The following is a 114,212-nucleotide window of genomic DNA, read 5'->3' on the forward strand; positions in this document are numbered from 1 at the left end:
AGATAGTAAGTGGCAGGACCGCCGGGGGCAGGCCTCTCGGCGCGAGCGGAGATCTATTACGGGAGCATCTGGGCGGGCATAGTATGCGGCCGTGCGGCAGCACTGACCTCCAGTTTACGAGGGAGCAAACGAGTGCCTCGCAGTAAGTCGGGAGTCGAGGTGAAGGATCACTTTCGCGAGAACCTCATCCTCGACCGCTACGACCCTGTCTTTTTCTCGATGCGCGGATCGAAGCTCGAGCACATGCGTTCCGAGAACAGCGAGGACGTCGTCACCTGGAACGTGTTCCGCTCGCTCTCCAAGCTCGATCCGAGCGCGTGGTTTCAGGAGATGTTCGAGCGGAGCTTCGGCCACTCCGTGGGCTTGCCGTCGCGCGGCGTGGTCATCGATCTATGGCGATCCGCTTCGCCCCCTCCCGGAATCCGCGAGCATCAGAATGACGAGGGCGCCTCCGAGATCGACGTCGTGATCGAGAACGAGGAGCTCGTCTGGTACATCGAGGCGAAGTTCAAGAGCGACATCAGCTTGAAGACGACCGCGAACGCCGAGCGCGATCAAGTGATCCGAAACATCGACGTCGGCAGCTGGCACGCCGCGCCCCGCGACTTCTACTTCTCGCTCCTCGTCCTGGATCGCTCGCGGTCGCCGGAGGGCGTCCGTCGCGTCGAGAAGTACTCGCGCAAGGCAGGCCTACCAAAGGATCTGCTGAAGCACCGGCCGGACGGAGTCGCGAACTTCAAGGGAGCATCGGTGATCACGTGGCGCGAAATCGAGCACGTTCTCCGCGCTGCGGAACCGCAGCTCGCGAACAAGGACGAGAAGGCCATCGCATCGAGCGCTGCCGACTACCTGGCCGAGCTGCATCGTCGGCGGGACGTGAAGAGGCTCCTGACTGGATGAGCACGGTCGTGGTCATTCGCGTTCCCGCCCCACCACGCACGACTGTCTCATCATTCGGTCTAGGTCTGGCTGCTCCTCCCCGGGCCCGCTGGGCTGGGACAGCCTTGAACCCTCCAATCGCTGGGAGAGCGCTCGCTCGCGCCGCCCCGCCCATCCATTCCCCCAGCCATTCCCCCACCCACGCCCCCCGCCTCCCGTTCCGGTAGCCTCCCGCCGCGCGCCCATTCCAGGAGTCATGCCATGCCCACTGCTCTCGTCACGGGTGCTTCGTCCGGCCTCGGTGCGGAGTTCGCGCGTCAGCTCGCGGCGCGGGGGTGCGACGTGTTGCTCGTCGCGCGGCGGGCCGAGCGGCTCGCGGCGTTGGCGGACGAGCTGGCGAAGGAGCATCGGGTCGAGGCGCACGTGTTCGCGGCGGATCTGTCGCTGCGCGAGGCGCCGGCGGCGATCGAGGCGCACGCGAAGGAGAAGGGCCTCGCGATCGATTGGCTCGTGAACAACGCGGGCGTGGCGGGGCCGAAGCTGCTCGAGGAGAAGGACTGGGACGCGCAGTGCGCGTTCTTCGAGCTGATGATGATCTCGGTGGCGAGCATGTGCCATCGGTTCATTCCGCCGATGGTCGAGCGCGGGCGGGGGCGCGTGGTGAACGTGGCCTCGGTGGCGGGGCGCATCTCGCGGCCGGCCGGCGCGAACTACGGGCCGTCGAAGGCGTACGTGATCGCGATGAGCGAAGAGCTCGAGCTGTCGCTGCGGGGGACGGGCGTGCAGGTGTCGGCGCTCTGCCCGGGCTTCGTGCACACGGAGTTCCACGAGACGGCGGGCATGGGCGAGATGAAGGCGAAGTCGTCCGACCTGCTGTGGTACGACGCGGAGACGGTCGTGCGCGAGGGCATCGAGGGCTGCGACCGCGGCGAGGCGGTGGTGGTGTCGGGGCGGCTGTACCGCTGGCTCGACCCGTTCGCGCAATCGGTCTGGACGCGGCCGATCGTGAAGCGCTTCGTGCCGGGACGTTAGGCGAGGGCGCGATGAGCAACGCCGCGGCCGGCGAGGCGCCGGCGATCCCGTACGCGGGCTCGACCGTCATCGCACTCGCGCACGAGCACTTCGAGACGATCGCGCGCACGGTGCGCCTGCTCTTCGGGCTCGCGCACACGGACGCCTATCGCGCGCTCGTCGCGCCCGAGGCGGGCCCGGTGACGGCCCACGAGCCGGGCAACTTCGGCGTCTTCATGGGCTACGACTTCCACGTGACGCCCGAGGGCCCGCGGCTCATCGAGGTGAACACGAACGCGGGCGGTGCGCTGCTGAACGGCCTGCACACGGCCTCGCTCGTCGACCCGGAGCGCCTCGGCTGCCTGTGCGCGCACCTGATGCCGGTGGCCGACCTCGAGCGCGACATCGTCGCGACGTTCGAGGACGAGCACGCGGCCGCGCGCGCGGCGGCGGGGCTCGCGCCGAAGCGGCTCGAGCGCGTGGCGATCGTCGACGAGGTGCCGGAGCGGCAGTTCCTGGCCCCGGAGTTCGAGCTCTTCCGCGCGCTCTTCGCGCGCGCGGGCATCGAGGCGCGCATCGCGGACACGCGCGAGCTCGCGCCCTCGACGGGCGGCGCGGGCGTCGCCCTCGACGCCGGCCGCTGGCCGGTCGACCTCGTCTACCTGCGCGACTGCGACTTCGCGCTCGCGAGCCCGCGCGCGCGCGCGCTTCGCGACGCCTACCTCGCGAACGAGGTCGTCGTCACGCCCGCGCCGCGCGAGCACTTCCTGCTCGCGGACAAGCGGCGGCTCGCGGTCTTCTCGTCGCGCGAGCGGCTCGCCGCGCTCGGCGCGACCGACGACGACGCGGGCTTCCTGGCGGCGGTCGTCCCCGAGACGACGCCGTTCGAGGCGCTCGGCGCCGAGCGCGCGTGGCGCGAGCGCCGGCAGTGGGTGTTCAAGCCTGCCGCGGCGTTCGGGAGCCGCGCGGTCTACCGCGGCGACAAGCTCACGCGCGCGAAGCTCGCCGAGATCGCCGCCGAGCCGGGCTACGTCGCGCAACGCTATGCGTCGCCGGGCGTCGTCGCGGTCGACACGCTCGAGGGCCGCCGCGCGATGAAGTTCGACGTCCGCGCCTACGCCTACCGCGACCGCGTGCTGATGCTCGGCGCGCGCATCTACGAAGGCCAGGTGACGAACCTGCGCAGCCCGGGAGGCGGCTTCTCGGCGATCTGCGTGAGTCGGCCCGCGGCCGACGATCTGACGAGGCCGGCGGCCGACGATCTGACGAGGCCGGCGGCCGACGGCGTGACGAGGCCGGCGGCCGACGCCGCAACGAGGCCCGCGCGATCATGAGCGCGCGCACTCCGAGCCGCTCCGCGTCCGCCTTCGCCGCACTCGCGCTGGTCGCGAGCAGCGGCGCCGCGTTCGCCGAGCCCGTCGCCGTCGCGAACGCGGGCTTCGAGGCGCTCTACCTCGGCAGCAACCTTCCGCCCGAGTACGGCGGCGACGTGCCGACCGGAACCTTCCCGGTCGGTCCGGCTCCCGCGGGCTGGACGTCGTACTACGCGCTCGGCGCGCCGGCCGGCGGCGAGTTCATCGGCGTGCTGAACCCCGGCACGGCGGCCGACTACGCGCCGAACCCGGCCTACTTCCCGGCGGGCGCGCCGGAGGGCGACAACGTCGTCCTGCTCTACATGGACGGGGACGCGGGCGGCCAGGAGTACGGCGTCGAGCAGACGTTGGGCGCGAACCTGGAGGCCGATCGCGTGTACACGCTCTCGGCCTGGGTCGGCAACATCGCGAGCGGTACGGCGCTGCTCCCGCCGTACTCGACCTTCGGCTTCTTCGACCTCGACGGCTTCCCGGGCTACCGCCTCCAGCTGCTCGCGGGCGGCGTCGTCGTCGCCGAGGACACGACGAGTGTCTCGCCCGCCGAGGGCATCTTCGAGCCGGCGATGGTGCAGCTCACGACCGATGCGTCGCACGCGCAGCTCGGCCAGCCGCTCGGCATCCGGCTCGTCACGCGCAACCTTCCGGAAGTCCCGGGCGTGAGCGGCATCGAGGTCGACTTCGACGACGTGAGGCTCGACGTCGCGCCGCTGCCGGCGGTGCCCGTGCTGCCGGCCGCGGTGTGGGCCGCGCTCGCGGTCGCTCTCGCCGTGCTGGGGTCGAGTGTGGCGCTGCGCGGCTCTCCGGCCGAGCGCGATGCTCGCTAGGTGAGGCACCCAGGAAATTGGACTTCGAGCGAGTGCGGGGCCGAAGCGGGCTACTGGCGGCGCGCTTCGCGCTGACGCGCCTCGCGCCGACGCGCATGCTTGCGAGTGCCTGCGCGCTCGCGCTCGCAGCGAGCGCATGCGCGCTCGCGCCTCCGCTGCCCGCGTCGCTCGAAGGCGCGCTGCCCGGCCTGCGCGACGGCGCGTGGCCGCGGCCCGTGCGCGTCTACGTCGCGCGGCGCGTCCACACGATGGAGGCGGCGCAGCCGGAGGCCACGGCGGTGGCCGTCGATCGCGGGCGCATCGCGGCCGTCGGGTCGCTCGAGGAGGTCGAGCGCGCGCTCGCGCAGGCGGGCCGACGCTGGGCCGTCGACCGGCGCTTCGAGCGTCACGTGCTGCTGCCGGGCTTCGTCGAGCCGCACCTGCACCCGTACATCGCGGGCGTGCTCCTGCCCATGCACTTCATCACGCCGCACGAGTGGCACCTGCCGGGCCGCGAGGTGCCGCGCACGCGCGGGCGCGAGGCCTATCTCGCTGCGCTCCGCGCGCACGAGCGCGAGCTCGCGGCGCGCGACGCGCGGGCCACGGCGCGCGCGGTCGGCGCCGGCCCGACGCACGGCGCGCGGCTTCGCCGCGCGCGCAGCGCACGCCTGCACCGCGCGCCGCCCGAGCCCGAATGGCTCTGGACCTGGGGCTACCACCATCTCTTCCACGGCGAGCTCACGCGCGCCGATCTCGACGCCGTCTCGCGCACGCGCCCGATCGTCGTCTGGCACCGCTCGTTCCACGAGATCCGCCTGAACACGGCGGCGCTCGAGGCGTTGGGCCTGCTGGGGGACGACGCGCGCGCCGCGCTCGCGAGCACGCCGCAGGCCGACGTCGAGGCGGGCCGCTTCTACGAGAACGGGCTCGCGGCGGTCGCGCCGCGGCTGTTCCCGCGGCTGCTCGCACCGCGACGCTATTTCGGCGCGCTCGCCGAGGCGCGCGACGTGCTGCACGCGGGTGGCATCACCACCGTCGGCGACGGCGCGTTCGGCTCGCTCGACCTCTCGCGCGAGACGCTCGCGCTGCGGCTCTCGGCCTGGAACCGCGCCGACACGCCCTTCCGGACCGTGCTGCTCGCGGACGCTCGCGCGCTCGCGGCGCGCTCGAGCCACGAGGCCGTCGTCGAGCTCGTGCGCGGCTTCGCAGCGCGCGACACCGGGCGCCTGCGCTTCCGCGACGACGCGGTGAAGCTCTTCGCCGACGGCGCGTTCTTCTCGCAGCTCATGCAGCTCGGTCCGCCGGGCTACCTCGACGGGCACGAGGGCGAGTGGCTGATGGAGCCCGCCGCGCTCCGCGCCGCGGTGCGCGCCTACTGGCGGGCCGGCCTGCAGATCCACGTGCACGCGAACGGCGACGCGGGCGTCGACGCCGCCCTCGATGCGCTCGAGGCCGCGCAGCGCGAGACGCCGCGCGACGACCACCGCTTCGCGCTCCACCACTTCGGCTATGCGCGCCCCGACCAGGTGGAGCGCATCGCGCGCCTCGGCGCGGTCGTGAGCGCGAACCCGTTCTACGTATGGGCGCTCGCCGATCTGTATGCGCGCGAGGGCCTCGGGCCCGAGCGCGCGGCCGAGCTGGTGCGGCTCGGCTCGCTCGAACGCGCGGGCGTCTCGGTCTCGCTCCACTCGGACTTCACGATGGCGCCCGCGCAGCCGCTTCGCCTCGCGCAGGTGGCCGTCACGCGGCGCACGGCCGAGGGCCGCGTCGCGGGCGCGGACGAAGCACTGTCACTCGAGGGCGCGATGCGCGCCATCACGATCGGCGGCGCGCGTCTCCTTCGCATGGAAGACGAGATCGGCAGCATCGCGCCGGGCAAGCGCGCCGACTTCACCGTGCTCGCAGAAGACCCGTACGAGGTCGACCCGGAGCGTCTCGCGGACATTCCGATCTGGGGAACCGTCTTCGAGGGCGTGGCCCACCCGCTCGTCGCGGGCGATGGCGACGAGCACTCTGCGAAGTGCTCCGCCGCCCCTCTCGGTGCCGCCGGGTACGAATGACCGCCGAGAGGAGCGACGGAGCGGGGCCAACTCTTCGTGTTCCCGTCGCAGTGCAACGCACGTGCCACGCGCGAGGGACGCGGTGCGGCCTCGCGGCGGTCGCAGTGTCGCCAATCGATGACGTGACGGGGGTGAATACGTCGCCGATCGGCGACGGCGAAAGTCCCACGTGGGGGCCACGGCGTTCCGACGGCGTGCGGGGCGTGTGGCACCGGGGTTGCACATCGCCACGGGGCTCCCGCCCGGCTGGCACTCGCTAGGCCGCGGGGGCCGGGGGACGTCGCGGCGCCGGACTCGGAGTCGCCGCGTTCTCTGCACGTTATGCAAGGGGAGCGGCGTGTATGATGCGCTGGATGCGGCGTGCTCCCGGTGAATCCGTCGCGGACGCGGGTGCTCGCGCGTCCGCGAGTGCGGGCGACGAGACGGTCGGCCCCGGCGCCGATGTCGTGCGGCAGGAGCGCGACTTCTACCTGCGCCTGCTGTCCCTCGGTGCGGCGGACGACCTCGACCGGTTCCTCGAGGAGACGCTCGCGCTCGTCGTCGAGATCACGGGCGCGCAGCACGGCTACATCGAGCTGCGCGATCGCGAGGGCGACCCGGCCTGGAGCGTGGCGCACGGCTACGCCGCGGACGAGGTGGCCGAGCTGCGCGCCCACGTCTCGACGGGCATCATCGCCGAGGCGATCGCGACGGGGCGAACGGTGCTGACGCGCTCGGCCGCCGTCGACGAGCGCTTCCGCGACCGCGGCAGCGTGCGCGCGGGCGCGATCGCCTCGGTGCTGTGCGCGCCGATCGGCGACGCGGCGCCGCTCGGCGTCGTCTACCTCCAGGCCGACTCGGCCGACCAGTTCGACGAGCGCGACCGCGCGCGGGTCGAGCTGCTCGGCGCGCGCGTCGCGCCGTTCGCCGACCGGCTGCTCGCGCGGCGCGAGGCCGAGGCCACGGCCGACCCGCTCGCCGAGCTGCGCGCGCAGCGGCGCTTCGCGGGCATCGTCGGGCGCAGCGCGGCGATCGCCGCCACCGTGCAGCAGGCCGCGAACCTCGCGCGGCTCGACGTCACCATCCTGCTGACGGGCGACTCGGGCGTCGGCAAGAGCCAGCTCGCGCGCGCCATCCACGACGAGAGCCCGCGCGCGCGCCACCCGTTCGTCGAGCTCAACTGCGCGGCGCTGCCCGAGACGCTGATCGAGAACGAGCTCTTCGGGGCGGCGCGCGGCGGCCACTCGACGGCGGGGCGCCCGGTCGTCGGCAAGATCGAGGCGGCCGAGCACGGGACGCTCTTCCTCGACGAGGTGGCCGAGCTGCCGCTCGCCGCGCAGGCGAAGCTCCTGCAGTTCTTCCAGTCGCGCGCCTACTATCCGCTCGGCGCGTCGACGCCGCGCAGCGCGGACGTCCGCATCGTCACCGCCACGAACGCCGACCTCGAGGAGCGCGTCGAGCGGGGCCGCTTCCGGCAGGATCTGCTGTACCGGCTGCAGGTCGTGCCGCTGCGCGTTCCGAGCCTCGCCGAGCGGCGCGACGACGTGCGCGAGCTCGCGCAGCACTTCTGCCGCGAGGCGTGCGAGCGAAACGGGCTCCCGTTCCTGCGCCTCTCGCCGGGTGCGCTCGCGGAGGTCGAGACGGCCGAGTGGCCGGGCAACGTCCGGCAGCTCGCGCACGCGGTCGAGGCGGGTGCGATCCAGGCCGCGCTCGCCGGCCTCGGCGAGGTCGAGGCGGCGCACCTGTTCCCGGCGCGCGCGCCGGCTTCGGCGCTCGCGTCGTCGGCGGGCGGCGCGGGTGGCGACCCCGCCTTCGCGGCGTTCCAGTCGTTCCAGTCGGCGACGCGCGAGTTCCAGCGCGAGCTCGTGCGCCGCACGCTCGAGGACACGGAGTGGAGCATCGCCGAGACGGCGCGCCGCCTCGACCTCGCGCGCCAGTACGTGCACAAGCTCATCAAGCGGTTCGACCTGAAGCGGACGTCGTAGCGCGCGCGAGTCACGCGAGCGCGCGAGAGGGCGCGGTGCGGCGGCACCGGGGAAGTCGGAGGATCGACGGGATGCCGAGCTTCCGGGCCGCGCTCGCGCACGCGGACGACGCCGGTGCGCTCGCACCGTGGCGCGCGCCCGACGCGGCGCGCGAGCACGTCGAGCTCGAGCTCCTCGGCCTCGCCCAGGAGATGCTGTCGCGCGACCAGCGCCCGCACCCGACGCTCTCTGCGGGCGAGGCGCTCTTCGCGGAGCTCGTCGTGCGCGACCTCGACGGCGCCTTCGGGCTGCCCGCGCACGCCGGAGGCTCGCGCACTGCGCGCCCGGCGCTCGACCTCGGCGTGCTCTACGGCGCAGGCCCGCGCCGCCAGCCCTATCTATATACGCGAGCCGACGCGCGGCGCTTCGCGCTCGACTGGACGCGCGCCGGCGAGGAGGACCTCCCGCGCAACGGCGACGCCTCGCAGGGCGGCCGGTTCCGCAGCGACTTCGAGCAGCGCCGCACGGCGCTCGTCGCCGACCCGCGCTCGGACGAATCGATCCTGACGGCCCAGCTCCACCTCGCGCTCCTCCGCACGCACAACGCACTCGTCGACCGCGGCGCGAGCTTCGAGGAGGCGCGGCGCGCGCTGCGCCTGCACGCACAGCACGTCGTGCTGCGCGACCTGCTCCCGAAGCTCTGCTCGGGCGACGCGGTCGGGGCGGCGGTCGAGCGCGCGGCCATCGCACCGGTGTACACGCCGGCGTCGATCGACGCGGTCGCGCACGGTGCGCTCGCGTTCGTGCACGCGCTCGTCGCGAAGCACTACGCGCTGTCGGACGCGATGCCCGAGCCGCTGCGCCTGTTCCGCGAGCTCTCGCTCGCGTCGAGCCTCGAGGGCGGGCGCGAGCTCCCGCCCGGCTGGGCCGTGCAGTGGGACCGCTTCGTCGCGTGGCGCGGCTCGCTGCCGCAGCCCGCGATGCGCATCGACGCGGCGCTCGCGCGCCCGCTGAAGCGCGTGCCCGGCCCGCACTGGAGCGACGCCGAGCGCCACCTTCCCTACCGCGTGCTGCGCGAGGGCGTCGCGCGCGGGCTGCCGTCGGGCCAGGCGGTGGCGCGCGCGCTCGGCGAGCCCGCGCGCCCGGGTGACGAGCCGCTCCTCCTCTACGTGCTGCGCGAGGCCGCCGAGGAGTGCGACGGCCTGCGGCTCGGCCCGGTCGGCGGGCGGCTCGTCGCGCACGCGCTCGTCGACGCGATCGCGTCGGCCGAGGACTCGCTCTTCGACGCGCCCGGCTTCGCGCCCTCGCTCGGCCGCGCGGGCGAGCCGTTCGCGGTGGCCGACCTCGTCGCCTTCGGCGGCTCGCCGATGACGCGCGAAGACTGGGCGGCGCGGCCGCGCGTCACCACGAGCGGGGACGCGCGCGGGGATGCGCGCACGCCATGACGCGCGACGACGCACGCGAACGCGCGCTCCTCGACGCGCTCGCCCCGCGCTACCGCGTCGTGCGCCCGCTCGGCCGCGGCGCGCAGAAGTCCGTCTGGCTCGCGCGCGACACCGCGCTCGAGCGCGACGTCGCGCTCGCCGTGCTGCGCGACGGCGAGCGCACGGCGGGCCTCGACGAGGCGCGCGCGCTCGCGCGGCTCGGCGGCCACCCGGGCATCGCGTCGATCTACGACGTCGTCGAAGTCGGCGACGGCGTCGCGATCGCGATGGAGTACGCGCCCGGCGGCACGCTCGCGGCGCGGCTCGCGCGCGCAACGGGCGGGCTCCCGCTCGCCGAGACGCTCGCGATCGGCGCGCAGGTCTGCCGCGCGCTCGAGCACGCGCACGCGAGCGGGCTGCGCCACGGCGACGTGCAGCCGCGCAACGTGCTGCTCGGCGCCGACGGACGCGCGCTGCTCGTCGACTTCGGGCTCGCGGGCGACGTCGCGGCGACGCGCGTCGATGCGCTCGCCGGGAGCCCCGACTACCTCGCGCCCGAGGCGATGCGGCTCGCGAGTGCGGGCGCGTCGACGGACCTCTACGGCGTCGGGTGCCTGCTGTTCGAGCTGGCGACGGGCGCGCCGCCGTTCGCGGCGAGCTCGGTGCGCGAGACGCTCGCGCGCCAGCAGCTGCGCGCGCCCGACCTCGCCCCGCTCGCGCGCGCGGGCGCGCCGCCGGCGCTCGTCGACCTCGTCGCGCGCCTCCTGGCGAAGGACGCCGCCGCGCGGCCGGCGTCGGCGCGCGACGTGCGGCTCGCGCTCGACGGCCTGCGCGCGGCGGAGCCCGCTGCGAACGAGCGCACGGCCGGCGCCATCGAGCGGGGAGAGCGGCTCGACCGCGCGCTCGGCGGCGACGCGCGCGCGCGCGAGGCGGGGCGCTGGGTCGGTCGCGTCGCCGAGCGCCGCGCGGCGCTCGCGCTGCTCGACCGGCTCGCGGCGCGGAGCGCACGCGCGGTCGTCGACGAGCCGCCCGAAGCCGCGGCGCGCGCGGGCGGGGCGATCCGCATCGCGGGCGCGGGCGGCATCGGCAAGACCCGGCTGCTCGACGAGCTCGCCGTCGAGGCCGCCGCGCGCGGGCACGTCGTCGCGCGCGGGCGGGCGAACGAGGGCCCCTCCGAGGCGTTCGCGCCGTTCGCGCGCGCGCTCGCGCCGTGGTCGGCGCGCATCGGCGAGCTCGACGGCGGCGACGCGGCGCGCGTGCGCCGCCTGCTCGGCGATGCGCGCGTCGAGCCCGCGCTCCACACGGCGCCGACCGAGCGCGCGCTGCTCTTCGCCGCGGTCGCGCGCTTCCTCGACCTGCTCGCCGCCGAGCGCGGCCTGCTGCTCGCACTCGACGACCTGCACTGGGCCGACACCGCGTCGCTCGACCTCGCGGCCTACCTGCTCGACCTGCTCTCGCGCGCGCCGCGCGCGCACGCGTTCGCGATCGCGGCCGCGCACCGGCCGCCCGAGCCCGGCTCGCCGTTCGCGCGCTTCGCCGAGGACACGGCGGCCGCGGCGCACGCGATCGACGTCGGCGTGCTCGACGCGTCGGGCGTGCACGAGCTGCTCGAGCTGCAGGGCCACGCGCGCGCGTCCGAGCAGCTCGTGTCGCTGCTCGTCGCCGAGAGCGGCGGCAATCCGCTCTTCGTCGCCGACCTCGCGCGGCACCTCGCGCGCACGGGCGCGCTCGTCGAGCGCGGCGGCTTCCTCGCGAGCGCGCTGCCGGCCGAGCGTCTCACGCTCCCGCCCGACGTCGAGGCGAGCGCGGCGGCGCGCGCGCACGGCCTCCCCGCGGAGGCGCGCGCGCTGCTGCGGCTCGCCGCGCACGACGGCATGGAGATCGACGCGGCCGAGCTCGCCGAGCTCGCGTCGGAGCCGCTCGACGCCGTCGAGGCGGCGCTGCGCGAGGCCCTGCGGCTCGACCTCGTCGTCGCGGGCGACGGGCGGCTCGCGTTCGCGCACCCGATCGTGCGCAGCGCGCTGCGCGCGCTCGACGACGGCCCGCCGAGCGAGCGCATCCACGTCGAGCTCGCCGACCGCATCGCGAAGCGCTGCGAGCGCGAGGGGGTCGAGGCGGCGCCGCGCGTCGCCGCGCACCTCGAGCTCGCGGGCGACTTCTGCGAGCCCGAGCGCCTGCTGCGCGTGGCCGTGCGCGCCGCCGAGATCGCGCAGGCGAGCTGCGCGTGGGGCGAGGCGGGGCGACGTTATGCGGCGGCCGCGCGCGCCGCCGAAGCGCTCGGCGACGCCGCGCGGGCCGGCGACCTCTACCGGCGCGCGGGCCGCGTCCACCACCTGCGCGCCGACCCGGGCCCCGCGACCGACGCGTTCGCGCGCGCCGTCGCGCTCATGCGAACGGCGGGCACACCCGCGCAGCTCCTGCACACGCTCTCCGACGGCGCGCACGCGGCCATGCAGTTCCAGAAGGTGCCGTTCGGCCAGCTCCACCCCGACGTCGCCGAGATCGAGGCGCTGCTCGAGCGCGTCGAAGGGCTCGACGCGCGCATCGAGGCGAGCGTGTGCGGCACGCTCGCCGAGGCGTACTTCGTGGCGCACGACGCCGAGCGCGGCGAACGGCGCGCTGCGCGCGCGCTCGCCGTCTCGGAGCGCGTCGGCGACGACGTGCTCGCGGCCGACCTCGCGCTCAACTGCGCGCTCGCGCACCTGCAGCGGCTCGACGTGCGCGGCGCGATCGCCGTCTACGACGAGGGGTGCGCGCACGCGCGGCGCGCGGGCGACCTCGTGGGCATGGAGATGTGCCACCAGCGCGCGGCGACGCTGCTCGTGAACACGGGCGACCTCGCGGCCGCCGAGGAGCGCGCGGCCGCGGCCGACGCGATCAACCGCACGACGCTGCACGCGGGCGACGCCTCGCTCTCGCTCGCGGCCGAGGTGGGCCGGCACGTCGTGCGCGGCGACCTCGCGCGCGCCGAAGAGGTGGGCGCGCGCGCCCTCGAGCTCGCGCTGCGCTCGCGCTACCCGTGGTCGGCCGCGCTGCTCATGCCCACGCTCGCGCTCGGCCGCGCGCAGGCCGGGCGCTGGGCGGACGCGCACGCGGCGATCCGCGCGCTCGAGACGCCGGGCGAGATCTTCGCCGACCCGGGCGCCTTCCCGGCGTTCGCGCGCCGCTACCGCTGGCTCGTCGACGCGCTCGCCGGCGAGCGTCCCGACGTCGACGTCGCGCAGCTCGGCACCGGCGCCGAGCTCGACGGCGTCGAGTCCTTCGACTGGATCCTCGTGCCCGACCTCTGCCTGCGCCTCGAGCTCGCCGACCTCGCCGGCGCGCCGACCGCGACGCCGCCCGTCGAGCGCGCGCTCGCACTCGCCCGCGCGCACGGCTTCGTCTTCTCGAGCGGCTGGCCCTTCTTCGTGCCGCGCATCCTCGGCGTCGCCGCCACCGCGCGCGCCGACTGGGACGCCGCCGAGCGCGCCTTCGCCAACGCCGAGCTCATCGCCACCCGCGAGCGCGCGCCCTTCGAGCTCGCCCGCACCTGCCTCGACCGCGCCCGCATGCTCGTCTCGCGCGACGCCCCCGGCGACCGCCCCCGCGCCGCCGAGCTCCTCGCGCGCGAACCCGTGTCCCTCCTGCACGCCTGCGACTCGCTCCTCTCCGAGCGCGCCGCACGCCTGCGGGAGTTCCTGGAACGTTAGGCACGACGAGAATGGAATGAACGCGACAGCGCGAAGGAGGAAGATCGATGAGCGACGGTGACATGAGGGTGCAAACGGGCGGCATGAACACGGTTTCGAGTGGCCGCTTCTTCACCCAGGTGAGCAAGTATCTCGCGCCCGATCTGGGCGTGGACCTCAAAGCGCGAATGGAGGCCCGCCTCGCCGATCTGAAGGCCGGTGGCACCTTGTTCGACATCGGACTCGCTACGAGTCTTGCCGTGGCGAGCGACAAAGAACACGTCACCGACGACATCTTCGGATCGGACTGGTGGGTGGACGAGATCGCGGCGCAGAGCGAAAGCATCGTGCGTGCTGCCTACATGCATGCCATCCAGCTGTCCCTCGAGTACGCAGCGGCGAACAATTCACCGCCGCTCCCGATCCAGAGTCTGTGGATGGTTCAGGACTCGGAAGTCCGGTTCGAGGTGCACGTCGTGATGTCGGGCGCGCAGGTGACTCTGATCCTCGTGACGCCGAGGCCTCCGAGAGGACAGACGGTCCCTCCCATCGCTCACGCGTTCGATGAAGATACGTGGGTGATTGGTTCCGAGGCGCAACTGGTCAACGTCCGCAACAAGTACCCCGATGAATACAAGCCGAGGCTCGTCATCGAGCCGATTCCCGGCGACCCGGGAAGCGTCGCGCGCAAGATGCGGATCCTCGGCTTCTGAGGATCTTCGGAGCCGCGCGCCGTCGCCGCCTAGCGTTCTGCGGTGGGCTCGTCGCCGGTGCTGCTCGCGGCGTCGCGGCCGTCGAGGTGGCGTTCGAGGGCGCGGCGGACGCGCATGTAGAGGAAGGCGGCGAGGATGAAGGCGACGGCGACGACGTAGCTCTCGCGTTCGGCTCCGGTCATGGGGTGCTCCCGAGCTCGCGGCCGGCCAGGTAGGCGAAGGTGAGGGCGGGGCCGATGGTGCCGCCGCCGCCGCCGTAGCTCGCGCCCGGGCTGCCGATGCCCGCGTTGTTGCCGGAAGCATAGAGGCCGCGGATCCAGCGGCCGAACGGGTCGAGGACGCGGGCGCGGGGGTCGACGCGGGGGCCGCCGCAGGTGCCGATGTCGCCCACGGCGAGCTCGGCGCCGTAGAAGGGCGGCTCGGCGAGCGGGCCGAGGACGCCGCGGACGTCGTCCTCGCCGAAGCGGTCGTAGTGGCTCTCGCCGCGGTGGAAGCGCGGGTCGCGGCCGTCGCGCGCGTGGCGGTTGAACGCGCGGACGGTGGCCTCGAGCGCGGGGGCGTCGATGCCGAGCTTCGCGGCGAGCGCGGCGAGGGTGGGCGCCTCGACCACCCAGTCGGGGAGCGGCTCGCCGGCGCGTCGGCCGGCGATCGTCGCGTCGCGCCGCACGCGCGCGTCGAAGAGCGCGAACGCGGGCAGGTTGCGCTGCGCGAGCTCGCCCCAGTTCTCCCAGCTGAAGTAGGTGCGCCAGGTCGAGTCGTAGTCGCCCGCCTCGTTCGCGAAGCGTTCGCCGTAGCGGTTGACGACGATCGAGCCGGCCGCGCGCTTCTCGACCTCGGCCGAGAGCGACGGGCCGATGCCGCGCGCCTGGTTCGCGCGCGCCTCGGCGGCGTACACGGTCATGCCCCAGGCCTCGTTCATGTTGCGCAGGTCGGCGCCCGCCTGCATGGCCATGCGCACGCCGTCGCCGGTGTTGCCGGGCGAGCCGAGCGGGAAGGGGCTCATGCCGCGCAGGAAGTGGCGCTTCATGTCGAAGTTCCAGTCGAAGCCGCCGGCCGCGAGCAGCACGCCGCGCCGCGCGCGGATGCGCCACGGCGCGCCGTCGCGCAGCGCGACGACGCCTCGCACCTCGCGCGCGCCGTCGGGCGCGTCGCGCGTGACGAGCCGCTCGACGGGCGTGCGCGTGCGCAGCTCGGCGCCGGCCGCGGTCGCGCCCGCGACGAGCGCGGAGACGAGGTGCAGGCCGTACATGCCGGGCGCATCGACCGTGGGCTCGATGCTGCGGCCGCGGCGCACGCCGCCCGGCCACTCCGGATGATAGTCGGCGGCCTTGCCCATGATCGTCGAGACGCGCCAGCGGATCGACGTCGTCGCCTCGACGAAGCGCGCCATCTCGGGCGCGGCATCCACGAAGGCCTCGAGCAGCGCGTCGTCGGCCTGGTCGAGGCGGAGCTTGCGGAGATAGGTGAGCGCGTTCTCGCGCGAGTCGGCGATGCCGGCCGCCGCCATGCAGTGGTTGTTCGGGATCCACGCGACGCCGCCCGACATCGCCGTGTTGCCGCCCGGGCCCGCGCGCTTCTCGAGCACGAGGACGCGCGCGCCGCCCGTCGCCGCGGCGAGCGCGCCGCAGACGCCGGTGCCGGCGCCGACCACGACGACGTCCGTCTCCTCGTCCCAGCGCTCGCCGTCGGCGCCGTGCTCGCCTTCGCTCGCTGCGCCGCCGGCGGCGCCCGTCGCGCAGGCGCTGGCGCCGAGCGCGCCCGCGGCCGTCGCGGCCGTCGCGAGGAACGCGCGCCGCGAGAGCGCGCCGCGCTCGCGTCGATCGTCCGGTGCGTCGCCCATCGTCCCCTCCTCAGCGCACGCGCGCGCGCGGCGCGAACGCGATCGTGAACGTGACGCGCTCGCCGTCGAGCCGGTCGTCGGACGCGACGTCGTGCAGCCAGCGCGCGGTGAACGTGAGGCGGCGGTCGAAGACGTCGGGCGCCCACTGCGCGGCGGCGCCGACGCCGACCGCGCGCCCGACGAGGCCGCGCGTGGAGCGGCCCGCGATGTCGTCGGGCCCGGTCTGGAGCGCGAAGTAGCCGTGCGCGCCGACCGCGAAGTTCGTCGCCAGCCACTGGTTCAGCATCGCGTCGACGTGCAGCTCGTCGCCCGAGTCGAAGCGCGTGGCGCGGTTCTCGGTGTTCGTCATCCAGCCGATCGCGCCCGACACCTCGCTCCCGCTGCGCTCGTTGAAGAACGTGCCCGCGAGCGTCGTGTCGAAGCTCCAGTGGTTGCGGCCGACGTCGAGCTGGCGGCGCGCGTCGTAGCCGCCCGTCGGCGCCGTGATCGCGTGCGCGAGGTGGACGTGCACGCGCCCGCGATTCCAGTAGTAGGAGAGCGGCGTGAACGAGAGGTCGCCGAGGTCGAAGCGATCGTCGCGCACCGCGACGAGCGCGGTCGACGGCGGGAAGGGGCGCCGCGCGCCGAGCTCGATCCATCCGTAGGCGAGCGCGGCCTCGAGCTCGAAGCGCCCGCCGAGCGCACGCCGCTCGAACGCGTGCCGCACGCGCAGCGTGCCGTCGACGAGCTTCGCGTCGACGTCGCGGTGGAGGACGCCGCGCAGCGCGGCGCGGTCGACGCGCACGTCCGCGACCGACAGCGTGTGCGCGAAGGTCGGGCCGGGCGGGGGAGCGACGGCGACCGCGAACGGCCGCGTGCCGCCGGGAACGACGTGGCTCGTCGCGAGCTCGGCGGCGCGCGCGGCGGTGGCCGCGGCGAGGGCGAGCGCGAGGGCGAGCCCGGCGGTGCGGGGCGCGCGGCGCGCGCTCGGGGCGGGCTGCGGTCGCATCGGGCTCCTCTCCCGCGCCCCTCCGCGCCGGTGTCGTCTCGACGCCGGCCTAGCAAGCTGCCAGAATCGACGCGCCGCCGGAGGTCGAAGGGCCGCATCCTACTCCAGCCGCGCTCGTCGCGACGAGGGCGCTCACGTTCGCCTTCGCGTTCGCGTCGGCGTCGGGAACGCCCACCCCGCAGAGGAGGAACCGGAACGATGACCTACGAGATCCGCGCGATGGCCTTCGGCGAGATCCTCGACACCGGATTCCGTCTGCTGCGCGACCACGTCGGGCTCCTGCTCGGGATCGGCCTCGCCGGAACGCTGCCGCTCAACGTCGGGCTGTGGGCGATCGGGAACGACCCGGCGACCGCGCAGCTCGCGAGCGGCGTGGCGTTCCTGCTGCTCGCGCTCGTCGCGATGCCGATCGTGGGGGCGGCGACGATCCACGCGCTCGCCGAGCTGTACGTCGGGCGCTCGACGAGCGTCGGCGCCGCGCTGCGCGCGGCGCTCGCGATCGTGCTCCCGCTCCTCGGCACGCAGCTCCTGGCCTCGCTCGCGATGCTGGCCGGCTTCGTGCTCCTGATCGTGCCGGGCATCTATCTCGTCTTCGCGTTCATGCTCCTCGTGCCGGTCGTCGTGGTCGAGCGCGTGTACGCGGGCCGGGCGATGGGTCGCAGCCGCGAGCTCATGCGCGGCAACTTCCTGCGCGGCTTCGGCCTGATGATCGTGGTCGGCCTCCTCTACTCCGTCGTCGCCGTCGCGCTCGGTCTGTTCGCGCTCGCGAGCCCGCTCGGCGGCGCCATCGCGCAGTCGGTCGCGCAGGCGATCTACGCCGCGTTCCAGAGCGCCGTGATGCTCGTCTTCTACTTCGACGCGCGCTGCCGCAAGGAGGCGTTCGACCTCGACCACCTCGCCGGCGTCGTCGAGGCCCGCGTTGCCTGACGCGGCGGGTGCGGCCTCTACCGCGCACGCCGCGCTCGCGGCCGCCCGCCCCTCGGACGCGGAGCTGCGCGCGCTCTCCGCGCGCGTGCTCGAGCGGCCCGAGTTCGCGCAGTACCGCAGCACGGCGAGCGATGCGGAGCTCGCGGTGCTGCGCTGGCTGCGGGACTGGTTCGAGGGCGTGCCCGCGCTGCACGACGGCTCGCCCGTCCTCTACTGGTCGATCGTCGGCGGGCTCTCGCTCGTCGCGCTCCTGCTGATCGCGCACGTCGTCTACACGATCCGGCTCGCCGTGCGCGCTTCGGCGGCGAGCCCGGACGGGGCGTCGCCCGCCGCGGCGCCCGACGACCCGCGCGCGCGCGCCGAGGCGCTCGCGCGCGACGGGCACTACCTCGCCGCGGCGCGCGTGCTGCAGCTCGCGAGCGTGCAGATGCTCGTCGAGCGCGGGCACCTCGACCTGCGCCGGCACGAGCCGAACCGCGTGCTGTGCGCGCGCATCGCGCGCGCGACGAGCCTGTCGAGCTCGCTGCGCGGCGATCTCGTCGAGCAGATCCGCGAGGTCGAGCGCACATGGTTCCGCGATCGCGCGGAGCGCGTCGGCCTCTACCAGGATTCGCGCCGCACGCTCGCGCGCGTCGAGGGGCTCGCGCGCGTCGGGCGCGCGGCATGACGGGCGCGAACGCATGACGTCGCGCGCGCGCATCTCGCTCGCCGTCGCGCTGCTCGCGATGCTCTTCGTCGGGACGCTCTGGAGCGCGCGCGCGCCGCGCGAGCGCGGCGCCGACACCTACGGGCTTCCGTCGTGGGGACAGCGCGCCGCCTACGACGTGCTGCGCGAGGCGGGCGTTCCGGTCGAGCGCAGCTTCGCCGCGCCGGCTGCGCTGCCCGAGGGCGCGACCGTCTGGTGGATCGCGCCGTTCGACGCGTGCGCGCTGCTCGCCTCCGCGCAGGGCGAGGACGAGCGAGCGCGTCCGTGGGACCCCGTGCCGTGGGTGCGACGCGGCGGCACCGCGGTGCTCTTCCTTCCCGCGGAGTCGCTCGCCTGCCTCGGCCGCGCGCGCATCGCAGGCGTGGCGGTGCCGCGGCGCTGGGTCGACGGCGTCGACCGCGACGCGTCGGTCCACGCGGTCGCCGACCTCGACGCGCGGCTGCGCGAGTGGATGGGCGACGCGTTCGCGGCCGAGAAGCGCGAGCAGTTCGTGTCGGGCCGCATCGCGCCGCGCGCGCGCGTGCTCTTCGACGTCGGCATCGCGAGCTTCGAGGCGGCCGGCGCGTGGGACGTGGCGGCGTCGGTCGACGGCCGGCCCTTCGTGCTCGAGCGCGCGGTCGGAGCGGGCCGCGTCGCGCTCGTCGCCGACGCCGGCATCGCGCGCAACGGCGCGCTCGCGACGGGCGACAACGCGCCGCTCCTCTTCGACCTCGTCGACGCCTACGGCGTGCCGCGCATCGACGAGCGCGAGCACGGCCACGCCGCGTCGTCGTCGGCCGTCGCGACGCTCGCGCGCTCGCGCGCCGCGCCGGTGTTCGCGGGCACGGCGCTCGTGCTCGCGCTGCTCGTCTGGCGCGCGCACGCGCTGCCGCGCCGCGCGCTCGTCGACCCGCCGCGCGCGGCGCCGACCGTCGACGCGTTCGTCGACTCGCTCGCGCTGCTGTACGCGCGCAGCGGCGACCGCGCGCGCGTGCTCGCGCGCTACCGCGAGCTGTCGCTCCGGCGGCTGCAGCGCGCGCTGCGTCTCCCGCACGAGACGCCGCCCGAGCGCGTGCTCGAGATCGTGCGCGCGCACCCGCGCGTCGACCCCGCACACTTCCGCATGCTCGCGGCGAGCGATGCCGACCCGAGCCCCGGGCGCGTGCGCCGCGTCGCCCGCGCGCTCGACGCGCTCGTAGGAGAGGTGAGTCGATGACGACCGATGCGACGACCGGACCCGCGACGCCGACGGCCGGCGCCGACACGCGCGCCGTGCAGGATGCCTTCGCGCGCGTGCGCGAGGCCGTGGGCCGCGTGATCGTCGGGCAGGACGAGCCCGTCCGGCTCGCGTTCGCGACGCTGCTCTGCGAGGGCCACGCCCTCTTCGAGGGCGTGCCGGGCGTCGCGAAGACGCTGCTCGTGCGCACGCTCGCGAACGCGCTCGCGCTGCGCTTCGGGCGCGTGCAGTTCACGGCCGACCTGATGCCGGCCGACGTGATCGGGACGTCGGTGCTGCAGCAGGCGGCCGGCGACCTGCGCTTCCGGCCCGGGCCGCTGTTCACCGACGTGCTGCTCGCGGACGAGATCAACCGCGCGCCCGCGAAGACGCAGGCCGCGCTGCTCGAGGCGATGCAGGAGCGCGCGGCGACCGTCGACGGCGTGCGGCACGACCTCGGCCCGTACTTCACCGTGTTCGCGACGCAGAACCCGGTGGAGCAGGAGGGGACGTACCCGCTGCCCGAGGCGGAGCTCGACCGCTTCCTGTTCAAGGTGGTGGTCGGCTACCCGGGCGAGGACGAGGAGGTCGCGCTGCTCGCGCGCCACCACGCGGGTGGGGCGGGCGGCGGGGCCGCGGAGGCGGCCGTCGCTCCCGTCCTCGACGCCGGCGAGCTCGCGCGGCTGCGCGACGCGGTGCGCCGCGTGATCGTGCGCGACGAGGTGCTCCGCTACGTCGCCGACCTCGTGCGCGCGACGCGCGACGATGCGCGCTTCGAGCTCGGCGCGTCGCCGCGCGCGGGCGTGCTGCTGCTGCGCGCCGCGAAGGCGAACGCGGCGCTCGAGGGGCGCGACTTCGCGATTCCCGAAGACGTGCAGCAGGTGCACCTGCCGACGCTGCGGCACCGCGTCCTGCTCGACGCCGCGGCCGAGGTCGACGGCACGACGCCCGACGAGGCGCTGCGCGCGAACCTCTCGAGCGTGACGGTGCCGCGGTGAAGCTCTTCCCGAGCGCGCGCCTCGCGGCGTGCGCGCTCGCCGCGTGCGGCGTCGCCCTCGGCGCGATCTTCGCGCCGCCGCTCGTCGGCGTGCTCGCGATCGGCGGCGCTGCGCTCGCCGCGATCGCGCTCTTCGACCTCGCGCAGCTCGCGGCCGCGCCGCCTCCCGAGGTCGCGCGCGCGCTGCCCGCGCGCGCGCTCGTGCGGCGGCCGGCGCGGCTCGCGCTCGTCGTGCGCAGCCGTGCCGCGCGCTCGCTCGCGATCGAGGTGGTCGACGAGCTCCCGCGCGACGTCGCGCCGACCGATCCGCACGCCGGCCCGCTGCACCTCGCGCCGGACGCGGAGATCGAGATCGAGGTCGACGTCGTTCCGACGGTGCGCGGCCTGCGCGAGCTCGGCGCTCCCGTCGTGCTCGTGCACTCGCCGCTCGGGCTGTGGACGCGGCGCGTCGAAGGCGCGCGCGGCGCGCTCCTCGACGTCGGCCCCGACACGACGAAGCTGCCGCGCTCCGAGGCGCTCGACGCCCGCCGCGCGCTCGCGGCCCTCGGCATCCGGCCCGTGCGAAAGCGCGGGGAGGGGAGCGACTTCGAGGCGCTGCGCGAGTACGTCCCCGGCGACGATCCGCGCCACGTCGACTGGAAGGCGACCGCGCGCCGCGGGCGGCTCATGACGCGCCTGCACCGCCACGAGCGCAGCCACCGCGTCGTGATCGCGGTCGACGCGAGCCGGCTCATGGCCGCCGCGTGCGGCGATCGCACGAAGCTCGACTGGGCCGTCGACGCGGCGCTCGCGCTCGCGTACACGGCGCTCGTGCACGGCGACCGCGTGGGCGTCGCGCTGTTCGACGAGAGCGTGCGCGGGTTCGTGGCGCCGCGCGCGCACCGCGGCGCGCTCGGCGCCCTGCAGCGCGCGCTCGCGCACGCGCAGCCGCGGCTCGTCGAGGCCGACCACGCGGAGCTCGTGCGCGCGCTCGGCGCGCGCCAGCGGCAGCGCGCGCTCGTCGTCGTCCTCACCGACTTCGTCGAGGCCGATGCGCCGCGCTTCCAGGCGCCGCTCGTCGCGCTCGCGCGCCGCCACCGCGCGCTGCTCGTCGCGCTGCGCGACCCGATCTACGCGGAGCTCGACGCCGCGCCGGCGGAGCGCGACGAGCGCGGCACCGACCACGCGATGCACCGGCGCATCGCCATCGACGATCTGCTGCGCGACCGCGAGACCGCGCTCGCGCGGCTGCGCCACCAGGGCGTGCAGACGATCGACCTGCCGCCCGAGCAGGTCGTCGCCCCGGTGCTCAACCGCTACCTGGCGCTGCGCTTCGGATCGTAGAGCGCTGCGCGGCGAGCCAGCTCGTGTCGATCGCGCCCGCGCGGGCGCGCGCGACGCGGTGCGAGCCGAGCAGGATGGCCGCGACGAGCGCCGCGTTGGCGACGAGCACGAAGGCGCGCGCGCCCGAGCCGAGCGCAGACTCGCGCACGAAGCTCTCGACCACCGCGGCGAGCACGAGCAGCGGGACGGCGACCGCGAACAGGGCGAGTGCCGAGTCGCCCGCGTCGCGCAGCGCCTCGCGCACGCGCTTGCGGCCGGGCGCGATCAGCGCGAAGCCGAGCTGCAGCCCGGCCGCCGCGCACAGACAGATGGCCTCGATCTCGGGAACGCCGTGCGGCCCGACCCAGAGCGCGAACGCGAGCGCCGACTCGGTGGGCAGGAAGATGCCGGCGAGCGCGCCGAGCACGAGCCCGTTGTAGAGCTGGAGCAGCGCCGTCGGGATGCCGCCGAGCACGCCGACCGCGAGCGACAGCAGGCCGACGCGCGTGTTGTTCGCGAGCAGGTAGGTGCCGAACAAGGCGTTGTGCGAAGCGGGCGTGGCGTCGCGCGCGAGCATCTCGGCGCGCGCCGCGGCGGAGGTCGCGAGGAGCTCGACGCGCTCGGGCGAGTAGCCGAGCGAGGCCGGGACGAAGGCGGCGGCCGACGGCGGGTGCTCGATGACGAGGCCCGCGCCCGCGACCGCGCCGAGCACGAGGAGCGCCCAGGCCGCCATCTGATAGGCGAAGCTCCGCGCGACGGCGTCGGCGACGCGGGCGAGCGAGGGGCGCAGCGAGCGTCGGTGGAGGCGCTGTCCGTAGAGCAGCGTGTAGCCGCGCACGAGGGCGGCGTTGAGCGCGCGGGTCGCATCGGGGTCGGCGTCGCGGCTGCGCGCGCGCGCGAGGCGCGCCGACAGGAGGCGGTAGAGTCGGCCCAGCTCGCGAAGCTCGTCGAACGCGAGGCCGCGCAGCGCGGCCTTCTCGGCGCGCGCGAGCAGCGCGACGAAGCGCTCGAAATCGGTGTCGCGCCGGGCGTCGGCCGGCGACGGGCGCGTGGCAGGCGGAGTCGCGTGCGCGGGGAGGCCCATCGGTGAGCGAGGGTAACGGAGGGCGCGGCGTCGCCACCCACCAGTCGGTCGTGGCGCCCGAGCAGGTGCGGCTCGATCTCGCGCTCGCCGGGCCGAGTGCGCGCATGCTCGCCTACGCGGTCGACTGGGTGGTGCTGGCCTTCGTGCAGCTCGCGCTGTTCGCGCTGATGCTCGCCGTCGTCGCGGGCGGCGGCGCGGTCGCCGAGGCCCTCGGCGAGTGGCTCGGCCCGGTCGGCGACGGCGGCGATCAGGACGAGGTCGTGCCGGTCGTGCTGCTGTTCGTGCTCGCCGTATTCCTGTTCCAGCTCGTCGTCGAGAACGTCTACTTCGTGTCGTGCGAGCTCGCCTGGGGCGGGCGCTCGGTCGGCAAGCGCGTCGTCGGCCTGCGCGTCGTGCGCGACGACGGCCTGCCCATCGGCCTGCGCGAGTCGCTGCTGCGCAACCTGCTGCGCGTCGTCGACGCGCTGCCCACGAGCTACCTGGTCGGGCTCGTCGCCGTCGTCGCCACCGAGCGCGCGCAGCGGCTCGGCGACCTCGTCGCGGGCACGATCGTCGTGCGCCTCGATCGCGAGCCGCCGCCGCTCCGCATCGAGGACGACGGCGAGGATCTGTCGCGCTTCCGCTTCAGCCGCGAGCAGCTCGAGGCGATCGGCCCGGACGAGCTCCGGCTCGCGCGGCAGACGCTGCGCCGGCTGCCGTCGCTCGACGAAGACCGCAAGCGCGCCGCGCTCGCGCGCGCGTGCGACGCGTTGGCCGACCGCATGCGCGCCGCGAAGGTCGACGAGACGGATCGCGCAGCGTTCCTGCGCGCCGTCGTCCGCGCGCGCACGCGAGGTTGACGAACGCCAACGGCCGCGCGCGCGCGGATGCGATTTCCGGTGCGCGTTCGAGGGCTTCGGGCGCGACGACGCGACGGTTCGGCGGGATTCTCCGCTGGCCTTTCGCGCGGCGCGGGTGGTAGCCTGTGCGCCCCTGGCCCCGGAGACCCCGCCCGTTCATGACGAACAGTCGTGATGAAGTATGGGACGTCGCGTGGGACGTCGGCCGTGCAGGTCGGCGCGCGCGGGCGACGCGGCGCGGATCCGGGTCGCTCGCGTTCGGCAGCGGTGGACATGGATAGGAGCGGATGGTGAGTCGGTACATCCTCCAACTCTGCGCGCGCGGAGCCGTCGTGCTCCTCGCGGCGGCGGTCGCGTCGCCGGCGCTCGCGCGCGACATCCTCGAGACGCCGTCCGCCCTGTACTTCACGCGCGACGAGGAGAACGGCATCCAGATGGCGCGGCCCAACTCGGGCCTGAGCAGCCTGATCCTCTTCTTCCTCCCGCGCGAGCACGAGTTCGACGACTTCAGCGAGAACTCGATCCGCGCGTTCCAGAGCCTGGCGGCGGACATCGGCCGCGAGGCCGCGCGCCCGCGCTTCACGCCCTTCAACGCGACGTGGCTCTTCGACACGAAGGAGGACACGTACGAGATCGCGGATCGCGCGCTCGGCCCGCTGCTCGCGGAGCGCCCGACGACGATGGGCAAGGGCAAGTTCGCGATGGGCTTCAGCTACCGCCAGCTGAACTACGACCGCTTCAACGGCACGAAGCTGGGCTCGCTGTCGGCGCGCATCCCGCACAAGGACGTGCCGTCCGACCCGGCCTTCGTCGAGAACCCGTCGCAGCCGTTCCGCAACTGCGACATCAACCCGGCGCTCGACGTGAACAGCCCGAGCTTCAACCCGAGCGATCCGCGGCTCGCGACGCTCGAGTTCAAGAACGGCTTCTATCCGTGCGGCCAGGAGCTCGACTTCATCGACGTCGCGATCGACTTCAAGATCGAGCAGGACTTCGTCGACTTCTACCTCGAGTACGGCGTCACGGACGACTGGGACATCGGCGTCGTGATGCCGCTCGCGCAGACGGTCTTCGAGGCGAACGCGAGCGCCACGGCGATGTACGACCCGTCCTCGGCCGCGCAGGGCTGGACGCTGCAGCGCAGCATCAACGCCCACTCGTTCTGCCGCTCCGTCGACAACACGAGCCCTCTCGTGCTCGCGACGCCGCCCGGCGGTGACAGCGGGCTCTTCACGCTGCCCGCGAACCTCGTGTTCGCGTGCCCGAACAACCCGGGCGACCTGTCCTTCGGCCGCCCCGCGACCTCGACGGATGCCGCCGGCTTCCCGGCGTCGGGCAATGCACCGGGGCCGAGCTTCCGCGGCCCCGTGCGCGACACGAAGAACGAGCGCGCCGTCGGCATCGGCGACCTGCGCATCCGCTCGAAGTGGCACGCGATCAAGACGGACGGCTTCCTGATCCCCGACGTCGCGTGGGTGTCGGAGCTCAAGCCGCCGACGGGCATCGAGGACGACTTCCAGGGAACGGGCGCGCTCTCGGCGTCGAACTACCTCGTCGGCGCGTGGCACATCTGGCGCCTGCACCCGCACTTCAACGCGGGCGTCGAGATCAGCACCGGGCCGGCATGGCAGGACGCGGCGGAGTGGATCGTCGGGTTCGACGCCGAGGTCTTCGAGTGGCTCGGCGTGTCGTTCGACTACCTCGGCCGCATGCCGTTCGACGACAAGGTGGCCGACCGCCACGAGGTCGGCGGCGGCGTGAAGATGGTGATCACGCCGGGCGTCGCGCTGGCGTTCGACGCCATCGTGCCGCTCAACAGGAACCAGGGCCTGACCGCGAACATCAACTGGCGCGTCGGCGGCCAGATCCAGTTCTGAGTGCGGGCGCCGGCCGTGGAACGATGACGCCGCGCCGCGCCCACCTCGCGCTCTTCGCCGCCTCGTTCCTGCTGCTCCCCGTCCCGTTCACGGTGCTCACGCCCGGGCTCGCTCCGGCGGTGCGCCTGCTGCTGCTCGGCGGCCTCACGGCGAGCGTCTTCGCCGTCGACCCCGATGCGATGTCGGGCATCATCGGCGGCGCCATGCTCGGGCAGGCGCTCGTCTGGGGCGCGGTGCTGTGGTTCGCGACGCGCGCGCTCGCGCGGCGGCTGCCGCGCGCGGCCGTGCTCGCGCTCGTCGCGCTGATGGCCGTCGCCTCGCTCTTCCCGATCTACCGCACGCCGTTCTCGTCGTCGGGCCCGACCGCCAACGTGTTCGGGATCTTCGACTGATGGCGCGCCATCGCCGACGCGCCGCACGGCCCGCGTCCGCCTCGCGCGGCGCGTCCGCTCTGCTCGTGGCGCTCGCGGCGCTTGTCGCCCTCGCGGTGCTCGCGCCCGCCGCCGGCGCCGCGCCGTTCGCGCGCAGCGAGGAGCGCGAGCCGTGCGCGGCCTGGGAGCCGCTCCGCCGGCCGCACTTCGGCGACCTGCACGTCCACACCACCTACTCGCTCGACGCGAGCACCCAGGACACGCGCAACACGCCGGCCGACGCGTACCGCTTCGCGCGCGGCGAGGAGCTCGGCATCCAGCCCTACGACGGCGACGGCAACGCGCTGCGTCGCGTGCGGCTCGCGCGGCCGCTCGACTTCGCCGCCGTCACCGACCACAGCGAGCTCTTCGGCGAGGTGACGATCTGCCGGACGCCGGGCCTCGCCGGCTACGGCTCGATGCCGTGCCGCATCTATCGCGGCTGGCCGCGCCTCGCCTACTACCTGATGAACTCGCGCGCCTCGCAGGCGAAGCGATACGGGTTCTGCGGCGAGGGCGGCGCGCACTGCCTCGACGCGGCGAAGGGGCCGTGGAAGGTGATGCAGGACGCGGCCGAGCAGGCCTACGACCGCACCGCCGCGTGCCGCTTCACGAGCTTCGTCGCCTACGAGTGGACGGGCTCGGGCGGCATGGACGCGAGCAACCTCCACCGCAACGTCGTCTTCAAGAACGCGAGCGTGCCCGAGGTGCCGACGAGCTTCGTCGAGGGGAAGGATCCGGCCTTCCTGTGGAGCGAGCTCGACCGCACGTGCGCCGATGCGGGCACGGGCTGCGACGTCGTCGTGATCCCGCACAACTCGAACCTCTCGGCCGAGAAGATGTGGCCGCTCGAGGGAGCGGACGGCGCGCCCATGACGCGCGAGCAGGCCGAGCGTCAGGCGCGCGCGCAGCCGCTCGTCGAGGTGTACCAGCACAAGGGCGAATCCGAGTGCCGGCTCGGTGCGGGCACGAACGACGAGCTCTGCACGTTCGAGCAGCTGCCGTACGACACGATGATGGGCGTGCAGCGCGAGAGCGCGCGGCGCGAGCCCGGGCCGCGCAACTTCGTCCGCACGATCCTCGGCGAAGGCCTCGCGCTGCACGCGCGGCTCGGCGTGAACCCGTTCGCGATGGGCATGATCGGCAGCACCGACACGCACCTCGGGACGCCGGGGCTCGTCGACGAGCGCGGCCACGTCGGCCACGGCGGCGCCGGGCCGCCCGTCACCGAGGTGCCGCCCGGTCTCACCGACGTCATCGAGTTCAGCCCGGGCGGGCTCGCCGTCGTGTGGGCGGAGGAGAACTCGCGCGATGCGCTCTTCGCCGGGATGAAGCGGCGCGAGACGTATGCGACGAGCGGGCCGCGCATCGAGGTGCGGCTCTTCGGCGGCTGGGACTACCCCGCGGACCTGTGCGAGCTGCGCGACGTCGCGGCCGTCGGCTACGCGATGGGCGCGCCGATGGGCGGCGAGCTCGCGCCGCCGCCGCGCGCGGGCGCCGCGCCGCGCTTCGTCGCCGCGGCGCTCGCCGACCCGGGCACGCCCGACGCGCCCGGCACCGACCTGCAGCGCATCCAGATCGTGAAGCTGTGGCTCGAGGACGGCGAGGTGCGCGAGCGCGTGCTCGACGTCGCGGGCGACCCGGACAACGGCGCGTCGGTCGACGAGGCGACGTGCGAGACGCGCGGCGCGGGCGCCCGCTCGCTCTGCACCGTCTGGGAGGACGGCGGGTTCGCCGCCGACCAGCACGCGCTCTACTACGCTCGCGTGGTCGAGAACCCGACGTGCCGCTGGCACGCGTGGATCTGCAACGCGAAGGGCGTCGACTGCAGCGCGCCCGGCGACGTCCCGCCCGAGCTCGCCGGCTGCTGCGACGCCCGCTACCCGAAGACGATCCAGGAGCGCGCCTGGACGTCGCCGATCTGGTACACCCCCGCGCCCTAGACGGCGCGCCCCGCCCGCGACCGGCCGCGCGCATCCGCGCGCGACCGCGGACGGTGGGAAACGCGGAAGCACGGAGACACGAAGATGGGCGGATCGCTCGAGCTCGGCGTCACGTTCGGATACTGGGGCGCGGCCCCGCACCAGGGATTCGTCGAGCGCGCCGTCGAGGCCGAGAAGCTCGGCTACACGTCGGCCTGGACGGCGGAGGCCTGGGGCTCGGACGCGTTCACGCCGCTCGCCTGGATCGGCGCGCACACGAGCCGCATCCGCCTCGGCACGGCGATCGCGCAGCTCTCGGGCCGCACGCCGACCAACTGCGCCATGCACGCGCTCACGCTCGACCACCTGACGAACGGGCGCGTCATCCTGGGGCTCGGCGTGTCGGGGCCGCAGGTCGTCGAGGGCTGGTACGGGCAGCCGTTCTCGAAGCCGCTCGCCCGCACGCGCGAGTACGTCTCGATCATCCGCAAGGTGATGAAGCGCGAGGAGCCGGTCGCGAACGACGGGCCGCACTACCCGCTGCCGTACAAGGGCGAGGGCGCCTGGGGCATGGGCAAGCCGCTCAAGCCGATCACGCACCCGCTGCGGGCCGACCTGCCGATCTTCCTCGGCGCCGAGGGCCCGCTCAACGTCGCCCTGGCGGCCGAGCTGTGCGACGGCTGGTTCCCGCTCTGGTACTCGCCGACCAAGCCCGAGATCTACGCCGACTCGCTCGCCGCCGCGAAGCCCGGCTTCGAGATCGTGCAGACAGTGGGCGTCCACATCACCGACGACGTGCAGGGGGCCATCCAGGCCGCGAAGCCCTCGCTCGGCTTCTACGTGGGCGGAATGGGCTCGCGGAAGCGCAACTTCCACAAGGAGCTCATGGGACGCATGGGCTACGAGGCGGAGGCGCAGCGCATCCAGGATCTCTTCTTCGAGGGCAAGCGCGGCGAGGCGATCGCGGCGGTGCCGGACGCGTTCGTGGACGAGATCAGCCTGATCGGGCCGAAGGAGCGCATCCGCGACCGGCTCGCGGCCTGGAAGGAGAGCCCCGTCACGACCATCTCGATCGGCGGCGGCGACCTCGACGTGCTGCGGACGATCGCCGAACTCGTCCTCTGACCGGTCGCGCGGCGCGTCGCGCGGGCCGGCTCCGCGAGGGCCGTCCCCCTCGCGCGCGCTCGCGCGCGAACTGCGAAAAGCGCAGCGCTGGCAGCGGCTTACGCGCTCCGCTCGACGGAGTGTCGCGCGCATTCGACCGTTACAGCTCTGCTATGCTGCCGCCGATTCAACCCCCGGCCCTAACAAAGAGCGAGCGCGCGACCGCGTTGTACGGGCTTCGGGGATGCCTTCCGCAACCCCCCACACGCTCCCCGGTGCCATGAAGAACGACAAGGATCGCTACTGGGACTGCCTCGATCAGGCCATGGAGGCCTCGCACGGCGGTCGCACGGAAGAGGCGCTCGCCTGGCTCGACGAGGCGCTGAAGGCGCACCCGGGCGGGGCCGAGGCGCACAACGGGCGCGGCGAGCTGCTCTGGGACGAGGGCCGGATCGACGAGGCGCTCCACGAGTTCGAGCGCGCCGTCGAGGCCGACCCGAAGTTCTCCGCCGCGCACCTCAACCGCGTCGAGCTGATGATCGAGGAGGTCGGCGAGTTCGAGCACGCGCTCGAGCTGTGCGACGAGCTCCTCTCGGGGCGCTCCGAGCTGCCCCGCCCCGACCGCGGCTTCCAGGCCGAGGTCTACTACCTGAAGTCGAAGGCGCTCTTCTACCTCGACGACCTCGAGGGGGCGATCTTCCTCGTGCGCCGCGCCATCAAGACCGGCACCGACCAGCCCGTCTACCGCGCCTTCGAGGGGCAGATCCTGCTCGAGCTCGGCCGCTTCGACGAGGCGCGCCGCGTGCTCGACCAGGCCGTCGCCATGGACCCGGACTCGCCGCACGCCGTCTACCACCTCGCGCTCGTCGCCGAGCGCCAGGGCGATGCGGCGGCCGCGCAGGCCGGCTTCGAGCGCGCCAACGCGCTCGACCCCGCCCACTACCCGCTGCCCGTCGAGATGGAAGCCGCCGAGTTCGAGGAGGCCGTCCGCGAGGCCCTCGACAACCTGCCGCGCTCGATCCGCGAGTACACCGAGAACGTCCCCGTCCTCATCGAGGACTGGCCGAGCGACGACCTGATCGCGCGCGAGAGCCTCTCTCCGCAGATCCTCGGCCTCTTCCAGGGCGTCCCGCGCACGGCCGCGAGCGTCACCGACCAGCCCCAGGACATCGATCGCGTGCTGGTCTTCAAGCGCAACCTCGAGAAGGTCTGCCTCGACCGCGAGGATCTGATCGACCAGATCCAGATCACGGTCCGCCACGAGATCGGCCACTACCTCGGGCTCGATGAAGACGACATGGAGCGTCTCGGTCTCGCCTAGCGCGGCGCCTTTCGCGCGCTGCCGGCGTTGGCGCGGCCTCGCCGTACGGGAGTACGGCTTCGGCCGCGCCGCCTTGGCAGCGCGCGAAATTCGCTCGCGCTAGGGGCAGCGAGGTGCGCGCGGGGGAAGGCGCGGGTCGCCTTCGGCTCCCGCGCGTGGGTGTGTTCTCGCTCGGCTTCGCCTCGCTCGCGGGTCGCCTTCGGCTCCCGCGCGTGGGTGTGTTCTCGCTCGGCTTCGCCTCGCTCGGCTTCGCTTGGCGGGGTGGCTTACTCTGGGCGGGATGGATGGGTTCGTCGAGCTGTTGCGGGCGATCGTGGGGCCGGGGGCGGTGCTGGCTCGGGAGGAGGAGCTGCTCGTCTATGAGTGCGACGGGCTGACGCTCGGCGGGGTGCGGCCTCGGGCGGTGGTGTTGCCGGCGAGTACGTCGGAGGTGGCGGGCGTCGTTCGGGCGTGTCGGGATGCGGGGGTTCCGTTCGTGCCGCGGGGTGCGGGAACGGGGCTCTCGGGCGGGGCGCATCCGGTCGAGGGGAGCGTCGTCGTCGAGTGCTCGCGGATGAAGGAGCTGGTCGAGGTCAACGTGGCCGACCGGGTCGCGGTCGTGCAGCCGGGCCTCGTGAATGCGGAGCTGTCGAAGGCAGTGCGGCGGTACGGGCTCTTCTACGCGCCCGACCCTTCGAGCCAGCAGGCGTGCACGATCGGCGGGAACGTCGCCGAGAACTCGGGCGGGCCGCACACGCTGGCCTACGGCACGACGACGAACCACGTGCTCGCGCTCGAGCTGGTGCTGCCCGACGGCGAGGTGGTGCGGCTCGGGTCGCCGACGGGCTTCGGCGAGGGGCTCGATCTCGTCGGCGCGGTCGTCGGGAGCGAGGGCACGCTCGGCATCGTCACCGAGGTGACGGTGCGGTTGACGCCGATTCCCGAGCGCGTCGAGACGCTGCTCGCGGTGTTCCCGGACGTGGTGACGGCGTGCCGCGCGGTCGGCGAGGTGATCGGCAGCGGGCTCGTGCCGGCGGCGCTCGAGATCGTCGACCAGCGCACGATCCGCGCGATCGAGAGCTCGGTGTACGCGGCGGGCCTGCCGCTCGACGCGGGGGCGATCCTGATCGCGGAGCTCGACGGCCCGGCCGTCGCGCTCGGGCCGCAGGTCGAGCGCGTCGAGCGCGCGGCGCGGGAGTGCGGCGCGCGCGAGGTGCGCGTCGCGCGCGACGAGCGCGAGCGACAGGAGTTCTGGAAGGCGCGCAAGGGCGCATTCGGCGCGATGGGGCGCCTCGCGCCCGACCTGTTCGTGCACGACGCGGTCGTGCCGCGCGCGAAGCTGCCCGAGATCCTCGAGCGGGTGTGCGAGATCGGCGACCGGCACGGCCTCACGCTCTCGAACGTCTTCCACGCGGGCGACGGCAACCTGCACCCGAACATCTCGTTCGACCGCCGCGACCCGGACGAGCTCGCGCGCGTCATCGCGGCCGGCGAGGAGATCCTCGCGCTGTGCGTCGCGGCGGGCGGCGTCATCACGGGCGAGCACGGCGTCGGCGTCGAGAAGCGCGACTACATGAAGCTCGTGTTCTCGGACGAGGACCTGCTGCCCATGCACCACCTGCGCGACGCGTTCGACCCCGAGCGCCGCTGCAACCCGGGCAAGCTCGTGCCGACGACGCGCTTCTGCGTCGAGGCGGACCCGAAGGCGCGCGGCTACGACGCGGTGCCGCTCTCGTGACGCACGCGCAGGCGGGCGGCGGGCCGATCGCGCGTGCGATCGAGGAAGCGCTCGGCGCGGGGCGCGTCGCGGCGTGCGCGCTCGACGTGCTGGGAGCGCGCGTCGAGCGCGAGGTCGCGCCGAGCGACGGCGCCGAGCTCGCGACGTGCCTGCGCGCGCTCGGCGCGGCAGGCGGACGCGCGCTCGTGCGCGGCGGCGGCTCGCGCGACGGGCTCGGCAACCGGCTCGGGCGCGTCGACGTCGCGCTCTCGACGCGCGCGCTCGCGGGCGTCGAGGAGTTCGACGCGCAGGACGGCGTCGTGCGCGTGCGCGCGGGAACGCAGCTCGCCGTGCTGGCGCGCGAGGTGCGCGAGCAGGGGTGGGAGCTGCCGCTCGACGCGCCGGGCCCGGCCACCGTGGGCGGCGCGCTCGCCGCCGCGGCCTTCGGGCCGCGCAGGCTCGGCCTCGGCGCGCCGAAGCACGCGGTGCTCGGGCTCGACGTCGTGCTCGGCTCCGGCGAGCGGACGCGCTGCGGCGGGCGCGTCGTCAAGAACGTCACGGGGTTCGACCTCGCGAAGCTCTACGTCGGCTCCTTCGGGACGCTCGGCGTGATCGAGGCGGCGTGGCTGCGCCTGCGGCCGCGACCGGAGCGCGTCGTCGCGTTCGCGGTCGACGACGCGGGCGGTGCGAGCGCGGCGGCGGGGCTCGCGCTCGAGTGCGCGCGCCGCGCGACGGCGCGCTGCGCGGCGCTCGTCGCGGCCGCGCCGGGCGAGCCGCGCTTCGCGCTCGTCGCCGAGCTCGCGGGGCCCGCGCTCGCGGTCGAGGCCGACCTCGACTGGGCCGCGTCGCGCGGCGCGCTCCGGACGCTCGACCCGTCCGAGATCGACGCGCTCGGCGCGCGCGCAGACGCGCGCCTCGGCGACGACGGCGTGCGCGCGCGCATCGCGATGCTCCCGTCCGCGGTCGGGCTCGCGCTCGGCGAGCTCGCCCTTGCGGGCGCCGAGCTCGTCGCCCACGCCGGCCTCGGGCTCGTGCACGCGCAGTGGCGCTTCGACGCCGGCCCGCCCGGCGACGTCGCCAGTCGGCTCGCGCAGGTCGAACGCGTCGCGCGCACCGTCCGCGGGCATGCGCGCCTCGAGTCGCTGCCGCTCGCCGCCGCGGCCGGGCGCGACGTGTTCGGGCTCGCGGGCCGCGACCCGATCGCGCTCGCCCTCGCGCGCTCGCTCGAGCGCCGGTTCGATCCGCACGGCGTCCTCGACGTCGGCCGCGCGGCGGGACGACCGTGAGCGCGCGCGCGCCGCACGGCGCGAAGCCGCCGCCCCAGACGGAGAGCGCGGCGTCCGCACCCGCCGGCCCGCTGCCGCCCGACCTCGCGCAGGCGATCTATGCGAAGACGCTCGACTGCGTGCACTGCGGGCTGTGCCTGACCGCGTGTCCGACCTACCTCGCGACGGGTCGCGAGACGTCGTCGCCGCGCGGTCGCGTGTACCTGATGCGCGGCGCGGTCGAGGGGCGCGTGCCGCTCGCGGGGCTGCTCGAGGAGGAGGCGTTCCTGTGCCTCGGGTGCCGCGCGTGCGAGACGGCGTGCCCGGCCGGCGTCGAGTACGGCGCGCTGCTCGAGCAGACGCGCGCGGCGCTCGTGCGCGAAGGCGCGCACGCGGGCCTCGGCTCGCGCGTCGAGCGCGCGCTGCTGCGCCACGTCGTCGCGCGGCCGCGCGTGCTGCGCGCCGCGGTGTCGCTCGCGGGCGCCGCGCAGCGCGCGCGCCTCGACCGGCTCGCGTCCGCGCTCCTGCCCGCGTCGGTCGGGCAGCGCCTCGCGCTCGCGCCGCGCGTGCCGGCGGCGCGCGCCCGCGCGCCGCTGCCGGCGCACACGCCCGCCGTCGGCGAGCGACGCGGACGCGTCGCGCTCTTCACGGGCTGCATCATGGGCGAGCTGTTCGGCGAGGTGCATCGCGCGACGATCCGCGTGCTCGCGCACAACGGGTTCGACGTCGTCGTTCCGCGCGCGCAGCGCTGCTGCGGCGCGCTGCACGCGCACGCGGGCGACCTCGACACGGCGCGCGGCCTCGCGCGCGCGAACGCCGAGGCGTTCGTGGGCGAGAGCGGCGAGCTCGACGCGCTGATCGTGAACTCGGCGGGCTGCGGAGCGGCGATGCGCGAGGCCGAGCACTGGATCGGCGCGGAGGGCGCTCGTTATGCGAGCCGCGTGCGCGACGTGTGCGAGTGGCTCGACGAGGTCGGGCTGCGCGCGCCGACCGCGCACCTCGACGGCACCTGCTGCTACGACGCGCCGTGCCACCTCGTCCACGCGCAGCGCGTCGACGCGGCGCCGATCCGGCTCCTGGCGCGGGTGCCCGGGCTCGTGCTCCTCGAGCACGAGGGCCGGGACGCCTGCTGCGGCGCCGCGGGCGTCTACAACCTGACCCACCCCGGGATGTCGCGGCAGGTGCTCGCGCCGAAGCTCGACGCGCTCGAGCGCGCCGACCCGGACTGGATCGCCACGGGCAACCCGGGCTGCGCGATGCAGATCGCGGCGGGCGCGCGCGAGCGCGGCCTGCGCGCCCGCGTCGTGCACCCGGTCGAGCTGCTCGACGCGGCCTACGCGGCCGCCGCCGCCGGGCAGGGCGAAGCGGCCCGCGGCAGCGGACCGGCGGCGTGAGCGCGCACACGCTGCGGACCGCGCGGGGTAGAATCGGGCGCTCGCATCGGCATTCGGGAGCCCCCATGACCGCTCGGACGAAGCCCGCGCCCGGCGCGCGGCGCCTGCTGTCGCTCGCGGCCGCGCTGGCGTCGGTCTTCGCGCTCGCGTGCGCGCGCGGCAACTACCTCTCGCTCGTCGGCTTCGAGACCGAGGTCGCACTCGCGTTCGAGCCGCCGGAGACGATCGCGCTCCGCGTCGACCAGGTGCCCATCTCGCGCGACGACCGCGTCGACACGCTCGTCCAGATGTTCCGCGACGTCGGCTGCGATGGGCCGCGGCTCGCGCTCGAGCACTTCAACGGCTCGCCGACGCCGAACGTCGTCTGCACGATCCCGGGCCGGCGCGCGGAGACGATCGTCGTGTCGTCGCACCACGTGCTCGCGCGCGGCGGGCGCGGGCTCTTCGACGCGTGGACCTCGGTGGCGCTGCTGCCCGCGCTCTACGCGAGCCTCGCGCGCGAGCAGCGCGACTTCACGATCCAGCTCGTCGGGTTCGCCTCGTCGGTTCGCAAGGGCGACGCGTCGCTCGCCTACCTGACGGACGACGAGGAGCGCGCGGAGCGCATCGTCGCGATGGTGTGGCTCGACTTCCTGGGCCTCGGCGACGTCGTCGCGTGGACGGAGCGCAGCGACCCGAACCTGTTCGAGGACCTCGTGAGCGCGGCGACCTCGGTCGGCGTGCAGACGGGCGCCGTGCGGCTCGTCGGCGCCGGCGAGATCCACGACCAGTCGCGCGCGTTCCGGTGGCACGGCATCCCGACCATCTACCTGCACTCGCTCGGCGAGAGCACGAAGCGCGTCGTGTCCGAGCGCAAGTACGACCTCGACCCGAACGACGTCGACCAGGACGCCTACTATCGGACCTACCGCGTCCTCGCGACCTACGTCGCCTACCTCGACAAGTCGCTCGCCGCGCGCGGGTTCTGAGCGCCGCGCGCGCCGGCGCCTAGCGATAGAGGAACGCGTCGGGCGTCGGCTCCGGCGGCCGCCAGCGCGGGAAGGCGCCGAGGCCGAGCTCGCCGAGCGAGCCCTGCAGCACGAGGTCGAAGGGCAGGATCGACTCGCGCCCGCGCACGAGGCCGTAGCGCTCGCGCAGGCCGCGGTAGACGTAGGTCGACTCGGCGGTCGGGCGCGCGTCGACCTCGTCCGTGAGCCCGAGGCGCGCGCGCTCGAGATAGAGGTCGCGGCTGCCGTCGACGGTCTGCGCGTCGTCCGCGTCGAGCTCGACGCCGAGCAGCGCCGACTCCTCGAGCAGGGCCACCGTGCGGGCCAGCCGTTCGGCGCCGACGCGCGCGCGCACGCGCTCGGGCTCGTCCTTCGGCTCGCCGCTCTGCGCGACGAGGGCGAGCTCGACGACGCGCCCGCCGAGGAAGCTCACGCCCTCGTCGTGGAGCTCGCCGTTGTGGAGCGACCCGTCGAGCAGCATCGGGTCGATGCCGAGCCCGAGCGGCCCGGCGATGCGCGGGTTCTCGGCCAGGAAGCCGCGCGTCATGCGGATGCGCTGCGGCGTCCCCTTCTCGCGTTCGTCGCGCGCGCGCAGGCCGGCCTGCTTGCCGGCCTCGGAGTCGGGGAACTCGCGCACGACGCCGCGCAGGAGCTGCGCGCGGGTGTCGCGGCGGCGCGCGTCGACCGCGCGATCGAGCTGCTGCGCGGCCGCTTCTTCGGCGAGCTCGGCGCGGCGCTCGGCGTCGAAGTCGGGGATCCAGTCCGCGAGGCGCAGCGCGCCGAGGGCGTTCTCGCGGTCCTCCTCGTACTCGAAGAGCCACTCGACGCGCTCGCGCACGTGCTCGCCGTCGGGGAAGCGCTCGAGGTAGCGATAGGCCGCGATCGCCGCGCCGCGCCGCCAGTCGGGGCGCGGGCCGCCCTGGAGCGGCGAGAGGAGCAGCCGGAACGGCGTCGAGAGCGCCGTCTGCGCGATCACGGGCGCGTCGATCAGGTAGGCGACCTCGGCCGGCAGCGCGCGGTAGCGCGGCCCGCTCGCATAACGACCGAAGATCTCGGTCGCGACCGCGCGGCGCACGCTCCGCGCGCTCTCCGCGTGGAACGCGCGATCGGGGTTCTGCCAGGGGCTCGCGACGAGTGCGGCCGCGTGGCGCGCGACCGTCGTGGCCTGCGGATCGCCGGAGGCGATGCGGTCGAGCGCGGCCCAGGCCGCGCTCTCCGCCCCCTGCTCGTGCTGCGTCGTCGCGAGCGCGAAGCGCGCGGCGTCGAGCTCGCTCGCGGTCGCCGCACGCGCGGCGGCGGCCGCGTCGAGGCGCGCGCGCAGCCGGAGGCCGAGCGCGGGCGCCGGCTCGACCCAGACGGCGCGCAGCAGCGCGGCGTCGTTGCCGAGCGAGTGCGGGTCGAGCGCGTCGGGCGCTTCGAGGCTCGCGGCGCGGAGCGCGGTGCGCCGGGCGACCGCGTCCGCCGCCCGCGCGTCGAGCGCGTCGAGCTCCGCGTCCGCGCCGGGAGCAATCGCGCCGGGAGCGTCCGCGCCGGGAGCGTCCGCGCCGGGAGCGATCGCGCGGGCGCGCTGGATCTGCGCGCGCGCGAGGTCGGGCTGCGCGTGCTCGAGCGCGAGCTCGGCCGCCGCCGCGAAGTGGTCGCGCTGCATGCGTCGCAGGTCGGCCCGCACGCCGTCCGCCCACGCGCTCCAGCCGCGGGCCTCGGGCGTTGCGGCCGCATCGGGATGGCGCGCGAGGTAGTCGTCCCAGTGGCGCAGCGCCTGACGCTCGAACAGGCCGACGGGCGGGCGCTCGAACCAGCGTGCGACCCAGTGCACGGCGCTCATCGAGAGCTCGAGCGGAGCGGTCGCGTACCCGGTGAGGAGCGAGCGTCCGAGCGGCGCCGACACGGCGTTGAACGTGTCCGCCCACAGCGCCTCGTAGCGGTCGCGCAGGCGCGCCCGCGCGAGCGCGACGGGGTCGTCGGCGACCGCCTGCTCGAGGCGCGCGCGCAGCGCCTCGTCGAGGTCGCCGCGCGAGAGCAGGTCGCGCGCGGCGTCGCGATAGGCGCGCTCGTCGGGGAGCGTGGATGCGGCGAGGTCGCTCGCGAGTGCGACGAGGGCGCGGCGCTCGCCGCTGCGCGCGATGACGCGCCCCTCGCCCCTGCTCCGCTTCGCCGCGCGCGCGCCCTCGCGCGCGGCGGCCGCGTCCCGCTCGAGCGCGTCGAGGAGACGCGCGGCGTCGTCGCGGCGACCGACGAGCGCGGCGGCGGCGAGGCGCGCCGCGAGGTGGTCGGCCGGTGTCGGCGCGACGGCGGGCGCGCGCGAGAGCGGCTCGAGGAGACGCGCGGGCGCGGGCGGTGGGCTCGCGCACGCGAGCGCCGAGGCGACTGCGGCGACCGCCGCCGCCGCGCGCCGCGCGGGCCGCTCGCTCCGCGCGCGCGACGGGATCTCAGTCGGGGACGAAGCGGTCACGGTCCACCTGCAGCGTGAAGGCGAGGAAGGCCTCGAGCTCGCGCGAGGCCTCGAGCTTCTCGGGTGCGCCGTCGTGCGCGGCGACGCGCTGGTAGAGCTGCGTCGCCGCGTCGACGAGCTCGCGCAGCTTCGGCGGGTCGAAGCGCAGGCTCTCGGGCGGGACGGCGGCGACGTACTCGCGCGCGAGCGCGGCGTAGAGGTTCGCGAGCTCGATCGTGTGGCGCAGCGCGCGGTGGCTCGCGGCGTGTCGCTCGACGACGCGCTGGCGCTCGGCCACCGCGCGCAGGTGCCCGTCCGGCAGCGCGAAGCGCATCGCCTCGAACCAGCTCGCGCGGGCGACGTCGGCGCGCTCGATCTCCTCCGCGACGATCGCGCGGTAGTGCGCGGGCGCGCCTTCCACCGCGACGCGCAGCCGCGCGACGCGCTCGTCGAGGTCGGCGGTGACGCGCTCGGCGTCGTCGGGGCGCGCGACCGCGGCGTCGGCGGCGAGCGGGTCGGCGGGCTCGGGCCCGTGCGCGAGCGCGCCCGCGATCGCGTCGCAGGCCGCGGCGCTCGCGAGCGCGTCGTCGCGCAGCGTCGCGTCGCGCTCGGCCGCGAGGCGGTAGGCGTCGGCCGCGACGTCGAAGGCGCGCAGGCGCTCGAGCGCGCGCGCCTTCGAGAAGGCGATCACGCCGTCGAGGTGCCCGGCGCGCAGGCTCTCGGCGTGGATGCGCTCGATGTTCTCGAGCCGCAGGAGCGACGCCCGGTAGACGTTGCGGCCCGTGAAGTCGGTGGCGGGCGGGAAGCGGTAGGTGTCGTCGGGGACGTGGCGACGGAGCAGGGCGACGACCTCGAGCACGCTCTCGGTCGGCCCGTAGATCGCGGCCTGCTTGCGCTCGGCCGTCGACGCACAGCCGGCGACGGCGGCGGCGAGCGCGACCGCGGCGGCGAGCGCGGACGGCAGCCGCGCCCGCGCACCGTCGCGGCCGCGCGGGCGTGCCGCGCGTGCTGCGCGCGCGACTAGCGTGCCGATGGCCGCGCCCTCGGGCGGGGCGCGCGCGATCCCCTGGCGCGTCGCGCCACGACCAGGTTCAGCATCTTCTCGGTCGCGATCACGGCGGCGGCGAGCTGGTCGGAGTCGACGCCGATCGTCGAGAACGTGGCTTCCTCGCCGCCCGCGCCGGCGCCCGCGTCCGCCGCCCGCCACGAGATGACGGTCTCCACGAGCGCGCCCGTCCGCCCGCCCGGCGGGATGCGCACGCGGTAGTCGGCGAGGCGCGGCACGGCGATGCCGAACGGCTTCACGGCCTTGCGCAGCGCGCCCATCAGCGCGTCGTAGCCGCCGTCGCCCTCCGAGCGCGCCTCCTCCGTGCGCCCGTGGTAGCGCACCGCGACCGTCGCCTGCGGTGCGCCCTCGGTCGACACCTCGACGCGATAGCGCTCGATCCGCACGAGCTGCTCGGCCGGCGACTTCAGCACGTCGGCGACGATGTAGGGGAGGTCCTCCTGCGACACGGTGTGCTTGCGATCGCCGAGGTCGATCACGCGCTGCAGGACGAGGTCGCGGTTCTCGGGCGTGAGCTCGATGCCGAGTGCCTTCAGGTTGTGGTCGACGGACGCCTTCCCGGAGAGCTTGCCGAGCGCGTAGCGGCGCGCGCGGCCGAAGCGCGCGGGCGCGAGACGCGAGCCGTAGAGCTCGCCCTTGGCGTCGCCGTCGGCGTGGATGCCGGCCGTCTGCGTGAACACGTCGCGACCGACGATCGGCGCGTTGGCCGAGACCTCCTTGCCGCTCAGCGTCGCGACCATCTGCGAGATCGCGACGAGCCGCGACTCGTTCACGCCGGTGCGCAGCGCCGTGTGGTCGTGGACGGCGGCGACCACCTCGGCGAGCCGCGTGTTGCCCGCGCGCTCGCCCATCCCGTTCACGCTCGTGTGCACGCCGCGCGCGCCCGCGCGCACCGCGGCGAGGCAGTTCGCGCACGCGAGCGCGTAGTCGTTGTGTGCGTGGAACTCGAAGACGCTGTCCGGCCAGGTCGACGTCATCAGGCCGACGTAGCGCGTGACGTCGTCGGGGGAGAGGATGCCGAGCGTGTCGGCGAGATAGATGCGCTCGACGCCGGCCGCGCGCAGCGACTGCACCATCGCGAACACGTAGTCGAAGCTCGCGCGCACGCCGCTCGACCAGTCCTCGAGGTAGACGTTCACGGCGAGTCGCTTGCGCTTCGCGTAGGCGATCGTCGTCTCGATGTCGCGGCGGTGCTGCTCGGGCGTCTTGCGCAGCTGCTCGCGGCAGTGGCGCTCGGAGCCCTTCGTGAGCAGGTTCATCACGCTGCCGCCGACGTCGCGGATCCAGTCGACGGAGGCCTTGCCGTCCGTGTAGCCGAGGATCTCGACGCGGCCGAGCGCACGCGCCTTGCGCGCCCAGTCGGCGACGCGGCGCGCCGCCTCCTTCTCGCCCTCCGACACGCGCGTCGACGCGATCTCGATGCGGTCGACGCCGACGTCGTTCAGCAGCAGCTGGGCGAGCTGGCGCTTCTCGCCCGGGGAGTAGGCGACGTCGGGCGTCTGCTCGCCGTCGCGAAGGGTGGTGTCCATGACGGCGACGCGGGCGGCGTCGGCCTTGCGCGTGCGCGCGGGGCTCATCGCGAGCGCTCCTCCTGTTCTCCTGCCGCTTCGCGATCCGGGGCCCAGAGACGACGAAGGCCGCGGAGCGCTGCCGCGGCCTTCTCTCGGATCCTGGTGCGCGCGTCAGCCGGCGCGGGACCCGGGCCGCGAGCCCGAGTGGCGAATCTCGCCGCGGATCTCGCCGCGGATGTCGCCGCGAATGCCGATCGCGATCGCGCTGGGAAGCCGGGAGTCCATTGGCGCGGCAGGGTACACGGGGGGCCGCGGGGAGTCCATCGAGCGCGGGAGATCGCGTGTTCGCGCGCCCGCACGGCGCGCGCGTCCGCGGCGCCGCGCGGGGCTACGCTGCCCGCCGGTGTGGAGGGTGGCATGGCGTCGTCGAGCGAAGGCGGAGCGCCGGCGGCGGGCCGCGAGGTCCGCATCGGCCGCGAGCTCGACGGCGAGCGCGTCGACCGCGGTCTCGCGCGCGCGCTCGGAATCTCGCGCGCGGCCGTGCGCCGGCTCCTCGACGACGAAGCGCTCTCGCTGCGCGCCTTCGCCGGTGCGGCCGCCGGTGCCGCGCGCGCACTGACGCTCGCCGACAAGGGCCGCCCGCTCGCCGCCGGCGACGTCGTCGCCGTGCGCGGCGCGGCGGCCCCCGACGAGCAGCGCGCCCTCGCGGCGCCCGAGCTCGCGCTCGCGGTGCTCGCGCGCGGCCCGGGCTGGATCGCGGTGGACAAGCCGGCCGGCCTGCCCGTGCATCCGCTGCGTCCGCGCGAGCGCGCGACGGCGCTCGGCTTCGTCGCCTCGCTGCGGCCCGAGGTGCACGGCGTCGGCGAGCGCGGCCTGCGCAGCGGCGTCGTCCACCGGCTCGACGTCGACACGTCGGGCGCGCTGCTCTTCGCGACCGAGCAGCGCACGTGGGAGCGGTTGCGCAGCGCGTTCGCGCGCGGCGACGTCGAGAAGCGCTACCGCGCGCTCGTCGCGGGCCGCGTCGAGCGCGCGGAGACGCAGCGCTTCCGCGTCGCGGTCGTGCGGCATCGGCCGGCGCTCGTGCGCGCGCGCCCGCTGCTCGCCTCCGCGCGCGAGCCCGACGACGCGCCGCGCGCGGGGACGCACGTCGCCGTGCAACGTCTCGAGCCGATCGCGTGCTTCGGCGACGCGTCGCTCGTCGAGATCCGCCCGAAGACGGGCTTCCTCCACCAGATCCGCGCGACGCTCGCGTGTCTCGGCCACCCGGTGCTCGGCGACGCCACGTACGGCGACGCGGCGACCGCCGCGCGCGCGGCGCGGCAGCTCCTGCACGCGGCGTACGTGCGCTTCGAGGAGGTCGAGGCGATCGCGCCGGACCCGGCCGACCTCGCCGCCGCGATCGAGCGGCTGCAGGCGGGCCGCGGCGACGGAGCTCGTTAGGCCCCGACCGGACTCGGGCCGCGCGCTCCTCAGTCTCCGAACAGCGCGCGGAACCCGCCGCTGCCCTTCTCGAGCAGCTCGACGAGCGCGGTGTCGCCGCGCCGCCGCGCGGCGTCGATCGCGCGCTCGCCGGCGTCGTTGCGCGCGCCGCGCCGCGCACCGCGCCGGAGCAGGACGCGGACGGTCTCGGTGCGCCCCTCGCGCGCGGCGACGAGCAGCGCCGTGTCGCGCCGCTCGTCGCGCGCGTCGGGGTCGGCGCCGGCGTCGAGCAGCGCGCGCAGCACGACGACGTCGCCGCGCTGCGCGGCGAGGTGGACGAGCGGCGTGCCGCCCGCCGTCACGGCACCTGCTTCGGCGCCGTCCGCGAGCAGCGCCGCGACGGTCTTCGCGCTTCCGCCGGACACGGCGATCTCGAGCGGCGTGCGCTCGTCGTCGCAGCGCGCGCGCGCCGGCGCGCGCGCTGCCAGCAGCGCGTCGGTCGCTTCGCCGTGTCCCGAGGCGAGCGCCGCGCAGAGCGCGGCGGCGCGGCGCGCGCCGTCGCGGTCGCGCGCGAGCAGGACGGCGAGCGCGTCGCGGTTCCCCGCGCGCGCGGCGGCGACGAGCGGCGTCTTCGGGAGGGGCTCGGCGTCGATGCGCGCACCCGCGTCGAGGAGGCGTTCGACGACCGCGCGCGAGCCCTGCTCGGCCGCGTGCGACAGCGCGCTGCGCCCGCTCCGATCGACGATGCTCGGGCTCGCGCCCGCGTCGAGCAGCGCGCTCGCGGCCTCGACGTGGCCGCCGCGCGCGGCCCAGGCGAGCGCGCGCACGCCGTCGCTCGTCTCCGACTCGGCGGGCGCGCCCGCAGCGAGCAGGCGCCGCACGACAGCGGCGTGGCCGGCGAGCGCCGCGCGCGTGAGTGCCGTGTGGCCCTCTGCGTCGCGCGCCGCGAGGTCCGTTGCACGGGAGGTCGACGCCGCGAGGAGCTCGGCGACGACCTCGTCCTGGCCGCGCGCCGCGGCGACGACGAGCGGGGGGCCGGATGCGTCGCCGGCGGCATCGCGCACGGTCTCCGCGAGCCATTCGGAGTGGCGCGCGGCCTCGCTCTGCTCGCGCAGGCTGCGCACGCCGCGCGCGCGCAGCAGGGCCGCGACGTCCGCGTGGTCGCCGGCGAGGGCGAGGTCGAGCGCGTTGCGTCGATCGGGGAGCGCGGTCGCCGCGCGGGCGCCGCGCGCGAGCAGCTCGCGCGTCGACGCCGCGTGCCCTTCGCGCGCCGCGAGCATGAGCGCCGTGAAGCCGAGGCGGTCGGCCGTGTCGAGCTTCGCCTTCGCCTTCGCGAGCGCGCGCACGGCCTCGAGGTGGCCCGACTCCGCGGCGACCATGAGCGGTGTGACGCCGCGGTCGTCCGCGGCGTCGATGCGCGCGTGGTAGCGCAGCAGCACGTCGATCGCGTCGGCGCCCGCGCGGCGCGCCGCGGCGTTGCCGCCGAGCGCCGCGGCGTCGTGCAGCGGCGTGCGGCCGCCGGCGTCGTGCGCGTTCGCGTCGGCACCGCGCGCGAGCGCGTCGCGCAGCAGCGCGACGTCGGGCGCGTCGAGCGCGCGCGCGAGCAGGACGTCCGGGTCGTCGGCGTGCGCGGCGGCCTCGCCCGCGCCCGTCGCGGCGGCCATCGACGACGCACCCGCGATCGCCGCGAGCTTGCGCTTCGCACCGACGTGGCCGCGCTGCGCGGCCTGCTCGTAGAGGGCGAGCGCGCGCGAGCGGTCGGCCTTCACACCGCGCCCCTTCTGCACCATCGCGGCGAGCGCGAAGGTCGCGTCGACGTGGCCCGCCTTCGAGGCGCGCTCGAGCCAGTGCGCGGCGCGCTCGTAGTCGACGTCGATGCCCGCGCCGGTGCGAAGCGCGACGCCGAGGCGGTACTGGGCCTCGGCGTTCCCGCGCTCGGCGAGCGGCTTCCAGATCGCGACCGCGCGCGCGGGCTCGCGCGACCGCACGGCGAGCTCGGCCTCGGCGAGGCGTTCGGCGGTCGTCGCGCCGACGAGCATCGCGGCGCAGAGGACGAGCGCGGTCGCGCGCAGGGCGCGCATCGCGAGGGCGCGCAGGGGGCGCCTAGCGTTCGCCATGGCGCGTCTCGATCGCGATGCCGGCCGCCTCGAGGAAGGACGTCGGGAGGACGCCGCCCGCGCACACGATCACCGCGTCGTTCGGGATCTCGCGCCGTTCGCCGGCGACGTCGAGCGCGACCTTGCGCACTCCGATCTCGAGCACGGTCGACCCGAGCCACACCTCGACGAGGCCCGCCGCCTTCGCCGTCGCGAGGCGCTCGCGGTTCTTCGCCTTGGCGCGGCCGAACGCCTTCTGGCGGTAGCTCAGCGTCACGGTCGTTCCGGCCACGTCGGCGAGCGACGTCGCCGCCTCGAGCGCGCTGTCCCCGCCGCCGACGACGAGCACGTGCTGGCCGCGGTACTGCTCGGCGTCGATCAGCCGGTAGACGACCTTCGAGCGGTCCTCGCCCGCGACGCCGAGCTTGCGCGGCGTGCCGCGCCGGCCGATCGCGAGCAGCACGAAGCGCGCGCGCAGCTCGCGGCGGTTGGTGCGGACGACGAACGACGAGCTTCCCGCCCGTTCGACGGCGTCGACGCGCTCGCTGTACGAGACGCGCACGCCCGTGCGCTCGGCGACGTCCTCCCACAGCGCGAGCAGCGCCTCCTTCGTCGTCTCGCGCAGCTCGACCTTCCCGTACATGGGGAGCTCGACGGGCGCGGTCATCACGATCTTGCCGCGCGGGTAGTGCGCGACCGTCCCGCCGAGCGTCTCCTGCTCGACCGTCTCGTAGCGGAGTCCGCGCTCGTGCGCGGCGAGCGAGGCGGAGAAGCCCGCGGGCCCGGCGCCGACGATGACGACGTCGAGCACGTCCGGGCCGAGCCCTTCCGGCGTGCCACACCCGCGCAGGCGCGAGGCGATGGCTTCGAGCGCCTGGCGACCCTGCTCGATGCCGTTGCGGATGAGTCCCATGCCGCCGAGCTCGCCCGCCACGAAGATGCCGCGCACGCTCGTCTCGAACTCCTCCGAGAGCTCGGGGATGTCGACGCCGCGCTCCTCGGTGCCGAGGACGAGCGCGATCGCGTCCTGCGGACAGACGTCCTTGCAGGCGCCGTGGCCGATGCAGTTCGCGGGCGTGACGAGGTAGGCCTTGCCGTGGATGAGGCCGAGCACGTCGTGCTCGGGACAGGCGGGAATGCACGTTCCGCAGCCGAGGCAGAGCGACGGGTCGATGTACGGGTGCAGCGACGCGGGCTGCATCATCCCGTCCTCGAGCGACGTCGCGAGCATCGCGCGCGCGCGGTGCGTCTGGCGCGCGCGGATGGCGGCGTAGGCGCCCCAGGCGAGCGCGATCGGGAGCGCGTAGACCCACGCGGCGGCGAGCTCTTCCATTCTCTTATCCCCGCTCTCCTCGAGCCCGGTCGCGGATCACGTTCCGAAGTCCCATCGGAGCACCAGCTCCGCGAAGTAACCCGTGGAGTCGACGCTCGCGGAGTCCTGGCCGAGCCCCTGCCGCCAGTCGAGGCCGACCTCGGCGTCGAGGACGAGCCGCTTCCATCGCCAGTCGAGCCGGACGCTCGGGCGCAGCGAGACCGAGTCCGGCGACTGGAAGGCCGCGCCGGTCGGCTTCGTGCGCCGGTAGTCGCCGCGCAGGCGCAGCGTGCCGCGAAGGTCGCGTCCGCGCAGCGGGACGCGCAGCGTGCCGAGCAGCGTCGTGATGTCCGTCGCCTCGCCGATGAAGTACCGGAGCGCCCCGCTCGTGAACGCACCCTGCACCGGGAAGTCGGAGCGGGTCGCGTTGAGGCCGATCGCGTAGTCGGGGCCGAACGGGTCGGTTCCCTGCACGCCGCCCGACGACGGCGTTCCCGCGACGCTCGAGACGGTGAAGTCGCCGCCGATCTGCAGACGCTCGTCGACGCGGTGCGTGAGCCCGAGCGACCCGGTGTACGTGCGCGCGGTGCGGTCCTTCGCGAGCTCGCGGATCTCGCTCTCCGAGAAGAGCGCGCGCAGGTCGGCGATCTGCGTGACCTGCGCATTCACGAAGGTCTGGCCGATCAGCGCGTTGTCGAGCGTCAGCACGGGCGAGTTGCGCGTCTCCGCGAGCAGGTACACGTCGGTGTGGCCGAAGACCGTGACGTTGCCCGTCAGCAGCGCGGTGTTGAGGGATCGGAAGACGACGTCGTAGTCGACGAAGGCGAGCCCGAAGCGTCCGGGCCGGGCGAAGCGAAGCTCGCCGCCGACGGCGAGGCGCTCCGTCATCGACGCCTCGCGCTGCCCGACGAGGAAGAGCTGCCCGGACAGGTCGCCGAACAGGCGGTCGCCGTCGAGCGCCGTGCCGAACAGGACGTTCTCGGTGTGCACGCCGAGCGCGGAGGTCGACTCGAGCGGGAAGCCCGCCAGCGCGCTCCACGTGAGCCGGTCCGAGAAGCGCCACGCGAGGTGGACGCCGTCGAAGCGACCGAGCACGCCGCCGTTCGCGCGCGACTGGCGGCCGATCGTCGCCGTGAGCGTCTCGGCCGGGTCGTTCGCGCGCAGGAGCAGCCGCGACACGCGCGTGTCGTCGCCGACGCCCCGCCCCTCGACGTCGTAGCGATAGCTCGCCACGGCCTCGGCGCGCAGGGCGAGCGACTCGGTGCGCAGGCGCCCGACGGCGCTCAGGTCTCCGATCAACGACGAGTCGTAGACCGCGCCGCCCGCGAAGTCGTCGATCGTCTCGAAGCGCGCATACGTGACGGCGGCGCTCCCGTAGAGATCGGCGCGCACGGGCTCCTCGGTCGCGCGCGCGGCCGCGCGCAGCTCCGCGGCCTTCGGCGCCTGCGCGGTGAGCATGGATTCGAGCCGCTGTCGCACGCGCGCGGACGCGTCGCCGTCGGGCCAGCGCGCGAGGTACTCCTCGTACTCCGCCCGCGCGTGCGGCAGCTGCCCGCGTCGCTCGTGCACGAGGCCGAGCAGCTCCTTCGCGTCGCGCAGCACGGCTTCGTCCGCGTCCGGCGCGTCGAGCTGCTTGCGCAGGAGCAGGATCGCGCGGTCGTCCTCGCCGTCGCGGATGGCGCGCCGCGCCTCGACGAGCAGGCGCGACGCGGCGAGCTCGCCGTCGCCGGCGGCCGGGGGCAGCGCGCGCGTGCCCGGTGTCTCGACGACGATCGCGATGCTGCGCCCGTCGTCGCCCTGCTCGACACGGAAGCGCACGGTGCGCGCGAACCGGACGACGAGCTCGGCGGGCTCCGCGCCGTCGGGGGTTCCACCGGGCGACTCCCAGGAAACCTCGGTCAGGCCTGCGGGCGAATCGGGCGGGGGCGGGAGCGACTCGCGCTTCGGCAGGGTGGTGTCGCCGATGACCTCGCCGAGGGCGAGGGGCTCGACCTCGATGCGGATCGTCCGGCCGCTGTTCGCGGGGCTGTGGCGCAGGTAGCGCACCGGCCGGTCGAGGCGGACGAGGATGCGCGTGCCGTCCTCGACCGCGCCGACCTCGATTTCGCGCAGCACGCGGCCGAGCGGCGGCTGCGCGGCGGCGCGGCGCGCGGGTGCCGCGGTGACGGCGAGCGCGAGCGCCGCGGCGAGGACGAGGAATCGGCGGTGGGCGCGCACGCGGAGCGTCTCTCTCCTGGCGACGGAGCGCAGGGCACGTGACGAAGGGCGGGCGGGACGGCGCCACTCTCGCGCCGCACCGCATCGCCCGGACCGTTCTGGAAGCTCGCTTCAGGAGGCCGCTCCATCGGCCGATCGAGACGCGAAGCGTAGAGGGGACGTCGACGAGCATCGGAGCGTTGCGCATCTGCGTCGGTGATTCGAGTCACGGATCGAACGATGCGCATCGACTAACAAGCGTCGCCACTGGGGTCGGGCGACGGTCGTGAGACATCCGGGCACGTACGATCGAGAAGAACGATCGGTCGGTAATCCGGAACCCATTGTTAGTTCATTGAGACTTCATGAGGCGGGTCGTTTCGCGATCGCGCAGGCGACCGGCGACTCCTAGGATCTGCGAGGAAGCACCGAGACGTGGCGGGCATGGGCGTCGCAGCGCAGCGAAGATCGCAGACCTCACCGCAGACGCCGCCGCACCGAGAAGGGAAGCGCGCGAAGCCGGCGGCGTCGTGCACCACCGCCGGCAAGGCGGCGACGAGCCCCGACCGCGTCTCGTGGCCGTTGCGCATCGCCGGCGTCGTCTGCCTCGCGCTCCTCGCCCTCGGCTTCGCGAACCGTCACGACACCGATCTCGTTCCCGACGCGGGCGTCGGCTACGCGCTCGGCATCGTCGGCCTCGGACAGATGGTGCTGATGCTCTCGTACTCGCTGCGCAAGCGGGTGCGCGCGATGCAGCGCGCGGGCGCCATCCAGCGCTGGTTCGAGGTGCACATGATCCTCGGCATCGCGGCGCCCACGGCGCTGCTCCTGCACTGCAACTTCGACCTCGGATCGCTCAACGCGAGCATCGCGCTCTTCTCGACGCTCTTCGTCGCGGGCAGCGGCATCGCCGGTCGCTTCCTCTACGTCCGCCTCCACCGCGGGTTGCTCGGCGAACGCGTCACGCTCTCCGCGCAGCTGGCCGAGCTGCGCAGCGAGCGGGGTGCGCTCGCGCAGGTGGCCGAGCGCGTGCCGGGACTCGGTCGCGGGCTCGACGAGCTCGCCGAGCACGTGATCGGACCGGCGCGGTCGGTGCCGGCGAGCCTGCGCCGCGCGCTCGTCGTGCCCTTCCGCGCGCGCACCTTCCGGGCGCGCGCCAAGCGCGCGCTCGTCGCGAACCTCGAGCCGCGGACGGCGCAGGCCGCGCTCCGCGCGCTCGACGAGTGGCTGCGCACGCTGCGGCGAACGGCGGTCATGACGTTCTACGAGTGGCTGTTCGGTCTCTGGCACGCCGTGCACGTGCCGCTGTGCGTCGTGCTCTTCGGGTCCGCCGCCGTCCACGTCGTCGCGGTGCACGTGTACTGATGCGCGCCCGGTTGGCGCGGGGCGCGCTCGTCGTCGCAGGGCTCGCGATCGCGCTCGCGGTGGCCGCGCCCGTGCGCGCCGCGCAGTGGGAGCGGCTCGTGATGCCCGGCAAGCTCGCCGCACCGCACGCCGACCTCGAGAGCGACTGCAAGAACTGCCACACGGGCGCCGAGGCAGGCAGCGAGTCGAAGCTCTGCCGCGACTGCCACGAGGAGGTCGCCGCGGATCTCGCGAACGGCGCCGGCTTCCACGGGCGCTCGCCCGCCGTCGCGGGCACCGAGTGCCGCACCTGCCACCCCGAGCACCGCGGCCGCGAGTTCGCGCTGATCGGTCTCGACCGCGCGGCGTTCGACCATGCGACGACCGACTTCGAGCTCGCCGGCGCCCACCGCCGCGCCGACTGCGCCGGCTGCCACGAGGCCGGCGCGAAGTTCCGCGAGGCGCCGAGCGACTGCTTCGCCTGCCACGAGGACGACGACGCGCACGCGGGCGAGATGGGCGAGAAGTGCGGCGACTGCCACGAGCCGGCCGCGTGGAAGCCCGCGAAGTTCGACCACGACGAGACCGAGTTCCCGCTCGTCGGCGAGCACCGCGACGTCGCGTGCGGGCTCTGCCACGTCGCGACCGCCGGCGGCGGGACGCGCTACGCGTCGACGCCGAAGGACTGCGGGAGCTGCCATCGCCTCGACGACGCGCACGAGGGCCGCTTCGGGCCGGCGTGCGGCGACTGCCACGACCCCGGCGGCTGGAAGCGCGCCGAGTTCGACCACTCGAAGACCGACTTCCCGCTGCGCGGCGCGCACGAGAAGACGGCCTGCGAGACGTGCCACGTCGAGCCGCCCGGCGAGGTCGACCTGCCGACGGATTGCGGCTCGTGCCACGAGCTCGACGACCCGCACCGCGGATCGCGGGGCCCGAAGTGCGCGACCTGCCACTCCGAGGTGAGCTTCGCGCGCACGCGCTTCGACCACGAGAAGGAATCGGGCTTCGCGCTCGAGGGCGCGCACGCGCAGGCGAAGTGCGAGTCGTGCCATCCCGCAGGCACGCAGGCGAAGATCGAGGATCAGACCTGTGTCGGCTGCCACCGCGCCGACGACGCACACGCCGGGCAGCTCACGCAACGCGGCGTCGGCTGTGCGGAGTGTCACGGTCAGGAGCAGTGGTCGCACCCGATCCGTTTCGATCATGACCTGGCGGGCTTCCCCCTCCTCGGCCTCCACGCGGCACTCGCGTGCGAGGCGTGCCACGTCGACGCGCGCTTCGCCGACACGCCGCGCACGTGCGTCGCATGCCACCGCCAGGACGATCCGCACCGCAAGGCGCTCGGGCCCGCGTGCGCCGACTGCCACAACCCGAACGGCTGGGCCGTCTGGTCGTTCGACCACGACGTCCGCACGACCTATCCGCTGCACGGCAAGCACGCGGGGCTCCAGTGCGAGGCGTGCCACGTGACGCCGACCGACGGCGCGGTGCGCGCCTCTCGCGACTGCATCGACTGCCACGCCGAGGACGACGCGCACCGCGGCAGCTTCGGGCGCAGCTGCGAATCGTGTCATTCGGAGGAGGCGTGGGAGAACGCTCGACTCGGGACGTTGCGACCGCGCAAGGGGGGAAGCTCGCGATGACCGGCTGCGGAACGCGACTCGGAAGAACCGCCGCCGCCGCGCGGCTCGTTCTGCTGTCGGCGCTGTTGCTCTGCGCGTTGCACGCGCGGACCGCGCTCGCCCAGCAGCCGGTCGACTTCGACCACGACCTCACGCGCTTCCCGCTCGTCGGCGCGCACGACCGCACGCCGTGCGAGAGCTGCCACGTGGGCGGTCGCTTCACGGGCACGCCGCGCAGCTGCGCCTACTGCCACGACGGAACCACCAAGTTCGCGGTCACCGCGAAGCCGCAGGACCACGTTCCGACGAGCGTCGAGTGCGACGAGTGCCACAACGCGCGCTCCTGGCTGCCGGCGCGCATGGAGCACGGCGACGTCACCGCGCGCTGCGACACCTGCCACAACGGCGGCATCGCGGCGGGCCAGGGGCCGAACCATCCTCCGGCCTCGAACCAGTGCGGCGACTGCCACGGCACCGTCAGCTGGCTCCCCGCCGTCTTCGACCACTCGGGCGTCGCGCCCGGCACGTGCATCACGTGCCACGACGGCATGACCGCACAGGGCAAGAACCCCGGCCACGTCCCGAGCCCGAACGAGTGCGACCTCTGCCACTCGACGCGCCGCTTCACGCCGGCCTCGACCTTCGACCACACGGGCGTCGCGCCCGGCACGTGCATCACCTGCCACGACGACTCGACCGCGCGCGGCAAGCCGGGCAACCACATTCCGACGACGACCAACGCGTGCGACGTCTGCCACACGACCGTGTCCTTCGTGCCGGCCGCGAAGTTCGATCACACGGGTGTCGCGCCGGGCACGTGCATCACGTGCCACGACAACATGACGCAGCCCGGCAAGCCGACGAACCACCTGCCGACGTCGAACACGTGCGACGACTGCCACACGACGGCGGCCTGGCTCCCCGTGCTGCACTTCGATCACTCGGGGGTCGCGCCGGGCACCTGCTACACGTGCCACAACGGCAGCGCGGCGACGGGCACGCCGACGGGCCACGTCGCGACGTCGACCAACGCCTGCGACGTCTGCCACACGACCGACGGATGGGTGCCGGCCTCGAACTTCGACCACTCGGGCCTCGCTCCCGGCAGCTGCTTCACGTGTCACGACGGGAACACGGCCGAGGGCCGGCCGCGCAACCACATCCCGACGACGACGAACGCCTGCGACGTGTGTCACTCGACGGTGGCCTGGCGGCCCGCGTCGGGCTTCGACCACTCGGGAGTCGCGCCGGGCACGTGCATCACGTGCCACGACAACATGACGCAGCCCGGCAAGCCCGGGACCCATCTCCCGACGTCGAACACGTGCGACGACTGCCACACCACGGCGTCGTGGGTGCCCGTGCTGCACTTCGACCACTCGGGGGTCGCGCCGGGCACGTGCTTCACGTGCCACAACGGCGGGCCGGCGAGCGGGAAGCCCGGCAACCACATCCCGACCACGACCAACCAGTGCGACCTGTGCCACACCACGGACGGCTGGTCGCCCGCGGCGCGCTTCGACCACACGGGTGTCGCGCCGGGCACGTGCTTCACGTGTCACAACGGCGGAACGGCGCCCGGCAAGCACCCGAAGCACCTGCCGACGTCGAACACGTGCGACGACTGCCACACGACGGCGGCCTGGCTGCCCGTGCTGCACTTCGACCACTCGGGCGTCGCGCCGGGCACGTGCATCACGTGTCACGACGGCGGGACGGCGACGGGCAAGACGACGAACCATCCGCCCGCGCCCAACACGTGCGACGACTGCCACACGACGAACGGCTGGCTCCCCGTGCTCGCGTTCGACCACTCGAACGTGGTGCCCGGCACGTGCGCGACCTGCCACGGCGTCTCGGCGCAGGGCAAGCCGTCCGGCCACTTCAACACCCAGCTCTCGTGCGACTCGTGCCACACGACGACGACGTTCGCGAACCCGCGCTACACGCACACGGGGCCCTACCCGGGAGACCACCGCGCGAACCTCGCGTGCCGGGACTGCCACACGAGCAACTCGCAGACGATTCCGTGGCGCTTCCCGAGCTACCAGCCGGATTGCGCGGGCTGCCACGCGAACGACTTCAAGGCGGGGCCGCACAAGGGCGCGACCGTGTCGCAGCTGCGCGACTGCGCGGGCTCGTGCCACAAGGCGAGCGAGCACCGTGTGACGGACCGGTCGTGGGACTGAGCGCGAAACGCGCTCGGCGCGGCGGGGGAGCGCGGGCCTAGCGCGCGCCGCCGCCCGGCTTCATCTGCAGGCGCATGGCGGCGCCGCGCGCGTCCTCGGCGGCCGGAATGTCGCCCTTCTGCATGAGGATGCGCGAGAGGTTCGTGTGCGAGAGGGGCTCGTCGGGCTCGAGCTCGACGAGCCGCTGCGCGGCCTCGATCGCGGCGTCGAAGTCGCCCGCCTGCGCGAGCGCCATCGACAGCCCGTTCCACGCGATCGCGAGCGTCGCGTCCGCCTCGAGAGCGCGCCGGTAGAGCGCGATCGCCGGCTCGAGCTCGCCCTTCGCGAAGTGCTGGAAGCCCTGCTTGTAGAGAGCGCGTGCGTCGTTCGTCGTCTCGGACATGGGGGGCAGTATAGAAAGGTGCAGCCGGCGCGCTGCCCGCGCGGTGCGCGCGTGTAGAATCCGCGCGTGCCGGCCACCGATCGCGTTCGCTCCCCCGTTCGAGCTCGCGCGTGAGCGAGCGCCCGCGGAACGCCGGCGCCTGGCGGCGCATCCGCGTCGGCCCGAGCCCGCGCCACGGGACGGGCGTCTTCGCGCGCGCGCGCATCCGCACGGGCGCGCGCATCGGCGCCTTCGAGGGGCGGCCGACGCGTCGCGACGGCCCCCACGTGCTCTGGCTCGTCGACGACGACGGCAGCGCGGAGGGGCTGCTCGTCGAGAACGAGCTCCGCTACCTCAACCACTCGCGGCGCCCGAACGCGGAGATCGACGGGACGGACCTCTACGCCCTCCGCAACATCCAGCCGGGTGCGGAGATCCTGATCCACTACGGCGCCGACTGGAACGACGTCGACTAGCGACCGCGCGCACCCGCGCGGGAACGGAGGGAGCGCGGATGCGGAGGCTCGCGGGTCGGGTGGCCGTCGTGACGGGAGCGGCGAGCGGGATCGGCCGCGCGCTCGCGCTCGCTCTCGCCGAGCGCGGCTGCGCGCTCGCGCTCGTCGACGTCGATGCGGCGGGGCTCGCCGCGCTCGAGCGCGAGCTCGCGGCGGCGAGCGCGGGAGCGGGCCGCGAGGTGCGCGTGTCGACGCACGTGGCGGACGTGGCGGATCGCGCGCGCATGGCCGCGCTGCCCGGCGAGGTCGTCGCGGCACACGGCGCCGTGCACGTGCTCGTCAACAACGCCGGCGTCGCCACGCTCGACCTGCTCGAGGAGCACCCGCTCGAGGACTTCGACTGGCTGTTCGGCATCAACTTCTTCGGCGTGCTGCACGGCTGCGCGTTCTTCCTGCCGCATCTGCGCGCGCAGGACGAGGCGCACATCGTCAACGTGTCGAGCATGTTCGGGTTCGTCGGACTGCCGCGGAACGCGGCCTACTGCGCGAGCAAGGCGGCGGTGCGATCGCTCTCCGAGTCGCTCCAGGCGGAGCTCGCCGGCTCGAACGTGTGCGTGACGAGCGTGCACCCGGGCGGTGTGAAGACGAGCATCATCCGCTCCGCGCGCGGGCGCGACGAGGGCGTGCGCGCCGAGGTGCAGGGCTTCTTCGATCGCCGCGCGCGCGCGCCCGAGGTCGCCGCGCAGCGCATCGTGCGCGCGATCGAGCGCGGAAGCTGGCGCATCCGGATCGGCGCGGAATCGGTGCTCGCGGACTGGGCGAAGCGGATCGCGCCGGTCGCCGCCCAGCGCGCCATCGCCGCGCGCTTCCGGCGCGCGGGCGGCGCGGGGCCGGCCGCCTAGCGAACGTCGTCGCCGAGCACCGTGCGCGCGGCCGCGACGCCCGACGCGACGGCTCCCTGCACGCCCGGGCCCGGCTGCGTCCAGTGTCCGGCGAGGTGCAGGCCGGCGACCGCGCCGCGGGCCGCGAGCCGCCCGTGGCCGACCTGCTCGGGGCGCGCCGCCCAGCCGTACATCGCGCCGTCGGTGTTCCGCGTGTAGCGCTCGAACGTGCGCGGCGTCGCCGACTCGACGAAGCGGAGCGACGCGCGCAGCCCCGGGAACGCGCGCTCGGCCTGTCGCAGCAGCTCGTCCTCGTAGCGCTCCTTCGCCGCACGCCACGAGCGCTCGAGCGACATCGGGAGCAGCACCGTGATGGCGAACAGGTGCTCGCCCTCGGGCGCGAGCACGCCGTCCGCGAGCGTGGGCACCGTGAACCCGATGCGGCTCGGCCGTCCGCGCAGTGCGTTCGCGTGATCCTCGTCGTGGCTCCACGTGCGGTAGAGGAACATCTCGTGCGCGGCGCCCGCGGCCGCGAGGTCGAGCGTCGTCGCGCCGTATACCACGAACGCGGAGAGACTCGGCTCGAACGCGGCGAGCTCCTTGCCCGCGCCCTCGGGCAGGTGTTCGAGGCCCACCATCTCCTCGAAGGTCTGCCGCGCATCGGCATTCGAGACGACGACGGGCGCGTCGATGCGCTGTCCGTTCTCGAGCACGACGCCGGCGACGCGCCCGCCGTCGACGCACACGCGCCGCACGCTGCTCTTGAGCAGGACCTCTCCGCCGTCGCGCACGATCGCGAACGCGAGCGCGTCGGCGAGGCGCTGGAAGCTTCCGCGGCAGTACCACGCGCCCTGCTCGAGGTAGGCGGCGAGCATCATCGCGAAGTAGTGGAACGAGAGGCGCGACGGCGGCAGCCCGAGATAGGGCCAGAGCGCGCCGAGCGCGGCCTTCGCGTGCGCGTCGCCGACGTGCGCGTCGAGCACGCGCGCGAGCGTCGAGCGGTGGTAGCGGCGCAGCGTGGGGAGCGAGCGCGCGTGGGTGAGCACGGCGTCGAGACGTCCGAGCTCCTCGACGCGCTCGGTCTCCTCGCGGATCGCCAGGCAGTCGCGCAGGAAGCCCGCGATGCCCGCGCGCTCGCCCGGAAAGGCGCGCGCGTGCGCGTCGAGGAACGGCTCGACGCCGAGCGGCGCATCGATGCGCAGGCCCGGGAAGACGGCGGCGTAGAAGGGATCGACGCGCACGAGGTCGACCCGGTCGGCGACGCCGAGCTCGCCGAGCAGCGCGGCGACCGGGCCGGTCCCGCCGCCGCTCATCAGGTGCACGGCGGAGTCGAACTGGTAGCGCTTGCGCTTGAAGGCGTGCGCATAGCCACCGGGGCGGTCGTGGCGCTCGACGACGAGCACCTTGCGTCCCGCCTTCGCGAGCCGGGCCGCGGCGGCGAGCCCGCCGAGGCCGGCGCCGATCACGACGACGTCGTAGCGGTCGTCGCGGGATTCGCGGTGGAAGCGCATGGTCGGGAGAGCCTCCCCTCGACGCGGCCCGCGACGCAGGGCCCGTGGCGAAGACCGGCAGTGACCGTCGATCGATCATAGCGGGACGGCGTCCGCGCCCGTTAGCTTCTTCGCCGCTCCGGAGGCCCGCTGCGTTGCGCCCGCGCTCGACGATCGCCGAACTCGTGGATTCCTCGCTCGGCCCGGCGCGGCTCCGCCGCGCCGGGGCGCTGCTGCGCGGGGTGCTCGTGGCCGCGGCGCTCCTCCACCCGATCGCGATCGGCCTGCTGATCGGCTGGCGGGGGAGCCGCTTCGCCGCGGCGGGGGTCGCCGCCGTGGCGGCCGGGCTCGGCATCGCGCGCTGGCTCCTGCTCGCGCGCTCGCGGAGCGCGCGCGTGTTCACCGCGCTCGAGCACGGCGGCGCCATCTGGATCGCCGGGCTCGCCTTCCTCGCGCGGAGCCCGCGGCTGCTGCAGTCGCTCGCCTCGCTCGCGTGCTTCTACGTCTCGATGCGCATCGCGGCCTCCCTCTTCGAGGAACGCACGTTCGTCGAGCGCTGGTCGCGCCGCATCGATCTCGACTTCCCCGACTTCAAGGCGCCCTACTGTCGGGCGATCACGTTCCTGTGGTGCGTGTTCTTCGCGGCGCAGTCGTTCGGGCTGCTCTGGGCGGTCCAGCGCGCGAGCCTCACGGGCTGGATGCTCGCGGCCGGAGCGCTCTTCCACGCGAGCGGCGTCGCGCTGCTCGCGGCCGAGTTCGCGCTGCGGCAGTGGTGGTTCCGCGACTACGGACGCGGCCCGGTGAGTCGCGCCTTCGCGAGGCTCTTCCCGGCGACGGACACCGCGCGCGGGCGGCGCTCGCTCGCGTGGCGCGCCGGCCATCGCTACCGCCAGACCTGATCCCCGATCCCGTCGTGCGAGGTCGTGCGAGGTCGTGCGAGGTCGCGCGGTGCGCCGCGGCGGGGCCGCGCGTCGCGTTGCCCGCCTCCGGGTCGCGACGTAGGATCGGCGCCATGCCCACGCTCGATCGCGACGCGACGGTGGCCGTGCTCGGCGCCGGCCCGGCCGGCTGCGCCCTCGCCACCTGGCTCGCGCGCGCGGGTCGCCGCGTCGTGCTCTTCGACGCCGGTCGCCGCCCGCCGCTCGTGATCGGCGAGTCGCTCGTCCCCGCCATCGTGCCGTTCCTGCGCGACCTCGGCGTCGAGGACGAGGTGCGCGGCTACAGCACGTTCAAGCCCGGCGCGACCTTCGTCCTGCGCGACGGCCAGATGAGCTTCCGCTTCGACGAAGTGCGCAAGGCGACGACGACGTACAGCTACAACGTCCCGCGCGATCGCCTCGACCGCTCGCTGCTCGAGGCGGCGCGGCGCGCCGGCGCGCACGTCGTCGAGCACACGGCCCGCTTCGCGCGCGACGGCGCGCGCATCGCGCTCGCGGAGGAGACGATCGACGCCGCGCGCCCGTTCCTCTCCGGCCCGCCCGACCTCGTCGTCGATGCGACGGGCCGCGCGCGCGCGTTCGCGCGCGCGTTCGACCTCCCCACGATCGAGGGCGGGCGCAAGGACACCGCGCTGTTCGCGCACTGCGAGGGCGTGCCGCTCGTCGTCGAGGGCAACGTGCACACCGACCAGCTCGAGCGCGGCTGGAGCTGGCGCATCCCGCTCCCCGGCCGCGTGTCCGTCGGGCTCGTGCTCGACGGCGAGTTCATCCGCGGCTTCGGCGACACGATCGAGGAGCAGTACGACCGCTACCTCGCGTGGGACCCGGCGATCAAGGCGTGGGGCGGCGAGCCGAAGCGCATCTCGCCGGTCCTCAAGTACACGAACTACCAGCTCACCGCGACGCAGGCGTTCGGCGAGAACTGGGCGATCGTCGGCGACGCATTCGGGTTCGTCGATCCGGTGTTCTCGAGCGGCCTGCTGATCGCGCTCGATTCGGCCCACGCCCTCGCGCGCGCGATCGCCGCGGGCACCGACGCCGCGTTCGAGCGCTACCAGGCGCACACGCTGCGCCACCTGCGCAACTGGCAGCAGGTCGTCGGCCACTTCTACGACGGGCGGCTCTTCACGCTGTTCCGCGTCGGCGATCGCATGCGGCAGATGTGGCTCGGCCGGCTGATGGACTTCCACTTCGCGAAGCACCTCCCGCGCGTCTTCACGGGCGAGGCGACCACGAAGCGCTACAGCGTCGGGCTGCTCGAGTTCATGTGTCGCTACGGACTCATGGACGACGACCCGGCCGACCTCGCCGTTCGCTAGTCGCGCCGCGTGACTCCGTCCGGCGAGATGCCCGCCCGCCTCCCGCTCACGGGCGCCGACTGCTTCCTGCGCGCCTTCGACGCCGAGACGCGCCGCACGGGCGGTGCGAGTCACCTCTCGCAGCTCGTGCTGCGGCTCGGCCCGGGCTTCGACCCGACGCGCTTCGAGCGCGTCGTGGAACGCGTCGCGCTCGCGTGCCCGATCGTGCGCGCGCCGATCCGGCGCCCGGCGTTCCGCCCGCCCGCGTACCGGCTCGACCTCGCGCCGCGCGCGGCGCTGCCCCGCATCGCCGTCCATCACTCCGCGCTCCCGCGCGGTCGCGCCGCCTTCGCGGGCGACGAGCCGATCCCGGCGGTGTTCTTCGAGCGCCTGAACGCGCCGATGGCGCTGCGCCGCGGTGAGCTCCTGCGCTTCGACGTCGTCCGCCACGCCGCGCCCGACGGCGCGGATGCGGGCACCGACCTCGCGATGACGTGGGCGCACATGCTCATGGACGGCAGTGGGAGCGAGAACGTGCTCGCGCACCTCGCCGCGGTCGACGCGGGAGCGCGCGCACCCGATGCGCTCCCGGCCGACGAGTGGGCGCCGCAGATCGCGCCCCTCCCGGCGACGCTGCGCGAGCGCGGCGAGCGCGCGCGGACGTGGCACGCGCACCTGCTCTCGTTCGCGCGCGCGCGGCCCGTCTCCCCGGCCGGCCCGCTGCGCCGCGTTCCGCAGGAGCTTCGCTATGCGAACGACTGGATGGACGAGGCCGAGAGCGCGCGCGTCTTCGAGCGCGCGAAGGCGAAGGCCGGCTTCCTGACGCCGATGCTCTTCTACCTGGCCGCCGCGGTGCGCGCGCACGCCGCCGTGCTGCGCGCGCGCGGAACGGCCGTGCCGAGCTGGGTCGTGCCGCTCCCGGTGAACGCGCGTCCGCGCGGCAGCGAGGGCGCGCTCTTCCGCACGCGCGTCTCGATGCTGTGGTTCCAGCTCCTGCCCGAGCAGATCGCGACGCTCGACGGCGCGATCGACGCGCTCAAGCAGCAGCGCCACGCCCTCATCAAGTCGGGCGCCGTCGAGAACGGGATGGCCGCGATGGATCTCGCGCGCCACGCGCCGATGCGCGCCTACTCCGCGCTCGCGCGGAGCGCGTTCCGCGGCGAGCTCTGCTCGTTCTTCTTCGCGTGGACGGGCGAGTTCGCGCCGGGTGTCGCGTCGCTCTGCGGCGCTCCGGTGCGCAACGCCTTCCACACGCCGTCGGTTCCCGCGTCGCCCGGCAGCGGCGCCATCCTCTGCAGCCGCGCCGGCCGGCTCAACGCCGTGCACGTCCACCAGCGCGGCGTCTTCCGCGACGACGAGCTCGCGCTCTACCGCGCCGCGCTGCGCGCCGACCTCGTCGGCGCGGAGGGCGACGGCGCGCGCGCGAGCGGCGGTGGCGGATGAGCGCGCGGCCGTCTCCCGCGCGCGACGGCGCGGGCGCGTGCGGCGAGCCGGATCGCCCGCGCGCGGGTCGCACCGCGGAGTTCGACGTCGCGGTGATCGGCGCGGGGCCGGCCGGCTGCGCGGCCGCGCTCGCCGCCGCTTCGCTCGGCGCGCGCGTGCTGCTCGTCGATCGCGGCCCGGCGCTCGGCGGCAACGTCGGCAACGCCTTCGTGCACACGATCTGCGGCCTGTACGAGCTGGCCGACGACGGGCCGGCGCGCTTCGCGAGCCCGGGCCTCGCCTCGCGCGTCGCGGTTGCGCTCGTTCGCGCGGGCGCGGCGGGCGAGCTCGAGCGCGCGGGCCGGGTGTGGGTGCTGCCGACGGACCCGCGCGCCTTCGCGCGCGCGCTCGATCGCGCGCTCGCGCGCGAGCCGGCGATCGAGCGCGCGCTCCCGGCCGAGCTCGTCGCGCTCGAGCTCGGCGCGCCCGGCGCGGCGCACCGCCTCTCGCTCGGCGCGCCGCGCGAGGTGGGGCTCGGCGCGCCGGGCGCGCGCGCATCCGCCGGCGGCGAGGGCCGCGCGGCGCGCGGCGCGCCTTCTGCCGCGCGCACCGTCGCCGCGTGGATCGCCATCGACGCGAGCGGCGACGGCGACGCCGCCGCACTCGCCGGTGCGGCGACCGAGATCGAGCCCCCGGACGCGCTGCAGAATCCGTCGTACGTCCTCGCGCTCCGCGGCGTCGCGGCGGATGCCGTGCGCGGCTTCGCGCGCATGCGGCTCGCCGCGGCGACGGAGCCGCCGCGCGGCACGGCGCGCTCCCGCGTGGCTGCGAGTCGCTCCTCTTCCGCCCCGGCCTGCGCGACGGCGAGGCCTTCGTCACCGTGAACCTGCGCAAGCCCGACGGCGCGCCGTTCGACCCGCTCGACGCCGCGCAGCGCGAGCGCCTCGCCGCGCGCGCGCGCGCCGACGCGGCGGCGCTCGTCGCCTTCCTGCGGCGCGAGCGCGCGGGCTTCGAGGCGGCCGAGCTCGGCGAGTCGGCCGCGCGCATCGGCGTGCGCGAGGCGCGGCGCGTGGTCGGCTGCGCGCGCATCGAGGCCGCCCACGTGCTGCGCGCAGTGCGCACGCGCGACGAGGTCGCGCGCGCGTGCTGGCCGATCGAGCTGTGGCACGGGCACGAGCGCGCCCAGCTCGAGCACGTCGACGGCGCGTGCTCCGTGCCGCTCGGCGCGCTCGTCGCGCGCGACCATCCGCGGCTCGCGATGGCGGGGCGCTGCCTCTCGGCCTCGCACGAGGCGCTCGGCTCGCTGCGCGTGATCGGCACTGCGCTCGCGACCGGCGAGGCCGCGGGCGCGGCGGCCGCGCTCGCCGCGAACGCGCGCGGCGACCTCGGCTGCGTCGAGCCCGCGCGCGTGCGCGAGGCCATCGCCGCGCGCGCCGACCTGGCCCTGCTCCCGTGAACGTCGTCGACGCCATCCGCGACATCGCCCGCGCGCGCCCGCGCCACCCGGCGATCCTCGAAGGCGCGCGCGCCGAGCCGGGGCAAGGCGCACGCGCGGCGGGCGACGTCGCGATCGACTACGCGACGCTCGTCGCGCGCGTCGAGTCGCGCGCCGACGCGCTCGTGCGCGCGGGCGTGACGCGCGGCGAGCGCATCGGTCTCGTGGCGCGGCAGGGCGCGGGCTTCATCGAAGCCGCGCTCGCGATCCTCGCGGCCGATGCGTGCTTCGTGCCCATCCCCGATGGCACGGCCGGCGCGGCGCTCGACGAGGCCGTGCGCGAGTCCGCGCTCCACGGCGTCGTCGAGGAGTCGGAGGGGTTCGCGCTCCGGCGCGTCGACGGTGCGCGCGCGTGCGGCGAGGCCGGGATCGACGGCGAGGGCGAGCGCGCATTCCGCGCGCTCCACCCCGCCTATCTCCGCTTCACGTCCGGGACGACGAACGAGCGCAAGGGCGTCGTCGTCGGCCACGAGGCGGTCGCGGCCCGGCTCGCGAACGCGAATCGCGCGCTCGGCATCGGGCCCGAGGACCGCATCCTGTGGCTGCTGCCGATGGCGCACCACTTCCTCGTCTCGATCCTGCTCTACCTGCGCGCGGGTGCGACGGTGCTGCTGCCGGCGAGCACGTTCCCGCGCGACGTGCTCGCGCTCGCCGCGCGCGCACGCGCCACCGTCTTCTACGCGTCGCCCTACCACTACCGGATGCTCGCGAGCGACGACTCGGGCGTCGCGCTCGACGGCGTGCGCCTCGCGGTGTCGACGGCCGACGGCCTGCGCGCCGAGGTCGCGCGCGCGTTCGCGCTCCGCTTCGGCATCCCGCTCGTGCAGGCGCTCGGGATCATCGAGGTCGGGCTCCCCGTCGTGAACGCGGCGAGCGCGGCGGCGAAGCCCGAGGCGCTCGGCCGCCCGGGCGCCGACTACGACGTGTGGCTGCGCGCCGAGGACGGCTCGCGCATCGAGCCCGGCGCGTCGTCGCCGGAGCACACGGGCGAGATCTGCATCCGCGGGAGCGGGCTGTTCGACGCCTACCTGCGGCCGTGGCTGCCCGCGGCGCGCGCGATCGAGCCCGACGGCTTCCGCACGGGCGACCAGGGCTACTTCGACGCCGACGGCGACCTGCACCTCGCCGGCCGCCGCGCGAACCGCATCAACATGGCGGGTATGAAGTTCTTCGCCGAGGAGGTCGAGGCCGTGCTCGACGCGCACCCCGGCGTGCGCGTCTCGCGCGTGTTCGCGAAGGAGCACGCGCAGCTCGGGCAGATCCCGGTCGCGGAGTTCGTGCCGGTCGAGCCCGCCGACGCGCCCGATCGCCGCGCGCTCACCGCGCACTGCCGCGCGCGGCTCGCCGCCTACAAGATCCCGCGCGAGTTCACGCCCGTCGCCGAGATCGCCATGACGCCCACCGGCAAGGTGCGGCGCGCGGCTCGCTAGGCTCGGCGCGTGCCGCTCCCGCGCCGTCTCCCGTCGCCCGGCCAGGCGCTCACCGCGATCGTGCTCGCGCTCGCAGCCTTCGGCTATCCGGCGCTCTCCGAGTGGCTCCTCGACCGCTTCGGCACGCGCGCCGTGGCCACCGCGATGCTGGGCGTCGGAGCGGCGAGCTTCGCGGCGCGGCTCGCGCTCGAGCGGCGCCCGCTCGCGCTCGCCGGGCAGTTCGCGGGGGCGTTCGCGCTGCTCGCGCTCGCCGCGGTCAGCGACGATCGGGCCTGGCTGCGGCTCTTCCCGGCGCTCGTGAACGCCTATCTCGCGGTGCTCTTCGCGGCGACGCTCGCGACCGAGTCGTCGATGATCGAGCGCGGCGCGCGCGCCATGCAGCCCTACCTGCCGAAGTTCACGCGGCCCTACTGCCGCGCCGTCACGGCGCTCTGGGTCGGGTTCTTCGCGGCGAGCGCAGTGGCGATCGCGTTCGCCGCGGTGCGCGCACCCGAGCACTGGCGGGCCGTCGCGACGACCGGCTATTTCGCGGCCGTCGCCGCGCTGTCGGCCGTCGAGTTCGCCGTGCGCAAGGCGCGCTTCCGCAACTACGCCGGTGGACCGCTCGACCGCGCGTTCGCCGCGCTCTTCCCCGCCGAGGCGACGGAGCGCGGCCGACGCTCGCTCGCCTACGTGCGGCGCATGCACGAGCTCGGCTACGGGCCCGGCGGCCCGCGCGAGGGCGAGCCGCCTCCCGACCTCGGCCCGCTCGACCCCTAGCACGCGCGCGCGCGACGTCCCGTCGCGCGTGCCGACTTCGCGGGCAGCGCCGCTCGCGAAGCGGGCAGCGCGCGCGTGCGCTCCGCGCGCGCGCGGTCACGCATGAGCCGGCGCGCGTCGAGCTGGGCCGCGCGCATCCCAGTGCGACGCGTTGGCATCGCGGATGCACTCGCCTCGCGACGAACCCGCTCGATGGAAGAGCGGTGGAGGTGAGAGCGATGGGCAGGACGTGCGCGTGGTGCGAATCGGTGCTCGGGAGTGCGATCGGCCGGCAGACGACCGTGAGCCACGTCCTGTGCACGGGATGCCTCGAGGATCTGCGGACGGCGCTCGAAGCGCAGCACCTGCGGCCGGTCGCGCGCGCGCAGGGGCCGCTCGCGCAGACGGCGGACGGGCCGCTGCACGTGCCCGTCACGTCGGGTCGCACGCGGCGGCGCGCGGCCTGACGCACTGCGGGCGCGGCGCGCAGGCGCGCGCCCGCGCGAGGTGATGCGCGGGTCCGGCGGACGGACCCGCGCGCGGGAGATCGAGGAAGGCGACGAGCGAGAGGAGGAGCGGATCGATCGCGGGTGGGCGCGGCGGCGCGTCGCGGACCGGTCGGGCAACGGGCGCACCGACCGACGCCGCGGCGCGCCGCCTGACCGCGCCGCGCCCGTCAGAGACGCGCGAGCACGCTCGCGCCGCCGAGCCGCCGCATCGAGCGCTCGATCTCGCTCGCGCGCTCGGCGACCCAGGGCGACGGACGCCCCGCCGAGAGTCGCTTCGGGCTCGGGAGCACGGCGGCGAGCAGCGCGGCCTGGCGCGTCGAGAGCGCAGCCGGCTCCGTTCCGAAGAGCTGGCGGCTCGCGGCGGCGACGCCGAACACGCCCGGCCCGAACTCCGCGACGTTCAGGTACACCTCGAGGATGCGCCGCTTCGGCCAGAGCGCCTCGATCCAGACCGTCAGGTAGGCCTCGAGGCCCTTGCGCGCGAGGCTCCGCCCCGACGTCAGGAACAGGTTCTTCGCGACCTGCTGCGTGATCGTGCTCGCGCCGCGGCCGCGCCGCTCGTGCAGCAGCGCGCGCTCGATCTGCGCGAAGTCGAAGCCGCGGTGCTCGGGGAACTTCTGGTCCTCGGAAGCGATGACGGCGACCTGCAGCGCGGGCGCGATGCGCTCGATCGGCGTCCAGCGCCGCGGCGCGCGCGGGCGGACGTCGTCGCGCAGGATGAAGGCGCTCGTCGGCGGGTTCACGACGCGCAGCAGCGCGACCGCGAAGCCCGGCGCGAGGGCCGCGAGGAGCGCGGCGAGGCCGGCCGCGCGAGCGATGCGACGCGGGAGAGCACGGCGCCCGGGCGCGCGCCGCCCGCGCGCGTCCGTCGGCGCGTCGCCGCGCTCGCTCCCGCCGCGCCGGCGCCGTGCGCGCCGCCCGCGCCCGCGCCGTGCCGTCGGCCGCGACCGCGCGCCCCGCGCCATCGCGCGCGCCTATCGACCTTCGAAGCGCGGGGCTCGCTTCTCCATGAACGCGCGCGGACCCTCGACGGCGTCCTGCGAGCGGGTCACGCGCGCCGCGCACTCCTGCTCGACGGCGAACGCCTCGTCCCACGGGAGCGTCGCCGTGCGGAGCGCGGTCTCCTTGATCGCCTCGAGCGAGAGCGGCGCGTTCGCAGCGATGCGCTCCGCGAGCTCGAGCGTCGTCTCCATCAGCCGCTCGCGCGGGACGACGCGGTTCACGATGCCCATGCGGTGGGCGTCGTGCGCGGAGAAGCGATCGCCGGTGAGCAGCATCTCCATCGCGTGCGCCCAGGCGAGCTGGCGCGGGAGGCGCACCATCGAGCCCGCCGCGGGCACGATGCCGCGGCGCGGCTCGGGGAGCCCGAACGTCGCGTGCTCGGCCGCGACGCGCACGTCCGTGCACTGCAGGATCTCCATGCCGCCGCCGAGCGCGTGGCCGTTCACGGCCGCGAGGATGGGCTTGTAGATCGGCCGCAGCTTCAGCACGAGCTGCTTCGAGTACGACGGGTTCGCGAGGAAGCGGCGCTCGACGTCGGTCTCGGGCTCGCGCGCGCCCGTCCAGAGCGGGATGAGCTTTCCGAGGTCGCCGCCCGAGCAGAAGGCCTGGTCGCCCGCGCCCGTCAGGATCGCGACCCGCAGTGCGCGGTCGCTCGCGAGCTCGTCCCACGCCTCGTTCAGCAGCACGAACGACTCGGCGGTGAGCGCGTTGTGCGCCTCCGGCCGGTTGAAGGTGATGAACGCGATGCCGTCGCGCTTCTCGAAGAGGAGGTCTGCCACGCCGTCCGCCTAACGTCGCACCGCGAGCTCGCCGCTGTCCGCGGGGTCGCCGACGGGGAGCTCGCCGCGCCGCAGCAGCGCGAGCACCGTCTCGATGTCGCGGTCCTGGCGGCGATCGGCGGTGTTCGGCTCGACGGCCTTGCGCAGCGCGCGCTGCAGATCGCGGCTGCGCACGGCGACGGCCTCGGCGCCGCGCAGGTCGACGGCCTGCACCACGGCGAGCAGCGCGATCGCCGCCACCGTCTCGGTGAGCTCGAGGATGCGCAGGCACTCGCGCACCGCGATCGACCCCATGCTCACCTTGTCCTGGTTGTGCGACTCGGTGCTGCGGCTGAACGCGCTCGCGGGCGCCGTCAGCTTGAGCGCCTCGGCCGTGAGCGCGGACGCCGTGATCTGCATGGCCTTGAACCCGTGGTGGACGACGCGGTCGGGCCCCGTGCGCGCGACGAGGTTCTCGGGCAGCCCGCCGCTCGTCTCGGGCGTGCAGAGCAGGACGAGCTGGCGATCGAGGAGGTCGGCGACGCTCGCCACGGCGGCCTTGAGCGCGTCCATCGCGAAGCCCACGTGTCCGCCGTAGAAGTTGCCCCCGTGGAGGGCGTCGCCCGTGTCCGGGTCGATCAGCGGGTTGTCGTTCGCGCCGCAGAGCTCCGTCTCGACGAGCTCGCGCGCGAAGCGCAGCGCGTCGAGCAGCACGCCGACGACCTGCGGCGCGCAGCGGATCGAGTAGCGGTCCTGCACGCGCGCGGGTGCGGGGCGCGTCGAGGCGACGGCCGGGTCGGGCGCGAGGTCTTCGCGGATCCAGCGCGCGGCGAGCTGCTGGCCGGGGTGCGGCTTCGCGATGCCGATGCGCGCGTCGAAGTGCGCGGGGTTGCCGCGCGTCGCGTCGCTCGCGACGGCGGTGATGGCGCACGCCGCGCGCGCGAGCTGCTGCGCGCGGCCGAACGCGATGCAGGCGAGGCCCGTCATCACGCTCGTTCCGTTCATGATCGCGAGGCTCTCCTTGGGCTCGAGCGCGAGCGGCGCGAGGCCGGCGCGCGCGAGCGCCGCGGCCGCGGGCACGACCGCGCCGTCGACGCGCGCCTCGCGCTCGCCGACGAGCAGCGACGCGACGTAGGAGAGCGGCGTGAGGTCGCCGCTCGCGCCGACCGAGCCCTCGGCGGGAATGCACGGCAGGATGCGCCGGCTCGCGAGCTCGCACAGGCGCTCGACGAGCACGGGCCGCACGCCCGAATAGCCCTGTGCGAGCGACGCCGCGCGCGCGACGAGGACGGCCGCGGCCTCCTCGTCGTCGAGGAGCCGGCCGGTCCCGCAGCCGTGGAAGCGGACGAGGTTGAGCGGGAGCTCGGCGTGGAGCTCCTCGGGAATCGCGTTCGCGACCGACGCCCCGACGCCGGTCGTGACGCCGTAGAGCGGGTTGCCCGAGCGCCGGAGTCGCTCGACCGCCGCGTGCGAGGCGTCGAGCCTCGCACGCACGCGCGAGTCGGCGTCGAGCTCGACGCGCGCGCGGCCCGCGGCCACCGCGAGCACGTCTTCGACCCGCAGCGAGCCGCGGCCGAGCACGACGCTCGAGCGCTCTTCCCGGGGCTCGGCAGGACGGCTCGTCGTGGGGCGGGCGCGCTTCGTCATGCGAGCGCCCAATCATAACGGCCCCGGCCGCGCGAGCGACTCGCGCGCCCTCGCGATCGGTGCCGTGGGGTATAGTCGCCGGCCGCGCCGCGCTCCGGCCCCGAGCCGCCGGGGCCGGCGGGCCGGCCCCGCCGCGGCGCACGAGCGCCGAGGCGCCCGGGCGGGACGGGCCGGCGTCCGACCGGACCGAGCGCGATCCAGGAGGCAGCGTGGAGCTCGCGGCACTCGAAGCCGAGATCAAGAAGCTGATCGTCGAGACCCTGATGCTCGAGGACGTGACGCCCGAGGAGATCGTCTCGACCGACCCGCTCTTCGGCGAAGGGCTCGCCCTCGACTCGATCGACGCGCTCGAGCTCGCGCTCGCGCTCGAGAGCCGGTACGGCGTCACCGTCGAGGAGGACGCCGAGCAGAACCAGCAGATCTTCGCGAGCGTGCGCGCGCTCGCGGAGTTCGTCGAGCGAAGCCGGGCCGCCTGAGCCCCGGCCGCGCGCGCCCGTGCCCGGCGACCGCGTTCCCGCCTCCCTCTCCCGCGACCCCGGCGGCGCGGCTCCCGCGCGCGCATGGCCGCCGCCCTCCGCGCTCCTCCCGCACGCGGGCCGCATGGCCTGGCTCGACCGCGTCACACACCACGACGGCGACGGCACGGCCTGTGAGGCGATCGTGCGCGCAGACTCGCCGCTCGCCGACGCGCGCGGGCGCGTGCCCGGCGTCGCGGCGATCGAGTGGATGGCGCAGTGCGCGGCCGTGCACGCGGCGCTCGCGCTGCGCGCGGCGGCGGCCCGCGGTACGACGCCGCCGGCCGAGAGCGGCGCGGATGCGACCCCGGCCGAGAGCGGGGCGTCCGCTCCGCCGGCTGCGCCCTTCGCGCGCGTGCTGCTGCTCGGCACGCGCCTCCTCGCGCTCGAGCGCGCCTTCTTCGCGGCCGGCGAGCGCGTCGTCGCGCGCGCGCGCCCGGCCGCGGCTGCGACGAGCGGCCTCGTCGCGTTCGACGCGGAGCTCGCCGACGCGACCGGCGCCGTCGTCGCGCGCGCGCGACGGAACCTGATGGCCGAGCGCGCGGCGCCGCGCGCGCGCACCTGAATGGAATGGCGCGGGGCGTGCGGCCCGGTGCGCGCGGGCTCGCGCCGTCGGTCCCGGGCTAACGTCGCGCGCGCGGCCCGCCGCGCCGCGAACGGAGGACGCGCTCCCGCATGCCCGCACCCGGCCTCGACCTCGACGCGCTGACGCGCTTCATCTTCGCGACGCTGCGCGACGAGCTGCTCGCCGCGAGCGACGGCTTCACGGCGCAGAGCGATCTCGTCGACGCGGGCCTCGACTCGCTCGCGGCGACGCAGCTCCTGCTCGCGATCGAGGAGCACACGGGCGTGTGGGTCGACGAGAGCGTGCTGACGCCCGAGAACCTCGCGAGCAGCGAGGCGCTCGCGCGCTGCGTGCTCGCGCGCGTCGCCGAGGCCTAGCCGGGTGGCCGCGGCGTCGGCCGCGCCGGCCTGGGTCGCGCGCGCGGAGCGCGGCACGCTCGCGGCCGCGCGCTTCGGCCTCGCGCTCTACCGGCTGCTCGGCCGGCGCGCCTTCCAGGTGGTGCTGCTCGCGACGACCGCCTACTTCCTGGCGACGGGGCGCCGCTCGCGCGAGGCGTCGCTCGCCTTCCTGCGCCGCGTCGCCGCGCACCCCGACGCGACGCCGTCGCTCGGCCGGCCGCCCGGCTGGCGCGACGCCTTCCGCCACTCGCACGAGTTCTCGACGCACGTGATGGATCGCGTCTGTCTGTGGATGGGTGCGCTCGACGAGCTCGACTTCGCGCACACGGGCGCCGACGCGCTGCGCGCGCTCGAGGAGGCGTCGGCGCGCGGGCGCGGCGCGATCTTCCTCGGCTCGCACTACGGCAGCTTCGACATGCTGCGCATGCTCGCCGACCGCTTCCGCGTGCCCGTGAGCGTCGTGATGTACACGGCGAACGCGCCCGTGATGCAGGCCGTCACGGACCGGCTCGCGCCCGGCGTCGCGATGAACGTGATCGCCGTCGCGCCGGGCTCGCCGAAGGCGACGTTCGAGATCCGCGCGCGGCTCGAGCGCGGCGAGGTCGTCGCGATCCTCGCGGATCGCGCGGGCCCGGCCGACGCCGAGCGCACGGTCGACGTCGACTTCCTCGGTGCGCCGGTGCGCCTGCCGCGCGGGCCGTTCGAGATCGCGCTCCTGCTGCGCTGTCCGCTGCTCGTCGCGACCGCGCGCCGCGTCGGCGACGCGACCTACGAGGTCGGCGTCGAGCCGTTCTACGACGGGCGCGCCGTGCCGCGCGCCGAGCGCGAGCGCGCGGTCGCGACGCTCGCGCGCGCGTTCGCCGCGCACCTCGAGCGCCTCTGCCTCGAGGATCCCTTCCAGTGGTTCAACTTCTACGACTACTGGGGCGACGGCGGCGCGGGCTCGCCGCCGCGTTCGAAGACGTAGCGGCGCCGCGCGCCGAGGGCGAGCGGCTCGCTCGCGCCGGCGAGCCACCAGCGCGCGAGCTCGAGGGCCTGCGGCCAGGCGAGCGGTGCGCTGCGCTCGGGGGCCGCGGCCGCGCCACCGGGTGCGATGCGCAGGCCGATCGCGTCGGGGTCCGCGTCGTCGGCGCGTCGCAGCAGGAACGAGACGGCGTAGGCGCTGGCCGGCTCGTCGACGAGCGGCAGCAGGCGCGGCGGCAGCGGCTCGTCGGCGATCGTGACGAGCACGGCGGCGCCCGGTGCGCGCTCCATGTGGGCGAGCGCCTCGATCCACGCGCACGCGCACGTGTCGGCTTCGCCCGCGAGCGAGCTCGACGCCTCGCGGTTGCCCGCGGCGATCGAGTAGAGCCCGGCCTGCGCGTTGTGCACCGAGTGGCTGAACTGCATCGGCGACACGGGCTCGCCGCCCGTGATGCTCGCGAGGATCTGCACGGCGACGTGGATCGCGCCGTGCCGCGACGCGAACACCGTGCGGACGTCGGCGCGCAGCGTCTCGCCGCAGGCCTCGAAGGCGCTGCGGAGCATCATCTTCGTGAGGCGCGTGCAGCGGCGGCGGACCGCCGCGGGGATGAACGGGATCTCGGGCGCGCCCTCGTGCGCGAGCGGGTGCGGCGCGCGCGCCCACGCCTCCCAGCTCGCGCGCGTCTCGAGCCCGGGCGACCACGCGGCGAAGCCGTCGATGCGCGCGCGCATGCTAGGCGCTCCCCGCGGCCGCGTCCTCGCGCAGGACGAGCGTGCAGTTGTTGCCGCCGAAGCCGAAGGAGTTGGTCATCAGCGCGGCGGGCGCGCTCGCGTCGACGCGCGCCTCGCCGCCCGGCGGCGGCGCGTCGACGAGCCGGATGGGCGCGAGCGCGGGATCGCGCTCGCCGTCGAAGACGTGCGGCGGGAGCGGCAGCGAACGGCCGCGGCGGTGCGCGAGCGCGAGCCAGCAGAAGGCGAGCTCGGTCGCGCCCGCGGCGCCGAGCGTGTGGCCGACGAGCGACTTCGTCGAGCTGCACGGCACGCTGGCGCCGAGCACGTCGGCGACCGCGCGGCTCTCCATCGCGTCGTTCAGCTGCGTCGCCGTGCCGTGCAGGTTGAGATAGGCGATCGCGCTCGGCGTGAGGCCCGCGTCGGCGAGCGCGCCGCGCATCGAGGCCGCCGCGCCCGCGCCGTCGGGATCGGGCGCCGACATGTGGTGCGCCTCGCTCGACTCGCCCACGCCCGCGAGCTGGATGCCGCCGCGCGCGCGCGTCACGAGGAAGACGGCCGCGCCCTCGCCGAGGGTGAGGCCGCTGCGGTTGCGGCTCATCGGGTTGCACGGCCGGTCGGAGATGGCCTGGAGCGACGCGAAGCCGTTCATCGTGAGCCCGCAGAGCGAGTCGGAGCCGCCGGCGACGACGGCGTCGCACAGGCCGAGGCGCAGGAGCGAGCGCGCGGTCGCGAAGGCGCGCGCGCTCGACGAGCACGCGGTCGACAGCGTGAGCGAGGGGCCGCCGAGCCCGAGCCACTCGGCGACGAACCCCGCCGTGCCGCCGAGCTCGAGCTGCGGGTAGCGGAACTGCTTCGGCAGCGCGCCCGCGGGCCCCGCGCGCGCGATCGCCTCCTCGCACTCCGCGCTCCCCGACGTGCTCGTCCCCATCACGACGGCGATGCGCTCGCTCCCGAACGCGGCGATCGCGTCGCGCACCGGAGTCTCGATCTCCTCGAGCGCCGCCAGCGTGAAGGCGTTGTTGCGGCAGTCGTAGTCGGCGAGGGCGGCCGGGATCTTCGGCAGGTCGACGTCGACCGAGGCGACGAACATCGGTCGCGTGCGCGGCAGGTCGTCGCGCCGCCGCAGCGCGCTCGCGTCGCCGGCCGCGACGCGTCGCCACACGGTCTCGCAGCCGCGGCCGAGCGCGTTGACGATGCCGAGCGCCTCGAGGCGACAGCCGTCCTGCATCGCGTCGTACGCCTCCTCGTGCGGCCCTTCGTCTCCGCGAGCGCGGGAGCCGGGCCCGCCGCGCCGCGAATCGTGGCGCATCGCGCGCGGCGCATTCACACTACCCCGAAGCGCGTGCGGACGGAACGAGGCGGCGGGAGCCCGGCTCCGGCGGCGCGCGGTACGGGGCTCGGGACGGGACCCGCGCGATCCCCACTCCCCGCGCTCCTCAGGATGGATGGGCGATCCGGACGTGCAAGCGGCGCGACTCGACGTGGCGATCATCGGAGGCGGGATGGCGGGCGGCACGCTCGCGCGCCAGCTCGCGCTGCGCATGCCCGACCTCCACGTCGGCGTCTTCGAGCGCACCGACGAGGCGCCGCACAAGCTCGGCGAGTCGATGGTCGAGCTCTCGTCGAACTACTTCGTGCGCAAGCTCGGGCTCTCGTCCTACCTCTACGATCGCCAGTACCCGAAGAACGGGCTGCGCTTCTTCTTCGACTCGCCGTCGCTCGACCAGCCGCTCGCCGCGATGAGCGAGATCGGGAGCGAGGCGCTCCCCTTCCATCCGGCCTTCCAGATCGATCGCGCGACGCTCGACGCCGACCTGCGCGCCATGAACGCGCGCGCGGGCGTGCGCGTGCGCACGGGCGTGCGCGTGCACGACGTCGCGCTCGGAGAGGGGGGCGAGCCGCACCGCTTCACCGCGACGGGGCGCGACGGCGCGGAACGCTTCGAGGCGCGCTGGCTGCTCGACGCGAGCGGGCGCACGCGCGTCGTCGCGAAGCTGCGCGGGCTCCACGAGCCGGAGCCCGGGCTCGCGAACGCCTCGGCGTGGGGTCGCTTCGAGGGCGTGGCCGACGTCGACGCGCTCGGCGACGGCGCCTTCCGCGAGCGCGTGCGTCACACGACGCGGCGTCTCTCGACGCTCCACTTCCTGCGCGAGGGTGCATGGGTGTGGCTCATCCCGCTGCGCGGCGGCGTCACGAGCGTGGGCATCGTGTGCGAGGCCGCGCGCTGGCGGCCCGAGTGGCGCACGCCGGAGGGGCTCCTCGGCATGCTGCGCGAGCAGCGCGCGCTCGCCGAGCTGCTCGCGGACGCGAAGGCCGTCGACACGGGCGCGTACGCGCGGCTCGCGTATCGCACGAAGCGCTTCTTCTCGCGCGACCGCTGGGGGTGCACGGGCGAGTCCGCCTGCTTCACCGACCCGTTCTACAGCCCGGGCGCCGACTTCATCGCGCTCGAGAACGACATGCTCTGCGACCTCGTCGAGCGCGACCGCGCGGGCGAATCGCTCGACGCCGTCGGCGCGCGCGCCGACCTGTACGACGCGTTCATGCGCATGCGACAGGAGGCCGCGCTGCGCCTGTACCGCGGGCAGTACGGGCTGCTCGGCTCCTACGAGCTGTGCAAGCTCAAGTGGGACAACGACGTCGGCGCCTACTACAACCTCTGGGTCGACGCGTACATGCGCGATCTGCACCTCGACGAGGCGTGGCTCCGCGGCCAGCTCGCGCAGCAGCCCTTCGTGCTGCGCGCGCTCGACAACTTCGCGGCGCTGTTCGCGAAGGTCGAGGCGGAGGTGCGTCGCCGCGGCGCCTATCACGCGCGCAACGCGGGCGAGTGGAACAACGGGCGCGACTGCCTGTGGTTCATGGGCGAGGTGGGTCAGCCGCGCGACGAGGCGCGCGTGCTGGCGCTGACCGAGGAGATCTTCCAGCGCGTCTTCGCGCGCGCGGCGGCGCTCCACGACGAGGGGCGGGCGCCCGCGTCGCGCCCGCCGCGCGCACTCGCGTCGTTCCTGGGGCCGAAGCCGCTCCTGTAGGATGCGCGACGCCGCCGCGGGCGGCGCGCCGGGGTTGGGATCCGCGACGTGAAGGCGAACGGGACGGGACGATCGGGAGGGGCCGCGCACGGCGTCGCGCGCGAGCGCGCCGATGCGCCGTCGCGCAGTGGGCCGGGCTCCGCGCTCGCGCGCGCGGCGTCGCGGGCGTGGCGCTTCGCGGCGACGGGCGTCGGGCTTCCCGCGTTCTACCTGGTCGCGTTCGCCGTCGGGCTCACGCTCGCGCCGTACGCGCTGCTCCGCTTCCGCCGCAACCGCGCGCTCGCGGCGATCTGGCTGCGGACGCGCTTCTGCGCCTTCTACCGGCTCTACTTCCGCGCGATCGAGGCGGCCGGCGTGATGACCTACCGCGTCGAGGGCGCCGAGCGCCTGCGGGCGCCGAACGCGCTCGTCGTCGCGAACCATCCGACGGCCCTCGACGCGGTGGCCGTGCTGGCGTGCACGACCTCGGCGCTCTGCGTCACGAAGAAGGAAGACTGGTGGAATCCGACGCTGCGCATCGCGCTCGATGCGTCGCAGATGATCCCGAACACGGGCGGGCGCGACGTCGTCGCGCGCTCGGTCGCGGCGCTCCGCGGCGGCGAGACGCTGGTGCTGTTCCCGGAAGGCACGCGCTCGCCGGCCGGCGGCAAGCACCCGTTCCGGCGCGGCGCCGCGCACGTCGCGCTCGAGGCGCGGCGCGACGTGCTGCCGGTGCTCGTCACCTGCACGCCGCCCGTGCTCGGCAAGCGCCAGCGCTGGTGGCGCATCCCGCCGCGCGCGTTCGAGCTTCGGCTGCGCGTGCTCGACCCGGTGCCGATCGCCGACTACGCGCGCGCCGACCTCCCGACGCCGCTCGCGGCGCGCATGCTGACGCGCGCGCTCGACGAGCTGTTCGCGAAGGAGCTGCAGCGCGCGCTCGGGGAGAGCGCGTCGTGACGCGCGCGCCCGATCGCGCACCCGACGGCACGCGCGCGCTCGAGGTCGTGCGCACCGTGCTCGAGAGCGACTTCGGCATCGCGCGCGATCTCGTGGTGCCGGCGGCGCGCCTCGCCGACGACCTCGACTTCGACAGCATCGACGCCGTCGACCTCGCCCATCGCCTCGAGGACGTCCTCGACATCGCGTTCGCCGACGACGTCTTCGAGCGCGTCGAGTGCGTGGGCGACATCGTGGCGCGCATCGACGAGTGCCTCGCGTCGCGCGAACGCGGCGACGCATGAGCCTGCGCTTCACGAGCCTCGCCGACCTCGCGTGCAGTGGCCGCGAGGCGAGCGCTCCGGTCGCGTTCGCGCGCGCGGGAACGCCGGGCGGCGACGCGACGTTCGGCGACTTCGCGCGCGACGTCGGCCTCGCGGCGCACGCGCTCGAGGCCGCGGGCGTCGCGCCCGGCGCGCGCGTCGCGCTCTTCGAGGACGACCCGTACGCGTTCGCGACGGGCCTGTTCGGCGCCTGGCATCGCGGCTGCGTCGTCGTCGTGCCGCCGAACGCGCAGCCCGGGGCGCGCGAGCGCCTGCGCGCGCGCGTCGCCGCGACGATGGGAGCGAACGAGCTCGCCGGCGACGGCGTCGCGCACGTCGCGCTGCCGGCGTCGCCTGCGCCGTCCGCGCGGCGCGCGGCCGCCGGCGCGGAGCTCTCGCGCCTCGCGCCGCTCGACCGCGAGGCGCCCGCGCTCGAGCTCACCACCTCGGGAACGACGGGGGAAGGCAAGGCGGCGACGAAGCGGCTTCGCCATCTCGACGACGAGGTCGCCGCGCTCGAGCGGGCCTTCGGCGCCGCGGTCGCGGGCGCGCGCGTGTACGCGACGGCGTCGCACCAGCACCTCTACGGGCTCCTCTTTCGCGTGCTCTGGCCGCTCGCGGCGGGTCGGGCGTTCTCGCGCGAGCGGCTCCTGCACGCGGAAGAGGTGCTGCCGCGACTCGCCGCGGAGCCGAAGAGCGTGCTCGCGAGCGTGCCCGCGCACCTCGCGCGGCTCGAGAGCGCGCTGCGCGCCGAGCGCTTCGCGGCCGTCGACTGCATCGTGTTCTCGTCGGGCGGCCCGCTCGGCGCCGAGACGGCGCGCGCGTTCGAGGCCGCACTCGGCGATGCGCCGATCGAGGTGTTCGGCTCGACCGAGACGGGCGGGGTCGGCCATCGCCGCCAGCGCGCGCGCGCCGCGGCCGCCGCAGGCGGCGTCGCGTGGACGCCGTTTCCCGGCGTCGAGCTCGCCGTCGACGCGGCGACCGAGCAGCTGTGCGTGCGCTCGCCCGCGGTGAGCGAGGGCGGGCCCACGGGCTTCCGGATGGGCGACCGCGCGCGCATCGACGCCGACGGCCGCTTCCACGTGCTCGGCCGCGCCGATCGCGTGCTGAAGATCGGCGCCAAGCGGCTCGCCCTCCCCGAGATGGAGGAGCGGCTGCGCGCGCATCCGGCGGTCGCGCGCGCGGCGCTCGCGGGCGTCGAGCAGGCGGGGCAGGAGCGCGTCGGTGCGGTGATCGTTCCGAGCGCGGAGGGCGAGCGGCGCATCGCGGCGGGCGGGCGCGCGGCGCTCGGCCGCGAGCTCGCCGACCACCTCGCGCGCGACTTCGACCGCGTGCTCGTGCCGCGCGTCTTCCGCTACGTGCGCGCGCTGCCGGAGGACGCGCAGGGCAAGACGCCGGCCGCGGCGCTGCGCGCGCTCTTCGAGCAGCGACCCGAGGACGTCGAGTCCGTGCTCGCGCTCGCGCCCGCCGTCGCGGCGCGCGCGGCGGACAGCGCCGCGGCTCGGGGTGGCGACGCCGCGCCGCGGGTCGAGGACGAGCGGCGGGGTGAGGACGCAGGCGTCGACTGGCTCGAGCGCACGCTCGCGCTCGACGCGCGGGTCGCCGTCGTCGACGGGCACTTTCCCGGTGCGCCGCTCGTCCCGGGCGTCGCCGCGCTCGCGTGGGCGGCGGACGCCGCGGCCGACCTGCTCGGCGGCGGCGCGACCGGAGGCGAGGTGCTCGCGGTCGAGCGGGTCGAGGCGCTCAAGCTCGCGAGCCCGATCGAGCCGCCGGCGCGCGTGCGGCTGCGCGTCGAGCGCAGGCGTGCGAACGGGGCGGCGCCGCGCGCCGCGGGCGATGCGCCTTGGCGCGTCGCGTTCCGGATCGTCGAGGAGCCGGCGCCCGAGAGCGCGGGCGGGCTCGGCGCCGCGGGCGCGGACGGTGCCGCGGGCGCAGACGGCGCGCGCGAGCTCGCGAGCGGCCGCGTCTACCTCGGTCCCGCGGCCGACGCTCCGACGCATCGCTGGCCGCGCATCCGCCCCTGCCTGCTGATCCCGATCTACGACCACGGCGCGGAGATCGGCGACGTGCTCGAGGGGCTCGCGCGCTACGGGCTCGACTGCCTCGTCGTCGACGACGGGAGTGGCGAAGCGACGCGCGAACGGCTCGATGCGCTCGCGGCCGCGCTTCCCTGGGTGCGCCTCCACCGACGCGCGCGCAACGGCGGTCGCGGCGCCGCGCTGCGCGATGGCTATGCGCTCGCGGGTCGGCTCGGGTTCACGCACGCGCTGCAGCTCGACGCCGACGGACAGCACGACGCGGGCGACGTCCCGCGCATGCTCGACGCCGCGAACGCGCACCCCGATGCGCTCGTGCTCGGCCGGCCGCTCTTCGACGCGAGCGCGCCGAAGAGCCGCCTCTACGGGCGCAAGGTGTCGCAGGTGTTCGTGTGGCTCGAGACGCTGTCGTTCGCGATCCGCGACCCGCTCTGCGGCTTCCGCTGCTTCCCGCTCGCGCCGACGCTCGAGCTGCTCGACCGACACCCGCTCGGCGACCGGATGGACTTCGACCCGGAGGTCGCCGTCCGGCTCGTCTGGCGCGGCGTGCCGGTCGTGAACGTCGCGACGCGCGTCGTCTACCGCCCGGGTGGGCTCTCCCACTTCGAGCCCGTCGCGGATACGCTGCGCATCGCGCGCGCGCACTCGCAGCTCGTGTTCGGCATGCTGCCGCGCGCGCCGCTGCTGCTCGCGCGCGGCGCGTGGCGCGCGTTCGCGGACGCGGCGCCCACGGCGCCTGCGCGGGGCGGGCGGAGCGAGCGCGCCGGGCACCCGGCGGCGCCGCGCGAAGCGCGGGGGAGCGGCGGATGAGCAGCGAGCGGAGCGGCCCGGCATCGGCCAGCGGAGACGCGCCGCGGCGCGCGCTCGTCACGGGCGGGAGCCGCGGCATCGGTCGCGCCATCGCGCTCGCCCTCGGCGGTGCGGGCTTCGACGTCGCGGTCGCCTACCGCGCGCGCGCCGACGCGGCCGACGAGGTGTGCGCGCAGATCGCGGCGGGCGGCGGCCGCGCGCGCGCGCTCGCGCTCGACGTCGCCGATCGCGACGGCTGTGCGGCCGCGCTCGAGTCCGACATCGCGGCGCACGGACCGTACTGGGGCGTCGTCTGCAACGCCGGCATCACGGCGGACGCCGCCTTCCCGGCGATGAAGCCCGCGCAGTGGGACGCCGTGCTCCGCACGAACCTCGACGGCTTCTACAACGTGCTGCATCCCGTCGTGATGCCGATGGTGCGCGCGCGGGCGGGCGGCCGCATCGTGACGCTCTCGTCCGTGTCGGGCGTCGTCGGCAACCGCGGCCAGACGAACTACGCGGCCGCGAAGGCGGGCATCATCGCGGCCACCCGCTCGCTCGCATTCGAGCTCGCGAAGCGCGCGATCACGGTGAACAGCGTCGCGCCGGGGCTGATCGAGACCGACATGATCGAGGGCGCGCCGGTCGACGCGCTCCTCGCCGGCATCCCCATGCAGCGGCTCGGCCGCCCCGAGGAGGTCGCGGCGGTCGTCGCGTTCCTGTTCTCGGAGGGCGCCTCGTACGTCACCGGCCAGGTCGTCGGCGTGAACGGGGGCATGGCCTGACGGGTCGCGCAGGTGCGCGCGCGGTCGCTGCGGCCGCGCGGCATCCGGATTTCCACTGAGACATGCGCGCCCGAGCGCTGCTCGGGGCTTCTCACGCGCCCGGACGGGAACCCCGCACGGCGCCGATCGACGCCGATCGGGCCGTGCAATGGCCCCGTGCCGCGCGCGTTCGGCGCCACGGATTGCGTCCGAAGTGGAATTCGTGCGCCGGCGCTGAAGCTAGGCGGGTCGTCTGCCGATAACCGATGGCGAATTGCAGCCTCGGTGTAATACCTCGACCTCTACGGGAATGCCCCAATGGATCGAACGAGGGGTACCCGTAAGGCTGGGGGCGATGGGGATCGAACGCGCGCGCCGGTCGCACGGCGCGAGCCAAACGGGGGGTGGAGAGGAATGACGACGATCGTCGTCGCGGACGACCACAAGATCGTTCGCGAGGGGCTGGTGAAGCTGCTCGAGTCGCGGGGCGACCTCGAGGTGGTGGGCGAGGCGTCCGACGGCGAGGAAGCCGTCAACATGGTGCTCGAGAAGCAGCCGGACGTCGTGCTGATGGACATCTGGATGCCGCGCCTGTCGGGCATCGACGCGACGCGGCGCATCGGGAAGCGCGGGTCGGAGGCCAAGGTGCTCGTGCTGTCGATGCACGAGAGCCGCTCGTACGTGGAGGAGGTGCTCCGCGCGGGCGCCGCCGGCTACGTCGTGAAGAGCTCGGCGACCTCGGACCTGCTCCAGGCGATCGATGCCGTGAACACGGGGCAGTCCTATCTCTCTCCCTCGATCACGCAGCAGGTCGTCGACGCGATCGCGAATCCCGATTCGTCCGCGCCCTCCGGCGTCTCGATGCTGACGGATCGCGAGCGCGAGGTGCTCCAGCTGATCGCCGAGGGGCTCTCGAGCAAGGAGATCGCCGGCGTGCTCGGCGTCTCGCTCAAGACGGTCGACTCGCACCGCTCGAACCTCATGGAGAAGCTCGACATCCACAAGGTCTCGGGTCTCGTGCGGTTCGCGATCCGCGCGGGTCTCGTCGAGCCGTAGCGCGCGGCGCGCGCCCGATCGCGCGACCGACGGCGAACGACGGCCGCTGCTCCACCCGAGCAGCGGCCGTCTGCGTTGCGCATCGCTTCCGGCTTCGACCCCATGCGAACGCTCCAGTATTCCTAAAGCGATCTCCCTCCCGAGTCGAAAGGAGGCGGTCTGCAGCGTCCTCCGCACCGCCGTCCGGTGGAGTCCGCGGAGCGCGCCGCGCAGGTGCCGCGAAACGGGGGGGAGTCGTGCTCCACGGTGCACTCGAACGGATCTCGACCGAGCTCGGCGACGCGCCCGGCGCGCGGGTCGCGCCGGCGATCGGCCGGGCACTCGCCGTACTCGGTCGCGCGACGCACGCGGATGCGGTCGCGCTGTGGACGTGCGGCGCCGGCGCGAGTGCGGAGCGCTTCGCGGCCTGGTCCGACGGCGCGCCGCGCCGAGCGCGCCGCGCCCCGCGCCTCCCCCTCGATTCCCTCGACTGGGCCCGCGCGCAGCTCGCGAGCGGTGCTCTCGTCCGCGTCCGCGTCGGCGGCGGGCTCCCCGAGAACGCCGCCGCAGAGCGCGCCTTCCTGTGCGAGCAGCGCATCGTCGCCTGGGCGCTCGTCCCGCTGCTCGAGTGCGGCCGCCTCGTCGGCGCGCTCGAGCTCGTCTCCCACTCCGTCGGAACCGGCTTCGAGGACGAGGACGCGTCGCTGCTCGCGATCGCCGCGCGGCTCTTCCAGTCGGCGCTCCGCCGCGAGCGCGACGAGCTGCGCGCGCGCGACGCCGAGCGGATGGCCGCGCTCGGCCGCGCGACCGCCGGCGTCGCGCACGACGTCAACAACGTCCTGACGGCGATCCGCTGCTACTGCGACCTCCTCGAGAAGCAGGTCGCGGACGACGCGCGCGCCGACGTCGCCGAGGTGCGGGTGGCGGCCGAGCACGCCGCCGCGATCGTCGATCAGCTCGTGCGCTTCGCGCGCCGGCCGGTCGGAGCCGCGGGCGCGAGCCGCGCCTCTACGCGCCCCGCCGAGGCGCTCGCGTCGCTCGAGCGGCTGCTCGCGAGCGTGGCCGGGGAGCGCGTCGCGGTGGCGGTCGACACGCACGACGGCGGCGCGCGCATCGCGCTCGCACCGCCGGCCTTCGACCAGCTCCTCGTCAACCTCGTCTCGAACGCGCGCCATGCGATGCCCGACGGCGGGCGTCTCGCGATCTCGACGCGCGCATGCGCGCTCGATGCGCGCACCGCGCGCCGCCTCGCCCTCGCGCCCGGCGACTACGTCGTGCTCGAGGTCGCCGACACGGGAGCCGGCATGGATGCGACCACGCGCGAGCGCCTGTTCGAGCCGTGGTTCACGACGCGCGCGGGTGCGGGCGGGAGCGGCATCGGGCTCGTCACGGTCGCCGCGATCGTCGAGGAGGCGCAGGGTGCGATCGAGGTCGAGAGCGCGCCCGGCTGCGGCGCGCTCTTCCGCATCTGGCTCCCGACACCGCGCGTCGCGCGGAGCGCACGCGCGCGCAGCGTCTCGAACGCCGCGCCTCTGTAGGCCGTCGCGCCGTTCCGGTAGCCTCCCTCGCCGTGCGTCGCGCTCCGCGGCGCCGTCGGCGGGAGGACCGGCCATGCCCGACGCCCTGCGCGATTGGCTCGACGACGTCTTCCGCGATCGCCCGCGCTGGATGAACGTCGCTCTCGTCTTCTGCGCGTACATGGCGTTCGTGTACGTGCCCTGGGATCTCTTCCTCAAGCCGGTGGCGTGCGACGAGGAGGTCTGGTTCGGGCTCCTCTTCCGCGGCCACGCGGCGAAGGTGCTCGAGATCCCGCACTGGTTCGTGTACGGCGCGCTCGCCTACGGACTCCGCCGCATGCGGCCCTGGGCGGGAACGCTCGCCGCGCTCTACAGCGCGCAGATCGCGTTCGGCATGTTCGTGTGGAACTTCCGCGAGCTCGAGGGCGTGCTGCTGCCGCTCTTCCTCGGGACGTTCGGCGCGGTTCCCTTCGTCCTGCTCGCGGTCGCGTTCTGGACCTCGACCGCCTTCCAGACGCCGCGCCCGAGCCTGCGCGACCGCTACGGCGACTGGGCGCTCGTCACGGGGGCCTCGGCCGGGATCGGCGCCGAGTTCGCGCGCGCGCTCGCTCGCGACGGGATGAACGTCGCGCTCTCGGCGCGCCGCGAGGATCGGCTGCGCGAGCTCGCGACGGAGATCGAGGCCCGCTTCGGCGTCGAGACGCGCGTCGTCGCCGCGGATCTCGCGACGCCCGACGGCGCCGAGCGCCTCGCGCGCGAGGTCGAGTCGCTTCCCGTCGCGGTGCTCGTGAACAACGCGGGCGTCGGCTATGCGGGTCGCTTCGACGCGCAGGACGCGTCGCGCATCCGCGCGCTCGTGCAGACGAACTGCACCGCGCCCGCCGAGCTCGCGTGTCGGCTCCTGCCGGGCATGCGCGAGCGCGGGCGCGGCGCGGTCGTCTTCACGGGCTCGGTCGCCGGGCGCCAGCCGCTCCCGCTCCACGCTGCGTACAGCGCGAGCAAGAGCTTCGACAACCTGCTCGCCGAGGCGCTGTACGTCGAAACGCGCGGGACGGGCATCGACGTGCTCTCGCTCGAGCCGGGCTCGACGGTGAGCGAGTTCCACGACATCGCGGGCGAGCTCCCGCACGAGGGCGAGCCGGCCGACCGCGTCGTCGCGACGGCCCTCGACGCGCTCGGGCGCCAGCCGTCCGTGGTCTCGGGATGGTTCAACTATCTGCGCGCGACGCTTCCGCCCCGCATCCTGTCGCGCACGCAGCTCCTCTACATCGCGCGCGACGTCGTGCGCGGGCAGACACCCGAACGTCTTCGTTAGGCGCGGCGCGGGCGGCGCGCCGTCCGCGTCAGAGCGGCTCGACCGGCGTGACGCCCGAGGCGGCGACCCACACCTCGCGTCCGTTCGCGAGGCGCACGCGCACCCACGGGCTCCGGTCCTCGAGCAGCGTCACCTCCGTGCCGGCCGGGAGCGGCTCGGGGAGCGCGCGCGGCGCGAGCGAGGAGTCCGCCGCGCGCGCGAGCGTCTCGTCGAGCGTGACGACGGCCGGGCGCGCGTCGCCGCGGCGCGCGTCGAGCGCGAGCGACCCGGTCAGGAGGAGCCACGCCGTGGCGGCGACGGCCGCGCCCGCGCGGAACGCCGCGTGTCCCGTGCGCAGTCCGAGCGCGAGCATCGCACCGGCGATTGCGAAGGCGCCGGCGCCCGCGAGGGCGCGCGCGCTCGGCGAGATGCGGCGGTGGAAGGCGAGCGTGTCGAGCAGGCCGGCCGGCGCGGGCCGCGGAACCCATGCGGGAAGCTGCGCGCGCGCGTGGTCGAGGTTCTGCAGGGCGTCGGGGAAGGCGCGGTCGAGCGCGAGCGCGCGTCGATAGGCGAGCACCGCGGGTCCGAGGTGTCCGGCCTGGAGGGCGGCGTTGCCGAGGTTCGTGTAGAGGGAGGGGTTGTGCGCGCCCTCCGCGGCCGCGCGGGCGAAGCCCCGCTCGGCGCGCGCGAAGCCGGCGATCCGGGCGCCGCGCTCGCGCTCCTCGAGCGCGCGCGCGTAGTCGTCGAGCGCGCCCGCGATCGCGGTCTCGCGCGGCGCGACCGCACCGTCGCGATCCCCCACCGCGCCCTCCTGCGACGTCGCCGCGCCGGCGCGGTCTCCCGAGGCGCGCTCGATCGCTTCCGTGCGCGGCGGAGCGGCGTCGGCCGTCGTGGCGTCCTGCGCGCGCACCGGTGCCGACGCGAACGCCGCGGCGGCGACGGCGGCGAGGACGACCCGCGTCGCGAGCCGCGCGCCCTCGCGCAGCGGGCGGGCTCGCGGCGTCATCGCGCGGCCTCGGCGAGCGCGGCCGCGCAGGCGCGCGCGCGCTCGCGGAGCGCCTCGGGAAGCGGGTCGCGCGCGGTCGTGGGCGGCGCATAGCTTCGCGCATCGAGCTCGCCGAGCAGCGCGTCGAGCTCGGGCGTCGCCGCGCTCGGCGTCTGCGCGAGCATCGCGCGCAGCGCGCGCGCGATCCGCTCGGCCGCTTCGCGCTCGGGCAGGTCGAGCGCCCGCGCGACGTCGCGCTCGGCGTGCGCGCTCGCGCGCCGCCGCTCGAGCACTTCGGGCGCGACGCCGCGCCGGCGCCGGTCGATCCAGGCGACGCCGACGAGCCCGGCGCCGAGCGCGTACAGCGACGCGAGCGCCGGCAGCGAGCTGCGGCCGCCCGGGCGCTCGTCGCGCGCGAGTCGAGCGACGTCGCGTTCGACGGCGAGGTTCGCGCCGGCCACCGGCCATGCCGCACCGGCGGCGCCGGTCGCTCGGGCGTCGCGGGGCTCGTCGGACGTGCGCGCATCCTCGTCTCGCGCGCCGGCCTCGTCCGCACCCGCCGCGCGCGCGTCGTCGTCGCGCCGCTCGACGGCGTCGGCACCCACGATCTCGGCCTCGGTCACCGAGAGCGCGATCGGCCGCGAGCGCGTCGTCTCGAAGCGCCCGCTCTCCGGGTCGAACCACGTGTACTCGAGCGACGGGATCTCGCGCACCGCGCCGTCGAGCACGCGCACCATCACCTCGAAGTGCTTGCCGGCTTCGTCGACGACGCCCGTCGGCGCGTCGTCGGGAACGCGGAAGTCGGCGGCGTCGAGCAGGCCCGGCGCGTCGAGCGGCGGGAGGCCGGCGGTCGACAGGTCGCCGTCGCCGCGGAGCGTGAACGAGAGCGCGATCGGTTCGCCCACCTGGACGACGCTGCGGTCGGCGCTCACCTCGAGCGCGAAGCCGCGCCCGATCGCGCCGGCGAACGTCGCGGGCCGGCCCTCCGCGGGCACCTCGCGCGCGGTGACCGATGCGGGCGCGCTGCTCGCCATGATCTTGCGCGACGCGGTCGCGCGGCGCTGACGGAAGAGGTCGCGCCGGAACTGCGTGCCCTGGTCGACGACGACCGTCGCGGGCGGCGCCGCGACCGCGCCCGGAGCGAGCGCGATCATCGTGCGCGGCGCGCGCACCACGAGGAAGCGCCGGCCGTCGCGCGTCGCCTCGCGCGATCGCGCGGGGATCAGCAGCGTCCCCGTCGCCGTCTGGACCTGGAGCTCGGTGTTCGCGTCGGCGGGCGGATCGTCGAGGAAGCGCAGCTCGGGCCGGGCGAAGAGCGGGACGTCGATGGCGTAGGAGACGAGGTCGCGCTGCAGCTCGCGGTCGATCCACAGCTCGAGTGCGATCGGAACCTTCTGGCCCACGACCACCGGGCCCTCCGGCAGCGCGACCTCGAGCGCGAGCGCATCGCTCGTCGGCACGCTGCGCACGTCGAGCTCGAGGGCCGCGGTCGCGCGCTTCTCCGCGCCCTGCTCGACGACGAAGGCGCCGACGTGCGCCGCGCCCGCCGTCGTCGGCAGGAAGCGGAACTGGTAGACGAACGTGACGCTGTGCGAGCTCGTCATGCGTCCGTTCACGATCGAGAAGGAGCGCGACACGTTCGGCGAGACGCCGAGCAGCTCGAGCGTTCCCCCGGCGACGGCCGGCGCGGCGATCGAGGGCTCGGGCTCCTCGTCGAAGCCTTCGGCGACGACGTCGATCTCGATCGGCTCACCGAGGTAGTGCGGCCCGCGCGCGACCTGCACCTGCACCTGCTGTGCGGCGGCCTCGCTCGCGGGCGCGACCACGGCCGCGAGCACGCCGACGAGCGCGACGGCGCGCATCGCGCCGAGCGCGACGGCGCGCGCACGGCGCCGCGCTCCGCGCGCGCGCGCTGCGAACGGGGATCGCGATCGGGTTGCGTGCGGGTCGTCTCGGATCACCAGTCCTTGTCCACCGGCGCGTCCCGGGTCGGGCCGCGCGCGCGATCGCGGCGGCGCTGCGCCTCGCGGTCGCGCACGCCCTGCAGGAGCTGTGCGGGATCGCGTCCCGCCGGCTCGCGATTCTCGCGCGCCCGGTCGTTCTCGTCGCCGCCGCCGGGCTGCGGAGCGCTCGGCTGGGGCTCGTCTGGACCGGCGCCTTCCCCGCGCTCGGGCTGGCGGTCCGGCTGTTGCTGCTGCTGCGCGCCGGGAGGAGGCGGCGGCGGCGCGAGCAGGGCGAGCGCGCGCTCGAGCGCGTCCATCGCCGCCGCCTGCGGTGCGCGCGCGGGAGCGAGCGGCTGCGCATCGTCCCCGAGCACGGCGGCCGACTCGCGCATCGCGAGCTGCGCGGCGACGACGCGCTCGCCCGCGAGCCGCAGACGCGTCGGCTCGTCGAGCGCCGCGGGGTCGGGCTCGGCCTCGGAGTCCGTACCCGGCGCCGGAGGCGAGGCCGGCGTCGCGGGCTCGCCGGCGGCCGCGCGCTCGCGCGCCTGCTCCGCCTGCGACGCGAGTGCGTCGCCGATCTCGCCCGCGCGTTCGGCGAGCGCGGTCTGCGCGGCGGCGAGCGCGCCCGCCCGCTCGCGCGTCGCATCGCTGCGCGGCGCGCCGCCGGGCGCCGCCTCGCCTCGCGCGGCGGCGCCGGGAGGGCTTCGGCGTCGGCCGTCGCCGCGCCCGCCGCATCGTCGGCGTCGGCCGTCGCCGCGCTCGTCGCATCGTCGGCGCCGGCCGTCGCCGCGCTCGCCGCGCGCGCGCGCCGTCGTCGGCGGCGAGGGCGACCGCGTCGAGCGTGCGGTCGGCGAGCGCCTGCTGTGCGCGCAGCGCCTCGCGCACGTGCTCGGCGATCGAGAAGAAGAGCGCGCGAAGGCGCGAGAGGTCGTCGGCCGCGCGCGTCGCGTGCTCGCCCGCGGCCGGCCACGTCGGGGGCGACGCCGCGAGCGCCTGCGCGGCGAGGTCCATCGCGGCGCGCGCCTGCGCGGCGAGCTCGCGCGCCGCGGCGAGCCGCGCGCGCTCGGCGTCGATCTGCTCGGGGCTCGGCGCATCGGCAGCCGCGTCGCCCGGGCCCGCGCCCCCGCCGTGCGCGTCGTCGTCGGGTGCCGCGGCCTGCGCCGCCGCGCGCTCGGCCGCTGCGTCGAGCGCGGCATCCTCGCGCTCGACCTCGGCCGCGATGCGCGCGGCGCGCTCGACGTTGTGCGCCTGGAGGTCGCGGAGAGTGTCGGCGAGCTCGTCGCGCGCGCGCGCGAGCTCGGCGTCGTCGGCGCGCGCCGCGGACGCGATGCGCCGCTCGTCCGCGTACGCGGCTTCGACGAGCTCGCGCAGCCGGAAGAAGCGCTCGCGCGCCGCGCCGATCGCGGCCGCGGCGCGCGCCGTCGCGTCGAGCGCCTCGGCATGGCGTCCGGCCTCGACGAGCGCGGGCGTCGCTTCGAGCGCGCGCGCGGCTTCGTCGACGTCGGGCGCCGCGGCGGCCATCGTGGCGAGCGCTTCCGCCTCGGCGTCCGCTTCGGGCGATGCGCTCGGGGAAGCGGCTCCGTTCGGCGCGTCGCCGTCGTCGTCGCCCGACGCGCCGCGCTCCCGCTCCGCGTCGGCGCGCTCGCGCGCGATCGCGAACCGCGAGGCGAGCTCGCGCATGCGCTCCGACGCGCTCGCCGCGCGTTCGGCGACGGACTCGCGCGTGAGGAACGCGGGCAGCTCGACGGGCTCGTCGCTTCCGGGGAGCCTCGCCCCCGACTCCTTCGCCCCGAGTGCGGCCGTCTGCTGCGCGAGCGAGGCGACCTCGCCGCGCAGCACGTCGAGCTGCTCGACCGGGCCGCGCAGCACGTCGCGCGCGCGAGAGAGCTCGGCGAGCGCGGCCGCGCTGCGGCGATAGGCGCGCTCGGGACGAGCGAGCCGCAGCTGCTGGCGCGCCTGTCCCATGCGCTCGACGCTCGCATCGAGCGGGCGCAGGACGGCGTCGAGCTGCGCGCTGCGCACGGCGTCGTCGGGCGTGCGCTCGTCGTCGGTGCGCGCGGCGATCGCGTCGCGCTCGCGCGCGATGCGCTCGCCGAGTGCGCTCGCGTCGGCGAGCAGCGTGCGCTGCGCGGTGGCGGCGTCGCGCGCGGCCTGTCGGAGCGCGTCGGAGGGGGCGCTCGCGTCGCCGCGCGTCTCCTGCGCGGCGGCTTCGAGCAGCTGCGCCGCCGCCTCGGTGCGTTCGCGCTGCGCGGCGAGGAGCGCGTCGAGCTCGGACTCGAGTCCGCGATCGGACTGCTTCTCGATCCAGTCGGCGAGGATGAGCGCCTTGCGCAGGGCGACTTCGAGGTTGTGGCGCGCGTCTTCGTCGTCGGGGCGCTGGGCGCTCGCCTCGCGGAACCAGTCGGCCGCCTCGTGCAGGGCGTCGAGCGCCTGCGCCGGAGCGCTGGGCTCGACGGCTTCGGCGCGCGCCGCGGCGGCGATGCCGAGGTCGTACGTCGCGGCGAAGCGCAGCTCGAGGTCGTCGGTCGCGTCGCGCCGCGCCTCGCGCAGGAGCGGCTCGGCCGCCGCGAAGTCGCCGTCGGCGAGGAGCGCGACCGCGCGGTTGTAGCGCTCGCGCGGCGTCGGTGCGTCGGCGGGCGTCGCGCCGGCGGATGGCGCGCGGCCGGCATCGGCCTCGGATCCGCCGCCCTCGTCCGCCGCGCTCGCGTCGCTCGCGTCGTTCGCGTCCTTCGCGTCGGCCGAAGGGAGGAGCGCGTCGCTGGAGGAGGGCGTCGCCGCCTGGGCGCGCGCGGCCGGTGCGACGGCGGCCGCGGGCAGGAGTGCAGCGGCGAGCAGGCCGGCCCGCGCGTCGTCGCGCCGCGCCGCGCCGCGCACCGGCGGCGCCGGCGCCGCCCGCGGCGACGGCCGCGCTCGCGACGAGCGCGGCGAGCGCGGCGAGCACGCACCACGGATACAGCTCGTCGCGGATCGTCCTCCCGCGCTCGTCGAGCTGGCCGCGCGTGAGGCCCGCGATGTGCCGGTCGTAGATCGACGCGAGGTCGAGCACGCCCGTTCCGGCCGGGACGTAGGCGCCGTCGGTCGCGAGCGCGATCGCGCGCAGCAGCTCGCCGTCGAGGCGGCTCACGACCGGGCGGCCCTCGGCGTCGCGCAGGAGCGTGCGCGCGCCGGTCTTCGGATCGGTGATCGAGATCTCGCTGCCCGCCTCGTCGCCGAAGCCGATCGCGATGATCTTGATGCCCGCCGCGGCGGCGTCCTTCGCCGCGTCGAGCGCGAACGAGTCGTGGTCCTCGCCGTCGGTGATGAGGATGAGCGCGCGCTGCGCGGGGCCGGCCTCGCCCATGCCCGCGATCGCGGCGCGGATCGGGGCGGCGAGCTTCGTGCCGCCGCGGCCCGCGCTCTGCGGGCCGACCTCGTCGAGCACGAGCCGCAGGAAGCTCTTGTCCGGCGTCATCGGCGAGATCACGCTCGCGCGCCCGGCGAACGCGATCAGGCCGACGTGGTCGTTCTCGAGGTAGGAGAGGAGGTCCGCGAGGTCGGCCTTCGCGCGCTCGAGCCGCGAGGGCTTGGCGTCGTCGGCGATCATCGAGCGCGACACGTCGAGCGCGATCATGATCTCGGCGCCGACGCGCGGCGTCGCCACGTGTCGCAGCCCCCACTGCGGGCGCGCGAGGGCCGCGATCATCGCGAGGCCGGCGAGGCCGAGCAGCAGCGTGCGCGCGGTGCGCCGCCACGCCGCCGGCATCGCGACGAGGCGCGCGCGGAGCGACGGGCCGACGAGCTGCTCGATCGACCGGCCGCGCCGCCGCTCGAGCGCGACCAGCAGCGCGACCAGCGCGAGCCACGGCCACGCGAGGTGCAGGAGCGCGGGATGCGCGAGGTGGAGGTCGCTCACGCGGGCAGCCTCCTGAGCCACGTGGCGCCGAGCAGCGCCGCGACGGCCGCGCACGCGAGCGCGGCGGCGACGACCGGGGCGAAGTGGTGCTCGTACTCGAGGTACCGCACTTCGGCGACCTCGCTGCGCTCGAGCCGACCGATCTCGTCGACGACCTGCCGCAGGCCGTCGGCGTCGGTGGCGTGGAAATAACGTCCGCCGGTGCGCTGCGCGATGCGCTGCAGCGTGAGCTCGTCCATCTCGACGCGCGCGCGCTGGAGCGTCGTGCGGCCGTCCGGCCGACGCACGGGGAACGGCGCGAAGCCCGAGCGGCCGGCGCCGATCGCGTAGACCTTGATGCCGTACTGCGCGGCGAGGTCGGCCGCCTGGAGCGGGTCGATCTCGCCCGCGTTGCTGACGCCGTCGGTCAGCAGGATGGCGACCTTGCTGGCGGTCTCCTGGCGGCGCAGGCGCTCGACGGCGAGCGCGAGGCCCTCGCCGATCGCCGTGCCGTCCTCGCTCGGCTCGGTCGGCGTCGCGACGTCGCCCAGGATCGCCAGCAGGTTGCCGTGGTCGAGCGTGAGCGGGCAGAGCCCGTCCGCATAGCGGGCGAAGGCGACGAGGCCGATCAGGTCGTCGTCGCGCGGAGCGCCGCCGTCGCCGCCCGTCACGAAGTCGCGGAAGATCTGCTTCACGACGTCGAGCCGGCTCGCGCTCGCATCGCCCCGGACGAAGTCGCGCGCCTCCATCGAGCCCGAGCGGTCGACGACCATCGCGATCGCGATGCCCTCGCGCTCGACGCGCGTGACGGCGTCGCCCGTGCGCGGACCGGCGAGCGCGACGGCGAGCAGCGCCGTCGCGAGCGCGAGCAGCGCGGCCGGGACCCACGCGAGGCGCACGCGCAGCGAGCGCTCGCCGCGCGCGCCGACGAGCGAGAGGCTCGAGTAGGCGACCGAGGACGGGAGACCGCTCGCGAGCGCGTACACGAGCGGCGCGACCGCGACGAGCGCGAGCGCCCACGGCTCCGCGAAGCCGAAGCCCGGGTGGCGCAGGACGGCCACGACGTCGGCGATGCTAGGCATGCGCCGCCTCCTCGCCGCCCTGCGCCTGGTGGCGCGTCTCCTCGAGGAACCGCTCCGCCGCCTGGATCGAGCGCGTCACGTCCTCGTCGGCGGGAAGGTGTCCGGCGAACTTCACGAGGTCGGCGAGCACGAGGAACTCGCGCAGCAGGAGCTGGTGCGAGCGCGCGAGGTCGGGCGAGCGTCCCATGACCTGGAGGAACTCCTCGGTCGTGAGCTCGGGCGAGCGCAGGCCGAAGCGATCCTCGAGGTAGGTGCGGACGATCAGCGAGAGCCGCACGAAGAACGCGTCCATCGTCGTCGCGGTGGGGCGCCCGGCGTAGAGGAGCGCATCGAGCTCGGCGCGCGCGACCTCGTAGGCGCTGCGCCGCCGCCCGCGCGCGAGCGCGCCCTGCCAGGCGCGCCACGCGAAGGGCGCCGCCGCGCCGGCGAGCGCGAGTGCGCCGAGTGCCCACGCCCACCACGGCGCGAGCGGCTCGCCGCGCGCGGGGAGCGCGCCGATCGCCGGGCGCAGCGCGAGCGGCGCGCCCTCGGGCAGCACGGAGCCGACCTCGAGATCGATGCGATCGGTGAGCAGCTCGTACGCGTCCTCGCCCTCGGGCGCCGGCGCACGTCCCGCGCGGCGATCGACGAACTCGACGAGTAGCGGCGGGATCGTCTGCGTGCCCGAGCGCGCGGGCTGCAGGCGGTACGTCTGTCGCGCGATCGTCGCTCCGCTCGCGTCGATCTCCTCGCGCGGCGCGAAGTCGACGATGTCGAAGCGCCCGAGCGCCTCGCCGAACGCGGGCATGAGGAGCTCGACGTCGGGCTCCGCGCGCACCTCGAGCTCGAGCGTGACGACGTCGCCGATCACGGGCGCGCGCGGCGACACGCGCACGACGGCGACGACGGGGCCGCGCTCGGCCGTCGTGGTCCGCGCGTCGTCGTCGGGCGCGCTCGCGGCGGGTGCGGCGTCGTCGGGCGCCGCGTTCGCGGGCGCGCCCGCGCAGAGCGCGATCGCGACGGCGAGGGTACGGGCGAGCGCCATCGCGCGGCGGCGGAGGCGGGCGTCCGTCATCGCCGCGTCCTGCGCTCGCGCATGCGGAAGAAGCGTACGAGCGGGTCGACGACGTCGCCGGCCGCGTCGACGTGGACGAAGTCGATGCCGAGCGAGCGGAAGCGGTGCTCGAGCGCGTCGACGCGCGCGGCGGCCTCGGCGGCCGCGCGCTCGCGGAACACGCTCGAGCCCGTGTCGACGAGCCGCGTCTCTCCCGTCTCGGCGTCGCGCAGCGCGACGAGGCCGACGTCGGGGAGCGCGAGCTCGCGCGGGTCGGTCACGAGCACGGCGATCACGTCGTGCTTGCGGTTCGCGGCGACCATCGCCGTCTCGAAGCCTTCGTCGAGGAAGTCCGAGACGACGAAGCAGATCGTGCGGCGCGACGTGACCTGCATGAGGAACTCGAGCGCGTGCGCGACGTCGGTCGCCTGGCGCGGCGCGCGCGGTCGGCGCGAGCGCCCGGCCGGATCGCGGAAGCGGTCCCAGGCCGCGCGCGCGAGCGCGCGCAACGCGCCTTCGCGCGGCTCGCCGGCGGGCGCGTCGCCCGGCGCGTCGACGGCGCCGTGCGCGAGCACCTCGCGCACGACGCGCAGCGCGTGCTTCTGCCCCTTGCGCGGCGGGATGTACTGCTCGATGTCGCCGTGGAAGAGCGCGAGCCCGACCTTGTCGTCGTTGCGCGTCGCCGAGAACGCGAGCAGCGCGCACAGCTCGGCCGTCGCTTCGCGCTTGCTGCGCGCGCCCGAGCCGAAGTCCTGCGAGGCGGACACGTCGGCCATCAGCATCAGCGTGAGCTGGCGCTCCTCGACGTAGCGCTTGACGTACGGCGCGCCGGTGCGCGCGGTGACGTTCCAGTCGATGGTGCGGACGTCGTCGCCCGGGATGTAGGGGCGCACCTCGTCGAACTCGATGCCGCGGCCCTTGAACACCGAGACGTACTCGCCCGCGAGCACGTCGGCCACCTGGCGGCCGGTGCGCACCTGGATCTCGCGGACGCGACGGAGGACCTCGGAAGGGAGCATGGCGACGACGCGCGCGCGGGCGCTACGGGACCAGCACCCCGGCGAGGATGCGCTCGATCACGTCCTCGCTGCTGCGGCCCTGCGCCTCCGCCTCGTAGGTGACGGCGATGCGGTGGCGCAGCACGTCGGGTGCGAGGTTCTTCACGTCGTGCGGCGTCGCGTACGTCCGGCCCTGGAGGAAGGCGTGCGCCTTCGCGGCCTTCGTCAGGTAGAGCGACGCGCGCGGCGACGCGCCCATCTCGATCATGCCCGCGAGATCCTTGATGCCCGCCTGTTCGGGGTCGCGCGTCGCGTGCACGAGGTCGACCACGTAGGCCTTCACCTTGTCGTCGACGAAGACCTGGTCGACCACCCGCCGCGCCGCGAGCAGCTGCGCGGGCGACGCGACCTTCGCGACGTCGGGCACGGGCTGCGCGCTCGCCATGCGGTCGACGATCTTGCGTTCGTCCTCCTTGCTCGGGTAGCCGACCTTCACCTTCAGCATGAAGCGATCGACCTGCGCCTCGGGCAGCGGGTACGTGCCCTCCTGCTCGATCGGGTTCTGCGTCGCGAGCACGAGGAACGGCTCGTCGAACGCGAAGGTCGTGTCGCCGATCGTGACCTGCCGCTCCTGCATCGCCTCGAGCAGCGCGGCCTGCACCTTGGCGGGCGCGCGGTTGATCTCGTCCGCGAGCACGAGGTTCGAGAAGAGCGGCCCCTTCTTGACGCTGTACGTGCCGTCCTTGGGATGGAAGACCTCGGTTCCGATCACGTCGGCCGGCAGCATGTCGGGCGTGAACTGGATGCGCGAGAAGCCGGTGTCGATCGCCTTCGCGAGGCTGCGGACGGCGAGCGTCTTCGCGAGGCCCGGCACGCCCTCGAGCAGCACGTGGCCGCCGGTGAGGAGGCCGAGCAGGAGGCGCGACATCATCGTCTCCTGGCCGACGACCACCTTGCCGACCTCGGCCAGCAGGTCGTTGCAGACGCGCGCGTGCTGCTCGAGCCCGGCGCGATCGCTCTCGCTCATCGGTGTCCTCCGGAGGCCGTCGCGGCGCGGCGGCCGCGGCGGGTGGGTTCGCGGAACGGGAAGGGCGGACGGGGCGCGGGAGTATCGCCCGGGCGCTCCCCGCTTCAACCGGCCCACGGGACACCGGGCGGCGTGCGCGCGTTCCGCACGCGCGCGGCGGCGCCCCGCGGCGGCGCTCAGTCGCGGCGCGCGAACCTCCCGGGCTCGACCTCGCGCGCGCGCCCGTCGGCGAGGGCGCGCGCGAGGTGCTGGCCCATGCTGCGGCGCTCGACGGCGTCGGCGAACGGCACGGCGTCGCCCGGCCGGTAGACGAAGCGGTGGGCGACGATCTCGTCGAGCGTGCGCGGCTGCGCGAGGAAGGCGAGCAGGCGCTCGTCGCGCGTCGCGATCACGCGCGCGAAGCGCTCGAGCCGCTCGAGGAACTCCGCGCGCTCGACGACGCCGACGTGGTGGAAGGTCGCGTACCAGCGCGCGTCGATCCGGCGCACTGCGTCGAGGCTGCGCTCGAAGTCGTCGAGCGAGCTCCAGGCGTCGCCGTAGTACGGGCCGAAGCTCGAGAGATCGATGTCGCCGAGGTAGAGGAGCGGCGGCTCGCCCGCCCCCTCGACGAGCAGGCAGCAGTGGCCGCGCGTGTGGCCCGGCGTGTGCACCGCCGTGATCGAGCGCCCGCCGAGGTCGAAGCGCGCGCCGTCGCGAAGCGGCTGCGCGTCGGGGCGCGGCGCGAAGTGGAAGCGCTCGACGACGGCGCGGCGCCACGGGCCCTCGACGTCGGGCGGGAAGCCGTAGAGCGCCATGAACGCGTCGAGCGACGCGAGTGCCGGCGCGTCGGCTTCGTGGAGCCGCACGGGGCGGTCGGCGAACAGGTCGAGCGCGGCGACGTGATCCTCGTGGCCGTGACTCAGGAGGCACCAGTCGACCTCGCCGCGGAGGACGTCGCCCTGCGGTCGTACGCCGAGCGACGGGTCGACGAGCACCGTCTCGCTGCGTCCTCGCACGAGGAGCGAGCGGCCGTCCGGGTAGCGTCCGCGCGCGGGTGCGACGAGCGCGATCGCGGGCCCGAAGCGCACCTCCTCGACGTCCCCGATTCCGCCCCCGCCTTCCATGTCGAGTAGGATACGCGCGCTCGCGGGAGGCCGGAGGAATCGATGGCGCGGCGGCACTGGCTCGTGAAGTCCGAGCCGTTCAAGTACGCGTGGGACGCGCTCGTCCGCGACGGGCGCACGCACTGGGACGGCGTGCGCAACTACGAGGCGCGCAACAACCTCGCCGCGATGGAGGTCGGCGACCTCGCCCTCTACTACCACTCGAACGAGGGCAAGGAGGTCGTCGGCGTCGCGCGCGTGTGCCGCGAGTCGTACCCGGACCCGACGAGCGACGACCCGCAGTGGGTCGTCGTCGACGTCGAGCCGCTCGTCGCGCTCGCGAAGCCGGTCGCGCTCGCGGCGATCAAGAAGGACCCGGCGCTCGCGGGCATGCAGCTCCTGCGCCGCTCGCGCCTGTCCGTCGTGCCCGTCGAGAAGGCCGAGTTCGAGCGCGTGCTCGCGCTCGGCGCAACGCGGCTCCCGAAGACGGCGAACGGCGCGAGTCGCGCGAAGCGCGGGCGCGCGAGCGCTCTCGGGAGCTGAAACGGAGGCAACGCCATGGACCTCGTCTACGACCCGTACTCGCGCCCCTTCCAGGAGGATCCGTACCCGCTCTACCGGCGGTTCCGCGACGAGGAGCCGTGCACGTACAACGAGGCGATGGACTTCTACGCGCTGTTCCGCTTCGAGGACGTGTGGGAGGCGACGCTCGACTGGGAGACGATGAGCAGCTCGCTCGGGCCGACGCTCGAGAACCGCGGCCAGATGCCGGGCGAGGTGTTCTCGATCATCGGGATGGATCCGCCGCGCCACACGCGCGTGCGCAACATCATCAGCCGCGGCTTCACGCCGCGCCGCATCGCGGCGATGGAGGAGGAGATCCGCGGCATCGCGAAGCACTACCTCGACCCGCTCGCGGCGCTGCCCGCGTTCGACTTCGAGCAGGAGTTCGCGGTGAAGTTCCCGATGGACGTGATCAGCGTGCTGCTCGGCATCCCGGTCGAGGACCGCGACCGGTACCGCGGCTGGGTCGACAAGGGGCTGCAGCGCGACCCGGACGGCGGGCTCGCGACGGACGCGATCATCGGAATGGGAACCGCGCGCCAGTACATCGCGGACCTGATCGCAAGGCGGCGCGCCGACCCGCAGGACGACCTGATCTCGATCCTCGTGAAGGCGGAGTACGAGGACCTCGACGGCGAGCGACGCACGCTCACGGACGACGAGGTGCAGGGGTTCACGACGCTGCTCGCGGCGGCCGGTGCCGAGACGACGGCGAAGCTGCTCGGCCACTGCGTGTACCAGCTCTGGCGCCACCCCGACCAGCGCCAGGCGCTGTGGGACGACGCCTCGCGCATCCCGAACGCGATCGAGGAGACGCTGCGCTTCGAGGCGCCGTCGCAGTTCCAGGGGCGCGTCGCGCTGCGCGACTCGACCTGGCACGGCGTGACGATCCCCGCTGGCGCGCGCGTCGCGCTCGTGACGGGCTCGGCCTGTCGCGACGAGCGCGAGTACCCCGACCCCGACCGCTTCGACACGCGCCGCCCGCACGACCGCGAGGTCTACTTCGGGCACGGTCACCACGTGTGCATCGGGAAGAGCCTCGCGCGCCTCGAGACGCGCATCGCGCTCGAGGAGATCCGCGCGCGTTTCCCGCACTACGAGGTGGACGAGGCGGGGATGACGCGCACCTATCAGGCGCACGTGCGCGGCTACGTGAACCTGCCGATCTCGACCGGTCGTTAGGCGACGGGTCGGCAGGGGCGCGCGCGTGCCGACGTCGCCGCCGGACGAGATCGACGTCGCGACGATCGGCGAGGACGTGCCGCTCCTCGAGGGGCTGCGCACGACGCGCTCGATCCGGCGACTGCGGCCCGACCCGGTGCCGCGCGCGCTCGTGCGCAAGGTGTGCGAGGCCGGGACGTTCGCGCCCTCCGGCGGGAACCGGCAGCCGTGGATCTTCGTCGCGGTCACCGAGCCCGCACGCCGCGCGTGGGTCGCCGAACGCTATGCGAGCGCCTTCGCCGGCTATCTCGCGAACTTCGAGCGAGCGGCGGCCGGTGAGACGGGGGTGTCGGAGGCGGCGCGCCGCAACGTGCGCTCGGCGCGACACCTGGCCGAGCGGCTGCACGAGGTGCCCGTGCACCTCTTCATCGCGGGGCGCGTGCGGCGCGGCATCGACCAGGGACAGGCGCTCTACCCGTGCGCGCAGAACGTGCTCCTCGCGTGTCGCGCCGTCGGGCTCGGCGCCTCGCTCACGCAGCTCCACCGCGTGCACGGCGAGGAGATCGACCGCTACCTCGGCCTCGACCCCGAGAAGACGCCCACCGTCGCGCTGATCCCGATCGGCTGGCCGATCGGGCGCTACGGGCGGCCGCCGCGGCGCCCCGTCGACGAGTCGCTCCACTGGGAGCGATACGCACCCGCGGACGGCGACTAGCATGGAGGCGCCGTCCGGCTACGCGATCGGCGCGGCCTCCGAGGACGCCGCCGTCGCGTCCGACGAGCTCGACGCGCTCGCGGCGATCGAGCTCGCGGCGGCCGCGCTCTTCCCGGACGAGGATCTCCCGCCCGCGCACCGCGCGGACACGTTCCCGCGCGACGGGCTCGAGGCCGCGCGGCGCGAGGGGCGGCTCTTCGTGGCGCGCGAGGCGGCGACGGGCGGGCCCGTCGGGTTCGCGGTCGCGGGCGAGCTCGACGGCGACGCGCACCTGATGGAGGTCGCGGTCGCGCCGCGCCACGGGGGCCGCGGCGTCGGGCGCGCGCTCGTCGAGGCCGCGGTCGCGTGGGCGCGCGGCGCGGGCCGCGAGCGCGTCGTCCTCACGACCTTCCGGCACCTGCGCTGGAATGCGCCGTTCTACGCGAAGCTCGGCTTCGCCGAGATTCCGCGCGCGCGGCAGGGGCCGGCGCTCCGCGCCGTGCTCGCCGCCGAGGCCGCGAGCGGGCTCGACCCGGCGAAGCGCGTCGCGATGGGGCTCGCGCTTCGCGGCGGCGAAGGGAGCGCCTAGCGTCGTCGGCGCGGCGCCTCAGCGCCGCGCGCCGTCGCGCATGTAGGTCGTCGCGAGCGCGTCGGCGTACTCGTTCCACAGCGAGCCGTCGTGCGCCTTGATCCAGCGGATCGCGACCTTCGGATGCGCGCGCGCGAGCGCGTACGCCTCCTTCACGAGCTCGAGGTTCGCGATCGGGCCGGTCTTGCGCTTCCAGCCGCGCTTCTCCCAGCCCGCCGCCCACTCGTTCAGCGTGTCGACGCACAGGCGCGAGTCGGAGTAGAGCGTGAGCTCGGCGTCGCGCGGCACGGTGCGCAGCGCGGCGATCACCGCGCTGAGCTCCATGCGGTTGTTCGTCGTGCGCGGCTCGTAGCCGTGGCCGCTGTCGACGATCGCGCCGTCCTCGACCCAGACCCAGCCATAGCCTCCGGGGCCGGGGTTGCCCTCGCACGAGCCGTCCGTGAAGACGCCCGTCGACGGGCCGCCCGAGTGACGCGCGAGCACCTCCTCGGGCGACAGCAGCTCCTGCGCTCCGCGCGGCACGCCTACTCCGCCTCCGAGGGCACGCCGTCGCACGCGTGCTCCGCGCACCGGCAGGGCTCGCCGTCCGGATGCATCGGACACGCTTCACCGTCCGCGTGCATCGGGCACGCCTCGCCGTGCGCGTGCATCGGGCACTCGTCGCCCTCGTGCATCGGGCACGCTTCGCCGTCCGCGTGCATCGGGCACTCGCCGCCCGCCTTCATCGGGCACTCGCCGCCCTCGTGCATCGGGCACGCGGCCGCGTCGCCATGGGCATGGTGATGTGCGCGGTGGTGCGCGTGCGGGCAGGGCTCGGAGGCCTCCTGCGGTGCGTCGTGTGCGCAGGCGAGCGCGAGTGCGGCGAAGAGCGCGGCCGCGGCCAGCCAGGTCGTTCTCGCGATCCGTTCCATCTCGTTGCCTCCGTCCCTCGCAGGCGCCGCGCGCCGCGCGCGACCGGCTCAGACACCCACGCGGAAGTGCACGACGTCGCCGTCGCGCATCGCGTACTCCTTGCCTTCGACGCGCATCGTGCCGCCCGCCTTGGCGCCGGCCTCGCCGCCGGCCGCGACGTAGTCGTCGAAGGCGATCACCTCGGCGCGGATGAAGCCGCGCTCGAAGTCGGTGTGGATGGTGCCTGCCGCCTGCGGTGCGAGCGTGCCGCGCCGGATCGTCCAGGCGCGCACCTCCTTCTCGCCCGCGGTGAAGAAGGTGATGAGGTCGAGCAGTGCGTAGGCGGCGCGGATCAGGCGGTCGAGCCCGGGCTCGTCGACGCCGAGCTCGCGCAGGAACTCGACCTTCTCCGCGTCGTCGAGCTCGGAGAGCTCGGCCTCGACCTTGCCGCACACGCGCACGACGCCCGCGCCCGCCTCGGCCGCGCGGCGCTCGAGCGCCGCGCTGAACGCGTTGCCCTCGGCGAGCGACGCCTCGTCGACGTTCGCGACGTAGAGGACGGGCTTCGCGGTGAGCAGGTGGCAGTCGCGCAGCGCGGGGCGGAGGGCCTCGGCGACGGCGAACGTGCGCGCGGGCCGGCCCTCCGAGAGGTGCGCGAGCAGCTCGGTGAACATGGCCGACTGCGCCTTGCCGTCCTTGTCGCCGCTCTTGGCCGTGCGCTGCGCGCGGTCGAGCCGCTTCTCGACGGTGGCGATGTCGGCGAGGCCGAGCTCCGTCTCGATCGTCTCGACGTCGCGCAGCGGGTCGGGTGCGCCGTCGACGTGCGTCACGTTCTCGTCGTCGAAGCAGCGCACGACGTGCGCGATCGCGTCCGTCTCGCGGATGTGGCCGAGGAACTGGTTGCCGAGCCCTTCGCCCTCGGACGCGCCGCGCACGAGCCCGGCGATGTCGACGAACTCGACGGTCGCGGGGACGACCTGCTTGCTGTGCACGATCGCGTCGAGCGCGGCGAGCCGCGCGTCGGGAACGACGACGACGCCGGAGTTCGGCTCGATCGTGCAGAAGGGATAGTTCTCGGCGGCGATGCCGGCGGCGGTGAGCGCGTTGAAGAGCGTGCTCTTGCCGACGTTGGGAAGGCCGACGATGCCGCACTGCAGGGCCATGGGACGGGGAGCTCCAGACTTCCAAGCGTTCTGCGTCGCGCTCTTCGTCGCGCCCGCGCGGCCTCGCTCGGGGGGCGGACGCTAGCGCTCCGGCCGGCGGGCGACGACGGTCAGTCGCCGCTGCGCCCGTCGTTGCGGTCGTACTCGGCGAGGAACTCGCTGCGGAACGCGGCGTAGGCGTCTTGCGCGATGGCCTCGCGCGCGCGCGCCATGAGCCGCTCGTAGAAGCGCACGTTGTGGAGCGAGCAGAGGATGGCCGACAGCACCTCGTTCGCGGCGAACAGGTGGTGGAGGTAGGCGCGCGAGAAGCCGCCGGCGCAGGCCTCGCAGTCGCAGGTCGGGTCGATCGGGAAGCCGTCGCGCCGGTAGCGGCGGTTCGTGAGGCGGATGCGCCCGCGCGCGGTGAAGACGGTGGCGGAGCGCGCGTACCGCGTCGGGATCACGCAGTCGAACATGTCGATGCCGTAGCCGATGGCGGCGAGCAGGTCGTGCGGGAGCCCGACGCCCATCAGGTAGCGGGGCTTGTGCGCCGGCAGCAGCGGCGCGGTGTGCGACGTGATCTGGCACAGGAGCTCGTGCCCTTCGCCGACCGAGACGCCGCCGATCGCGTAGCCGGGGCAGTCGAGCGCGGCGAGCGACTGCGCGCACGCGCTGCGCAGGTCGGGGTAGACGCTGCCCTGCACGATCGCGAAGAGCGCCTGCGCGCCCGGGCGTGCGTGTGCGCGCATGCAGCGCTCCATCCACGCGAGCGTGCGGCGCACGCCGGTCGCGGCGAGCTCGCGCGCGGCCGGGTAGGGCGTGCACTCGTCGAACGCCATGATGATGTCGGCGCCGAGCGCGTTCTGGATCTCGATCGAGCGCTCGGGCGTGAGCTCCATGCGCTCGCCCGTCACCTCGTTCTGGAAGCGCACGCCGCGGTCGTCGATCGCGACCTTCGGGAGCGAGAAGACCTGGAAGCCGCCGCTGTCGGTGAGGATCGGCCCGTCCCAGCGCATGAAGCCGTGCAGACCGCCGAGCTTCTCGACGAGGCCCTCGCCGGGGCGGAGCGCGAGATGATAGGTGTTCGCGAGCACCACCTCGGCGCCCGTCGCGCGCACCTGCGCGGGCGTCATCGCCTTCACGGCGCCGTGCGTGCCGACGGGCATGAAGGCGGGCGTCGCGAAGCGGCCGTGCGGCGTCGTGACGACGCCGGTGCGCGCGTCGCCGCTCGTCGCTTCGAGCGCGAACGCGAGCGGAGCGCCGGCGTCGTGCGACCCTCCGCGCGCTCCTTCGCGCGCGCCGCCGTCGCGGCTCGCGGTGTCCGTCGTCGACATCGGCCGCAGCATAGCGGTGCTACGCTGCGCGCCGTGCCGGACGCCACCGCACTGCCTTCGCCGCCGCGCCCCGCGCACTTCGGCGACGCGCTCGTCGAGCGCGTGCGCGCGCTCGGGCACCCGCTGTGCGTCGGCATCGATCCGCATCTCGCGCTCGTTCCCGAGCCCTTCCGGCGCGGCGCGATGTCGCCCGACGACCCGGCGACGGCCGACGCCGTCGAGGTCCTGTGCAACGCACTCGTCGACCGCGTGGCCGGGCGTGTCGCCGTCGTGAAGCCGCAGGTCGCGTTCTTCGAGCAGCTCGGCTGGCGCGGTGTGCGCGCGCTCGAGCGCGTCGTCGCGCGCGCGCGCGCGGCGGGGCTCCTCGTGCTCGTCGACGCGAAGCGCGGCGACATCGGATCGACCGCCGAGGGCTATGCGGCCGCCTACTTCGGCGCCCGCGCGCCCGTCCGCGCCGATGCGCTCACCGTGAGCCCCTACCTCGGGCTCGACACGCTCGCGCCCTTCCTCGATGCGGCGCGCGCGAGCGGAGCGGGCGTCTTCGTGCTGGTCAAGACGAGCAACCCGGGCTCGGGCGACGTGCAGGACCTCGCGGTCGCGGGCGAGCCCGTCTTCGTGCGGCTCGCGTCCGCGCTCGCGCCCGCCTGCGACGCGATGGCGGGGCCGGCGACGGGCTGGTCGTCGCTCGGCGTGGTCGCCGGCGCGACGCATCCCGAGCAGCACGAGGCGATCCGCAAGCAGCTCCCGCGCGCGCTCTTCCTCGTGCCGGGCTACGGCGCGCAGGGCGCGAGCGCGCGCGACGCGGTGCGCGGGTTCGTGCGCGGGCCGTCGGGCGTGCTCGAGGGCGGCGTCGTCGCCTCGTCGCGCGCGATCGCGTTCCCGTCGGCGGGCGCGAGCGCGTCCGCCGCGGGCTGGGAGCGCGCGGTCGACGATGCGCTCGCGCGTGCGATCGACGAGCTCGGCGACGCGGTCGCGCGCCGGGGTGCGGGGGCGGCGGGCTAGCGGTAGGTGCTGCGCGCGCCGCGCGACATGCGGCGGCGGGCGCGCGCGAGCTTGGCCTTGCGCTTCGCGCGGTGGCGGCTGCTGCGCTTGCTGCGGCTGCGGTGGGCGAGGCCCTTCACCTTCTTCATGACGACTCGCGGCTCCGGGAGGAACGGGGTTCGCGCGGCGCCCGACGGGAACGACGGGAGGGCGCTGCGGGGCGCCGCAGGGTAGGGGATCGCGCGCTCCGCGCCAGCCTCGCGCGCGGCCGCGCGCGCCCGCCCGCAAGCTAGTATGGGCCGCCCTCGCCACTGGCCGAAGGCCGCCGGCGCCGGCCCGCCGCCCACGGCGCGCGCCGCGCGGGTGCGCCGGCCGCGCGACCCTGGGAGCCGCCCCGTGACCAGCCCGCTCGACCGGATGATGGACTTCGATCTCACCGAAGAGCAGCGCGCCGTGCGCCAGCACGTCCGCGCCTTCGCCGAGGCGGAGATCCTGCCCTGGGTCGAGCAGTACGAGCGCGAGGAGCGCTACCCGCTCGAGCTGATCGCGAAGCTCCCGCCGCTCGGGTTCCTGGGGCCGATGATCCCCGAGGAGTACGGCGGTTCGTTCAGCGACGTCGTGACGTACGGGATCCTGTGCGAGGAGCTCGCGCGCGTCGACTGGGTGACGGCGTCGGTCGTCTCCGTCAGCAACTCGCTGTGTGCGTCGTCGATCCTGCGCTTCGGCACCGACGAACAGAAGCAGCGCTGGCTGCCCGGCATCGCGGCGGGCCGCACGCTCTGCTCGGCCTGTCTCACCGAGCCCGGCGGCGGCACCGACCTCGGCAACCTGCGCACGACGGCGACGAAGGTCGACGGCGGCTACCTGCTGAACGGCACCAAGGTGTTCATCTCGCACGCCGCACACGCGGGCCTGTTCTTCGCGGTCGCGACGCTCGACCGCGCGCGCAGGCACAAGGGCGTCACCGTGTTCGCGTTCGACCCGCGCGCGCCCGAGACGGCGAAGGGCATCCGGCTCGGCGACTTCCCGATGCGCACGCTCAAGCGCGACAACCTGGCCGAGGTGCACTTCGAGGACGCGTTCGTGCCCGACGACGCGCTGCTCGGCGAGGAGTACGGCGGCTTCCCCATCCTGGGTGCCGCGCTCGACCTCGGACGTTATTCGGTCGCGGCGCGCTGCGTCGGGCAGGCGCAGCGCTGCGTCGACCTCGCCGTTCCCTATGCGAACGAGCGCACCGCATTCGACCAGCGGATCGGCGAGTTCCAGCTCGTCCAGCAGAAGATCGCCAGCATGGTGTGCCGCGTGCAGCAGGCGCGGCTCGTCGTCCACCAGCTCGGGCGCATGAAGGACGCGGGCGTCGCGCGCGCGAGCATGGAGAGCTCGATGGCGAAGCTGCTCGCGAGCCAGGCCGCCGTGCAGAACGCGCTCGACGGGATGCAGATCTTCGGCGGCTACTCGTGCACGGCGGAGTACGAGATCGGGCGCCTGCTGCTCGAGGCGAAGAGCCTCGAGTTCGGCGAGGGCACGAGCGAGCTGCACACGAAGATCATCGCCGAGACGATGCTCGGCATGCGCAAGGGCTGAGCGCGCGACGGCGCGCGAAGGGAGCGACGTGGCCGACGAGCGACGCGAGCTGCTCGACCTCATCCTCGACGTCTCGTTCGAGCGCCGGAAGGTCGTGCTCTCGAGCGGGCGCGAGAGCGACTTCTACCTCGACCTGCGCCAGACGCTGATGCGCCCGCGCGGCGTGCGGCTCGCCGGACACCTGCTCTGCGAGCGCCTCGCGTCGGGGCCGCGCGTCGACGCGGTGGGCGGCATGGCCGTCGGCGCCGTGCCGCTCGTCGCGGCCGTGCTCGCCGCCGCCGCCGAGCGCGACCCGGCCACGGCGCTCGTCGGCTTCTTCGTGCGCAAGCAGGCGAAGAGCCACGGGCTCGCTCGGCAGATCGAAGGAGCCTTCGCCGCGGGGCAGAGCGTCGCACTCGTCGAGGACACGACGACCACCGGCGGCTCGACGCTCGACGCGCTCGACATCGTCGAGGCCGCGGGCGGGAAGGTGGCGCGCGTGCTGTGCCTGGTGGACCGCGGCGAGGGCGCGGCCGACGCCTTCGCCGCGCGCGGCGTCGCGCTCGAGCCGCTGTTCACGCGCGCCGACCTGCCGCTCGGAGCCGACGCAAAGGCGTAACCCTCCCGGCGCGGGCCGCGTACCCTCCGCCCGACCGCGGGCATTGTGCGTGCGGAGGGCCAGCCGGGTGCCGATCGACGTTCGCTTCGAGCCGGGCGGAGTGCGCCTGCGGCTCTCCGGCCGCTACGCCTATCGCGACGCCGTGCGCGAGCTGCTCGCCGCGGCCGACGGCGCCGACGGAGTGCGCCTGCTCGTCGACGGGCGCGGCTCGGACGTCGATCCGCCGACTCCCGCGCAGGCCGCGGCGATCATCGAACGCGACATCCCGCGCGTGCTCGAGCGGTTCTCGGAGATCGGCGTGCTGGTGGACTCGTTCGAGCTGCGCGAGGGCGCGCGCCGCTTCGCGGGCGCATCGGCCCTCCCGTCGCTCGACGTCGTGTTCGTCGATCCGGTGGCGGCCGAGCGGTGGCTGGCCGGGACGCCTAGCGAATGACGAGCGTGGTCGGGCGCCGGAAGAGGTGGCGCACCTCGCCGTGCGGCGTCTCGATGCCCGCCTCGAGCGCGCCGCGCGCGGCGAGCCAGGCTTCGAGACGGCGCATCGCGTCGTCGGTGAGCTGCACGCAGCCGAGCGTCACCGGCGCGCCGAGCGCGTACCGGTGCGCACCCCCGTGGACCTGGAAGCTGCGGAAGAACGGGATCTTCGCGTAGCCGAGCGGACCGCTCCGCGAAGGCCGCGTCGCCACCGCGCCGTTCGCGCGCGCGGCCGGCCCGGGCGTGTAGCCCGGGTTGCCGATCCAGTGTCGCAGGTCGAAGCGCCCGGTCGGCGTCGGATGCGCGGGCGTTCCCGTCGCGACGCGGTAGACCGGAGTCGTGATGCCGTCGGCCGTCGCGCGGAGCTCGAAGTGCTCGAGCTCGACGTCGATGAACACGGTGTCGCGATTCCAGTCGAGCGCGCCGAGCGACACGAGCAACGCGGCGATCATCGCGCCGCGCGCGAGCCACGTGCCACCGGCGGAATGCGAAGTGCGGCGGTCGCGCGCGCGCGATCGCCGAAGCGCATCGATCATCGGAGCCCGGTCCAATCGCTCAGCCATCGCCACCCTCGGACGGGGATGCCCAAGTGCGACACGCTGGTGGGGGATTCGATGTGACCGCGCTCACCCTAACCGCTCGTTAGTCGCATCTTCAAGCGCAAAGCGCCGCGCGACGCGCGTGCGAACGCGCGCCTCACATCGGATCGAGTGGGCTCGCCGCGGCGCGACGCGACGTGGGCTCGGCGCGATGCGTGGGCGAAGATCAGCGTGGTGTTTGCGCTTCGATTCCGGTTTGGCTTCGTGTGAGCGGCTCGATCGCGGAAGCCGAGGGCCGCGCGGGCCGACGACGGCTCGCATGCGCGCGCGACGTCGCGATGTGGTGGCGTTGCACCACGGCTCGCTCGGTGACTTTCGTGGATCGCAAAAGACGGGGGAGCGCTTCGACCGCGCGAGCGTTCGGGGTCGGTGTTCGCGAGCTTGTCCGCGCGCGCGCCGAGCTCGCGATCGGACCGCACCGCGCGCACCACCGGGGGAGGACGCGATGATCCGAGGGGTCCATACGATGTTCTACTCGGCGGAGCCCACAGCGCTCCGCGCGTTCCTCGGCGAGAAGCTCGGGCTTCCCGCGACGGACGTGGGCGGAGGCTGGCTGATCTTCGATCTGCCGGAAGCGGACATGGGTTGTCACCCGGCGTCGGACGCAGAGGGGGCGACACCGGGAACGCACTACGTCTCCTTCTACTGCGACGACGTGCGGAGCACGCGCGCCGAGCTGTCGGCGCGCGGCGTCGAGTTCACCGACGACATCGCGGACGTCGGCTACGGCCTGGCGACCCACTTCCGGATGCCGGGTGGCGTCCTCGTCGAGCTCTACCAGCCGAGCTATTCGAAGTAGCGGCCCAGCGGGCCGCGAGCGGGCCGTGAGCGGGCCCGACGCGGCGCGCCGCGCCGCGCGTTCGAATCCGGTAGCCTCGCGCGCCGATCGCAATGGCTCGCTCCGCCTCGGGTGGCGGTCCCGAGCCCGGCGGCCACAGGGCGAGCGGAGCGCGCAATGATCAAGGCCACCGACATCGCCGACGGGATCGTGCTGCACCTCGACCCCGACGAGCTCGAGGCCGGCGGCGGGCGGTGCTCGGCGAGCGGCGCCGGTCGCGTGCAGGGCTCGCACTTCTTCGTCTGCATCGCGTCGGACGAGCGGTCGGGGAACTGGGTGCCGCTCTTCTCGGCGCCGGGGCCCGGGCGCGAGCTCGTGCCCAACGAGGCGAAGTCCGGGCACCCGCGGTGGTGCGAGAGCGCGACGTGGTACCCGAGCGATCAGGTCTGGCAGGCGCCGCACGCAGCGGCGATCGCCGCCGCGATCGCAGGAGGCGACCTCAGCGGCGCCGGCGTGCGCAATGCGCTGTCCGAGGCCGGCGTGGATCTCATCTACGCGGCTGCGCTCGGCTAGGCGGCTGCCCGGCGCGCATCCTGGTCGCGTCGTCGGCGCGGTGCGATCGGAGGGGATGATGTCGCGCGTCCTCGCGCTCGGAGGTCTGGCCGGCCCGCTCCTGTTCGCGGCGGTCACCGTCTGCTGCGCGGCGCTGCGGCCCGACTACAGCCACCTGCACCACTTCATCAGCGAGCTCGGCGCGACCGGCACGTCGCACGCGCAGCTCATGAACTACGCGGGCTTCGCGCCCACCGGCCTGCTGCTGATGGGCTTCGGCGTCGCGCTCGCGGCGCGCCTCCCGCGGCATCGGTGGACCACCGTCGGCGCCTCGCTCGTCGGCCTCTTCGGCGGCGGGATCCTGCTCGCGGGCTTCTTCTCGTGCGACGTCGGCTGCCCGCAATCGGGCGGATCGATCGCGAACCTCGTGCACGACCGGATCGCTCCCCCGACGTTCCTCGCGGGCAGCCTCGGCGCCGTCTGTCTCGGTCTGCGCTTTCGCAGCCTTGCGTCGCTGCGCGCGCTCTGGGTGTACTCGGTCGTCTCCGGCGCGCTCGGCGTCGCGTTCCTCGCCGGGCTCGCGAGCACGCTCGAGAGCCGCGAGTTCACGGGGCTGTGGCAGCGGCTGCTCCTCACCGCGCTCTTCGCCTGGTGCGCGGTCGTGAGCGTGCGGCTCGCGCTCTCGGGGAGGATCGAGTCGCCCGTCGAACGCCCGCCGGCGCCGTGACGAGGTTCGCCGCGAAGCCCGGCGGGACGGGGCGCGCCGCGCCCCGAGCGGGCGTGGAAGGCGTGCGATGCCGCGCCGAAGGGGAGAAGGGGAGAAAGGGAGGATCGTCGGATGACGTCGCTCGACATCTCGTATCGGCTCTCGCTCGCGGGCGTGCTGCTCCTCTTCCTCGCGCTGCTGACGGGCGGCGCCGTGCCGCACCTCGTCAATCCGCGCATGGGCCTCGCGGCGCACACGACGGGCATCCAGTGCGCGCTCGTGCTGATCGCCTTCGGCGTGTTGTGGCCGAAGCTCCGCGTCGCCGGCGTCGCGGCCCGGCTCACGTACGTCGTCAACGTCGCGGGCGCCTACGCACTCTGGCTGGCCTTCGTCCTCGGTGCCGCGCTCGGCGCGGGCCGCGCGGCGCCCATCTCCGGCGCCGGGCACGAAGCGTCGGCGGCGGCCGAGGCGGTCTTCGCCTGTGTCCTCTACCTGGGCGTCGTGAGCTCGGTCGTCGGGACGGCGGCGGTGCTGCTCGCACTCGCGCGAGCGCGGGGCCTCTGGCAGGCGGCGGCCTGAGCCGCCGCGTCGAAGCGGCGCCGGCGGTCCGAGGGCGCGGCCGACCTGACGAGCCGGTCGACGCTTCGGCTCGCACGCCGCGCCGGATCGGGTGTCCTCGCGCTCTTCGCGCCGCGCGCGTCCGACATCCGAGGCGCAGTGACGTGGTTCCGGAGGACGTGCGGCCGAGCCTTGCGGAGATGGCGATCACGCTCGCAGGCTTCTCCGGCCCGATCGTGTCCGGTGCGCCCGGGAAGCCGCGACACCTGGCACCCGATCCGCTGCTCCGCGTCGCGGGCGCGATCGTCGCGTGCCTGATCGCGACCGTGTGCGGCGTGCTCCCGTTCGCCCTCTCGTCGCTCGCTCCGGGCACGGCGCTCGTCGGGTCCGCTCCGGTCGTGCTCGCTGGCCTCTCCCCTCTCGCGCTCGTCGTGGTGATCGTTCGCGCCATCACGCGGGGAACGGTCCGCCGGTCGTTCCCCGGCGTGCGCTGGCCCTCCGTCGCGATCCTGGCCGGACCGAGCCTCGCGAGCGTGCTCTCCGGGACGGGTCTCGTCGTCCCGTTCTCCCCGGGCATCCTCGTGCGGACCCTCCTCGCCTCGCTCAACGTCTCGGCCAGCACGCTCGTGGTCGCAGTGGCCCGCGCGGTCGAGAGCGACTCGCCTCCCGCCTGGCAGCTCGGCCGGAGGCGCGGGCGCGCGACGCCCGACTAGCGAGCGCGGACGATCCGATCGGCGCGGCTGCGCCGGAGGGACTGCCATGTCCGAGACGCAACGGCGACACGATCGACGCGACGACGTCGCCCTCTTCCTGCTCGTGGCGGATTCGACGGGGGCGCTGCTGCCGTACGCGGCGATCGTGGCTCTCGTCCTGGCCGCGCTGGTCGGGCCGGTGCTCCTCGCGCGCGCCTACTTCGGCGGCTGGCTCGAGACCGGGACGCTCGTGGTGGCGGCGGTCACGGCGGAGATCGCGTCGTTGCTGGCGCGCGACGTGCGGCGCGGGCGCGCCGGGCTCCTCGACGTCCTGCTGGTCTCCGCCGCCGTGCTCGTCTCGGTCCTCGTGGTGAACGCACTGCTCGCGGATGCCGGGTGGCCCGGCCTGTCCCAGTGACGGGTGGCGCGTGGCGTCGGACCGCGCTTGCGCGGGCGTCGCGGTTCCGGTCGATCCCCATGCGCGGTGCGACGAGAGAGGCGCGACGTCGATCCGGGCGTCTGGCGCCCGTGCGCCCGGATCGGCTTCAATCCGGGCGGCGCGTCGATGTGCGCGACCCTGCAACGAGGGCCTGACATGAAGATGGAGCAGTACATCCGCGCGATCGCGGGGAGCTTCGTGCTGGTCTCGCTCGGGCTCGGCTACGTGCACAGCCCGTACTGGCACCTGTTCACCGCGTTCGTCGGTGCGAACCTGCTGCAGTCGGCGTTCACGCGCTGGTGCCCGATGGAGACGATGCTCGAGAAGGCGGGCGTCGCGCGCCGGTCCTGAGCCGCGCGCGAGGGCCCGCTCGCGCGGGTGCGGGCATCGGCATCGGTTAGGCTGCGGCCCGCGCGTGCGCGGCGTCGCAATCCGCGCGCGAACCGGGGGCCCGTTGGATCCCGTCGACTCCCTCCAGCTCATGGTCGAGGCCGACCTCGCGCTCGCGGGCTTCGCGGGCATCGTGAGCGCGGTGTCGCGGCCCGGGCTCGGACATCTCACGCCGCTCCATCGGATGCGGCTCGTGAACCTGCTCGGGTGCTCGCTCGTCCCGTTGCTGCTGAGCCTCTGCGCGCTGGTCGCGCTCGCGGGCGGCGAGTAGGCGGGCCGTGCGCGACGCCGTCTCGCTCGTCGCGTTCCTCGCGCTGGTCGGCGCCGCCGCGGCGTTCGGTGCTCGGTTCGAGCCGGGCGCGTGGTATGCGGCACTGCGCAAGCCGCCGCTCACGCCGCCGCCCGTCGTGTTCGCACCGGTCTGGTCGGTGCTCTACGCCGCGATCGCGGTCGCGGGCTGGCTCGCGTGGCGCGCGCGGCCCGCGTCGCATCGCGCGCTCGGGCTGTGGGCCCTGCAGCTCGCGCTCAACGCGGCGTGGTCGTGGCTCTTCTTCGGTCTCCACGCGAAGGGCGTGGCGCTCGTCGACATCGTCGCGCTGCTCGCCGCGGTCGTCGCGGCGGCCGTCGCACTCCATCGCGTGCGCGCGCTCGCGGGCTGGCTGCTCGCGCCGTATGCCGCGTGGGTCGCGTTCGCGACGTACCTGAACGCGGGGCTCTGGTACCTGAACTCCTGATCGCACGATGCGTGCGGAGGCGCGTCCATGTCCGAGCCCGTCGTGCACGACGTCCCCGGCGCGAATGCACCCGACGTTCCGCGCCGGGAAGGGCGTCGCGCTCGCGACGTGGAGCTCGCGTGAAGCACTGCGCGGACGGCGACTGTCCCGACCTCCTCCGCGACCGTCGCCACGGCGAGTTCCGCGACGAGATCGCGGTCTGCCCCGCCTGCGGGAGTCGGCTCGTCGCAGGGCCCGCGCCACCGACTCGCCCGCCCGTCGACTGGGTCGATCGCATCGTCGTCGCGACGTTCCCGACGCCCGTCGAGGCGCATCTCGCGAGGGCCTCGCTCGAGGCGGCGGGAATCCCCGCGGCCGTCGAGAACGAACATCTCGCGGGCATCCAGTGGCTCTACGCTTCCGCGATCGGCGGAGTGCGCGTCACCGTCGCCGCGTCGGAGGCGGAGGAAGCGGCGGCCGTCCTCCGCGCGGTCGGGCCGGCGAGCGCCCCTGCGACGGTCGCGGATGCGCGCGACGAAGGCGATGCGTGCCCGCGCTGCGGTGCCGACGCGGGGCCGCCGTCGCGCACGCGACGACGCTTCCGCGCGCTCTCGCTGCTCGTCGGCGTTCCGTTCTCCGCCTCTCCGGGGCGACGGCGATGCGCGGCGTGCGGACATCGCTGGCGCGTCGCATAGTCCGGCGTCGCGAGCGCCGTCTGCGCTCGGTGGCTCGGGGGCTTCGAAGTCCAGAGCACGGGAGCGCCGATGACCTTCGAGCCGACCGACGTCGACGAGATGCTCCGCGCCCTCGCCGCATCTCCCGACCGCAAGCGCTTCGAGGCGTTCCTCCGGCTCGGCGTCGACGCGACGAGCGCGGTGCGTCGGGGGCTGCGCGACGACGACTGGCGCGTGCGTCGCGACTGCCTGCGCTTCCTCGACCACCACGTCGACCCCGAGTCGGAGGCGATCGCGATCGAGCTCCTGCGCGGCGACCCGTCGCCCGAGGTGCGCAAGTGGGCGGCGCACGCGCTCGGGTGCGACCGCTGCAAGGGCGGCGCGGATCTCGCGCTCGACCCGGTGCCCGCGCTCGTCGAGGCCGCGCGATCGGACGCGAGCCTGCGCGTGCGCCGCAGCGCGGTCGTCGCGCTCGCGTGGACGCGCCCGCCCGACGCGCGCATCCACGCGTTCCTCGCCGAGCTCGCCGCGGCCGAGCGCGACCCGAAGCTGCGGCGCCACGCGATCGACGGCATGGCGCGGCACGCGTCCGCGCCGCGCGACGCCTAGCGACGTGCCGCTCGCAGGGAGACAGTCGCGATGATGCGTGTCTACGGATCCCGGATCTCGTACTACGCGGGGAAGCTCGAGACGTACCTGCGCTACCGCGGCATCCCCTACGAGCTGCTCGCCATGACGCCGCACGCGCGCGAAATCCGCGCGGGCGCGGGCGTCGTGCAGAGCCCCGTGGTGCGGCTCGACGACGGGCGCTGGATGTCGGACTCGACGCCGACGATCGCGTGGCTCGAGTCGCAGCGCGCGAAGGCGTCGATCTACCCCGAGGACGCGGGCCTGCGCTTCCTGGCGCTCCTGCTCGAGGACCACGCGGACGAGTGGCTGTGGCGTCCCGCGATGCACTACCGCTGGAGCCATCGCGAGGATCGCGAGCACGCGAGTGGCGTGCTCGCCGACGAGCAGCTGCCCTTCCTGAACCGGCCGCGCTTCCTGAAGCGCCTCGCGCTCGTGCGCCGTCAGCGCGGCGGCTTCGTCGAGCGCGACGGCGTGTGCGCGGCGACGGTCGAGCACGTCGAGCGGACGACGCGGACGGCGTTCGACCTGCTCGAGGCGACGTTCGCGGTGCGTCCCTTCGTGCTCGGCGCGCGACCGACGATCGCCGACTTCGGCTTCGCCGGCCCGATGCTGCGCCACTTCGGGCAGGACCCGACGCCGGCCTCGCTCATGCGCGAGTGCGCGCCGCGCGTCTACACGTGGGTCGCGCGCATGTGGGAGGCCGCGCCGCAGCCCGACGACGCGCCGCTCGTCGCCGACGTCGACGCGCCGCTCGCGGCGCTGCTGCGCGAAGCGTGCGAGACGCACCTCGTGCAGCTGCGCGAGAACGCGCGCGCGTTCGCCGCCGGCGCGAGCCGGTTCGCGCAGGTCGTGCAGGGCTGTCGGTACGAGGGGCTGCCCGTGTCGCGCTATCGCGTCTGGTGTCTCGAGGAGCTGCGCCGGCACTGGCGCGCGCTCGACGCCGCGACGCAGACGCGCCTGCGCGCGCACCTCCCCGAGCCCGGCGGCTCCGTGCTGTGGGACGACGACCCGGCCGCGGCCTCGGGCTACGACCCCGAGCACGCGGCGCCCTTCAACCGCGCGATCCACGTGTTCCCGGGCGGCGTGCCGCGCTGACGCGATGCGCGGGCGGCGGCCGGTATGCTCCCGCCGCGCCTCCTTCGGGATCCGGAGACCCGCCATGGACGAGTCGCTGCGCGTCGAGGCCGTCGCGTTCCTCGACGGCTTCGTCGCCGCGTTCGCGACGTTCCGCGGCGAGGAGGTCGCGCGGCGCTATGCGCCCCCCTTCCTCGCGGTCGACGCGCGCGGCCGTGCCACGGCCTTCGCCACCGAAGCCGACGTCGCGCACCACTTCCAGGGCGTGCTCGACGACTACCGCGCGCGAGGGTGCCGCTCGTGTCGGTACGTCGCGCTCGAAGCGGTCGCGATCGGTGCGCAAGCCGCGCTCGTGTCGGCGACCTGGGAGCTCCTGCGCGCGGACGGCGCCGCGGAGCTCCGATGGCGCGAATCCTATGCAGTGCGGCGGACCGAGCGCGGGATGCGCGTGCTCGCGTCGTTCGACCACGCGGAGTGAGGCGCCGGACGCGCCGGTCCGCGAGGGGGCCCCGATGACCTCGCCGCCGTTCGAGCTCGAGACCGAGCGCCTGTGGCTGCGCGCGCCGCGCGCGGCCGACGCGCCCGCGATCTTCGAACGCTATGCGAGCGATGTCGAGGTCGTGCGGTACCTCTCGTGGCCGCGCCACGCGGACGTCGCGGCCAGTCGCGCGTTCGTCGCGTGGAGCGAGGCCGAGTGGGCGCGCGGGCCGGCCGGCCCGCTGCTCGCCTTCGCGCGCGAGGACGGTGCCCTGCTCGGGAGCACGGGGCTCGCGTTCGAGGCGCCGACGCGCGCCGCGACGGGCTACGTGCTCGCGCGCGACGCGTGGGGCCGCGGACTCGCGACGGAGATGCTCGCGGCGATGGTGGCGTGGGCCGCGCGCGAGGGCGTCGAGCGGCTTCACGCCTTCTGCCACCCCGACCACCGCGCGTCCGCGCGCGTGCTCGAGAAGCGCGGGTTCGCGCTCGAGGCGAGGCTGCGCGCGCACACGGAGTTCCCGAATCTCTCGCCCGGCGTCGCGAGCGACGTGCTCTGCTACGTCGCGGCGCCCGCGTCCTGACCGGGCGCGAAGCGCGCCCGATCGAAGAGGAGCTCCGCATGCTCGCGTTCCGCGTCCATCTCGCTCTCGTGTTCGGCGTCCTGGCCGTCTACACCGCGGTCGTCGTCGACGCGCACGGTCTGGGTCTGCTCCCGGTGTTCTTCGGCGACATCGCGAAGATGGAGTGGCCCGGACAGTTCGACCTCGACTTCACGGGCTTCCTGTCCCTGTCCGCGCTCTGGCTCGCGTGGCGTCACCGCTTCACGCCCGGTGGCTTCGCGCTCGGCGCGCTCGGGTTCTTCGGCGGCTCGCTCTTCCTGTCCGCCTATCTGCTCTGGGCGAGCCTCGCCGCTCGGGGTGACGTCGCGGTGCTGCTGCTCGGAGACGAGCGCGCGCGGCGCTGACACGAGCGCGGCGCCGGCGCGCCGCGAACGGAGATTTCCCATGGACCCGAAGCTCTTCCTCACCGTGTTCGCCACCGTCTTCGTCGCCGAGCTCGGCGACAAGACGCAGCTCGCCACGATGCTCTACGCGTCGGACGCGTCGCACCCGCGGCTCACCGTGTTCGCGGCCTCGGCCGGTGCGCTCGTGCTGTCGTCGGCGCTCGGCGTGCTCGCCGGCAGCATCGTGGGGCAGTACGTGAGCCCGTCGGTCGTGCGCTGGCTCGCGGGCGCGGGCTTCGTCGCCGTGGGAGTCTGGGTGCTGATCTCCGGCGACTAGCCCCGCGGCGCCCCGCGGCCGTGCAGGGTGCCGGCGCTTCGCGCGCCTAACGAGAGTCCGGAAGCAGCGGACGCGTGACGAGGACGCTCGTGCGCGCGAGACCGGCGTCGCGGTGGACGAGGGCGCTCGCGTATTCCGGGTCGGCGAGCATGTCGAGGAACGCCTCGGTGTCCGGGTACTCCATGATCGCGACCTGGCTCCAGCCGTCGTCGCCGCCGATCACGGTCTGCGCGACGTCGTTCAGCGCGACGAGCCGCCCGCCGCGCTGGACGACGTGGCGGACCGCGACGGCGCCGTAGCGTTGGTAGGCCTCGGCACCGCTCAGGCCGCGCGCGGCGAGCTCGTGGCCGGCGGGGTACGCGGCGCGCTCGCGGTAGGCGAGCAGGTTGACGAAGTGGAGCG

Annotated in this window: 105 protein-coding genes (1 of these 105 running past the window's edge); 74 read left to right on the plus strand and 31 right to left on the minus strand. The window is 75.1% G+C overall.

Annotation, left to right across the window (positions count from 1 at the left end):
• The first annotated feature begins 159 nt into the window (after positions 1-159).
• The 9 genes from R3E88_10665 to R3E88_10705 all read left to right on the plus strand — a co-directional run bounded on the left by R3E88_10665 (position 160) and on the right by R3E88_10705 (position 13,874).
• Positions 160-900 carry a hypothetical protein gene (locus R3E88_10665; protein ID MEZ4216928.1) on the plus strand — a complete coding sequence of 247 codons (741 nt, stop codon included), beginning with the start codon at positions 160-162 and terminating at the stop codon, positions 898-900.
• Positions 901-1,140: 240 nt separating this feature from the next.
• Positions 1,141-1,911 carry an SDR family oxidoreductase gene (locus R3E88_10670; protein ID MEZ4216929.1) on the plus strand — a complete coding sequence of 257 codons (771 nt, stop codon included), beginning with the start codon at positions 1,141-1,143 and terminating at the stop codon, positions 1,909-1,911.
• 11 nt (positions 1,912-1,922) lie between these two features.
• Positions 1,923-3,224 (plus strand): hypothetical protein, encoded by a 1,302-nt coding sequence (locus tag R3E88_10675; GenBank protein ID MEZ4216930.1) that lies wholly within the window; start codon positions 1,923-1,925, stop codon positions 3,222-3,224.
• The gene (locus R3E88_10680) at positions 3,221-4,087 is read left to right on the plus strand and encodes a hypothetical protein (protein MEZ4216931.1); all 867 of its coding nucleotides are present in this window, start codon (positions 3,221-3,223) and stop codon (positions 4,085-4,087) included. Before R3E88_10675 ends, R3E88_10680 begins: the two co-directional genes overlap by 4 nt.
• Before the next feature lie 95 nt (positions 4,088-4,182).
• Positions 4,183-6,126 (plus strand): amidohydrolase family protein, encoded by a 1,944-nt coding sequence (locus R3E88_10685; GenBank protein MEZ4216932.1) that lies wholly within the window; start codon positions 4,183-4,185, stop codon positions 6,124-6,126.
• 353 nt (positions 6,127-6,479) lie between these two features.
• Positions 6,480-8,090, plus strand: coding sequence for a sigma 54-interacting transcriptional regulator (locus tag R3E88_10690; GenBank protein MEZ4216933.1), 1,611 nt, complete (start codon positions 6,480-6,482; stop codon positions 8,088-8,090).
• 71 nt (positions 8,091-8,161) lie between these two features.
• A complete protein-coding gene (locus R3E88_10695) occupies positions 8,162-9,514 on the plus strand; it encodes a peroxidase family protein (protein ID MEZ4216934.1) in 1,353 nt (450 codons plus the stop codon).
• Entirely contained in the window at positions 9,511-13,182 is a 3,672-nt protein-coding gene (locus R3E88_10700; protein MEZ4216935.1) for a protein kinase, read from the plus strand. The genes R3E88_10695 and R3E88_10700 overlap by 4 nt, the downstream gene beginning before the upstream one ends.
• A 47-nt stretch (positions 13,183-13,229) precedes the next feature.
• The gene (locus R3E88_10705) at positions 13,230-13,874 is read left to right on the plus strand and encodes a hypothetical protein (protein ID MEZ4216936.1); all 645 of its coding nucleotides are present in this window, start codon (positions 13,230-13,232) and stop codon (positions 13,872-13,874) included.
• Positions 13,875-13,903: 29 nt separating this feature from the next.
• Here R3E88_10705 and R3E88_10710 read toward each other — a convergent pair whose 3' ends face one another.
• Genes R3E88_10710 through R3E88_10720 form a run of 3 tightly spaced genes read right to left on the minus strand, consistent with a single transcriptional unit; the run spans position 13,904 to position 16,702 of the window.
• Entirely contained in the window at positions 13,904-14,056 is a 153-nt protein-coding gene (locus R3E88_10710; protein MEZ4216937.1) for a hypothetical protein, read from the minus strand.
• Entirely contained in the window at positions 14,053-15,714 is a 1,662-nt protein-coding gene (locus R3E88_10715; GenBank protein ID MEZ4216938.1) for an FAD-binding protein, read from the minus strand. The genes R3E88_10710 and R3E88_10715 overlap by 4 nt, the downstream gene beginning before the upstream one ends.
• A gap of 10 nt (positions 15,715-15,724) precedes the next feature.
• Entirely contained in the window at positions 15,725-16,702 is a 978-nt protein-coding gene (locus R3E88_10720) for a transporter (GenBank protein MEZ4216939.1), read from the minus strand.
• A 198-nt stretch (positions 16,703-16,900) separates the two neighbouring features.
• On the opposite strand from R3E88_10720, the gene R3E88_10725 reads away from it, so the two are divergent.
• From R3E88_10725 to R3E88_10745, 5 genes are read left to right on the plus strand one after another with little or no spacing between them, the layout of a single operon-like run.
• A complete protein-coding gene (locus tag R3E88_10725; GenBank protein MEZ4216940.1) occupies positions 16,901-17,629 on the plus strand; it encodes a hypothetical protein in 729 nt (242 codons plus the stop codon).
• Positions 17,622-18,296: a hypothetical protein gene (locus R3E88_10730; GenBank protein ID MEZ4216941.1), complete on the plus strand. Its 675-nt coding sequence runs from the start codon at positions 17,622-17,624 to the stop codon at positions 18,294-18,296. The genes R3E88_10725 and R3E88_10730 overlap by 8 nt, the downstream gene beginning before the upstream one ends.
• A 13-nt stretch (positions 18,297-18,309) precedes the next feature.
• On the plus strand, positions 18,310-19,530 hold the full coding sequence (locus tag R3E88_10735) for a DUF4350 domain-containing protein (GenBank protein ID MEZ4216942.1): 1,221 nt from the start codon (positions 18,310-18,312) through the stop codon (positions 19,528-19,530).
• Positions 19,527-20,528 carry a MoxR family ATPase gene (locus tag R3E88_10740; GenBank protein ID MEZ4216943.1) on the plus strand — a complete coding sequence of 334 codons (1,002 nt, stop codon included), beginning with the start codon at positions 19,527-19,529 and terminating at the stop codon, positions 20,526-20,528. The genes R3E88_10735 and R3E88_10740 overlap by 4 nt, the downstream gene beginning before the upstream one ends.
• Positions 20,525-21,850 (plus strand): DUF58 domain-containing protein, encoded by a 1,326-nt coding sequence (locus R3E88_10745; GenBank protein MEZ4216944.1) that lies wholly within the window; start codon positions 20,525-20,527, stop codon positions 21,848-21,850. The genes R3E88_10740 and R3E88_10745 overlap by 4 nt, the downstream gene beginning before the upstream one ends.
• Here R3E88_10745 and R3E88_10750 read toward each other — a convergent pair.
• Positions 21,816-22,913, minus strand: coding sequence for a stage II sporulation protein M (locus R3E88_10750; GenBank protein ID MEZ4216945.1), 1,098 nt, complete (start codon positions 22,911-22,913; stop codon positions 21,816-21,818). The genes R3E88_10745 and R3E88_10750 overlap by 35 nt on opposite strands.
• A gap of 2 nt (positions 22,914-22,915) precedes the next feature.
• Here R3E88_10750 and R3E88_10755 point away from each other — a divergent pair, with 2 nt between their 5' ends.
• The 10 genes from R3E88_10755 to R3E88_10800 all read left to right on the plus strand — a co-directional run bounded on the left by R3E88_10755 (position 22,916) and on the right by R3E88_10800 (position 35,709).
• A complete protein-coding gene (locus tag R3E88_10755) occupies positions 22,916-23,752 on the plus strand; it encodes an RDD family protein (protein MEZ4216946.1) in 837 nt (278 codons plus the stop codon).
• Between the two features lie 290 nt (positions 23,753-24,042).
• Positions 24,043-25,629 (plus strand): hypothetical protein, encoded by a 1,587-nt coding sequence (locus tag R3E88_10760; GenBank protein MEZ4216947.1) that lies wholly within the window; start codon positions 24,043-24,045, stop codon positions 25,627-25,629.
• Positions 25,630-25,652: 23 nt separating this feature from the next.
• Positions 25,653-26,021, plus strand: a complete 369-nt coding sequence (locus R3E88_10765; protein MEZ4216948.1) for a hypothetical protein — start codon at positions 25,653-25,655, stop codon at positions 26,019-26,021.
• 65 nt (positions 26,022-26,086) lie between these two features.
• On the plus strand, positions 26,087-27,982 hold the full coding sequence (locus tag R3E88_10770) for a DUF3604 domain-containing protein (protein MEZ4216949.1): 1,896 nt from the start codon (positions 26,087-26,089) through the stop codon (positions 27,980-27,982).
• A gap of 84 nt (positions 27,983-28,066) precedes the next feature.
• Complete coding sequence (locus R3E88_10775) at positions 28,067-29,086, plus strand: LLM class F420-dependent oxidoreductase (GenBank protein MEZ4216950.1); 1,020 nt, start codon at positions 28,067-28,069, stop codon at positions 29,084-29,086.
• Between the two features lie 259 nt (positions 29,087-29,345).
• Entirely contained in the window at positions 29,346-30,386 is a 1,041-nt protein-coding gene (locus R3E88_10780) for a metallopeptidase family protein (GenBank protein ID MEZ4216951.1), read from the plus strand.
• A gap of 280 nt (positions 30,387-30,666) precedes the next feature.
• Entirely contained in the window at positions 30,667-32,103 is a 1,437-nt protein-coding gene (locus R3E88_10785) for an FAD-linked oxidase C-terminal domain-containing protein (protein ID MEZ4216952.1), read from the plus strand.
• Positions 32,100-33,368, plus strand: coding sequence for an FAD-binding oxidoreductase (locus R3E88_10790; protein ID MEZ4216953.1), 1,269 nt, complete (start codon positions 32,100-32,102; stop codon positions 33,366-33,368). Before R3E88_10785 ends, R3E88_10790 begins: the two co-directional genes overlap by 4 nt.
• Entirely contained in the window at positions 33,365-34,741 is a 1,377-nt protein-coding gene (locus R3E88_10795) for a (Fe-S)-binding protein (protein ID MEZ4216954.1), read from the plus strand. Before R3E88_10790 ends, R3E88_10795 begins: the two co-directional genes overlap by 4 nt.
• 65 nt (positions 34,742-34,806) lie before the next feature.
• Positions 34,807-35,709 (plus strand): hypothetical protein, encoded by a 903-nt coding sequence (locus R3E88_10800; protein ID MEZ4216955.1) that lies wholly within the window; start codon positions 34,807-34,809, stop codon positions 35,707-35,709.
• Positions 35,710-35,728: 19 nt separating this feature from the next.
• Here the strand turns inward: R3E88_10800 and R3E88_10805 are convergent, their stop codons facing one another.
• From R3E88_10805 to R3E88_10815, 3 genes are all read right to left on the minus strand, one after another.
• Positions 35,729-38,179, minus strand: coding sequence for a hypothetical protein (locus R3E88_10805; protein MEZ4216956.1), 2,451 nt, complete (start codon positions 38,177-38,179; stop codon positions 35,729-35,731).
• Positions 38,157-39,017: a hypothetical protein gene (locus R3E88_10810; protein ID MEZ4216957.1), complete on the minus strand. Its 861-nt coding sequence runs from the start codon at positions 39,015-39,017 to the stop codon at positions 38,157-38,159. The genes R3E88_10805 and R3E88_10810 overlap by 23 nt, the downstream gene beginning before the upstream one ends.
• A 161-nt stretch (positions 39,018-39,178) precedes the next feature.
• Positions 39,179-40,801: an alpha-isopropylmalate synthase regulatory domain-containing protein gene (locus R3E88_10815; protein MEZ4216958.1), complete on the minus strand. Its 1,623-nt coding sequence runs from the start codon at positions 40,799-40,801 to the stop codon at positions 39,179-39,181.
• A 351-nt stretch (positions 40,802-41,152) separates the two neighbouring features.
• On the opposite strand from R3E88_10815, the gene R3E88_10820 reads away from it, so the two are divergent.
• On the plus strand, positions 41,153-42,175 hold the full coding sequence (locus R3E88_10820) for an RNA pseudouridine synthase (GenBank protein ID MEZ4216959.1): 1,023 nt from the start codon (positions 41,153-41,155) through the stop codon (positions 42,173-42,175).
• 29 nt (positions 42,176-42,204) lie between these two features.
• Here R3E88_10820 and R3E88_10825 read toward each other — a convergent pair whose 3' ends face one another.
• Genes R3E88_10825 through R3E88_10835 form a run of 3 tightly spaced genes read right to left on the minus strand, consistent with a single transcriptional unit; the run spans position 42,205 to position 47,779 of the window.
• Positions 42,205-44,271, minus strand: a complete 2,067-nt coding sequence (locus R3E88_10825; protein MEZ4216960.1) for an ankyrin repeat domain-containing protein — start codon at positions 44,269-44,271, stop codon at positions 42,205-42,207.
• Positions 44,258-45,583 carry an NAD(P)-binding domain-containing protein gene (locus R3E88_10830; protein MEZ4216961.1) on the minus strand — a complete coding sequence of 442 codons (1,326 nt, stop codon included), beginning with the start codon at positions 45,581-45,583 and terminating at the stop codon, positions 44,258-44,260. The genes R3E88_10825 and R3E88_10830 overlap by 14 nt, the downstream gene beginning before the upstream one ends.
• Positions 45,584-45,619: 36 nt before the next feature.
• Positions 45,620-47,779, minus strand: coding sequence for a tetratricopeptide repeat protein (locus tag R3E88_10835; protein MEZ4216962.1), 2,160 nt, complete (start codon positions 47,777-47,779; stop codon positions 45,620-45,622).
• Between the two features lie 423 nt (positions 47,780-48,202).
• On the opposite strand from R3E88_10835, the gene R3E88_10840 reads away from it, so the two are divergent.
• The 3 genes from R3E88_10840 to R3E88_10850 all read left to right on the plus strand — a co-directional run bounded on the left by R3E88_10840 (position 48,203) and on the right by R3E88_10850 (position 52,916).
• The gene (locus R3E88_10840) at positions 48,203-49,123 is read left to right on the plus strand and encodes a hypothetical protein (protein ID MEZ4216963.1); all 921 of its coding nucleotides are present in this window, start codon (positions 48,203-48,205) and stop codon (positions 49,121-49,123) included.
• Between the two features lie 11 nt (positions 49,124-49,134).
• Positions 49,135-50,748 (plus strand): cytochrome C, encoded by a 1,614-nt coding sequence (locus R3E88_10845; protein ID MEZ4216964.1) that lies wholly within the window; start codon positions 49,135-49,137, stop codon positions 50,746-50,748.
• Positions 50,749-50,825: 77 nt separating this feature from the next.
• Positions 50,826-52,916: a cytochrome c3 family protein gene (locus tag R3E88_10850; protein MEZ4216965.1), complete on the plus strand. Its 2,091-nt coding sequence runs from the start codon at positions 50,826-50,828 to the stop codon at positions 52,914-52,916.
• A gap of 37 nt (positions 52,917-52,953) precedes the next feature.
• Here R3E88_10850 and R3E88_10855 read toward each other — a convergent pair whose 3' ends face one another.
• A complete protein-coding gene (locus R3E88_10855; protein MEZ4216966.1) occupies positions 52,954-53,298 on the minus strand; it encodes a tetratricopeptide repeat protein in 345 nt (114 codons plus the stop codon).
• A 110-nt stretch (positions 53,299-53,408) separates the two neighbouring features.
• On the opposite strand from R3E88_10855, the gene R3E88_10860 reads away from it, so the two are divergent.
• Together R3E88_10860 and R3E88_10865 are read left to right on the plus strand one after the other, a co-directional pair.
• Positions 53,409-53,753 (plus strand): SET domain-containing protein, encoded by a 345-nt coding sequence (locus R3E88_10860; GenBank protein ID MEZ4216967.1) that lies wholly within the window; start codon positions 53,409-53,411, stop codon positions 53,751-53,753.
• 38 nt (positions 53,754-53,791) lie between these two features.
• Positions 53,792-54,634: an SDR family oxidoreductase gene (locus R3E88_10865; protein ID MEZ4216968.1), complete on the plus strand. Its 843-nt coding sequence runs from the start codon at positions 53,792-53,794 to the stop codon at positions 54,632-54,634.
• Here the strand turns inward: R3E88_10865 and R3E88_10870 are convergent.
• A complete protein-coding gene (locus R3E88_10870) occupies positions 54,631-56,124 on the minus strand; it encodes an NAD(P)/FAD-dependent oxidoreductase (GenBank protein MEZ4216969.1) in 1,494 nt (497 codons plus the stop codon). The genes R3E88_10865 and R3E88_10870 overlap by 4 nt on opposite strands.
• A gap of 164 nt (positions 56,125-56,288) precedes the next feature.
• Here R3E88_10870 and R3E88_10875 point away from each other — a divergent pair, with 164 nt between their 5' ends.
• The 8 genes from R3E88_10875 (at position 56,289) to R3E88_10910 (ending at position 63,891) form a co-directional block, all read left to right on the plus strand.
• Positions 56,289-57,002 carry a hypothetical protein gene (locus R3E88_10875; GenBank protein MEZ4216970.1) on the plus strand — a complete coding sequence of 238 codons (714 nt, stop codon included), beginning with the start codon at positions 56,289-56,291 and terminating at the stop codon, positions 57,000-57,002.
• A 113-nt stretch (positions 57,003-57,115) separates the two neighbouring features.
• On the plus strand, positions 57,116-58,360 hold the full coding sequence (locus tag R3E88_10880) for an NAD(P)/FAD-dependent oxidoreductase (GenBank protein MEZ4216971.1): 1,245 nt from the start codon (positions 57,116-57,118) through the stop codon (positions 58,358-58,360).
• A 9-nt stretch (positions 58,361-58,369) separates the two neighbouring features.
• Positions 58,370-59,782: a hypothetical protein gene (locus tag R3E88_10885; protein MEZ4216972.1), complete on the plus strand. Its 1,413-nt coding sequence runs from the start codon at positions 58,370-58,372 to the stop codon at positions 59,780-59,782.
• The gene (locus R3E88_10890; GenBank protein MEZ4216973.1) at positions 59,779-60,645 is read left to right on the plus strand and encodes an FAD-dependent oxidoreductase; all 867 of its coding nucleotides are present in this window, start codon (positions 59,779-59,781) and stop codon (positions 60,643-60,645) included. Before R3E88_10885 ends, R3E88_10890 begins: the two co-directional genes overlap by 4 nt.
• A complete protein-coding gene (locus tag R3E88_10895; protein ID MEZ4216974.1) occupies positions 60,642-61,217 on the plus strand; it encodes an FAD-dependent oxidoreductase in 576 nt (191 codons plus the stop codon). Before R3E88_10890 ends, R3E88_10895 begins: the two co-directional genes overlap by 4 nt.
• Entirely contained in the window at positions 61,214-62,686 is a 1,473-nt protein-coding gene (locus R3E88_10900) for a class I adenylate-forming enzyme family protein (protein MEZ4216975.1), read from the plus strand. The genes R3E88_10895 and R3E88_10900 overlap by 4 nt, the downstream gene beginning before the upstream one ends.
• A gap of 9 nt (positions 62,687-62,695) precedes the next feature.
• A complete protein-coding gene (locus R3E88_10905; GenBank protein MEZ4216976.1) occupies positions 62,696-63,445 on the plus strand; it encodes a hypothetical protein in 750 nt (249 codons plus the stop codon).
• A gap of 218 nt (positions 63,446-63,663) precedes the next feature.
• A complete protein-coding gene (locus R3E88_10910) occupies positions 63,664-63,891 on the plus strand; it encodes a hypothetical protein (GenBank protein MEZ4216977.1) in 228 nt (75 codons plus the stop codon).
• Between the two features lie 209 nt (positions 63,892-64,100).
• Here the strand turns inward: R3E88_10910 and mtgA are convergent, their stop codons facing one another.
• The 3 genes from mtgA to R3E88_10925 all read right to left on the minus strand — a co-directional run bounded on the left by mtgA (position 64,101) and on the right by R3E88_10925 (position 67,340).
• Entirely contained in the window at positions 64,101-64,751 is a 651-nt protein-coding gene (gene mtgA / locus R3E88_10915) for a monofunctional biosynthetic peptidoglycan transglycosylase (protein MEZ4216978.1), read from the minus strand.
• 156 nt (positions 64,752-64,907) lie between these two features.
• Positions 64,908-65,714: an enoyl-CoA hydratase-related protein gene (locus R3E88_10920; protein ID MEZ4216979.1), complete on the minus strand. Its 807-nt coding sequence runs from the start codon at positions 65,712-65,714 to the stop codon at positions 64,908-64,910.
• A 9-nt stretch (positions 65,715-65,723) separates the two neighbouring features.
• Positions 65,724-67,340 (minus strand): aromatic amino acid ammonia-lyase, encoded by a 1,617-nt coding sequence (locus R3E88_10925; GenBank protein MEZ4216980.1) that lies wholly within the window; start codon positions 67,338-67,340, stop codon positions 65,724-65,726.
• A 209-nt stretch (positions 67,341-67,549) separates the two neighbouring features.
• Here R3E88_10925 and R3E88_10930 point away from each other — a divergent pair, with 209 nt between their 5' ends.
• From R3E88_10930 to R3E88_10945, 4 genes are all read left to right on the plus strand, one after another.
• The gene (locus R3E88_10930) at positions 67,550-67,816 is read left to right on the plus strand and encodes a phosphopantetheine-binding protein (protein ID MEZ4216981.1); all 267 of its coding nucleotides are present in this window, start codon (positions 67,550-67,552) and stop codon (positions 67,814-67,816) included.
• Between the two features lie 124 nt (positions 67,817-67,940).
• Complete coding sequence (locus R3E88_10935; GenBank protein MEZ4216982.1) at positions 67,941-68,420, plus strand: hypothetical protein; 480 nt, start codon at positions 67,941-67,943, stop codon at positions 68,418-68,420.
• A 110-nt stretch (positions 68,421-68,530) separates the two neighbouring features.
• Positions 68,531-68,797, plus strand: a complete 267-nt coding sequence (locus R3E88_10940) for a phosphopantetheine-binding protein (protein MEZ4216983.1) — start codon at positions 68,531-68,533, stop codon at positions 68,795-68,797.
• Positions 68,798-68,801: 4 nt separating this feature from the next.
• Positions 68,802-69,785 (plus strand): hypothetical protein, encoded by a 984-nt coding sequence (locus R3E88_10945; GenBank protein ID MEZ4216984.1) that lies wholly within the window; start codon positions 68,802-68,804, stop codon positions 69,783-69,785.
• Here the strand turns inward: R3E88_10945 and R3E88_10950 are convergent.
• Together R3E88_10950 and R3E88_10955 are read right to left on the minus strand one after the other, a co-directional pair.
• A complete protein-coding gene (locus R3E88_10950; protein ID MEZ4216985.1) occupies positions 69,737-70,513 on the minus strand; it encodes a beta-ketoacyl synthase chain length factor in 777 nt (258 codons plus the stop codon). The genes R3E88_10945 and R3E88_10950 overlap by 49 nt on opposite strands.
• A 1-nt stretch (position 70,514) precedes the next feature.
• Entirely contained in the window at positions 70,515-71,741 is a 1,227-nt protein-coding gene (locus R3E88_10955) for a beta-ketoacyl-[acyl-carrier-protein] synthase family protein (protein ID MEZ4216986.1), read from the minus strand.
• 217 nt (positions 71,742-71,958) lie between these two features.
• Between R3E88_10955 and R3E88_10960 the strand changes: the two genes are divergently transcribed.
• The 8 genes from R3E88_10960 (at position 71,959) to R3E88_10995 (ending at position 82,239) form a co-directional block, all read left to right on the plus strand.
• The gene (locus tag R3E88_10960) at positions 71,959-73,545 is read left to right on the plus strand and encodes a tryptophan 7-halogenase (GenBank protein ID MEZ4216987.1); all 1,587 of its coding nucleotides are present in this window, start codon (positions 71,959-71,961) and stop codon (positions 73,543-73,545) included.
• A 48-nt stretch (positions 73,546-73,593) separates the two neighbouring features.
• A complete protein-coding gene (locus tag R3E88_10965; GenBank protein MEZ4216988.1) occupies positions 73,594-74,481 on the plus strand; it encodes a lysophospholipid acyltransferase family protein in 888 nt (295 codons plus the stop codon).
• On the plus strand, positions 74,478-74,765 hold the full coding sequence (locus R3E88_10970) for a phosphopantetheine-binding protein (GenBank protein MEZ4216989.1): 288 nt from the start codon (positions 74,478-74,480) through the stop codon (positions 74,763-74,765). The genes R3E88_10965 and R3E88_10970 overlap by 4 nt, the downstream gene beginning before the upstream one ends.
• Positions 74,762-77,629 (plus strand): AMP-binding protein, encoded by a 2,868-nt coding sequence (locus tag R3E88_10975; GenBank protein MEZ4216990.1) that lies wholly within the window; start codon positions 74,762-74,764, stop codon positions 77,627-77,629. Before R3E88_10970 ends, R3E88_10975 begins: the two co-directional genes overlap by 4 nt.
• Positions 77,626-78,393 (plus strand): 3-oxoacyl-ACP reductase FabG, encoded by a 768-nt coding sequence (fabG, locus tag R3E88_10980; protein MEZ4216991.1) that lies wholly within the window; start codon positions 77,626-77,628, stop codon positions 78,391-78,393. Before R3E88_10975 ends, fabG begins: the two co-directional genes overlap by 4 nt.
• A gap of 393 nt (positions 78,394-78,786) precedes the next feature.
• Positions 78,787-79,428 (plus strand): response regulator transcription factor, encoded by a 642-nt coding sequence (locus R3E88_10985; GenBank protein ID MEZ4216992.1) that lies wholly within the window; start codon positions 78,787-78,789, stop codon positions 79,426-79,428.
• A gap of 236 nt (positions 79,429-79,664) precedes the next feature.
• Positions 79,665-80,945: an ATP-binding protein gene (locus R3E88_10990; protein MEZ4216993.1), complete on the plus strand. Its 1,281-nt coding sequence runs from the start codon at positions 79,665-79,667 to the stop codon at positions 80,943-80,945.
• Positions 80,946-81,018: 73 nt separating this feature from the next.
• Positions 81,019-82,239, plus strand: coding sequence for an SDR family oxidoreductase (locus R3E88_10995; GenBank protein ID MEZ4216994.1), 1,221 nt, complete (start codon positions 81,019-81,021; stop codon positions 82,237-82,239).
• 28 nt (positions 82,240-82,267) lie between these two features.
• Here R3E88_10995 and R3E88_11000 read toward each other — a convergent pair whose 3' ends face one another.
• From R3E88_11000 to R3E88_11030, 7 genes are all read right to left on the minus strand, one after another.
• Positions 82,268-83,224 (minus strand): hypothetical protein, encoded by a 957-nt coding sequence (locus tag R3E88_11000; protein ID MEZ4216995.1) that lies wholly within the window; start codon positions 83,222-83,224, stop codon positions 82,268-82,270.
• On the minus strand, positions 83,221-88,020 hold the full coding sequence (locus R3E88_11005) for a BatD family protein (protein MEZ4216996.1): 4,800 nt from the start codon (positions 88,018-88,020) through the stop codon (positions 83,221-83,223). The genes R3E88_11000 and R3E88_11005 overlap by 4 nt, the downstream gene beginning before the upstream one ends.
• Before the next feature lie 1,014 nt (positions 88,021-89,034).
• On the minus strand, positions 89,035-90,099 hold the full coding sequence (locus R3E88_11010; GenBank protein ID MEZ4216997.1) for a VWA domain-containing protein: 1,065 nt from the start codon (positions 90,097-90,099) through the stop codon (positions 89,035-89,037).
• Positions 90,092-91,153 carry a hypothetical protein gene (locus R3E88_11015; GenBank protein ID MEZ4216998.1) on the minus strand — a complete coding sequence of 354 codons (1,062 nt, stop codon included), beginning with the start codon at positions 91,151-91,153 and terminating at the stop codon, positions 90,092-90,094. Before R3E88_11015 ends, R3E88_11010 begins: the two co-directional genes overlap by 8 nt.
• A complete protein-coding gene (locus R3E88_11020; protein ID MEZ4216999.1) occupies positions 91,150-92,151 on the minus strand; it encodes a DUF58 domain-containing protein in 1,002 nt (333 codons plus the stop codon). The genes R3E88_11015 and R3E88_11020 overlap by 4 nt, the downstream gene beginning before the upstream one ends.
• A 22-nt stretch (positions 92,152-92,173) precedes the next feature.
• On the minus strand, positions 92,174-93,157 hold the full coding sequence (locus R3E88_11025; GenBank protein ID MEZ4217000.1) for a MoxR family ATPase: 984 nt from the start codon (positions 93,155-93,157) through the stop codon (positions 92,174-92,176).
• A gap of 176 nt (positions 93,158-93,333) precedes the next feature.
• Positions 93,334-94,260, minus strand: coding sequence for an MBL fold metallo-hydrolase (locus tag R3E88_11030; protein MEZ4217001.1), 927 nt, complete (start codon positions 94,258-94,260; stop codon positions 93,334-93,336).
• 42 nt (positions 94,261-94,302) lie between these two features.
• On the opposite strand from R3E88_11030, the gene R3E88_11035 reads away from it, so the two are divergent.
• The 4 genes from R3E88_11035 to R3E88_11050 are packed head-to-tail and all read left to right on the plus strand — an operon-like array spanning position 94,303 to position 97,247.
• Entirely contained in the window at positions 94,303-94,782 is a 480-nt protein-coding gene (locus R3E88_11035) for an EVE domain-containing protein (protein ID MEZ4217002.1), read from the plus strand.
• Positions 94,783-94,797: 15 nt separating this feature from the next.
• Positions 94,798-95,985 carry a cytochrome P450 gene (locus R3E88_11040; protein MEZ4217003.1) on the plus strand — a complete coding sequence of 396 codons (1,188 nt, stop codon included), beginning with the start codon at positions 94,798-94,800 and terminating at the stop codon, positions 95,983-95,985.
• A 25-nt stretch (positions 95,986-96,010) separates the two neighbouring features.
• Entirely contained in the window at positions 96,011-96,679 is a 669-nt protein-coding gene (locus R3E88_11045; GenBank protein ID MEZ4217004.1) for a nitroreductase family protein, read from the plus strand.
• A gap of 1 nt (position 96,680) precedes the next feature.
• Complete coding sequence (locus tag R3E88_11050; GenBank protein MEZ4217005.1) at positions 96,681-97,247, plus strand: GNAT family N-acetyltransferase; 567 nt, start codon at positions 96,681-96,683, stop codon at positions 97,245-97,247.
• A gap of 18 nt (positions 97,248-97,265) precedes the next feature.
• Here the strand turns inward: R3E88_11050 and R3E88_11055 are convergent, their stop codons facing one another.
• The 4 genes from R3E88_11055 to tgt form a co-directional block, all read right to left on the minus strand.
• Positions 97,266-97,769, minus strand: a complete 504-nt coding sequence (locus tag R3E88_11055) for a ribonuclease H (protein MEZ4217006.1) — start codon at positions 97,767-97,769, stop codon at positions 97,266-97,268.
• 2 nt (positions 97,770-97,771) lie between these two features.
• The gene (locus R3E88_11060) at positions 97,772-98,158 is read right to left on the minus strand and encodes a hypothetical protein (GenBank protein MEZ4217007.1); all 387 of its coding nucleotides are present in this window, start codon (positions 98,156-98,158) and stop codon (positions 97,772-97,774) included.
• Between the two features lie 48 nt (positions 98,159-98,206).
• Positions 98,207-99,301, minus strand: coding sequence for a redox-regulated ATPase YchF (gene ychF / locus R3E88_11065; GenBank protein MEZ4217008.1), 1,095 nt, complete (start codon positions 99,299-99,301; stop codon positions 98,207-98,209).
• Positions 99,302-99,411: 110 nt separating this feature from the next.
• Positions 99,412-100,614 (minus strand): tRNA guanosine(34) transglycosylase Tgt, encoded by a 1,203-nt coding sequence (tgt, locus tag R3E88_11070; protein ID MEZ4217009.1) that lies wholly within the window; start codon positions 100,612-100,614, stop codon positions 99,412-99,414.
• 33 nt (positions 100,615-100,647) lie between these two features.
• Between tgt and pyrF the strand changes: the two genes are divergently transcribed.
• On the plus strand, positions 100,648-101,616 hold the full coding sequence (gene pyrF, locus R3E88_11075; protein MEZ4217010.1) for an orotidine-5'-phosphate decarboxylase: 969 nt from the start codon (positions 100,648-100,650) through the stop codon (positions 101,614-101,616).
• Here pyrF and R3E88_11080 read toward each other — a convergent pair.
• The gene (locus R3E88_11080; GenBank protein MEZ4217011.1) at positions 101,613-101,744 is read right to left on the minus strand and encodes a hypothetical protein; all 132 of its coding nucleotides are present in this window, start codon (positions 101,742-101,744) and stop codon (positions 101,613-101,615) included. The genes pyrF and R3E88_11080 overlap by 4 nt on opposite strands.
• A gap of 247 nt (positions 101,745-101,991) precedes the next feature.
• Here R3E88_11080 and R3E88_11085 point away from each other — a divergent pair, with 247 nt between their 5' ends.
• The 3 genes from R3E88_11085 (at position 101,992) to R3E88_11095 (ending at position 104,210) form a co-directional block, all read left to right on the plus strand.
• Complete coding sequence (locus R3E88_11085; GenBank protein MEZ4217012.1) at positions 101,992-103,179, plus strand: acyl-CoA dehydrogenase family protein; 1,188 nt, start codon at positions 101,992-101,994, stop codon at positions 103,177-103,179.
• Between the two features lie 28 nt (positions 103,180-103,207).
• A complete protein-coding gene (pyrE, locus tag R3E88_11090; GenBank protein MEZ4217013.1) occupies positions 103,208-103,777 on the plus strand; it encodes an orotate phosphoribosyltransferase in 570 nt (189 codons plus the stop codon).
• A 67-nt stretch (positions 103,778-103,844) separates the two neighbouring features.
• Positions 103,845-104,210 (plus strand): hypothetical protein, encoded by a 366-nt coding sequence (locus tag R3E88_11095; GenBank protein ID MEZ4217014.1) that lies wholly within the window; start codon positions 103,845-103,847, stop codon positions 104,208-104,210.
• On the opposite strand, the gene R3E88_11100 is transcribed toward R3E88_11095, so the two are convergent.
• Positions 104,200-104,700: a L,D-transpeptidase gene (locus tag R3E88_11100; protein MEZ4217015.1), complete on the minus strand. Its 501-nt coding sequence runs from the start codon at positions 104,698-104,700 to the stop codon at positions 104,200-104,202. The genes R3E88_11095 and R3E88_11100 overlap by 11 nt on opposite strands.
• 592 nt (positions 104,701-105,292) lie before the next feature.
• Between R3E88_11100 and R3E88_11105 the strand changes: the two genes are divergently transcribed.
• The 16 genes from R3E88_11105 (at position 105,293) to R3E88_11180 (ending at position 113,810) form a co-directional block, all read left to right on the plus strand.
• Positions 105,293-105,646 (plus strand): hypothetical protein, encoded by a 354-nt coding sequence (locus R3E88_11105; protein MEZ4217016.1) that lies wholly within the window; start codon positions 105,293-105,295, stop codon positions 105,644-105,646.
• A gap of 156 nt (positions 105,647-105,802) precedes the next feature.
• On the plus strand, positions 105,803-106,198 hold the full coding sequence (locus R3E88_11110; GenBank protein MEZ4217017.1) for a hypothetical protein: 396 nt from the start codon (positions 105,803-105,805) through the stop codon (positions 106,196-106,198).
• A gap of 55 nt (positions 106,199-106,253) precedes the next feature.
• Positions 106,254-106,904: a DUF998 domain-containing protein gene (locus R3E88_11115; GenBank protein MEZ4217018.1), complete on the plus strand. Its 651-nt coding sequence runs from the start codon at positions 106,254-106,256 to the stop codon at positions 106,902-106,904.
• Between the two features lie 111 nt (positions 106,905-107,015).
• Entirely contained in the window at positions 107,016-107,462 is a 447-nt protein-coding gene (locus R3E88_11120) for a hydroxylaminobenzene mutase (protein MEZ4217019.1), read from the plus strand.
• Positions 107,463-107,641: 179 nt separating this feature from the next.
• Positions 107,642-108,154: a hypothetical protein gene (locus tag R3E88_11125; GenBank protein MEZ4217020.1), complete on the plus strand. Its 513-nt coding sequence runs from the start codon at positions 107,642-107,644 to the stop codon at positions 108,152-108,154.
• A gap of 46 nt (positions 108,155-108,200) precedes the next feature.
• The gene (locus R3E88_11130) at positions 108,201-108,551 is read left to right on the plus strand and encodes a hypothetical protein (protein MEZ4217021.1); all 351 of its coding nucleotides are present in this window, start codon (positions 108,201-108,203) and stop codon (positions 108,549-108,551) included.
• Between the two features lie 177 nt (positions 108,552-108,728).
• Positions 108,729-108,923, plus strand: a complete 195-nt coding sequence (locus R3E88_11135) for a DUF2892 domain-containing protein (GenBank protein MEZ4217022.1) — start codon at positions 108,729-108,731, stop codon at positions 108,921-108,923.
• Between the two features lie 103 nt (positions 108,924-109,026).
• Positions 109,027-109,233, plus strand: coding sequence for a hypothetical protein (locus tag R3E88_11140; GenBank protein ID MEZ4217023.1), 207 nt, complete (start codon positions 109,027-109,029; stop codon positions 109,231-109,233).
• A 7-nt stretch (positions 109,234-109,240) separates the two neighbouring features.
• A complete protein-coding gene (locus R3E88_11145) occupies positions 109,241-109,696 on the plus strand; it encodes a TspO/MBR family protein (protein ID MEZ4217024.1) in 456 nt (151 codons plus the stop codon).
• Between the two features lie 119 nt (positions 109,697-109,815).
• Positions 109,816-110,370, plus strand: coding sequence for a DUF2007 domain-containing protein (locus R3E88_11150; protein MEZ4217025.1), 555 nt, complete (start codon positions 109,816-109,818; stop codon positions 110,368-110,370).
• 69 nt (positions 110,371-110,439) lie between these two features.
• Positions 110,440-110,958: a HEAT repeat domain-containing protein gene (locus R3E88_11155; protein ID MEZ4217026.1), complete on the plus strand. Its 519-nt coding sequence runs from the start codon at positions 110,440-110,442 to the stop codon at positions 110,956-110,958.
• A gap of 30 nt (positions 110,959-110,988) precedes the next feature.
• The gene (locus R3E88_11160) at positions 110,989-112,074 is read left to right on the plus strand and encodes a glutathione S-transferase C-terminal domain-containing protein (protein MEZ4217027.1); all 1,086 of its coding nucleotides are present in this window, start codon (positions 110,989-110,991) and stop codon (positions 112,072-112,074) included.
• A 64-nt stretch (positions 112,075-112,138) separates the two neighbouring features.
• Complete coding sequence (locus R3E88_11165; protein MEZ4217028.1) at positions 112,139-112,531, plus strand: hypothetical protein; 393 nt, start codon at positions 112,139-112,141, stop codon at positions 112,529-112,531.
• A gap of 34 nt (positions 112,532-112,565) precedes the next feature.
• The gene (locus R3E88_11170; GenBank protein MEZ4217029.1) at positions 112,566-113,111 is read left to right on the plus strand and encodes a GNAT family N-acetyltransferase; all 546 of its coding nucleotides are present in this window, start codon (positions 112,566-112,568) and stop codon (positions 113,109-113,111) included.
• 38 nt (positions 113,112-113,149) lie between these two features.
• A complete protein-coding gene (locus R3E88_11175) occupies positions 113,150-113,494 on the plus strand; it encodes a hypothetical protein (protein ID MEZ4217030.1) in 345 nt (114 codons plus the stop codon).
• Positions 113,495-113,534: 40 nt separating this feature from the next.
• The gene (locus R3E88_11180; protein ID MEZ4217031.1) at positions 113,535-113,810 is read left to right on the plus strand and encodes a TMEM165/GDT1 family protein; all 276 of its coding nucleotides are present in this window, start codon (positions 113,535-113,537) and stop codon (positions 113,808-113,810) included.
• Between the two features lie 46 nt (positions 113,811-113,856).
• On the opposite strand, the gene R3E88_11185 is transcribed toward R3E88_11180, so the two are convergent.
• Positions 113,857-114,212, minus strand: partial view of a DUF1330 domain-containing protein gene (locus R3E88_11185; protein MEZ4217032.1) — the 3' portion only. It continues 121 nt past the right edge of the window; only the last 356 of its 477 coding nucleotides appear in the window; its start codon lies beyond the right edge, outside the window; its stop codon occupies positions 113,857-113,859.

The organism is Myxococcota bacterium (assembly GCA_041389495.1).
Lineage (GTDB): Bacteria > Myxococcota_A > UBA9160 > UBA9160 > UBA4427 > JAWKRT01.

Coding starts and splice junctions, on each gene's coding strand:
- R3E88_10670 (MEZ4216929.1), top strand. CDS start 1,141: ATGCCCACTGCTCTCGTCACGGGTGCTTCGTCCGGCCTCGGTGCGGAG.
- R3E88_10675 (MEZ4216930.1), top strand. CDS start 1,923: ATGAGCAACGCCGCGGCCGGCGAGGCGCCGGCGATCCCGTACGCGGGC.
- R3E88_10680 (MEZ4216931.1), top strand. CDS start 3,221: ATGAGCGCGCGCACTCCGAGCCGCTCCGCGTCCGCCTTCGCCGCACTC.
- R3E88_10685 (MEZ4216932.1), top strand. CDS start 4,183: ATGCTTGCGAGTGCCTGCGCGCTCGCGCTCGCAGCGAGCGCATGCGCG.
- R3E88_10690 (MEZ4216933.1), top strand. CDS start 6,480: ATGCGGCGTGCTCCCGGTGAATCCGTCGCGGACGCGGGTGCTCGCGCG.
- R3E88_10695 (MEZ4216934.1), top strand. CDS start 8,162: ATGCCGAGCTTCCGGGCCGCGCTCGCGCACGCGGACGACGCCGGTGCG.
- R3E88_10700 (MEZ4216935.1), top strand. CDS start 9,511: ATGACGCGCGACGACGCACGCGAACGCGCGCTCCTCGACGCGCTCGCC.
- R3E88_10705 (MEZ4216936.1), top strand. CDS start 13,230: ATGAGCGACGGTGACATGAGGGTGCAAACGGGCGGCATGAACACGGTT.
- R3E88_10710 (MEZ4216937.1), bottom strand. CDS start 14,056: ATGACCGGAGCCGAACGCGAGAGCTACGTCGTCGCCGTCGCCTTCATC.
- R3E88_10715 (MEZ4216938.1), bottom strand. CDS start 15,714: ATGGGCGACGCACCGGACGATCGACGCGAGCGCGGCGCGCTCTCGCGG.
- R3E88_10720 (MEZ4216939.1), bottom strand. CDS start 16,702: ATGCGACCGCAGCCCGCCCCGAGCGCGCGCCGCGCGCCCCGCACCGCC.
- R3E88_10725 (MEZ4216940.1), top strand. CDS start 16,901: ATGACCTACGAGATCCGCGCGATGGCCTTCGGCGAGATCCTCGACACC.
- R3E88_10735 (MEZ4216942.1), top strand. CDS start 18,310: ATGACGTCGCGCGCGCGCATCTCGCTCGCCGTCGCGCTGCTCGCGATG.
- R3E88_10740 (MEZ4216943.1), top strand. CDS start 19,527: ATGACGACCGATGCGACGACCGGACCCGCGACGCCGACGGCCGGCGCC.
- R3E88_10750 (MEZ4216945.1), bottom strand. CDS start 22,913: ATGGGCCTCCCCGCGCACGCGACTCCGCCTGCCACGCGCCCGTCGCCG.
- R3E88_10765 (MEZ4216948.1), top strand. CDS start 25,653: ATGACGCCGCGCCGCGCCCACCTCGCGCTCTTCGCCGCCTCGTTCCTG.
- R3E88_10775 (MEZ4216950.1), top strand. CDS start 28,067: ATGGGCGGATCGCTCGAGCTCGGCGTCACGTTCGGATACTGGGGCGCG.
- R3E88_10780 (MEZ4216951.1), top strand. CDS start 29,346: ATGAAGAACGACAAGGATCGCTACTGGGACTGCCTCGATCAGGCCATG.
- R3E88_10785 (MEZ4216952.1), top strand. CDS start 30,667: ATGGATGGGTTCGTCGAGCTGTTGCGGGCGATCGTGGGGCCGGGGGCG.
- R3E88_10800 (MEZ4216955.1), top strand. CDS start 34,807: ATGACCGCTCGGACGAAGCCCGCGCCCGGCGCGCGGCGCCTGCTGTCG.
- R3E88_10815 (MEZ4216958.1), bottom strand. CDS start 40,801: ATGAGCCCCGCGCGCACGCGCAAGGCCGACGCCGCCCGCGTCGCCGTC.
- R3E88_10820 (MEZ4216959.1), top strand. CDS start 41,153: ATGGCGTCGTCGAGCGAAGGCGGAGCGCCGGCGGCGGGCCGCGAGGTC.
- R3E88_10825 (MEZ4216960.1), bottom strand. CDS start 44,271: ATGGCGAACGCTAGGCGCCCCCTGCGCGCCCTCGCGATGCGCGCCCTG.
- R3E88_10830 (MEZ4216961.1), bottom strand. CDS start 45,583: ATGGAAGAGCTCGCCGCCGCGTGGGTCTACGCGCTCCCGATCGCGCTC.
- R3E88_10840 (MEZ4216963.1), top strand. CDS start 48,203: ATGGGCGTCGCAGCGCAGCGAAGATCGCAGACCTCACCGCAGACGCCG.
- R3E88_10855 (MEZ4216966.1), bottom strand. CDS start 53,298: ATGTCCGAGACGACGAACGACGCACGCGCTCTCTACAAGCAGGGCTTC.
- R3E88_10865 (MEZ4216968.1), top strand. CDS start 53,792: ATGCGGAGGCTCGCGGGTCGGGTGGCCGTCGTGACGGGAGCGGCGAGC.
- R3E88_10870 (MEZ4216969.1), bottom strand. CDS start 56,124: ATGCGCTTCCACCGCGAATCCCGCGACGACCGCTACGACGTCGTCGTG.
- R3E88_10880 (MEZ4216971.1), top strand. CDS start 57,116: ATGCCCACGCTCGATCGCGACGCGACGGTGGCCGTGCTCGGCGCCGGC.
- R3E88_10890 (MEZ4216973.1), top strand. CDS start 59,779: ATGAGCGCGCGGCCGTCTCCCGCGCGCGACGGCGCGGGCGCGTGCGGC.
- R3E88_10910 (MEZ4216977.1), top strand. CDS start 63,664: ATGGGCAGGACGTGCGCGTGGTGCGAATCGGTGCTCGGGAGTGCGATC.
- R3E88_10925 (MEZ4216980.1), bottom strand. CDS start 67,340: ATGACGAAGCGCGCCCGCCCCACGACGAGCCGTCCTGCCGAGCCCCGG.
- R3E88_10935 (MEZ4216982.1), top strand. CDS start 67,941: ATGGCCTGGCTCGACCGCGTCACACACCACGACGGCGACGGCACGGCC.
- R3E88_10940 (MEZ4216983.1), top strand. CDS start 68,531: ATGCCCGCACCCGGCCTCGACCTCGACGCGCTGACGCGCTTCATCTTC.
- R3E88_10950 (MEZ4216985.1), bottom strand. CDS start 70,513: ATGCGCGCGCGCATCGACGGCTTCGCCGCGTGGTCGCCCGGGCTCGAG.
- R3E88_10955 (MEZ4216986.1), bottom strand. CDS start 71,741: ATGCAGGACGGCTGTCGCCTCGAGGCGCTCGGCATCGTCAACGCGCTC.
- R3E88_10960 (MEZ4216987.1), top strand. CDS start 71,959: ATGGGCGATCCGGACGTGCAAGCGGCGCGACTCGACGTGGCGATCATC.
- R3E88_10975 (MEZ4216990.1), top strand. CDS start 74,762: ATGAGCCTGCGCTTCACGAGCCTCGCCGACCTCGCGTGCAGTGGCCGC.
- fabG (MEZ4216991.1), top strand. CDS start 77,626: ATGAGCAGCGAGCGGAGCGGCCCGGCATCGGCCAGCGGAGACGCGCCG.
- R3E88_10985 (MEZ4216992.1), top strand. CDS start 78,787: ATGACGACGATCGTCGTCGCGGACGACCACAAGATCGTTCGCGAGGGG.
- R3E88_10995 (MEZ4216994.1), top strand. CDS start 81,019: ATGCCCGACGCCCTGCGCGATTGGCTCGACGACGTCTTCCGCGATCGC.
- R3E88_11000 (MEZ4216995.1), bottom strand. CDS start 83,224: ATGACGCCGCGAGCCCGCCCGCTGCGCGAGGGCGCGCGGCTCGCGACG.
- R3E88_11010 (MEZ4216997.1), bottom strand. CDS start 90,099: ATGCCTAGCATCGCCGACGTCGTGGCCGTCCTGCGCCACCCGGGCTTC.
- R3E88_11015 (MEZ4216998.1), bottom strand. CDS start 91,153: ATGACGGACGCCCGCCTCCGCCGCCGCGCGATGGCGCTCGCCCGTACC.
- R3E88_11020 (MEZ4216999.1), bottom strand. CDS start 92,151: ATGCTCCCTTCCGAGGTCCTCCGTCGCGTCCGCGAGATCCAGGTGCGC.
- R3E88_11025 (MEZ4217000.1), bottom strand. CDS start 93,157: ATGAGCGAGAGCGATCGCGCCGGGCTCGAGCAGCACGCGCGCGTCTGC.
- R3E88_11030 (MEZ4217001.1), bottom strand. CDS start 94,260: ATGGAAGGCGGGGGCGGAATCGGGGACGTCGAGGAGGTGCGCTTCGGG.
- R3E88_11035 (MEZ4217002.1), top strand. CDS start 94,303: ATGGCGCGGCGGCACTGGCTCGTGAAGTCCGAGCCGTTCAAGTACGCG.
- R3E88_11040 (MEZ4217003.1), top strand. CDS start 94,798: ATGGACCTCGTCTACGACCCGTACTCGCGCCCCTTCCAGGAGGATCCG.
- R3E88_11050 (MEZ4217005.1), top strand. CDS start 96,681: ATGGAGGCGCCGTCCGGCTACGCGATCGGCGCGGCCTCCGAGGACGCC.
- R3E88_11060 (MEZ4217007.1), bottom strand. CDS start 98,158: ATGGAACGGATCGCGAGAACGACCTGGCTGGCCGCGGCCGCGCTCTTC.
- ychF (MEZ4217008.1), bottom strand. CDS start 99,301: ATGGCCCTGCAGTGCGGCATCGTCGGCCTTCCCAACGTCGGCAAGAGC.
- tgt (MEZ4217009.1), bottom strand. CDS start 100,614: ATGTCGACGACGGACACCGCGAGCCGCGACGGCGGCGCGCGCGAAGGA.
- R3E88_11080 (MEZ4217011.1), bottom strand. CDS start 101,744: ATGAAGAAGGTGAAGGGCCTCGCCCACCGCAGCCGCAGCAAGCGCAGC.
- R3E88_11100 (MEZ4217015.1), bottom strand. CDS start 104,700: ATGATCGCCGCGTTGCTCGTGTCGCTCGGCGCGCTCGACTGGAATCGC.
- R3E88_11105 (MEZ4217016.1), top strand. CDS start 105,293: ATGATCCGAGGGGTCCATACGATGTTCTACTCGGCGGAGCCCACAGCG.
- R3E88_11110 (MEZ4217017.1), top strand. CDS start 105,803: ATGATCAAGGCCACCGACATCGCCGACGGGATCGTGCTGCACCTCGAC.
- R3E88_11115 (MEZ4217018.1), top strand. CDS start 106,254: ATGATGTCGCGCGTCCTCGCGCTCGGAGGTCTGGCCGGCCCGCTCCTG.
- R3E88_11120 (MEZ4217019.1), top strand. CDS start 107,016: ATGACGTCGCTCGACATCTCGTATCGGCTCTCGCTCGCGGGCGTGCTG.
- R3E88_11125 (MEZ4217020.1), top strand. CDS start 107,642: ATGGCGATCACGCTCGCAGGCTTCTCCGGCCCGATCGTGTCCGGTGCG.
- R3E88_11130 (MEZ4217021.1), top strand. CDS start 108,201: ATGTCCGAGACGCAACGGCGACACGATCGACGCGACGACGTCGCCCTC.
- R3E88_11135 (MEZ4217022.1), top strand. CDS start 108,729: ATGAAGATGGAGCAGTACATCCGCGCGATCGCGGGGAGCTTCGTGCTG.
- R3E88_11155 (MEZ4217026.1), top strand. CDS start 110,440: ATGACCTTCGAGCCGACCGACGTCGACGAGATGCTCCGCGCCCTCGCC.
- R3E88_11160 (MEZ4217027.1), top strand. CDS start 110,989: ATGATGCGTGTCTACGGATCCCGGATCTCGTACTACGCGGGGAAGCTC.
- R3E88_11165 (MEZ4217028.1), top strand. CDS start 112,139: ATGGACGAGTCGCTGCGCGTCGAGGCCGTCGCGTTCCTCGACGGCTTC.
- R3E88_11170 (MEZ4217029.1), top strand. CDS start 112,566: ATGACCTCGCCGCCGTTCGAGCTCGAGACCGAGCGCCTGTGGCTGCGC.
- R3E88_11175 (MEZ4217030.1), top strand. CDS start 113,150: ATGCTCGCGTTCCGCGTCCATCTCGCTCTCGTGTTCGGCGTCCTGGCC.
- R3E88_11180 (MEZ4217031.1), top strand. CDS start 113,535: ATGGACCCGAAGCTCTTCCTCACCGTGTTCGCCACCGTCTTCGTCGCC.